General features: G+C 71.8%; 79 protein-coding genes and 1 other RNA gene. 33 read left to right on the forward strand and 47 right to left on the reverse strand.

Annotation, left to right across the window (positions count from 1 at the left end):
* Window positions 1-55: 55 nt before the first annotated feature.
* The 4 genes from BIU98_RS10800 to dut all read right to left on the reverse strand — a co-directional run bounded on the left by BIU98_RS10800 (window position 56) and on the right by dut (window position 5,139).
* Complete coding sequence (locus tag BIU98_RS10800) at window positions 56-2,893, reverse strand: aconitate hydratase (protein ID WP_071275745.1); 2,838 nt, start codon at window positions 2,891-2,893, stop codon at window positions 56-58.
* A gap of 120 nt (window positions 2,894-3,013) precedes the next feature.
* On the reverse strand, window positions 3,014-3,874 hold the full coding sequence (locus tag BIU98_RS10805) for a DUF3159 domain-containing protein (protein WP_254787856.1): 861 nt from the start codon (window positions 3,872-3,874) through the stop codon (window positions 3,014-3,016).
* Window positions 3,875-3,889: 15 nt separating this feature from the next.
* Complete coding sequence (locus BIU98_RS10810) at window positions 3,890-4,612, reverse strand: DUF3710 domain-containing protein (RefSeq protein WP_083393168.1); 723 nt, start codon at window positions 4,610-4,612, stop codon at window positions 3,890-3,892.
* The gene (gene dut / locus BIU98_RS10815; protein WP_083393169.1) at window positions 4,609-5,139 is read right to left on the reverse strand and encodes a dUTP diphosphatase; all 531 of its coding nucleotides are present in this window, start codon (window positions 5,137-5,139) and stop codon (window positions 4,609-4,611) included. The genes BIU98_RS10810 and dut overlap by 4 nt, the downstream gene beginning before the upstream one ends.
* A gap of 65 nt (window positions 5,140-5,204) precedes the next feature.
* On the opposite strand from dut, the gene BIU98_RS10820 reads away from it, so the two are divergent.
* Window positions 5,205-5,636 (forward strand): DUF3093 domain-containing protein, encoded by a 432-nt coding sequence (locus BIU98_RS10820; RefSeq protein ID WP_071275747.1) that lies wholly within the window; start codon window positions 5,205-5,207, stop codon window positions 5,634-5,636.
* A gap of 497 nt (window positions 5,637-6,133) precedes the next feature.
* Here the strand turns inward: BIU98_RS10820 and BIU98_RS10825 are convergent, their stop codons facing one another.
* Complete coding sequence (locus BIU98_RS10825; RefSeq protein ID WP_031263038.1) at window positions 6,134-6,433, reverse strand: DUF4193 domain-containing protein; 300 nt, start codon at window positions 6,431-6,433, stop codon at window positions 6,134-6,136.
* A gap of 326 nt (window positions 6,434-6,759) precedes the next feature.
* Here BIU98_RS10825 and sepH point away from each other — a divergent pair, with 326 nt between their 5' ends.
* A complete protein-coding gene (gene sepH, locus BIU98_RS10830) occupies window positions 6,760-7,773 on the forward strand; it encodes a septation protein SepH (protein WP_175481338.1) in 1,014 nt (337 codons plus the stop codon).
* A 96-nt stretch (window positions 7,774-7,869) separates the two neighbouring features.
* On the opposite strand, the gene BIU98_RS10835 is transcribed toward sepH, so the two are convergent.
* Window positions 7,870-9,021, reverse strand: coding sequence for an alkaline phosphatase family protein (locus tag BIU98_RS10835; RefSeq protein ID WP_071275751.1), 1,152 nt, complete (start codon window positions 9,019-9,021; stop codon window positions 7,870-7,872).
* A 25-nt stretch (window positions 9,022-9,046) separates the two neighbouring features.
* Between BIU98_RS10835 and BIU98_RS10840 the strand changes: the two genes are divergently transcribed.
* Window positions 9,047-11,533, forward strand: coding sequence for a DNA topoisomerase (ATP-hydrolyzing) subunit A (locus BIU98_RS10840; protein ID WP_071275753.1), 2,487 nt, complete (start codon window positions 9,047-9,049; stop codon window positions 11,531-11,533).
* Between the two features lie 639 nt (window positions 11,534-12,172).
* On the opposite strand, the gene BIU98_RS10845 is transcribed toward BIU98_RS10840, so the two are convergent.
* Window positions 12,173-14,299 (reverse strand): type IIA DNA topoisomerase subunit B, encoded by a 2,127-nt coding sequence (locus tag BIU98_RS10845; protein ID WP_071275755.1) that lies wholly within the window; start codon window positions 14,297-14,299, stop codon window positions 12,173-12,175.
* Window positions 14,300-14,466: 167 nt separating this feature from the next.
* Here BIU98_RS10845 and BIU98_RS10850 point away from each other — a divergent pair, with 167 nt between their 5' ends.
* The gene (locus BIU98_RS10850; protein WP_071275757.1) at window positions 14,467-14,691 is read left to right on the forward strand and encodes a hypothetical protein; all 225 of its coding nucleotides are present in this window, start codon (window positions 14,467-14,469) and stop codon (window positions 14,689-14,691) included.
* A 78-nt stretch (window positions 14,692-14,769) separates the two neighbouring features.
* Here BIU98_RS10850 and BIU98_RS10855 read toward each other — a convergent pair whose 3' ends face one another.
* The 6 genes from BIU98_RS10855 to BIU98_RS10880 all read right to left on the reverse strand — a co-directional run bounded on the left by BIU98_RS10855 (window position 14,770) and on the right by BIU98_RS10880 (window position 21,259).
* Window positions 14,770-15,225, reverse strand: a complete 456-nt coding sequence (locus BIU98_RS10855; RefSeq protein WP_071275759.1) for a peptidoglycan-binding protein — start codon at window positions 15,223-15,225, stop codon at window positions 14,770-14,772.
* Between the two features lie 124 nt (window positions 15,226-15,349).
* Window positions 15,350-16,123, reverse strand: a complete 774-nt coding sequence (locus tag BIU98_RS10860; RefSeq protein WP_071275762.1) for a type 1 glutamine amidotransferase — start codon at window positions 16,121-16,123, stop codon at window positions 15,350-15,352.
* A complete protein-coding gene (locus tag BIU98_RS10865; protein ID WP_071275763.1) occupies window positions 16,120-17,379 on the reverse strand; it encodes a MurT ligase domain-containing protein in 1,260 nt (419 codons plus the stop codon). Before BIU98_RS10865 ends, BIU98_RS10860 begins: the two co-directional genes overlap by 4 nt.
* A gap of 8 nt (window positions 17,380-17,387) precedes the next feature.
* Complete coding sequence (locus tag BIU98_RS10870; RefSeq protein WP_071275765.1) at window positions 17,388-18,671, reverse strand: RNA polymerase sigma factor; 1,284 nt, start codon at window positions 18,669-18,671, stop codon at window positions 17,388-17,390.
* 253 nt (window positions 18,672-18,924) lie between these two features.
* A complete protein-coding gene (locus BIU98_RS10875) occupies window positions 18,925-20,244 on the reverse strand; it encodes a nitrate/nitrite transporter (protein WP_071275767.1) in 1,320 nt (439 codons plus the stop codon).
* A gap of 91 nt (window positions 20,245-20,335) precedes the next feature.
* Window positions 20,336-21,259 carry a proteasome assembly chaperone family protein gene (locus BIU98_RS10880; RefSeq protein WP_083393216.1) on the reverse strand — a complete coding sequence of 308 codons (924 nt, stop codon included), beginning with the start codon at window positions 21,257-21,259 and terminating at the stop codon, window positions 20,336-20,338.
* Between the two features lie 75 nt (window positions 21,260-21,334).
* Here BIU98_RS10880 and BIU98_RS10885 point away from each other — a divergent pair, with 75 nt between their 5' ends.
* The 3 genes from BIU98_RS10885 (at window position 21,335) to sucB (ending at window position 25,917) form a co-directional block, all read left to right on the forward strand.
* On the forward strand, window positions 21,335-22,813 hold the full coding sequence (locus BIU98_RS10885) for a leucyl aminopeptidase (protein WP_071275771.1): 1,479 nt from the start codon (window positions 21,335-21,337) through the stop codon (window positions 22,811-22,813).
* Window positions 22,814-22,967: 154 nt separating this feature from the next.
* The gene (gene lpdA / locus BIU98_RS10890; protein WP_071275773.1) at window positions 22,968-24,341 is read left to right on the forward strand and encodes a dihydrolipoyl dehydrogenase; all 1,374 of its coding nucleotides are present in this window, start codon (window positions 22,968-22,970) and stop codon (window positions 24,339-24,341) included.
* A gap of 61 nt (window positions 24,342-24,402) precedes the next feature.
* Complete coding sequence (sucB, locus tag BIU98_RS10895; RefSeq protein ID WP_071275775.1) at window positions 24,403-25,917, forward strand: 2-oxoglutarate dehydrogenase, E2 component, dihydrolipoamide succinyltransferase; 1,515 nt, start codon at window positions 24,403-24,405, stop codon at window positions 25,915-25,917.
* A gap of 59 nt (window positions 25,918-25,976) precedes the next feature.
* On the opposite strand, the gene BIU98_RS10900 is transcribed toward sucB, so the two are convergent.
* Window positions 25,977-26,756: a hypothetical protein gene (locus BIU98_RS10900; RefSeq protein ID WP_071275778.1), complete on the reverse strand. Its 780-nt coding sequence runs from the start codon at window positions 26,754-26,756 to the stop codon at window positions 25,977-25,979.
* A gap of 126 nt (window positions 26,757-26,882) precedes the next feature.
* Between BIU98_RS10900 and BIU98_RS10905 the strand changes: the two genes are divergently transcribed.
* On the forward strand, window positions 26,883-27,602 hold the full coding sequence (locus tag BIU98_RS10905; RefSeq protein WP_071275780.1) for a DUF4191 family protein: 720 nt from the start codon (window positions 26,883-26,885) through the stop codon (window positions 27,600-27,602).
* Between the two features lie 221 nt (window positions 27,603-27,823).
* On the opposite strand, the gene BIU98_RS10910 is transcribed toward BIU98_RS10905, so the two are convergent.
* Complete coding sequence (locus BIU98_RS10910; RefSeq protein WP_071275782.1) at window positions 27,824-28,276, reverse strand: RDD family protein; 453 nt, start codon at window positions 28,274-28,276, stop codon at window positions 27,824-27,826.
* A gap of 142 nt (window positions 28,277-28,418) precedes the next feature.
* Here BIU98_RS10910 and glnA (BIU98_RS10915) point away from each other — a divergent pair, with 142 nt between their 5' ends.
* On the forward strand, window positions 28,419-29,843 hold the full coding sequence (gene glnA / locus BIU98_RS10915; protein ID WP_071275783.1) for a type I glutamate--ammonia ligase: 1,425 nt from the start codon (window positions 28,419-28,421) through the stop codon (window positions 29,841-29,843).
* Between the two features lie 426 nt (window positions 29,844-30,269).
* Here the strand turns inward: glnA (BIU98_RS10915) and BIU98_RS10920 are convergent, their stop codons facing one another.
* From BIU98_RS10920 to glnA (BIU98_RS10940), 5 genes are all read right to left on the reverse strand, one after another.
* Complete coding sequence (locus BIU98_RS10920) at window positions 30,270-31,691, reverse strand: UDP-glucose/GDP-mannose dehydrogenase family protein (RefSeq protein WP_071275785.1); 1,422 nt, start codon at window positions 31,689-31,691, stop codon at window positions 30,270-30,272.
* Window positions 31,688-33,313 (reverse strand): glycosyl hydrolase, encoded by a 1,626-nt coding sequence (locus BIU98_RS19435; protein WP_071275787.1) that lies wholly within the window; start codon window positions 33,311-33,313, stop codon window positions 31,688-31,690. The genes BIU98_RS10920 and BIU98_RS19435 overlap by 4 nt, the downstream gene beginning before the upstream one ends.
* Complete coding sequence (locus BIU98_RS10930; protein WP_071275789.1) at window positions 33,306-34,910, reverse strand: glycosyltransferase family 2 protein; 1,605 nt, start codon at window positions 34,908-34,910, stop codon at window positions 33,306-33,308. The genes BIU98_RS19435 and BIU98_RS10930 overlap by 8 nt, the downstream gene beginning before the upstream one ends.
* Before the next feature lie 501 nt (window positions 34,911-35,411).
* The gene (locus tag BIU98_RS10935) at window positions 35,412-38,381 is read right to left on the reverse strand and encodes a bifunctional [glutamine synthetase] adenylyltransferase/[glutamine synthetase]-adenylyl-L-tyrosine phosphorylase (RefSeq protein ID WP_071275791.1); all 2,970 of its coding nucleotides are present in this window, start codon (window positions 38,379-38,381) and stop codon (window positions 35,412-35,414) included.
* A gap of 11 nt (window positions 38,382-38,392) precedes the next feature.
* The gene (glnA, locus tag BIU98_RS10940; protein WP_071275793.1) at window positions 38,393-39,730 is read right to left on the reverse strand and encodes a type I glutamate--ammonia ligase; all 1,338 of its coding nucleotides are present in this window, start codon (window positions 39,728-39,730) and stop codon (window positions 38,393-38,395) included.
* Between the two features lie 58 nt (window positions 39,731-39,788).
* Here glnA (BIU98_RS10940) and BIU98_RS10945 point away from each other — a divergent pair, with 58 nt between their 5' ends.
* Window positions 39,789-41,549, forward strand: a complete 1,761-nt coding sequence (locus BIU98_RS10945; protein WP_071276473.1) for an NAD+ synthase — start codon at window positions 39,789-39,791, stop codon at window positions 41,547-41,549.
* Window positions 41,550-41,635: 86 nt separating this feature from the next.
* Here the strand turns inward: BIU98_RS10945 and BIU98_RS10950 are convergent, their stop codons facing one another.
* Entirely contained in the window at window positions 41,636-41,812 is a 177-nt protein-coding gene (locus BIU98_RS10950) for an SPOR domain-containing protein (RefSeq protein WP_139200668.1), read from the reverse strand.
* 64 nt (window positions 41,813-41,876) lie between these two features.
* Between BIU98_RS10950 and map the strand changes: the two genes are divergently transcribed.
* The 3 genes from map to rnpB all read left to right on the forward strand — a co-directional run bounded on the left by map (window position 41,877) and on the right by rnpB (window position 44,073).
* The gene (gene map / locus BIU98_RS10955; protein ID WP_071275797.1) at window positions 41,877-42,740 is read left to right on the forward strand and encodes a type I methionyl aminopeptidase; all 864 of its coding nucleotides are present in this window, start codon (window positions 41,877-41,879) and stop codon (window positions 42,738-42,740) included.
* Window positions 42,741-42,765: 25 nt separating this feature from the next.
* The gene (ppgK, locus tag BIU98_RS10960; RefSeq protein ID WP_071275799.1) at window positions 42,766-43,515 is read left to right on the forward strand and encodes a polyphosphate--glucose phosphotransferase; all 750 of its coding nucleotides are present in this window, start codon (window positions 42,766-42,768) and stop codon (window positions 43,513-43,515) included.
* Window positions 43,516-43,716: 201 nt separating this feature from the next.
* An RNA gene (rnpB, locus tag BIU98_RS10965) (RNase P RNA component class A) lies at window positions 43,717-44,073 on the forward strand.
* Between the two features lie 78 nt (window positions 44,074-44,151).
* Here the strand turns inward: rnpB and BIU98_RS10970 are convergent.
* The 10 genes from BIU98_RS10970 to BIU98_RS11015 form a co-directional block, all read right to left on the reverse strand.
* Entirely contained in the window at window positions 44,152-44,883 is a 732-nt protein-coding gene (locus BIU98_RS10970) for a zinc ribbon domain-containing protein (RefSeq protein WP_071275801.1), read from the reverse strand.
* Between the two features lie 2 nt (window positions 44,884-44,885).
* On the reverse strand, window positions 44,886-45,734 hold the full coding sequence (locus BIU98_RS10975) for a Nif3-like dinuclear metal center hexameric protein (protein WP_071275803.1): 849 nt from the start codon (window positions 45,732-45,734) through the stop codon (window positions 44,886-44,888).
* 65 nt (window positions 45,735-45,799) lie between these two features.
* Window positions 45,800-46,882 carry a hypothetical protein gene (locus BIU98_RS10980; protein ID WP_071275805.1) on the reverse strand — a complete coding sequence of 361 codons (1,083 nt, stop codon included), beginning with the start codon at window positions 46,880-46,882 and terminating at the stop codon, window positions 45,800-45,802.
* Between the two features lie 129 nt (window positions 46,883-47,011).
* Window positions 47,012-47,557 (reverse strand): alpha/beta hydrolase, encoded by a 546-nt coding sequence (locus tag BIU98_RS10985; protein ID WP_071275807.1) that lies wholly within the window; start codon window positions 47,555-47,557, stop codon window positions 47,012-47,014.
* Between the two features lie 34 nt (window positions 47,558-47,591).
* Window positions 47,592-48,551: an AraC family transcriptional regulator gene (locus tag BIU98_RS10990; protein ID WP_071275809.1), complete on the reverse strand. Its 960-nt coding sequence runs from the start codon at window positions 48,549-48,551 to the stop codon at window positions 47,592-47,594.
* A gap of 79 nt (window positions 48,552-48,630) precedes the next feature.
* Complete coding sequence (locus tag BIU98_RS10995; protein ID WP_254787858.1) at window positions 48,631-49,047, reverse strand: ATP-binding protein; 417 nt, start codon at window positions 49,045-49,047, stop codon at window positions 48,631-48,633.
* Window positions 49,044-49,382, reverse strand: coding sequence for an STAS domain-containing protein (locus BIU98_RS11000; protein WP_071275811.1), 339 nt, complete (start codon window positions 49,380-49,382; stop codon window positions 49,044-49,046). The genes BIU98_RS10995 and BIU98_RS11000 overlap by 4 nt, the downstream gene beginning before the upstream one ends.
* Window positions 49,383-49,447: 65 nt before the next feature.
* Window positions 49,448-50,650 (reverse strand): multidrug effflux MFS transporter, encoded by a 1,203-nt coding sequence (locus BIU98_RS11005; RefSeq protein WP_254787860.1) that lies wholly within the window; start codon window positions 50,648-50,650, stop codon window positions 49,448-49,450.
* A 1,111-nt stretch (window positions 50,651-51,761) separates the two neighbouring features.
* On the reverse strand, window positions 51,762-54,419 hold the full coding sequence (locus BIU98_RS11010) for a phosphoenolpyruvate carboxylase (protein ID WP_071275813.1): 2,658 nt from the start codon (window positions 54,417-54,419) through the stop codon (window positions 51,762-51,764).
* A 192-nt stretch (window positions 54,420-54,611) separates the two neighbouring features.
* Window positions 54,612-55,286 carry a heme oxygenase (biliverdin-producing) gene (locus BIU98_RS11015; RefSeq protein ID WP_071275815.1) on the reverse strand — a complete coding sequence of 225 codons (675 nt, stop codon included), beginning with the start codon at window positions 55,284-55,286 and terminating at the stop codon, window positions 54,612-54,614.
* Window positions 55,287-55,371: 85 nt separating this feature from the next.
* Here BIU98_RS11015 and BIU98_RS11020 point away from each other — a divergent pair, with 85 nt between their 5' ends.
* The 4 genes from BIU98_RS11020 to BIU98_RS11035 all read left to right on the forward strand — a co-directional run bounded on the left by BIU98_RS11020 (window position 55,372) and on the right by BIU98_RS11035 (window position 59,397).
* Entirely contained in the window at window positions 55,372-56,211 is an 840-nt protein-coding gene (locus tag BIU98_RS11020; protein WP_071275817.1) for a siderophore-interacting protein, read from the forward strand.
* Window positions 56,212-56,282: 71 nt separating this feature from the next.
* Window positions 56,283-56,843, forward strand: coding sequence for a GIY-YIG nuclease family protein (locus BIU98_RS11025; RefSeq protein WP_071275819.1), 561 nt, complete (start codon window positions 56,283-56,285; stop codon window positions 56,841-56,843).
* 32 nt (window positions 56,844-56,875) lie between these two features.
* Window positions 56,876-57,145, forward strand: coding sequence for a heavy-metal-associated domain-containing protein (locus tag BIU98_RS11030; RefSeq protein WP_254787863.1), 270 nt, complete (start codon window positions 56,876-56,878; stop codon window positions 57,143-57,145).
* Window positions 57,142-59,397, forward strand: coding sequence for a cation-translocating P-type ATPase (locus BIU98_RS11035; RefSeq protein ID WP_302847966.1), 2,256 nt, complete (start codon window positions 57,142-57,144; stop codon window positions 59,395-59,397). Before BIU98_RS11030 ends, BIU98_RS11035 begins: the two co-directional genes overlap by 4 nt.
* On the opposite strand, the gene BIU98_RS11040 is transcribed toward BIU98_RS11035, so the two are convergent.
* From BIU98_RS11040 to BIU98_RS19445, 3 genes are read right to left on the reverse strand one after another with little or no spacing between them, the layout of a single operon-like run.
* Entirely contained in the window at window positions 59,385-60,365 is a 981-nt protein-coding gene (locus BIU98_RS11040) for a hypothetical protein (RefSeq protein WP_071276481.1), read from the reverse strand. The two genes, BIU98_RS11035 and BIU98_RS11040, sit on opposite strands and share 13 nt — an antisense overlap.
* Before the next feature lie 54 nt (window positions 60,366-60,419).
* Complete coding sequence (locus BIU98_RS19440) at window positions 60,420-61,085, reverse strand: RES family NAD+ phosphorylase (protein WP_071275823.1); 666 nt, start codon at window positions 61,083-61,085, stop codon at window positions 60,420-60,422.
* Entirely contained in the window at window positions 61,082-61,615 is a 534-nt protein-coding gene (locus BIU98_RS19445; protein ID WP_071275825.1) for a hypothetical protein, read from the reverse strand. Before BIU98_RS19445 ends, BIU98_RS19440 begins: the two co-directional genes overlap by 4 nt.
* Window positions 61,616-61,728: 113 nt before the next feature.
* Between BIU98_RS19445 and BIU98_RS11055 the strand changes: the two genes are divergently transcribed.
* Window positions 61,729-62,019, forward strand: coding sequence for a metal-sensitive transcriptional regulator (locus tag BIU98_RS11055; protein WP_071275827.1), 291 nt, complete (start codon window positions 61,729-61,731; stop codon window positions 62,017-62,019).
* 26 nt (window positions 62,020-62,045) lie between these two features.
* On the opposite strand, the gene BIU98_RS11060 is transcribed toward BIU98_RS11055, so the two are convergent.
* Complete coding sequence (locus tag BIU98_RS11060; RefSeq protein ID WP_083393172.1) at window positions 62,046-63,539, reverse strand: reverse transcriptase family protein; 1,494 nt, start codon at window positions 63,537-63,539, stop codon at window positions 62,046-62,048.
* A 128-nt stretch (window positions 63,540-63,667) separates the two neighbouring features.
* On the opposite strand from BIU98_RS11060, the gene BIU98_RS11065 reads away from it, so the two are divergent.
* Window positions 63,668-64,171 carry a heme-degrading domain-containing protein gene (locus BIU98_RS11065; RefSeq protein ID WP_071275829.1) on the forward strand — a complete coding sequence of 168 codons (504 nt, stop codon included), beginning with the start codon at window positions 63,668-63,670 and terminating at the stop codon, window positions 64,169-64,171.
* A gap of 32 nt (window positions 64,172-64,203) precedes the next feature.
* The gene (locus BIU98_RS11070) at window positions 64,204-64,611 is read left to right on the forward strand and encodes a RidA family protein (RefSeq protein WP_071275831.1); all 408 of its coding nucleotides are present in this window, start codon (window positions 64,204-64,206) and stop codon (window positions 64,609-64,611) included.
* Between the two features lie 95 nt (window positions 64,612-64,706).
* On the opposite strand, the gene BIU98_RS11075 is transcribed toward BIU98_RS11070, so the two are convergent.
* Entirely contained in the window at window positions 64,707-65,666 is a 960-nt protein-coding gene (locus tag BIU98_RS11075; RefSeq protein WP_071275833.1) for an SDR family oxidoreductase, read from the reverse strand.
* Between the two features lie 59 nt (window positions 65,667-65,725).
* Between BIU98_RS11075 and BIU98_RS11080 the strand changes: the two genes are divergently transcribed.
* Window positions 65,726-66,013 (forward strand): hypothetical protein, encoded by a 288-nt coding sequence (locus BIU98_RS11080; protein WP_071275835.1) that lies wholly within the window; start codon window positions 65,726-65,728, stop codon window positions 66,011-66,013.
* Window positions 66,014-66,025: 12 nt separating this feature from the next.
* Here BIU98_RS11080 and BIU98_RS11085 read toward each other — a convergent pair whose 3' ends face one another.
* A complete protein-coding gene (locus BIU98_RS11085) occupies window positions 66,026-67,279 on the reverse strand; it encodes an ROK family transcriptional regulator (RefSeq protein ID WP_071275837.1) in 1,254 nt (417 codons plus the stop codon).
* A gap of 161 nt (window positions 67,280-67,440) precedes the next feature.
* On the opposite strand from BIU98_RS11085, the gene BIU98_RS11090 reads away from it, so the two are divergent.
* From BIU98_RS11090 to BIU98_RS11110, 5 genes are all read left to right on the forward strand, one after another.
* Complete coding sequence (locus BIU98_RS11090; protein WP_254787865.1) at window positions 67,441-68,427, forward strand: carbohydrate ABC transporter permease; 987 nt, start codon at window positions 67,441-67,443, stop codon at window positions 68,425-68,427.
* A gap of 1 nt (window position 68,428) precedes the next feature.
* Window positions 68,429-69,373, forward strand: coding sequence for a carbohydrate ABC transporter permease (locus tag BIU98_RS11095; protein WP_071275839.1), 945 nt, complete (start codon window positions 68,429-68,431; stop codon window positions 69,371-69,373).
* On the forward strand, window positions 69,370-70,761 hold the full coding sequence (locus tag BIU98_RS11100) for an ABC transporter substrate-binding protein (protein WP_071275841.1): 1,392 nt from the start codon (window positions 69,370-69,372) through the stop codon (window positions 70,759-70,761). Before BIU98_RS11095 ends, BIU98_RS11100 begins: the two co-directional genes overlap by 4 nt.
* 103 nt (window positions 70,762-70,864) lie before the next feature.
* Window positions 70,865-72,085, forward strand: coding sequence for a zinc-dependent alcohol dehydrogenase (locus tag BIU98_RS11105; protein WP_071275843.1), 1,221 nt, complete (start codon window positions 70,865-70,867; stop codon window positions 72,083-72,085).
* A 1-nt stretch (window position 72,086) separates the two neighbouring features.
* Window positions 72,087-72,986: an SDR family oxidoreductase gene (locus BIU98_RS11110; protein ID WP_071275845.1), complete on the forward strand. Its 900-nt coding sequence runs from the start codon at window positions 72,087-72,089 to the stop codon at window positions 72,984-72,986.
* A gap of 7 nt (window positions 72,987-72,993) precedes the next feature.
* Here BIU98_RS11110 and BIU98_RS11115 read toward each other — a convergent pair whose 3' ends face one another.
* Both BIU98_RS11115 and BIU98_RS11120 read right to left on the reverse strand, forming a co-directional pair.
* Window positions 72,994-73,218, reverse strand: a complete 225-nt coding sequence (locus BIU98_RS11115; RefSeq protein ID WP_139200669.1) for a hypothetical protein — start codon at window positions 73,216-73,218, stop codon at window positions 72,994-72,996.
* Window positions 73,219-73,220: 2 nt separating this feature from the next.
* Window positions 73,221-74,438, reverse strand: a complete 1,218-nt coding sequence (locus BIU98_RS11120; protein WP_071275849.1) for an MFS transporter — start codon at window positions 74,436-74,438, stop codon at window positions 73,221-73,223.
* 23 nt (window positions 74,439-74,461) lie between these two features.
* Here BIU98_RS11120 and BIU98_RS11125 point away from each other — a divergent pair, with 23 nt between their 5' ends.
* Complete coding sequence (locus tag BIU98_RS11125; protein WP_071275851.1) at window positions 74,462-75,028, forward strand: TetR/AcrR family transcriptional regulator; 567 nt, start codon at window positions 74,462-74,464, stop codon at window positions 75,026-75,028.
* A gap of 9 nt (window positions 75,029-75,037) precedes the next feature.
* Here BIU98_RS11125 and BIU98_RS11130 read toward each other — a convergent pair whose 3' ends face one another.
* Both BIU98_RS11130 and BIU98_RS11135 read right to left on the reverse strand, forming a co-directional pair.
* Window positions 75,038-75,898, reverse strand: a complete 861-nt coding sequence (locus BIU98_RS11130; RefSeq protein ID WP_071275853.1) for an NAD-dependent epimerase/dehydratase family protein — start codon at window positions 75,896-75,898, stop codon at window positions 75,038-75,040.
* Between the two features lie 37 nt (window positions 75,899-75,935).
* Window positions 75,936-76,742 (reverse strand): SGNH/GDSL hydrolase family protein, encoded by an 807-nt coding sequence (locus BIU98_RS11135; protein ID WP_175481339.1) that lies wholly within the window; start codon window positions 76,740-76,742, stop codon window positions 75,936-75,938.
* Window positions 76,743-76,896: 154 nt separating this feature from the next.
* Between BIU98_RS11135 and BIU98_RS11140 the strand changes: the two genes are divergently transcribed.
* Window positions 76,897-78,495, forward strand: a complete 1,599-nt coding sequence (locus tag BIU98_RS11140; protein ID WP_071275857.1) for a long-chain fatty acid--CoA ligase — start codon at window positions 76,897-76,899, stop codon at window positions 78,493-78,495.
* A 54-nt stretch (window positions 78,496-78,549) separates the two neighbouring features.
* On the opposite strand, the gene BIU98_RS18525 is transcribed toward BIU98_RS11140, so the two are convergent.
* Complete coding sequence (locus tag BIU98_RS18525) at window positions 78,550-78,819, reverse strand: hypothetical protein (protein ID WP_083393175.1); 270 nt, start codon at window positions 78,817-78,819, stop codon at window positions 78,550-78,552.
* A 122-nt stretch (window positions 78,820-78,941) separates the two neighbouring features.
* Here BIU98_RS18525 and BIU98_RS18950 point away from each other — a divergent pair, with 122 nt between their 5' ends.
* Window positions 78,942-79,151, forward strand: a complete 210-nt coding sequence (locus BIU98_RS18950) for a hypothetical protein (protein ID WP_139200671.1) — start codon at window positions 78,942-78,944, stop codon at window positions 79,149-79,151.
* A gap of 382 nt (window positions 79,152-79,533) precedes the next feature.
* Here the strand turns inward: BIU98_RS18950 and BIU98_RS11150 are convergent, their stop codons facing one another.
* The 3 genes from BIU98_RS11150 to BIU98_RS11160 all read right to left on the reverse strand — a co-directional run bounded on the left by BIU98_RS11150 (window position 79,534) and on the right by BIU98_RS11160 (window position 81,700).
* A complete protein-coding gene (locus BIU98_RS11150; RefSeq protein WP_071276487.1) occupies window positions 79,534-80,295 on the reverse strand; it encodes an SDR family NAD(P)-dependent oxidoreductase in 762 nt (253 codons plus the stop codon).
* Between the two features lie 122 nt (window positions 80,296-80,417).
* Window positions 80,418-80,804 (reverse strand): hypothetical protein, encoded by a 387-nt coding sequence (locus tag BIU98_RS11155; RefSeq protein WP_071276489.1) that lies wholly within the window; start codon window positions 80,802-80,804, stop codon window positions 80,418-80,420.
* A complete protein-coding gene (locus BIU98_RS11160; RefSeq protein WP_071275859.1) occupies window positions 80,804-81,700 on the reverse strand; it encodes an oxidoreductase in 897 nt (298 codons plus the stop codon). The genes BIU98_RS11155 and BIU98_RS11160 overlap by 1 nt, the downstream gene beginning before the upstream one ends.
* A gap of 61 nt (window positions 81,701-81,761) precedes the next feature.
* Between BIU98_RS11160 and BIU98_RS11165 the strand changes: the two genes are divergently transcribed.
* Entirely contained in the window at window positions 81,762-82,337 is a 576-nt protein-coding gene (locus BIU98_RS11165; protein WP_071275861.1) for a TetR/AcrR family transcriptional regulator, read from the forward strand.
* Between the two features lie 129 nt (window positions 82,338-82,466).
* On the opposite strand, the gene BIU98_RS11170 is transcribed toward BIU98_RS11165, so the two are convergent.
* Complete coding sequence (locus BIU98_RS11170; RefSeq protein WP_139200672.1) at window positions 82,467-82,715, reverse strand: hypothetical protein; 249 nt, start codon at window positions 82,713-82,715, stop codon at window positions 82,467-82,469.
* 99 nt (window positions 82,716-82,814) lie between these two features.
* Here BIU98_RS11170 and BIU98_RS11175 point away from each other — a divergent pair, with 99 nt between their 5' ends.
* Complete coding sequence (locus BIU98_RS11175) at window positions 82,815-83,522, forward strand: YafY family protein (RefSeq protein WP_071275865.1); 708 nt, start codon at window positions 82,815-82,817, stop codon at window positions 83,520-83,522.
* Window positions 83,523-83,616: 94 nt separating this feature from the next.
* Window positions 83,617-83,988, forward strand: a complete 372-nt coding sequence (locus BIU98_RS11180; RefSeq protein WP_071275867.1) for a VOC family protein — start codon at window positions 83,617-83,619, stop codon at window positions 83,986-83,988.
* A gap of 124 nt (window positions 83,989-84,112) precedes the next feature.
* Here BIU98_RS11180 and BIU98_RS11185 read toward each other — a convergent pair whose 3' ends face one another.
* On the reverse strand, window positions 84,113-84,439 hold the full coding sequence (locus BIU98_RS11185; protein ID WP_071275869.1) for a hypothetical protein: 327 nt from the start codon (window positions 84,437-84,439) through the stop codon (window positions 84,113-84,115).
* Window positions 84,440-84,668: 229 nt separating this feature from the next.
* Between BIU98_RS11185 and BIU98_RS11190 the strand changes: the two genes are divergently transcribed.
* Window positions 84,669-85,556, forward strand: coding sequence for an aldo/keto reductase (locus tag BIU98_RS11190; RefSeq protein WP_071275871.1), 888 nt, complete (start codon window positions 84,669-84,671; stop codon window positions 85,554-85,556).
* Window positions 85,557-85,585 lie beyond the last annotated feature (29 nt).

Raw genomic sequence — 85,585 nt, forward strand, 5'->3', positions numbered from 1 at the left:
GGCACCGCGCCTCCCGTCCGGTCCTGGTCGCGTCAGCGACCCGTGTGCGGCTCGCTCAGACGAGCGAGCGGAGCACGTACTGCAGGATCCCGCCGTTGCGGTAGTAGTCGGCCTCACCGGGGGTGTCGATGCGGACCACGGCGTCGAACTCGACGGTCTGCTTGCCCTCGGGCGAGTGCGCGCTCGGCTCGGCGGTGACGTGCACCGTCTTCGGCGTGCGGCCCTCGTTGAGCTCGGTGAGCCCGGAGATCGAGACGACCTCGGTGCCGTCGAGCCCGAGTGACTCGATCGTCTCGCCCGCCGGGAACTGCAGCGGGACGACGCCCATGCCGATGAGGTTCGAGCGGTGGATGCGCTCGAAGCTCTCGGTGATGACCGCCTTGACGCCCAGCAGGCTCGTGCCCTTGGCCGCCCAGTCGCGCGACGAGCCGGAGCCGTACTCCTTGCCGCCGAACACGACGAGCGGGGTGCCCTGCTCCTGGTAGTGCTGCGAGGCGTCGTAGATGAACGACTGCTCGCCGTCGGCGGTGGTGAAGTCGCGGGTGTAGCCGCCCTCCACGCCGTCGAGGAGCTGGTTGCGCAGGCGGATGTTCGCGAACGTGCCGCGGATCATCACCTCGTGGTTGCCACGACGCGAGCCGTAGGAGTTGAAGTCCTTGCGGTCGACCGCGTGCTCGGCGAGGTACTGGCCCGCCGGGCTGTCGGCCTTGATCGACCCGGCCGGCGAGATGTGGTCGGTCGTGACCGAGTCGCCGAGCTTCGCCAGCACGCGGGCGCCGGAGATGTCCGAGACCGCGTCCGGCGTCATGGTCATGCCGTCGAAGTACGGGGGCTTCCGCACGTAGGTCGACTCGGCGTCCCACTCGAAGGTGTCACCCGTCGGGGTCGGCAGGTTCTTCCAGCGGTCGTCGCCCTCGAACACGGAGCCGTACTCGTGGGTGAACATCGCGGTGTCGATCGACGTGTCGATGACCTGCTGGACCTCGGCTGCGTCGGGCCAGATGTCCGCCAGGTAGACGTCCTTGCCGTCCTGGTCCTGGCCGAGGGCGTCGGTGTCGAAGTCGAAGTGCATCGACCCGGCGAGGGCGTACGCGATCACCAGCGGCGGGCTCGCCAGGTAGTTCATCTTCACGTCGGGGTTGATGCGCCCCTCGAAGTTGCGGTTGCCCGAGAGCACCGCGGTGACGGCGAGGTCGTTGTCCTGGACGGCCTGCGAGATCTCCTCGGGCAGCGGGCCCGAGTTGCCGATGCAGGTGGTGCAGCCGTAGCCGACCGTGTAGAAGCCGAGCTGCTCGAGGTAGGTCGTGAGTCCGGCCTTCTCGTAGTAGTCCGTGACGACCTTGGAGCCGGGCGCCAGGGTGGTCTTCACCCACGGCTTGGCGGTGAGGCCCTTGATCGCGGCGTTCCGCGCGAGGATGCCGGCGGCCATCATGACCGACGGGTTCGACGTGTTCGTGCAGGACGTGATCGCGGCGATCGCGACGGCGCCGTGGTCGATCGTGAACGGGGTGCCGTCCGCGATGGCGACCGACGTCGGCTTCGACACCGTGCCGGGGGCGCTGGAGGCGTGCGCCGGGACCTCGGACGCCGGGGCGTCCTGCAGGTCGTCGACGGCGTGCTCGTCACCGGGGGCCGCGGCGACCGGGTCGGACGCCGGGAAGGTGTCCGCGACGGCCTTGTCCTCTTCGGTGTGGTCGATGCTCGCGTAGTTGGCGAGGTCGACCTCGAACTGGTCCTTCGCCTTGGACAGCTCGATGCGGTCCTGCGGGCGCTTCGGGCCGGAGATCGAGGGGACGACCGTGGAGAGGTCGAGCTCCATGTACTCCGAGTAGGCGGGCTCGACGGAGGCGTCGTGCCACAGGCCCTGCTCCTTGGAGTAGGCCTCGACGAGGGCGATCTGGGCCTCGTCGCGACCGGTCAGGCGGAGGTAGTCGAGCGTGACGTCGTCGACCGGGAAGATCGCGGCCGTCGAGCCGAACTCGGGGCTCATGTTGCCGATGGTGGCGCGGTTCGCGAGCGGCACGGCGCTGACGCCCTCGCCGTAGAACTCGACGAACTTGCCGACGACACCGTGCTTGCGGAGCTGCTGCGTGATCGTGAGCACGACGTCGGTCGCGGTCACGCCCGCCGGGATCTCCCCGGAGAGCTTGAAGCCGACGACCTTCGGGATGAGCATCGACACGGGCTGGCCGAGCATCGCGGCCTCGGCCTCGATGCCGCCGACGCCCCAGCCGAGCACGCCGAGGCCGTTGACCATCGTCGTGTGCGAGTCGGTGCCGACGAGGGTGTCCGGGTAGGCGTAGGTCTCGCCGTCGAAGTCACGCGTGTAGGTGACCTTCGCCAGGTACTCGATGTTGACCTGGTGGACGATGCCGGTCCCCGGGGGGACGACCTTGAAGTCCTCGAACGCGGTCTGGCCCCAGCGGAGGAACTGGTAGCGCTCACCGTTGCGCTCGTACTCGAGGTCGGTGTTGCGCTGCAGGGAGTCCGTGCTGCCGAACAGGTCGGCGATGACGGAGTGGTCGATGACCATCTCGGCCGGTGAGAGCGGGTTGATCTTGTTCGGGTCCCCGCCGATGTCGGCCATGGCCTCGCGCATGGTGGCGAGGTCGACGATGCACGGGACACCGGTGAAGTCCTGCATGACCACACGGGCCGGGGAGAACTGGATCTCGGTGTCCGGGTCTGCCTCGGGACGCCAGGAGCCGAGCGAGCGGATCTGGTCCGCCGTGACGTTCTTGCCGTCCTCGGTGCGGAGGAGGTTCTCGAGCAGCACCTTGAGGCTGTACGGGAGCTTCTCGTGTCCGGGGACGGAGTCGATCCGGTGGATCGCGTAGTCGACACCCCCAACCGAGAGCGTGTCCTTCGAGCCGAAGCTGTTGACTGCAGCCACTGTGCCGCCTCCTGAGTTGATCGATCGTGCCCTCGTCCTCGTGGGCCGTCCCACCAGCACGGTAGACCTCCGCCGCCGGGTGCGATGCCCCCGCGGAGATGTCTTGATGTCGAGAGAACTCTACACCGCAGCCTGGTCCGGCTCGCGTTTGAACACCGTGCGGGTGAGCAGCCACGTCACCCAGAGCATCGCCGCGTAGAGCGGGACGCCCGTGATGAGCTTGATGCCGGCGAGGAGTTCGACCTGCGCCGTCAGGTAGAGCGGGATCTCGATGACGAGCCGGAGCGCGAACAGCCCGACCCAGAGCCACGTCGCGACCGTCAGCACGCGGCGCTTGCCCGGGTCGGCACGCCAGTCGGTGCCCGTGCCGTCCTCGTCCTGTGGCAGGAGCAGGCCGACGATGAGCCCGATGAGCGGCCGGCGGATCACCAGCGTCACGAGGAGTCCGACGAGGCACACCAGGTTGATGACGATCCCCGGGATGAAGTTGCTCTCCGCCTTGCCGGTGATGAGCGCGAGGCCGGCCGAGATCGCCACGCCGAGGATGCCTGCGAACGACATCGCCAGGGACTGCCGCTGCACCAGCCGGAGCACGACGAAGACGAGTCCGACGAGCACGGGGATCACGACGCTCGGGACGAGTTCCTTCGTGATCGCGTAGACGATCAGGAACGCGAAGCCCGGCAGCACCGACTCCGCGAGGCCGCGCACGCCGCCCACCGCGGTCACGAGGGCGCGGCCGGAGGGCGCTTCTCCCGGTGCCACCTGCCCGATGCCCGCGTTCCGGACGGCGTCGCGGAGCTGGGCGTTCAGCGACAGCGGCTCGGCGCGCTCGTCCGCGAAGCGGTCGTCCTCGGCGCGGGCGTCCGTAGAGCGGGCGTCCGTGGAGCGGGCGTCCGTGGCCGGAGCATGCGCTGCCGGAGCGGGCGCATCGGTGGACGCGACCCCCTCGGGGTCAGCAGGGTCGAGACGGTCCGACACCGGGCCTCCTGGTCGTCAGATCGCCGACTGCGTCGACTTCGGCATGTGCAGCGGGATCAGGTCGCGCGGCGGCATCGGTGTGGTGCCGCGCACCACGACGACGCTGCGGAAGAGCTCTTCGATCTCCTCGGCGTCCTCGGGCGAGTCGGCGGCCTTGCCGGCGATCACGCCGCGGAGGAACCAGCGGGGTCCGTCGACGCCGATGAAGCGCGCAGGGCGGGCTCCGGCGACGCCGCCGTCCCCGTCCACGACGACCGGGACGCTGGCGCGGAGCTCGGGACCGAACGGGCCGTCGACCTCGGTCACGGTGCCGCCCTGGCGCTCGATCTGGTCGGCGATCTGCGCGCGGATCTCGTGCCAGAGGCCGGTGGAGCGCGGTGCGGCGAACGGCTGGACCTGGAGCGTGGAGTCGTCGTAGTCGAGCCCGACCGCGACGACGCGCTGGGAGCCCTCCTCGACCTCGAGCCGGAGGTGCAGGCCCTCTCGCGGCAGGATCTTCACGCCGCCCAGGTCGACGTAGGGCCGGACCGGGTTGGCCTCGGTCTCGTCGAGCGGGCCGGCGTCCTCGCGGTCTGCCGGCGCGGACTTGCCGGTCGGTGCGACGGCGTCGACCTCGTCGAGTCCGGCGTCGGCCTCCACCGCGATGTCGACCTCCGGGGAGGTCTCCGCGACCTCGGCGTCGTCGGCGACCGCAGCGGCCACCTCGACCTCGTCACGCTTGCGTCGGCCGATCCTCATCGCTGCGTTCCTTCCGTCTGGTTCGTGTGCGTCTGCGCGCCGTTGTCGGCGCTCGCGCTCGGGTCCGTCTGCGCGCCGCGGTCGGCGCTCGTGCCACCGTAGCCCGAGGAGCCGAAGCCGCCATGGCCACGGACACTGTCGGGGAGCTCGTCGACGCGCGTGAACACCACCGGGGGCACCGGCATGACGATCATCTGCGCGATGCGGTCGCCCACGTGGACCTCGTACGGCTCCGCCTGGTCGGTGTTGAGCAGCGCGACCTTGATCTCCCCGCGGTAGCCGGAGTCGACCGTGCCGGGCGAGTTCACGATGGTGATGCCGTGCTTGGCCGCGAGACCGCTGCGGGGCACCACGAACGCGGCGTGGCCGTCCGGCAGGGCGATCGAGACGCCCGTGCCGACCAGGCGGCGCTCACCCGGCGCGAGGACGAAGGCCTCGGTCGAGACGAGGTCGGCGCCGGCATCGCCGGGGTGGGCGTGGACGGGAGCGTTCTCCCCGGTCCAGAGCACGTCGACAGGTTCGGTCACGTGACGAGGGTAGTGCAGCCCGTGACCGTTCCGTGACCTCAGGTGAGTCGTGGTCGAATGGTCCCGTGACCCTGTACCGCGAACGTCTCTGGGCGCCGCCGAGCCTGTACCTGGCGACGGCGCTCGTCATCCCCGCGAGCCTGCTCGTGTTCCTGCCGATCAGCATCGTGACGGGGATCATCGTCGCCGCGGCGATGGAGGTCGGCGTGCTCGTGTTGCTCTGGGCCGTCGCACCCGTGATCGAGGTGACGGACACCGAGTTCCGCGCCGGACGGGCCCACCTGCCACGTGCGGTCGTCGGCGAGGTCGTGCCGTTCCACGGGGCCGAGGCCACGACGCAGCGCGGCACGAAGCTGGACGCCCGGGCGTGGACGCTCTTCCGCGGGTACGTCCGGCCCGTCGTGCGCGTCGAGGTCCGCGACGACGCCGACCCCACCCCGTACTGGCTCGTCAGCGTGCGGGACCCGGACAAGGTCGTCGACGCGCTGCGCTCCTGACCCCGGCCGCGGCCGCGAGGCGCCCCGTCTCGAGGCAGCCGCGCTCCCGAGACACCCCCGTCTCGCGTCGCCTGCGCTCCCGAGACACCCCTGTCTACGCCAGACACCCCCGTCTGACTCGTTCTGCGCGCCCGAGACGCCCCCGTCTCGCACCCTGCGCGTGCTGAGACACCGGCGTCTCGACGAAACGCCCCAGAACTCCCGAGACCCCGCCGAAACCCGCGGCGTCTCGCCCGGGCAGCGGCGTCTCACGCAGACACCCCCGTCTCGCACCCGGCGCGTGCCGAGACACCGGCGTCTCGACGAAACACTCCCGAACTCCCGACACACCGCCGAAAACTGCGGCGTCTCGTCCGGAGAAGGGCGTCTCACGCAGACACCCCCGTCTCGCGCCGGCACAGGCCCGCACGCCGTCCCCACCACCTGCCCCACGCCCCCAGACATGACGAACGGCCCACACCCCCGAGGGGATGCGGGCCGTCCGACGTTCGCGTGTCCTAGAGCGCAGCGCACTCCGCGCAGACCGGGCCGAGCTTCGACTCGTGGTCGAGCTGCGACCGGTGCTTCACGAGGAAGCACTCGACGCAGGTGAACTCGTCCACCTGCGGGGGCAGCACGACGACGTCGAGGTCGACGTCGCTGAGGTCCTGTCCGGCGAGTTCGAAGCTGCCGGGGTTGTCCGAGTCGTCATCGACGACCCCGGACATCTTGTCGGGCACGCGCTCCTTGAGGGCCTCGATCGACTCCGAATCGGAGTTGTCGTCGGTCTTCCGGGGGGCGTCGTAATCGGTGGCCATGCCCATCCATTTCTCGTATCGAGAGGTCGTCGCCGGAGATCGGCGGCGACAGTATCCAACACGTGCCGCCTCGATGCAAACTGAGCGGTCAGCGGCTCGTCTGGGCGTGCAACCCGGCGCGGCGTCCGACCATTCCCGAGGGCCAGAACCGATCCCGCCGAACACCGACACACGCGACCGCGCTGCACCGTGAACGGCAGGCCCGTCCGCCGCACCGGAAACGGCACGCCCGTGCGCCTCCCCGGAAACCGGCCGACACCGCTGCATACTTCCCGGGTACGACGCAGACCGTACGCAACTGCTCGGAAGGCGGAACCATGCAAGACGTGAGAGTCATCGGAGTGGAGTCCGGGGCACTCCTGCTCGCGACCGACGGCGGCAGCGAGTTCCGGTTGCCCGTCACCTCGGCGCTGCCGGGGCAGGTCCGACAGGCGAACCCCGACGGCATGCCGCAGAAGCGCGTGTCCCCGAAGGACGTCCAGGCCCGGATCCGCAGCGGTGCCGACGCAGCCGACGTCGCCTCGGCGCTCGACGTCGACGTCGAGTACGTCCGCCGCTTCGAGGGCCCCGTCCTCGCCGAGCGTGCCTTCATCCTCGACGCCGCCCGCCGCGTGCCGGTGACGCCGTCCGACGAGCCAGCACCCGACGTGTTCGGCGACGCCATCACGGCCCGCCTCGAGTCCGGTGAGGCCACCGGCGTCACCTGGTCGAGCTGGAAGCACGTGGAGAACGGCTGGCAGGTGCAGGTCCGCTACACCGCTGGCGAGGTCGAGCACGACGCCCAGTGGTCGTTCGACCCGAAGACCTCGACGCTGACGCCGGACACCAGCGACGCGCACCGGCTCTCGCACACCGAGGACGAGGGCCTCGCGCCCCGCCTCCGCGCCGTCGAGTACGAGCAGCAGGACACCGACGGCACCCGGTTCGACTCCGGCGCCTTCCGGGTCGACGAGCCCGACGAGGCCGTCACGAACCCCGAGGTCCCCGAGCGCGCCCCGCTCCGGGCGCCGCTCCCCCGCATCGGCACAGCGCAGATCGAGGAGCGTCCGCCGGGCAACGAGACCGCCGACCTGCTCGAGGCCCTCCGCCGCCGCCGCGGGGAGCGCGAGTCCGTCACGTTCGCCGATCAGCAGCAGGAGGAGCAGCGCGGATCGGTCAGCGTGGTCGACATCCCGCTGCACGGCTTCACCGACACGAACGACACGGCCCCGCAGCCGGACGGCCGTCCGTCCTCCGCCCCGGACTCCGAGGGTCGCCAGGACCGCAAGAAGCGCAGCCGCCGCTCGATGCCGAGCTGGGACGAGATCGTGTTCGGGACCCGTCCCGACGACGAGGTCTGACCCCTCCACCATCCCGGGAGGGCCGCAGCAGCCCGCCACGCACCTCGCGTGGCGGGCTGCTCCCGTCCAGGGCTCGGTGCGGGTCGTGCGCGCCGCTCAGCTCGCGAACGCCCCGGCCAGGCGGAGCGGCACGAGCAGCTCGTCGTCGGTCATCGCCCCGTGCTGGCCGATCATCCGCTTCGGCACCGCTCCGGGCTTCAGCGCCCGGTCGTCGTTGAACGCCCACGTGCTCCTGGCCACCACGACCACGTCGCCGATGCGCGGGAGCACGTCGTCGGACACGGCGCCGAACCAGCCAGCGGCGATCGCCTCGTCCCGGCTGGCGACGTAAGCCCGCTTGCCGTAGGTGCTGCGCCAGGCCTCGACCAGCGCGGGGACGTCGGTCCCGGGGGCCACGGTGAGCTGACGGCAGCGGGGGTCCCCCGCGACGCCGACGACGCCCTCGAGCAGGTCGGGGTCGATCGCGATGTTCGCCTCCTCGGGCACGTCGAGGATGCCGTGGTCGGCCGTGACGAGGACGCCGACGTCCCGGGCCACGCCGGCGGCCAGGCGGGCGAGCTCCCCGTCGAGCGACTCGAGCGCCGCGGTCCACCGGTCGGACTGCCACCCGTGCTTGTGCGCGATCGAGTCGAGCTCGGGCACGTAGAGGTACACGAGCGCCGTACCCGTGAGCGTGGCTGCGATCGCTGCGTCCACCCGCTGGGTCACGGTGTCGGCGGGGACGTACCGCGCGCCGCTGAGCACGTTCGCGGTCATGCCCGACGACTCGTACCGCGCCGGACCGACGACCACGGGGTCGACGCCGAGGGCCGGGGCCTCGGTGAACAGGGTGGGCGTGCGGAGCCACCCGGCGGGCACCTCGTCGTCCCACCCGCTGAGCAGGTTCACGACCTGGCCGGTGTCCGGGCTCCAGCCGCTGTAGCCGACCACGCCGTGGGTGCCGGGCGACCGACCGGTCGTCAGGGTCGAGAGCGCCGCGGCTGTCGTCGTCGGGAACCCGCTGCGCAGGCGCTTCCGGGAGCCCGTCAGGAACCGGGCGTGCCCGGCACGCGCGCCGAGCGCGTTCGCCCCGAGGCCGTCGACCAGGACGACGACCGCGGAACGGGCGGGGCGGAGCGGGATCCGAGCCTCCAGGCCGTGTGTCCGCAACCACGTGTCGTCCGCAGCGCCGAGGGCCACGAGGCAACTCGGCAGCACGTCGGCGAGGTTCGCGGTGGCGTCGGGGGCCGTCGGTAGGCTCTGTGTCACCCTCCGATCCTCCCAGAAAGGTCCCATGGCACGCACGGACACAGTCGGTCTCCCCGACGGTGAGCGCATCGAGGACGTCGACGTCTCCGAGGAGATGCAGGGCTCGTTCCTCGAGTACGCCTACTCGGTCATCTACTCGCGTGCCCTGCCCGACGCCCGCGACGGCCTCAAGCCCGTGCAGCGTCGCATCCTGTACCAGATGTCGGAGATGGGTCTGCGGCCGGACCGCGGCCACGTGAAGAGCGCCCGCGTCACCGGCGAGGTGATGGGCAAGCTGCACCCGCACGGCGACGGCGCCATCTACGACGCCCTGGTGCGCATGGCGCAGCCGTTCACGATGCGCGTGCCCCTGGTGGACGGCCACGGCAACTTCGGGTCGCTCGACGACGGCCCCGCCGCTGCCCGGTACACCGAGGCCCGGCTCGCCGAACCGTCGATGGCCATGACGGAGAACCTCGGCGAGGACGTCGTCGACTTCGTCCCGAACTACGACAACCAGATCATGCAGCCCGGCGTGCTGCCGGCCGCGTTCCCGAACCTGCTGGTCAACGGAGCCTCCGGCATCGCCGTCGGCATGGCGACGAACATGGCGCCGCACAACCTCGGCGAGGTGGTCGAGGCCGCCAAGCACCTGCTCCTGCACCCGAAGGCCTCGCTCGAGGAACTCATGGAGTACGTGCCGGGGCCCGACCTGCCCTCCGGCGGCACGATCGTCGGCCTGTCCGGCGTGCGCGACGCCTACGCCACGGGCCGCGGCACCTTCCGCACCCGGTCCAAGGTCAGCGTCGAGACCCTGTCGCCGCGCAAGACCGGCCTCGTCGTGACCGAGCTGCCCTACCTCGTCGGCCCCGAGCGCGTCATCGAGAAGATCAAGGACGGCGTCCAGGCCAAGAAGCTCGTCGGCATCTCCGACGTCAACGACCTGACCGACCGCAACCACGGGCTGCGGCTCGTCATCGGCATCAAGTCCGGGTTCAACCCCGCCGCCGTGCTCGAGCAGCTGTACAAGCACACGCCGCTCGAAGAGGGCTTCGGCATCAACAACGTCGCCCTGGTCAACGGGTCCCCGCGCACGCTCGGACTGCGGGAGCTCCTCGACGTCTACGTGCAGCACCGGATCGCCGTCGTCACCCGGCGGTCCGAGTACCGGCTGGCGCGCCGACGCGAACGCCTGCACCTGGTCGAGGGCCTGCTCGTCGCGATCCTCGACATCGACGAGGTCATCCAGGTCATCCGCACGTCGGACGACTCCGAGGCCGCACGCAGCCGTCTCCGCGACGTGTTCGACCTGTCCGAGGTGCAGGCCGAGTACATCCTCGAACTGCGGCTCCGGCGGCTCACGAAGTTCTCCCGCATGGAGCTCGAGGGCGAGCGGGACCAGCTCCTCGCCGACATCGCCGCGATCGAGGAACTGCTCGCCTCCGACGACCGCCTCCGGGCCCAGGTCGCGCTGGAGCTCACCGAGGTGTCCGACAAGTTCGCCACGCCTCGCCGCACGCTCCTGACCGAGGCCGACGCCCCCGTCCGCGGCGGCAAGAAGGCCGTGGTCGACCCCGAGGACCTCCAGGTCGCCGACGCCCCGTGCCGTGTCCTGCTGTCGACCACCGGCCGGCTCGTCCGGGTCGACGTCCCGACCGCCGAACTCGGGGTCGTGCGGGTGCCGAAGCGCTCCAAGCACGACGCCGTCCTGTCGAGCGTGCTCAGCACCGTCCGCGGGCAGGTCGGCGCGCTGACCTCGACCGGCCGCATCGTGCGGTTCTCCCCCGTCGACGTGCCGTCCGTCCCGCCCGCTGCCGTCCGGCTCGACGCCGGCGTGCGGGTGCACGAGTACCTCGGCATCCCCCGCGGCGAGTCCGTCGTCGCCGTGGTCGACCTCAGCGCGGCGTCCGAGCACTCGCTCGCGATCGGCACTGCGCAGGGCGTCGTGAAGCGCGTCGTCCCCGGAGCCTGGCCGGACAAGCCCGACTTCGTGGCGATCGGGTTGAAGCCCGGCGACCAGGTCGTCGGCGCCACCCAGTCGGCCGAGTCGGACGACCTCGTGTTCATCACCTCGAACGCGCAGCTGCTCCGGTTCGGGGCGGCCGCCGTCCGTGCGCAGGGTCTGCCCGCCGGTGGGGTCGCTGGCGTGGCGCTGTCCTCCGGGGCCTCGGTGATCTGGTTCGGGGCCGTCGCTCCGTCCGAGGACGCCGTGGTCGCCACCGTCTCCACGTCCTCGTCCGCCCTGCCCGGTACGGACACCGGGCGCGCCAAGGTCTCGTCGCTGTCGGAGTTCCCCGCGAAGGGCCGTGCGACGCAGGGTGTGCGGGCGCACGCGTTCCTCAAGGGCGAGGACGGTCTGACCGTCGCGTGGGCCGGCATCGCGCCGCCGCACGCGGTCGGTACGGACGGCGCTGCCCGGACGCTGCCGGACTGGCTGTCGAAGCGCGACGGGTCGGGCAGCGCGCTCGACGACGTCGTCGGGTCGATCGGCGGCAGCGCGGCGACGCTCGACGGCACGCGCGGCGAGGCGTAGGGCGGTACGGGCACGCTCCCGCCTGTCCGCCCGCCTGCCCGCCTGCCCGATGTGACACGCCCCCGTCTCACATCGAGACACCCCTGTCATCCCGAGACGCCCTCGAACCGTCGAGACGCCGCCGGAAGTGGCAGCGTCTCGACGTCCAAGCGGCGTCTCGCGCAGACAGGGGTGTTTCGCACGACCACGCCGGGCGGCCTGACTCCACACACCGGCGTCTCACGCAAACGGGGGTGTCCCGCACGACCACGCCGGGTGGCCTGACTCCACACACCGGCGTCTCACGCAGACAGGGGTGTCTCGCACGACCACGCCGGGCGGCCTGACTCCACACACCGGCGTCTCACGCAAACGGGGGTGTCCCGCACGACCACGCCGGGTGGCCTGACTCCACACACCGGCGTCTCACGCAGACAGGGGCGTCTCGCACGCACGCCGCCAACCGCAGCCTCCACCGGTCAGGACACCCCGCTCGTGTTCGTCGACGGGTCACGAAGCGTCGGTGTGAGCGCCTCGTGACGACGATCTCCGAGCACTCGGCGACCGACACACGGGGTGTTCTGACCACTCGGCGCCTCGACTGGACGACACACGACCGCCGATCACTCGGCTACGCGACTCCGCTTGCCGACGACCCCGCTACACGTCGATGCGGTCGCGGTCCAGGCCCTCGCCGGCCAGGATGAACTCCTTGCGCGGCGCGACGTCGTTCCCCATGAGCAGCTCGAAGACCTTCGCAGCGGACTCGGCGTGGGGCACCTGGACGCGGCGCAGGGTGCGGTGCGCACGGTCCATGGTCGTCTCCGCGAGCTGGTCAGCGTCCATCTCGCCGAGCCCCTTGTAGCGCTGGATCGGCTCCTGGTACTTCTTCCCGGACTTCGCCAGCTTCTTCAGCACGGCCTGGAGCTCCTGCTCGGAGTACGTGTACAGCGTGTCGTTCGGCTTGCCGCGGTTGATGACGACGACCCGGTGCAGCGGCGGCACCGCGGCGAACACCCGGCCCTGCTCGATCATCGGCCGCATGTAGCGGAAGAACAGCGTCAGGAGCAGCGTGCGGATGTGGGCGCCGTCGACGTCGGCGTCCGACATGATGATGACCTTCCCGTAGCGGGCCTGGTCGAGCTCGAACGTCCGCCCGGAGCCGGCGCCGATGACCTGGATGATCGAGGCGCACTCGGCGTTCGAGAGCATGTCCGCGACGGATGCCTTCTGCACGTTGAGGATCTTGCCGCGGATGGGCAGGAGCGCCTGGTACTCGCTGTTGCGCGCGAGCTTGGCGGTGCCGAGCGCGGAGTCGCCCTCGACGATGAAGAGCTCAGTGCCCTCGACGTCGTTCGACCGGCAGTCCGCGAGCTTCGTCGGCAGGGACGAGTTCTCGAGGGCGTTCTTCCGGCGCTGGGTCTCCTTGTGCGCTCGGGCCGAGATGCGGGTCTTCATCTCCGCGACGACCTTCTCGAGCAGTCCGGCCGCCTGGGCCTTCTCGGTGCGCTGCGTCGACGTCAGGATCTCGGTCATCCGCTTCGACACGACCGAGTCGACGACACGACGGACGGCCGGCGTCCCGAGGATCTCCTTCGTCTGGCCCTCGAACTGCGGCTCCGGCAGCCGGACGGTCAGCACGGCGGTGAGTCCCGCGAGCACGTCGTCCTTCTCGAGCTTGTCCTGCCCGAGCTTGAGCTTGCGGGCGTTGGCCTCGACCTGGGTGCGCACGGCCTTGACCAGCCCGGCCTCGAAGCCCGCCTGGTGCGTGCCGCCCTTCGGCGTGGCGATGATGTTCACGAAGCTGCGGAACACCGTCTCGTAGCCGTCACCCCAGCGCAGGGCGATGTCGACCTCGCAGGTGCGCTCGACCTCGGTCGAGACCATGTGGCCCTTGTCGTCGAGCATCGGCACCGTCTCCTTGAAGGTGCCGGAGCCCTGGATGCGCCAGACGTCGGTCTTCGCACCGTCCACGGCGAGGTGCTCGACGAACTCGCCGATGCCGCCCTCGTACCGGAAGCGCTCGACGACCGGCCCCTCGGCGACCTCGACCCCCGTCGCGGCGGCGCGCTCGGCGGCGGCGGCGATGGCGGTCGGGCGTTCGTCGGTGATCGTGAGGCCGAGCCCGGGCACGAGGAAGGCCGTCTGGCGCGCACGGTTCACCAGGTCCGCCATGCTGAAGGCGGCGTCCCTCGTGAAGATCTGCCGGTCGGCCCAGTAGCGGACCCGCGAGCCGGTGACGCCCTTCTTGACCTTGCCGACGACGCGCAACTCACTGCCGGAGGTGAAGGGGCTGAACGGTGCGTCCGGGCCGATGCCGTCCGAGTCGTCGAACAGCCCGGGTTCCCCGCGACGGAACGACATGGCGTAGGTCTTGCCCCCGCGGTCGACCTCGACGTCGAGGCGCTCCGACAGCGCGTTCACGACCGAGGCGCCGACACCGTGGAGCCCGCCGGATGCCGCGTACGACCCCGACCCGAACTTGCCGCCGGCATGCAGCTTCGTGAAGACGACCTCGACCCCGGTCAGGCCGGTCTTCGGCTCCACGTCGACGGGGATGCCGCGCGCGGTGTCGGTGACCTGGACGGAGCCGTCCGGGAACAGCCGCACGCCGATCTCGTCGCCGTGTCCGCCGAGGGCTTCGTCCACCGAGTTGTCGATGATCTCCCACAGGCAGTGCATGAGGCCACGCGAGTCCGTCGACCCGATGTACATGCCGGGACGCTTCCGGACTGCCTCGAGTCCTTCGAGGACGGAGAGATGCCGTGCGGAGTAGTCGGAGCTCACCTCCCGAGCCTACCCAGCACGACCGACACCACCCGCCTGACACTCGCACTGGGGACGATCGGTCCGCGGTGAGCGAAATGAGGCCACACAATGCCGGACATCCAGGCAGCACGTGTTGAAATGGTGCAACCAGGAAGCACCACCTGCAATCCGTGAGGAGCACAGCAATGACCCAGACCGTGCAGGACCTCTCCATCGACGACGTCAGCAACCACCAGCTCACCGCTGCCGACCGGTGTGACAGCTGCGGAGCGCAGGCCTACATCCGAGCCACCATGGCCAGCGGCGAACTGTTCTTCTGCGCCCACCACGGCGCGGAGTTCAAGGACAAGCTCGCAGCCACCGCGATCGAGTGGCACGACGAGAGCAGCCGACTCCGCGAGTCGAAGTAGCGCGCCGAGGCGCGAGTAGAGCAAGACGGGAGGCCCGGTGCCAGTTGGCACCGGGCCTCCCGTCTGTCTCTGGTTCCGTCAGAACGCGCGGTTCAGCATCCAGGCGACGCCGCGGTAGCTGTTCGGCCCCCAAATCCCGTCGATCGGGCCGTCGTAACGGCCGTGAGCGGCCGCCCAGTGCTGGAGCGCTGCTACCGTGTCCGGGCTCTCCCAGTTCGGGATGCTGTTCCCGTAGAAGTGGCCGCGCACGATGAGCTGGATCGCCACACTCTGCCACGAGTTCGGCCCCATCACGCCGTCGATCGGCCCCGTGTACCCGGACCCGGGCATGCTGCCGAAACACTGGAGGCGTTTGTAGAAGACCGGACCGGGGATCCCGTCGTACTCGGTCGTGGTCGTCGGGACCGAGCTGCAGGCCGAACTGATGCGCGTCGTTGCAGCCTCAGCAGGAGCTGTCTGGACGATGGCACCCGTCGTGGTCAGTGTCACGACGAGTGCGCCGACCAGCGCGAGGACGGATTTGGTGTGGTGCATGAGGCCTCCTTTGTCGGCCTCCAACATTTCACATCCCGTAGCCGATGTGTCGGCTCTGGCAACTGTTGCAACGATCGCGGGGACGACGAAGGCCGGGCCCGTGCGGGCCCGGCCTTCGTGAGCGTCAGGCGATGCGCTTGAACGCCTTGTCGACGAAGCGGTCGACCGTCGCCCGCGCTTCGCGCGCGTACCGGTCGATGGTCGCCGTCTGCTCCGGGTCCGGCGCGTACTCGCGGCCCAGCCGTGCCGTGGCCGCAGCGAGGACACCGTCGGTCAGCTGCGGGTTCAGCGGCAGGAGCGGACCCTGCGCGTGCGTGCCGAAGGACGTGCCGCGAATGGCGCCCTCGACGGGCGAACCGGCCTGGTTCCCGCCGCCGGAGACCACGTCGGCGAACGGGGTGACCCCGGCGCCGAGCTCGATGCGCGTGGCGTGGTCCTCGAACGCGGCGAGGCGCTTCGACGCACCGTCGAGCAGCGGGTACCGCGTCTCGAGCACGAAGTAGTTGACGCGACGCTCGGCACCGCGCACGGCTCGGGCGTCGAACACGCCGAAGCCCTGCAACGGTGCACCGTCAGCCGGGACGACCTCGTTCGTTGCCAGGTCGAACCCACCACCGACTGCGACCACGGGCACACCCGCGGCGGCGAGGTCACGGAGCGGCGCAGCGATCCGGCCGATGTCGGCAGCGAGGGACCGCATCGCACTGAGCGGGCCGTTCCCGATGACGACGACGTCTGCCTCGGAGGGCAGCTCGTCGCCCGGGGCGTACTCGACGACCTCCGTCGGGACGTCGGCGGCGGCGGCCCGGCGGGTCAGGGCGACCACGTTGCCGCGGTCCCCCGACACCCCCATCTGCCGCGGGTAGACGTGCAGGATGGTCAGGCGATCGGCCGTCATGCGGTCTTCTCCAGGTCCGGGTGGCCGAGGGCCTTCCGGGCGATCATCATGATCTCGTAGTTGACGATGAAGTTCTTCGTGCCGGTGCTCGTCGTGCCGAGGCCCTGCATGTGCTTGATGGCGGTCTCGACGTCGGGTTCGACCCGGCCGATGCGGACGCCCGCGTGCTCGAGCGCGATCGCGATCTGCCAGGCCTTGTCACCGGAGACGACATCGACGTGGTCGAGCTTGGAGAAGTCGATGTCGTAGATCCAGGAGATGTCCGGGGTGCCCTCGTCGATCGCCATGAGGACCTGCTCGGGGTGGTCCGGCAACGCGTCGAGGTTCAGCTGCAGGCTCGCGGCGTTCTTGAACATCGTGAACTCGGCGGATTCGCCGGCGATGGGCAGGCGCTCACCGCGGCCGTACGCCGGCTTCATCGTCGAGAAGGCCCGCGTGACGGCGTCCGTCCGGAACTGCGTGCCGAGGGCCGCACTGGCCGTGGCCGTCGCCGCAGCGGCGTCGACCGCGTAGTGCAGGCCACGAGCGGGCAGGCGCACGGCGATGTCCGATCCCCCGAAGGCGATCGTGGCGGCGTCACCGGTGTGTTCGGTGACCTCGGCGTCGATGACCGACTGCTCGGCGTCGGCGCGGTCGAAGTCGTCCGCGTTCTGCAGGCCGTTCGGGCTGGCGGCGACGATGGCGGCGCTCGCACCGAAGCGGAGCACGCGCTGCCCGTCGACAGCGCTGTAGGCGTCGAGGAACTGGTCGTCGTGGTTCGTGATGACGTTCGCTGACGACAGGGCCGCCGTGTCGAGCATCATCGTCGCCACGCGCTCGGTCTCGAAGAACCGGTAGAGCTGGTCGACCTGCACGTTGAGCATCGTCACGGTGGAGGGCGACAGGATGCCGGCGAGCTCGACGGCGAAGGCCTCGTCGACCTCGAGGATGCCGATGTCCGCCTTGAGCCGACCGGTCAGCGAGACCTCGGACAGCAGCGCCGACGCGATGCCCTGCGGCAGGTTCGCCCCTGACGGGTTCGTGAAGACCCGGAGTCCGTGCGCCCGGACGATGTCCGAGATCATGTGCGTCGTCGTGGACTTGCCGTTCGACCCCAGCACGAAGACCACCCCGTTGGGGAACTGCTTCGTGACGTGCTGCAGGAAGTCGGGCACGAGCTTCAGGACGATGAAGCCCGGGTAGGCGGACCCCCCGCCCCGCGCACGGGCGAGGGCGCGGAGGATCCGCCCGATGAGGATCGGGATGAAGAAACGCACCGCTCGGCCTACTCGAGGTAGTCGCGCAGCGACTGCGACCGCGACGGGTGGCGGAGCTTCGCCATCGTCTTGGACTCGATCTGGCGGATGCGCTCGCGCGTCACGCCGAACGTGTCACCGATCTGGTCGAGCGTCTTCGGCTGACCGTCGCCCAGGCCGAAGCGCATCCGGATGACACCGGCCTCGCGCTCGGACAGGGAGTCGAGCAGGCTCTCGAGCTGCTTCTGCAGCATCGTGAAGCCCACCGCGTCGGCCGGCACGACCGCCTCGGTGTCCTCGATGAGGTCACCGAACTCGGAGTCGCCGTCTTCACCCAGCGGGGTGTGGAGCGAAATCGGCTCGCGGCCGTACTTCTGGACCTCGACGACCTTCTCCGGGGTCATGTCGAGCTCGCGGGCGAGCTCTTCCGGGGTGGGCTCGCGGCCCAGGTCCTGCAGCATCTGCCGCTGGACGCGGGCGAGCTTGTTGATGACCTCGACCATGTGCACCGGGATGCGGATGGTGCGGGCCTGGTCGGCCATGGCGCGGGTGATGGCCTGACGGATCCACCACGTGGCGTAGGTCGAGAACTTGAAGCCCTTGGTGTAGTCGAACTTCTCGACGGCACGGATGAGGCCCAGGTTGCCCTCCTGGATGAGGTCCAGGAACTGCATGCCGCGGCCGGTGTAGCGCTTGGCGAGCGACACGACGAGGCGGAGGTTCGCGCCGAGCAGGTGCGACTTCGCGCGCTGGCCGTCCCGAGCGACCCAGCGGAGCTCGCGCTCCTCGGGCTTGGACAGGCCGGTGGTGTGCTGGAGCTTGTCCTCGGCGAACAGGCCGGCCTCGATGCGCATCGCGAGTTCGACCTCCTGCTCGGCGTTCAGCAGGGCGACCTTGCCGATCTGCTTGAGGTAGTCCTTGACGGGGTCGGCGGTCGCGCCGGTGATCGTCGTCGAGTAGACCGGCGCCTCGTCGTCGTCGGACTGCGAGATGACGAGTGCGCCCGCGGCGACGGCGTTGGCGGCCTCCACAGCGGCCGTGCGCGGCTTGTCCTCGGTGTCGTCGTCGGTGTCGTCCGTCGTGTCGACGGCCTCCGCCGGCTCGACGGTCTCTTCCTCGTCCTCGTCGGACGCGGCCTTCTTCGCTGCGGGCTTCTTGACCGCGGCCTTCTTCGGGGCGGCCGCCTTCTTGGCGGGGGCCTTCGTCGCGCGCTTCTTCGGCGCAGCGGTGCCGTCGGTCTCGGGGCCCTCGGCCTCGGTCACCGTGTCGGCGTTGTCCTTCGTGGGATCGATCGTCGTGCTCCGGGCAGCCATGCGATCACCTCTCTCGTCGTGCCACGTTCATGGGGTCGTGGCCTTCCCTGCACCCAGGACCCGCGCCGCAGTTCCCCCGCGTCACTGGCCCGTCGTTCCTGGCGGTGCTGCACGTCCTCGGCAGCGACACCACCCGTCAGGGCAGCGGCACCTGCCGATCAGGGCAGCACTAGGACCCATGTCAAGTCCCCCGACAAAACGTGCGCTCCGGAGGAGCACCAGTACACGGGAGACCCGAACGGGTCCGGGTTCATTATTGCACGGTCCGCTTCCGCAGGCGTGCAACGAGTGCAACCCAGAGCGGGGCCACCCGTATTCCGTCCTGCTCGTGCATCTGGGCACGGGTGCGACGACGGGCGTGGAGCAGCATCCCGACGCCGAACCCGACCACGACGTACTGCACGGTGAGCGCGACCCGGAAGTTCGACCAGGCGAAGACGGTCTGCCCCGTGGCGCGGGCGACCGCGTCGAGGAGGAGCCCGATGAGGAACATCATCACGAAGGCCGCGAGGAAGCCCCCGACGTTGACGACCCCGTTCGCTGACCCCAGGGAGCCCATCGGGTTGAAGGAGCGCGCGAAGTCGAACCCGATGAGCGACCCGGGACCGCCGATGCCCATCGCCACGACGAGCAGCACCAGGAGCCAGGTCGGCGGGTGCCCGGGCCAGATGAGCACGAACGTCCAGACGACCCCGAGCAGCACGACCACGCCGAGCACCAGGTTCGACCGGCGGAGCGGGTACCGGGCGCAGAGCACCCCGAGGAGCGGCCCGGCGACGAACCCGACGGCGACGATCACGGTGAGGAAGCCGGCGGCCTCGGTCGAGGAGTACCCGAGCCCGCGGAGCATCGGCACGCCCCAGAGCAGGCTGAACACCGTGCCGGAGGACTGGGTGACGTAGTGCGACCAGAACCCGAGCTGCGTGCCGGGACGACGGAGCGCGTGCCCGAAGGTGTGGAACGCCGCCGACCACGTGTGCGGCAGCGGGATCGTGTCGGTGCGCACCGGGACGGGACCGTTCCGCACGAAGACGAACGCCAGCACGAGCCCGACGGCACTGGCCGCTGCAGCCACCCCGAACGCCACGGTCCACCCGGCGCTGTGCAGGAGCAGCGCGAAGGGGAACGCCGAGGCGATCTGGCCGAACTGCCCGAGGTTGCCCGTCCACTGGGAGATCTGCGGCAGGATCCGGCCGCTGAACCACATCGGCAGCAGGCGGATCACCGAGATGAAGGTCATGGCGTCCCCGGCACCGACCAGGACCCGCCCGACCACCGCCGGGCCGATCGTGGGCGACACCGCGACGACGGCCTGCCCGAGCACCAGCAGCAGGGCGCCGAGCAGCACCAGGCGCCTCGGGCCGATCCGGTCGAGGGCGATCCCGACGGGGATCTGCAGCCCCGCGTAGACGGCGATCTGCACGACCGCGAGGGTGGACAGGACGGCGGCGGAGACCGCGAAGCGGTCCTGCGCGTCCACGCCGGACACACCGAGCGAGGACCGCTGCACGACCGCCAGGACGTACGCGAGCACCGCGACGCCCCACACGACGAAGGCACGGCGGGAGTTCACCCGACAAGGCTAGCGGCGCGGCTCCGCTGCCAGGACGGGCTGTGGAGGACGCGAGGTGCGCGACCGACTGTGGTGGGGCCTCCTGACCGGGTCAGTCGTCGGAGGCGTCCCGACGGTCCGCCAGGAAGCGCTCCAGCTCGGCCGCGATCGCGTCGGCCGTAGGGACCTCGCCGTCGACGCCCGTCAGGGGCGAGCCGACGGGGTTGCCCTCCATGTAGGTGTCGTGGCGTTCCTCGAGCGCCGCGACGAGCCGCTGCAGCTCGCCGTTGCCGGCGACCTGCTCGTCGACGCGGAGCGCGAACTCGCGGCCCTCTTCGCGCAGGGCGTCGGTCGGGAAGATCAGGCCGGTGGCAGCGGCGATGCCGGACAGGGCGGCCACCGCGGCGTCGGGGTACTCGGTGTCGGAGAGGTAGTGCGGCACGAGGAGCACCAGGCCGGTGACCTGGCGCTCGAGCTCGGTGAGCCGGTGCTCGACGAGGTGCAGGATGTTCGCCGGTGCCTGGGTCTCCGGCTTCCAGACGCTCATCGACTCGATGAGGTCAGCCCGCGTGCCCGAGACCGTGAGGCTGACGGGGCGGGTGTGCGGCACGGGCATCGGGATCGACTGGACCCACGTCGTGTCCACGACCTGGAGCTCGGCGGCGAGGTCGGTCACCGCGCGGACGAACCGGTTCCACTGGAAGTCGGGCTCGTACCCGGAGAGGAAGAGGAAGGGCTGCCCGATCTCGTCGCGCACCAGGTGCAGCGCGAGCCGCGGCGGCTCGATGTCGGTGATGTGGTCGTGCTCGAACGTGATGACCGGGCGACGGGCACGCCAGTCGAGCAACGCGTCCGGGTCGAACTCGGCGACGAGCCGGGTGTCCAGCCGCTCGAGGATCGAGGTGGTCACCTGGGCGACCGCCGAGCCGGCGTCCGCGAACCCCGTGAGCCCGGCGACCAGGTGCAGGCCGGTCGGGACCGTCGGGGCGGACTCGTCGAACGTGTAGAGGTCCTCTGGGCGGTTCACCGTCCCAATGCTAGGCGGGGGCCCCGACAGCACCGGCCACGGCACCCACGCCGACAGCGAACAGTGCCTGGATAGGGTTGGAGCATGGTCCGACCGACGCTCTCCACTGACGCTGCCTCCCCCTCCTCGATCGACGCCGACGTCCTCGTCGTCGGCGTCCGCCCCGGCTCCGACGGCGCTCCGGCGACGATCGTCTCCCCCGCGACGGGGCCCTTCTCCGTGCTCGATGACCTCGACCTCGCGGCGATCGGCGTGACGGGGACGAAGGACCAGCTCGTGCGCCTGCCCGGGACCGGTGTCAGCGCCGGCAGCATCGCGCTCATCGGGCTCGGCTCCGGCACCGACGCCGCAGCCGTCCGCTCGGCCGCCGGCAGTGCTGTCCGCCAGCTCCCCCTCGCGTCCTCGATCGCGCTCGCGCTGCCGACCGACTCCGACGAGCTCGTCGACGCCGCCCTCGAGGGCGCTGCGCTCGGCGCCTACGCGTTCACCCGGCACAAGGGCACCGGCAGCACCGGACCGGTGCGCGGCGACCAGCGCGTCGTCGTGCTCGCACCGTCCGCCGTGGCCGACGCCACCGTCCGCCCGGCGATCGTCGCGGACGCCGCCGCCCTGGTGCGCGACCTCGTCAACACCGCCGCGCTCGACCTCGGGCCGTCCGACGTCGCGGACGTGGCCACCGGGCTCGCCGGCGACCTGCCGCTGACCGTCGAGGTCCTCGACGAGACCGCGCTGGAGGAACAGGGCTTCGGGGGCATCCTCGGCGTCGGCGCCGGGTCCGTCCGCCCGCCGCGTCTGGTCGTCGTCCGGTACTCGCCGGAGTCCGCGACGAAGCACCTCGCCCTCGTCGGCAAGGGCATCACGTTCGACTCGGGCGGGCTCTCGCTCAAGCCGGCCGGCTCGATGCTCGGCATGAAGACCGACATGACCGGCGCCGCGACCGTGCTCGCCGCCACCGTCGCGGCCGCCCGGCTCGGCCTCGACGTCAAGGTCACCGCGTGGCTCTGCCTGGCCGAGAACATGCCGTCCGGGTCGGCCATCCGGCCGGGTGACGTCCTGACGCTGAAGAACGGCAAGACCGTCGAGGTCACGAACACCGACGCCGAGGGCCGTCTCGTCCTCGGTGACGGCCTCGTCGCCGCCTCGCTCGAGCAGCCCGACGCGGTCGTCGACGTCGCCACGCTCACCGGCGCCCAGGTCGTCGCGCTCGGCGACCGCACCACCGGGCTGATGGGGACGGACGACCTCGTGGCCCGCGTCCGCGCCCTCGCCGAGGCCGTCGCCGAACCGATCTGGCCGATGCCCCTCCCCGAGGAGCTCGACGGCCGGCTCGCCAGCGACGTCGCCGACATGGTGAACGCCACCGTGGGCAACCCGGCGGGTGGCATGCTGCTCGCCGGCAAGTTCCTGGAGCGCTTCGTGGGCGAGGGTGTCCCCTGGGCGCACCTCGACATCGCGGGTCCCTCGGAGAACAAGGGCGGCGGCTACGGGTGGCTGGGCAAGGGGCCGACCGGTGCGATGGTCCGCACCCTCATCTCGCTCGCAGAAGACCTCCAGTCCAAGTAGTAGGTTTGGTTCCGGTGGGGCGTGCGTCCAGACGCCACCCACCGGAACGGACGGGACGGGACCGGAACCATGCGGTCCGACCGTCGGACGCCGCCGCGGTGGTGTCCATGTGCGGGCCCGACCGGCCCCGACATGCACGAGGGAGTTGCACCAGGTGACGGAACAGACTTACGACGTCGTGGTCCTCGGTGGCGGGAGCGGCGGGTACGCCGCAGCGCTCCGGGCAGCCGAGCTCGGGATGAGCGTCGCGCTCATCGAGGGCGACAAGCTCGGAGGGACCTGCCTGCACCGCGGATGCATCCCGACGAAGGCGCTGCTGCACTCCGCCGAGATCGCCGACGGCGCTCGTGACGCCGAGAAGTACGGCGTCCTGGCCGAGTTCGCCGGTGTCGACGTGCCCAAGGTCATCGAGTACCAGCAGGGCGTCATCAACTCCAAGTACAAGGGCCTGCAGGGCCTCATCAAGGCCCGTGGCATCACCGTCGTCGAGGGCTGGGGTCGTCTGACCTCGCAGAACACCGTGCAGGTCGGCGACCAGACCGTCACCGGCAAGAACGTCGTGCTCGCGACCGGCTCCTACTCGAAGTCCCTGCCCGGGCTCGAGATCGGCGGCCGGGTCATCACCTCCGAGACCGCCCTCCGCATGGACTACGTCCCGAACAAGGTCGTCATCCTGGGCGGCGGCGTGATCGGTGTCGAGTTCGCCAGCGTCTGGAAGTCCTTCGGCGCCGAGGTCACCATCGTCGAGGGCCTCCCCCACCTGGTCCCCGCCGAGGACGAGTCCATGTCGAAGCAGCTCGAGCGTGCCTTCCGCAAACGCGGCATCGAGTTCTCGCTCGGCACCCGGTTCCAGGGCGTCGAGCAGCACGAGAACGGAGTCGTCGTCACGCTCGAGGACGGCAGGACCTTCGACGGTGACGTCCTGCTGGTCGCCGTCGGCCGTGGCCCCGTCACGCAGAACGTCGGCTACGACGAGGTCGGCATCACGATGGACCGCGGCTTCGTGATCACGAACGAGCGCCTCGCGACGAACGTCCCGAACGTCTACGCCGTCGGCGACATCGTCCCCGGCCTGCAGCTCGCGCACCGCGGCTTCCAGCAGGGCATCTTCGTCGCCGAGGAGATCGCCGGTCTCAACCCGGTGGTCATCGAGGACAAGAACATCCCCAAGGTCACCTACTCCGACCCCGAGGTCGCCTCCGTCGGCCTCTCGCAGTCGAAGGCCGAGGAGGAGTACGGCGCCGACAAGGTCGACGCGTACGAGTACAACCTCGCCGGCAACGGCAAGAGCCACATCATCGGCACCTCCGGTGCGGTCAAGGTCGTGCGCGTCGTCGACGGCCCCGTCGTCGGGATCAGCATGATCGGCGCCCGCGTCGGCGAGCTCATCGCCGAGGCCCAGCTCGCCGTGAACTGGGAAGCCCACCCCGAGGACGTCGCGCCGCTCATCCACGCGCACCCGACCCAGAGCGAAGCCCTGGGCGAAGCGCTGATGCACCTCGCGGGCAAGCCGCTCCACGCCCTGTGAGCCAGCGCCCGATGACACAGACAACAACCACGAACCACCCCTGCGAAGAGGAGTCCACCCGATGAGCGAATCCGTCAACCTCCCGGCGCTCGGCGAGAGCGTCACCGAGGGCACGGTGACCCGATGGCTGAAGAACGTCGGTGACCGGGTCGAGGTCGACGAGCCGCTGCTCGAGGTCTCGACCGACAAGGTCGACACCGAGATCCCGTCGCCGATCGCCGGTGTCGTCGAGGAGATCCTCGTCCAGGAGGACGAGACCGTCGAGGTCGGCACCCCGCTGGTGAAGATCGGCGACGGCGCCGGGTCCTCCGACGGCGACTCCGGTTCGTCGGACTCCTCGGCATCGGACTCGTCCGAGTCGAACGAGGCCGCTGCTGAGGAGGCAGCGCCCGAGGCCGAGCCGAGCACCGAGCAGGACACCGAGGCGAAGGCCCCGGAGCCGACCGAGCCCGAGCCGGCCCCCGCCGGACAGACCCAGCCCGCAGCACCGGCTGCTCCGTCGGCGCCGCCCGCCGCCGCACCCGTGCCGCAGGCCGCCCCGGTCCCGCCGCCCGCCGCCGCGCCGGCTCCCCCGGCCCCCGCTGCCGTCCCGGCACCGCCCGCCGCGGTGTCGAGCGCCCCGACGGCCTCGGCCGAGGTCCCGAACCCGTCGCAGACCGGCGCCGCGTCCGGCTACGTCACGCCGCTGGTGCGCAAGCTCGCCAACGAGCAGGGCGTCGACCTGTCGACCGTCACCGGCACCGGTGTCGGTGGGCGCATCCGCAAGGAGGACGTGCTCGCCGCCGTCAAGCCCGCTGCGGCTCCTGACGCTTCCACTGCCCCCGCAGCCGCGTCCGGACCGTTCGTCGCCGAGGTCTCCCCGCTCCGTGGCACCCGCGAGAAGATGACCCGCCTGCGCAAGGTCGTCGCCGAGCGTGCCGTGCAGTCGATGACCTCGACCGCCCAGCTGACGAGCGTCGTCGAGGTGGACGTCACGAAGGTGGCGCAGTTCCGCGACGCCCACAAGGCCGAGTTCCTCGAGAAGACCGGCGCGAAGCTCTCCTTCATGCCGTTCTTCGCCCTGGCGGCCTCGGAAGCGCTCAAGGCCCACCCGAAGATCAACTCGACCGTCGACGGCGAGGAGATCGTGTACCCGGAGACGGAGAACGTCTCGATCGCGGTCGACACCGAGCGTGGCCTGCTCACGCCGGTGATCAAGGACGCGGCGTCGCTCGACCTCGCCCAGTTCTCGAAGGCGATCGCCGACCTCGCCGAGCGCACCCGCAACAACCAGCTGAAGCCCGACGAGCTCGCCGGGGGCACCTTCACGCTGACCAACACGGGTTCGCGCGGTGCGCTGTTCGACACCCCGGTCGTGTTCCTGCCGCAGTCGGCCATCCTCGGGACGGGCATCGTGACGAAGCGTCCGGCCGTCGTGAAGGTGGACGGACAGGAAGCCATCGCGATCCGCTCGTTCGTGTACCTGGCGCTGTCGTACGACCACCGGATCATCGACGGTGCGGACGCCTCGCGCTACCTCGTCGCCGTGAAGAACCGCCTCGAAGCGGGCAACTTCGCGCCGAACCTGGGGTACTGACCCCGCACGTGCTGGCCTGATGACGGCCCTGGTTCCCCTCGTGGGAGCCGGGGCCGTCGTCATGCCCCCTGCAGGCCGAGCACCCCGGCTGCGACGAGTCCGGCAGCGACCACGACACCGACGAGCACCATCCGCGGCGACACCCGGACACCGCCGACGCCGAGCCGGACACCACGCTCGAGGGCGTCCCGCACCAGGGCGAGGTGTCCCGTCGGCACCGGCGCTGGCGGGGCCACGACGGTGTACACGTCTGCCGGGGGCTCCCAGCGCACGGGCCGCGGCGGGCTGGTCGCCTGCACGACGGCGACGAGACGGCGGACGTCCTCCACCGCACCGCCGAGCGCCCCGGTGACGGCGTCGTCCACCGCAGCGCGGCACGGTTCACGGGGGTCGACCCGCTCCCACACGAGGCGGACGGCGTGGAGCAGGGCGACGGCGCCCGGCGACTCCGAGGTGCGGGCCGGAGCAGAGCCGGGGTCGGCGTCGGGCGGGTGGTCGACGAGGACCGGTGCGCCGGCGTCGTCGACGAGGACGTCATCGGCACGGGCGTCCCCGAGCAGCAGGGCCCCGGCTCCGGCGTCGACGGCCAGCTCGAGGAGCGGGAGCGTCAGGGTGACGGCGACGCCGACGGTCGGGACGCCGATGCGGTCGAGGGCGTCGGGGAGCGGCGTTCCGGCGAGCTGCTCGGTCTGCACCACGAGGCGCCCGGCAGCACTGCGGCCGACGGCGGTGACGCGCACGCAGTGCTGGGGTTCGGCCGCGCAGCGGTCGGCCACCCAAGCGGCGTAGGGGCCGGTCCCCGGACCGGACCAGCGGTGTTCGACGGTGGTCGTTGGCATGGTGACCAGCGTGGCGGAGGCGGGACGAGCCTCCCGGCCGGTGGCGACACCTGTGGAGAACCCCGTTCGCCCACAGCCAGTTCACCCACGGTCCACACGACGGCCGTCAGGCCGTATCCTGGGGGCATGGCACGAAGCAGCTCGACCGACACGAAGGCGAAGGCGAAGGAGCCGGGACGTCTGAAGCAGATGTTCCAGGTCTTCCAGATGACCCGTCGGGCTGACCCGACGTCGATCTGGTGGTTCGCTGCCGCGTTCCTGGTCCCCGTCATCCTCGGGGTGCTCCTGGCGCTCCTGCTGCCGGGGCAGAACTGGCTCGCGATCGTCCTGTGGATCCTCGCCGGCGTGCTGCTCGGCGTGCTGCTGTTCCTCATCGTGCTCGGTCGTCTGGCCGAGCGGGCTGCGTACTCGCAGATCGAGGGCCAGCCCGGGGCCGTCGGTGCGGTGCTGTCGAACTCGCTCCGTCGCCAGTGGCGCTCCAGCGAGATGCCCGTCGCGGTGCACGGTCGTTCGCAGTCTGCGGTCTACCGCGCGGTGGGCACGCCCGGCGTCGTCCTCATCACCGAAGGCCAGGTCGGCAACATCTCCCGCCAGGTGGACGAGGAGCGTCGCAAGGTCCAGCGCATCGTCCCGAACGTCCCCGTGCACGTGGTGAACGTCGGTGACGGATCGGACCAGGTCACGCTGCACAAGCTCCCCCGCGCGATGAACAAGTACAAGAAGTCGCTCAACCGCAACGAGGTCCTCGCGGTGGCGAACCGTCTCGACTCCCTCACGCAGAGCCCCGCGTCCGCGATCCCCAAGGGCATCGACCCGACCCGCGTCCGCGCCGGTCGTCCGCGCTGATCTCGGCCTGACGTCGCTGGACGCCCCCGACCGCTGCGGTCGGGGGCGTTCTGCGTGTGGGCGGCCGGGCGGGCGGGGCGGTCGTGTGTGCGCCCGTACGCATCGAGGGAGCAGAAGACGTCGAGTGGAGCCCGCAAACCCGACGTTTTCTGCTCCCTCGATGCCGTCCGGCGCGCACCCCGCGCCGCGCCCGGCCGCGACCGCGCGCCCGCCCCGCACCCTCAGCGCCGGACGAGCACCGTCCCGGCCGCCGCGTCGTGCAGCGGGCGGCCGTCCTTGGCGTGGATGAGCACCGGCACCACGAGGCAGAGCAGCACGGTGCGGACGACCGGCCGCCACACTCCGATGTAGCCGCCACGGACCGGCACCACGCGGAGCCCGAGGCAGATCTGCCCGAACGACCCGGACAGCAGCGGGATGAACACGACCTGCAGCGCGGCGAAGATGCCGAGCGTGACGAAGTTGCCCGCGTCGCCGTAGGTCCCGAGGCCGAGCGACACGAGGGACGCCAACGCCCAGTCGATCACGAGCGCCACGAACCGCCGCCCGAAGCTGCTCATCGACCGGGGCCCGGACTGCGGCAGGCCGAGGAGCTTGCCAGGCCACTCCCCCGCACCGGGACCACCCGCACCGGCACCAGCAGCGGAGGAGGACGACGAGGTGGGGCGGGCCATGTCTCCAGGGTAGGCGACACCGGGTGCGTAACACGCCGGAAACAACGCAGTCACGTCCGGGAAACCCCGGGTCAATAGCCTCGTCGGAGGGTGCCTCTCGGTCCCCTCGAACCACCACCCAACCAGTAGGAGAACGACTCACATGTTCAGTGATTCCTCCGAGGTGCTCGCCTTCATCAAGGACACGGACGTCAAGTTCCTCGACATCCGTTTCACGGACCTCCCCGGGGTCCAGCAGCACTTCAACATCCCCGCGTCCACGGTCGACGAGGACTTCTTCTCGGTCGGGCAGCTCTTCGACGGCTCGTCGATCCGCGGTTTCGCGTCGATCCACGAGTCCGACATGCAGCTCATCCCGGACGTGACGACCGCGTACGTCGACCCGTTCCGCGCGGAGCGCACGCTGATCATGGTGTTCGACATCTACAACCCGCGCAACGGCGAGATCTACAGCCGTGACCCGCGCCAGGTCGCCAAGAAGGCCGAGAAGTACCTCGCCTCGACCGGCATCGCCGACACCGCGTTCTTCGCCCCCGAGGCCGAGTTCTACATCTTCGACGACGTCCGCTACTCGGTCACGCAGAACGAGTCGTTCTACGCGGTCGACTCCGAGGAGGGCGCCTGGAACACGGGTCGCACCGAAGAGGGCGGCAACCTCGCCAACAAGACCCCGTACAAGGGCGGCTACTTCCCCGTGTCGCCGGTCGACAAGACCGCCGACCTGCGCGACGACATCTCGCTCAAGCTGATCGACTCGGGCCTCGAGCTCGAGCGCGCGCACCACGAGGTGGGCACCGGCGGCCAGCAGGAGATCAACTACAAGTTCGACACGATGGTCCACGCCGCGGACGACATCCTGAAGTTCAAGTACATCGTCAAGAACACGGCCGAGCAGTGGGGCAAGGTCGCGACCTTCATGCCGAAGCCGATCTTCGGTGACAACGGCTCGGGCATGCACACGCACCAGTCGCTCTGGTCCGACGGCACCCCGCTCTTCTACGACGAGAACGGCTACGGCGGCCTCTCCGACCTCGCGCGCTGGTACATCGGTGGCCTGCTCAAGCACGCCCCCGCCGTCCTGGCGTTCACGAACCCGACGATCAACTCGTACCACCGGCTGATCCCGGGCTTCGAGGCCCCCGTCAACCTCGTCTACTCGGCGGGCAACCGCTCGGCCTCGATCCGGATCCCGATCACGGGCACCAACCCGAAGGCCAAGCGCATCGAGTTCCGCGCGCCCGACGCCTCTGGCAACCCGTACCTGGCGTTCGCCGTGCAGCTGATGGCGGGCCTCGACGGCATCCAGAACCGCATCGAGCCGCACGAGCCCGTCGACAAGGACCTCTACGAGCTCCCCCCGGAAGAGGCGAAGAACATCCCCCAGGTGCCGGCTTCGCTCGACGCCGCACTCGCAGCACTCGAGGCCGACCACGAGTTCCTGCTCAAGGGGAACGTCTTCACCGAGGACCTCATCCAGACGTGGATCGACTACAAGCGCGAGAACGAGATCCTGCCGATGGCGCAGCGTCCGCACCCGTTCGAGTACGAGCTCTACTTCGGCGTCTGAGTCCCGCTCGACCCGTACACGAAGGGCCCCGCACCGATGGTGCGGGGCCCTTCCGCGTTGCTGCGCGGGCCGAGACTCGCCGAGGCGGACAGGACTCGCCCGCCGGACGGCGCAGGGTGTCCGCCGGGCCGAGACTCGGCGCGCGGGCTGCGGCCGGTGCCGAGCGGGACCGTCTGGAGGCCCGGTGGCGGTCCGGCGGTCCGGCACCGGGCCTCCAGGCTGGTGCGTTCGCACCCATCACCGGCGCGATGGAAAGCGGGATCGCGCGTTGCGGGTCGGAAGGAACGACCAGCTACGCGTGAAACGACCTGCTGCGCGCGGAACGACCTGCCACGCGCGGAGCGACCTGCTCCGCGCGGGACCGCCCCCGGGCGCGCGAAACGGGGCCCGCACCGCCCCGGCACGGACCCCGTCTGCTGCGGGCGACTAGCGGCTGGTGGCCAGCACGTCGTTGGACCCTGCAGCAACGCTCACGGGTGCACCCGCGACCGGCGTGGGACGTCCCAGGGAACGGACGGACCACCCCGCCTTGACCCAGTCGGTGACCGGGAGGCAGTTGCGCGCGTCGATGACGACGCGGCGTCCGACGAGGTCCCCGAGGGCGACCGGGTCGGCACTGATGATTTCGTCCCACTCGGTGAGGACGAGGACGATGTCGGCACCCTCGAGCGCCTCGGTCATCGACGCGGTGTAGCTCAGCGTCGGGAACGAGCGCTTGGCCGTCTCCATCGCCTCCGGGTCCCAGAGCGTGACCTGGGCGCCGCGGAGGTGCAGCGCCGCGGCGACGTTGAGCGCCGGCGAGTCGCGGACGTCGTCGGTGAGCGGCTTGAAGGCCGCGCCGATCACGGCCACGCGGCGGTTCAGGACCGATCCCCCGGCGGCGTCGATCGCCATGTCGATGACCCGCTGGCGCTGGCCCATGTTGATCTCGTCGACCTGCTGCATGAGGCCGACGACCTGCCCGGCGCCGATCTCGTTGGCGCGGTACATGAGGGCGCGGATGTCCTTCGGCAGGCAGCCGCCGCCGAAGCCGAGGCCAGCGTTGAGGAACTTCCGGCCGATGCGGGCGTCGTGGCCGAGGGCGTCGGCGAGCGTCGTCACGTCCGCACCGGTGATCGCGCACATCTCGGAGATCGCGTTGATGAACGAGATCTTCGTCGCGAGGAAGGCGTTCGCGCTGACCTTCACGAGCTCGGCGGTGGCGAGGTCCGTCGTGATGACCGGGGTGCCCTCGCTGATCGGTGCGGCGTAGACCTCGCGGATCACGGCGTCGGCAGCCTCGGACGCGCCGCCCCAGACCAGCCGGTCCGGGTGGAGGGTGTCCTCGACGGCCTTGCCCTCGCGGAGGAACTCCGGGTTCCAGATGAGCTCGGCGGTGATGCCGCTCGGGGTGAACTCGCGGACGATGCCGCGGAGTCGTGCCGCCGTGCCGACCGGGACCGTCGACTTGCCGACGATGAGCCCGGGGTGGGTCAGGTTCTCGGCGACGCCGCGAGTGGCGCTCTCGACGTAGGCGAGGTTCGCGGCGTGCGAGCCGGCCTTCTGCGGGGTGCCGACACAGACGAAGTGGACGTCAGCGGCCGCCACGGCCGACGCGATGTCCGAGGTGAAGCGGAGCTTGCCGCTGGCGACGTGCTTCGTGATGAGCTCGGGTAGGCCGGGCTCGAAGAACGGGACCTGACCGGCGGAGAGTGCGGCGAGCTTCGCCGGGTCGACGTCCACGCCGATGGTCTCGAAGCCCATCTCGGCCATGGCGGCCGCGTGGGTGGCACCGAGGTAGCCGGTGCCGATGACGCTGATGACGGGCGCGGGACGGCCGTCCTTCTCGGAGTGCTTCTGAGCGGTCATTGCTTGACCTCCTGCAGGTCGTAGTCGATGTCGGTGCGCGAGATGCCGTCCACGAACGCCTGGAGGCTGTCCGCTCGGGAGTTGAGGCGCCAGTCGTTGGTGACGCGGGCACCGTTCTTCACGGTGGTGACCACCTGGTTGAAGTAGGCGAAGCCGATGACGTCGTCGTTCTCCGGGTCGGCGAGGCCGTCGAAGAGGGACGTCATCCACGTGGCCTTCTGGCCGTCGCCGCCGGACTCGGTGGCGCCGATCTCGGCGAGGAGGATCTTCTTGCCCGGCGCCACCTGGCGGATCTGCGCGAGGGTGGCGTCGAAGGTGCCGGAGAACGACGGGGTGAGCGCGGAGTTGCGGTAGTAGCCGCTCATGCCGGTCCAGTCGACGTAGTCGGCGCCCGGGTAGTAGCTCGCCATGTGCTCGACGGTGTTGCCGGACCCGAGGTTGTCGATCCGGGTCGGAGCCCAGAGCCAGATGACGTCGTCGTTCGCGCCCTCGGCCTGGAAGACGTCGTGCACGTGCTGCCACATCGCCTTGTACGAGCCGACGGCGTTCTGCTGCTTGTCGCCGTCGGACCAGTTGTACCAGTCACCGTTCATCTCATGGTCGAGCCGGATGACCATCGGCATCCCGTTCGCCTTGATGGCGGAGGCGGTGCGCTTCAGGTAGTCGTCGAACTTGCCCTGGATGATGTCCTGGTTCGTGTACCCGGGGACGTAGGAGACGTCGTTGCCGGTGCCGGCGGGCAGCGTCTCCCAGGTCATGACCGGAAGACGACCGGCTGCCCAGGACCGCTGGACTGCGTTGGCGTTGAACTCCTGGTCGAAGCCCTGGAAGTAGCCGGCCATGTTCGTGCCCTTGCCGACCTTGCGGGACACGTCGTCGTACTCGGCCCAGTTGAACGGGGACTGCGTCGTGTACAGGCCGTACCAGCGCGACGTCTGTGCGAGGACCTCGGCCTTGGTGGGCGTCGAGATCGGCGTCACCGGGGTGGGGTCCTTCGTGGGTGCCGGGGTCGGCTGCGTGGACGGGCCACCGGGGCCGCCGCCATCCGAGCCGGAGCCGGAGCCGGAACCGGTGCCGTTGGTGCCGGACCCGTTCGAGCCGACCGCCGTCGCCTCGTGACCCGAGCCGTTCCCGCCGGACCCCGAGCCCGAGCCCGAGCCCGAACCGTTGCCGGAGCCGGAGCCGGAGCCGTTGCCGTTCGACCCGGAGCCGGACCCGCCCTTCGCACCGGCCGCGGACTTCGCGCCGGCGGCCGAGGCCTTCGCCGACCCGAGCTGCGACTGGAGCGACGCGATCTGCGCCTTGAGCTGGGAGACCTGGTCGCCACGCGAGCCGGACTGGGCGTTCGTGGACTTGAGCTGTCCCTCGAGCTTCCAGATCTGCTGCTGCGCGGCGTCGAGCCGGACCTGGAGGGCCTTGGCGTCGACGGTCTTCTCCTGCGCGGTCTTCACGCCGAGCGCGTGGTGGACCGCGGTGGAGACGGGGCTGGACGGCGAGATCCAGACGTTCCAGGTGATGAGGGCCAGTGCGAGCACGATCGCGGTGGTGCCCACGGCCGTGCGCTTGGCGTGCTTGGAGGAGGGTGCCCACCAGGCGCTGGTGGAGCGGAAGAGGTCAGACAATGAGGAACGCCTCCAGGGCGAAGATCGCGAACCCGATGAAGTACGGGATCGACGCGTACGGGTTGTACCGACGACGCGCCTTCACCGGAGCGGTGCGCGCAGCGGCCGTGTGGGCAGCGGGTGCCGCGGCCGCCGCCGCCGCCTCCCGCCGCGTGGCCAGGACGGTCGTCGTGGAGTTGGTGGTGACGTCGAGCTCTCCGGCTCGGCCGTCCGGTGCCGTGAACAGCTCGTCGAACGCGCGGTCCACTGCGGCCTGGTCCGTGGAGTACCCGGCGGGGACCCGGTCGACCGGGCTGACGGGCGTCTGCGTCGCGACGGCCTGGGGCTGCACGGGCTCCTCCTCCATCGGCCCACCGGCGTAGGCACCCGCACGGGTGCCCCAGCCGCTGGCGTGGCCGAGTCGGAAGAACCCGATGAGCCGGATCGGCATGAGGAAGAACGTCGACACGATGATGAACATCGGCAGGCGGAAGAAGTCGCTCGGCTTCTCGGCGAGGTGCCGCATCTGCCGGATCGCCATGCTGAGCACGCTCGAGATGACCATGAGCGCGGCGACGTAGACGAAGCCGGTCGAGAACCCGTACTGGTGCAGGATCCCCTGGTAGAGGTTCTCGCCCTGCCCGGTGAACGCGCGGTAGACCCACCCGGCGATCACGCCGAAGAGCATGAACGGCAGGATGATGTCGGTGATGAAGAACAGCGCCAGCACCGGGGCGTGGCCGAGCATCCAGGGCATCATCCGCAGCGTGTTGTACTGCGAACCGCGGGCCCAGCGGAGCTGCTGCTTGAACAGCTTCTTCACCTGCAGCGGAGCGTCCGTGTAGACCAGCGACGTGTACTGGTAGACGGTCCGGTAGCCCTCCTTGAGCGTCAGGTTCGTCAGCGTGCGGTCGTCGGAGACCTCGAGGAAGACGCCCATGAACTTCTCGTGCATGAAGCGGTCCATGACGCGCATGAGGATGTTCCGGCGGAACGCGATCGTGCGCCCGGGCAGGCAGCCGATCTGTCCGAGGACGCTCTGCGCGGGCATCGAGTACAGCGCGCGGGAGTTCTCCAGCCAGTCCGCCCAGCGGGTGATCCAGGAGCGCTCGGGCTCGAGGATGCGCTGCCGGGTGGTGACGCCGCCGACGGACTCGTCGGCGAACGGCCGGAGCAGTTCCTCGAGCGCGCCGGGCGTCCAGACGGTGTCGGAGTCGACGAGCACCGTGATGTCGCCGTTCGACATCTCGGTGCCGACCTTGACGGCGTTGCGCTTGCCGGGGATCGGGGTGTGGGTCCAGCGGACGAGTGGGGCGAACTCGTCGCAGACCTCCTCGAGGGCCTCGTTGCGGGCGCCGTTGATGACGACGATGATCTCGCCGGGGCGCTGCTCGACCATGCGGCCGATGACGTCCCGGAAGAGGTCGAGTGGCTCGTCCACCACGGGGACGACGACACTCGTCGTCCCGGTGTACGTGCCGGTGAAGGGGCGGTAGCGGGCGGACAGGACGACCTTGAGCAACCAGAGGAGCCAGATCACCGCGGAGTACACGGCGAACAGGTAGAACTCTGGGTGCCCGTCGACCATCTGCCTGATCTGCAGAATGAAGGTGAACATCGATCCCTGCTGCAACGTTCGAGGGGGAGATTCCGCGCCATCGGAGAATCGGGGTCGGTTCGGGTGTCTCCATTGACGCATCCCGGAGTGGACCGCTGCAACGCGTCCCCCGACCGAGGGTGTTTCCGTTCCGTGACGGGGTACGTCGGAGTCCCCCTCGCACTCACCGCAGTGGTCCCCTCCGTTGCTGACAGCACATCGGCGGACCACGTCGACCGCTCGCCTCGCGGCGCACCGCCGGGTCGCCAGCCTGGAGGCTCGGTGTGCGTCCCTGGGAAAGCCCTGGTCACGACTCGGTCACCGGGCGCGTCGTCGGTCCCGCCCACACAGCGGCATCAGGCGGTGCGATGTCAGTCCGACTCGTCGCCGCCGACAGCGTCGCGGTACCCAGCGGGGTACAGATCGGCCCGCTCCGGGGGACGGATCACGACACGAGGAATTAACGTGCGCGGAGCCGACCGCTCGACCCGGAACATGGAGTCCCGGGCGTGTCGCGAGGCGTCAGACGCCGTAGAACTCGCGCTCGAAGACCTGCCGAGCGCGCCGGGTGACGCCGAGGTAGTCCTCCTCGAGCTCGGACGCCGAGCCCGGCGGGTACTCCATCAGCCGCGCGATGCCCTCGAGCTGGATGCGGTCGACGGGCAGCACGTCGGTCGTCTTCCCCGACCAGAGCACGAGGGCACTGCGGGTCCGGGACGCGAACCGCCACGCGGCCGCCAGACGCTCGCCGTCCTCGGGCGCGACGAGGCCCTCGGCGACGGCGCCGTCGAGGGCGTCGAGCGTCGAGGTCGTGCGGAGCGCGGGGACGTGCAGCGCGTGCTGGAGCTGGAGCAGCTGGACGAACCACTCGACGTCGCTGAGGGACCCGCGGCCGAGCTTGAGGTGCCGTGCGGGGTCGGCGCCGCGTGGGAGCCGCTCGGACTCGACCCTGGCCTTGATGCGCCGGACCTCGCGGACCTCGCGCTCGGCGATGGACGCCGGGTAGCGGGTGCGGTCGGCCAGGTGCTCGAAGTCCCGGAGCAGGGCGTCGTCCCCGACGGCACCCCGGGCACGCAGCAACGCCTGGGCCTCCCACGTCAGGGACCAGCGGGCGTAGTAGGCGCCGTACGAGTCGAGCGTGCGGGTGACGGGACCGTTCTTGCCCTCCGGGCGCAGGTCGATGTCGAGGTCGAACGGGTAGAGCGCGTCCTCGGTCAGGCGGTTCAGCTCGCGGACGATCGTCTGCGCCGCTCGCGAGGCGGTCTCCGGCGGCAGGTCGGTGCCGCGGTGGACGTAGAGCACGTCGGCGTCCGAACCGAACCCGAGCTCACGACCGCCGTAGCGCCCCATCGCGATGACGCCGAACTCCAGGCCGGCGGGGGCGTCCCGCCGTGCGAGCTCGAGCGCGCCGGTCAGCGTCGCCTCGGTGATGTCGCTGAGGGCGGGACCGAGCCGGTCGACGTCGATCCGGCCGAGCGTCGCCGCCATGCCGAGCCGCAGGGTCTCGCGGCGTCGCACGGAGCGGATCAACGAGGCCGCCGCGTCGACGTCGTCCCCGTGGCGCGCGGTCGTCGCCCGGACCTCGGAGAGCAGGGCCGCCACGGGTCGGGCCTGCAGCAGCGTCTCGGGTTCGTCGAGCCAGGCCACGGCCTCGGGGAACCGTTCGAGGAGCCCGGACAGGAACGCCGACTCGGACAGCACGGTCGTCAGGCTGTGCGCGGCGCCCGCGGAGTCCCGGAGCATGCGGAGGAACCAGCTCGACTCCCCCAGGCGGTCGCTGAGCCGGCGGAAGGCCAGCAGGGCGCGGTCGGGAGCCGGTCCCTCCGCCATCCACCGGAGCAGGACGGGCAGCAGGTTCCGCTGGATCGCGGCACGACGGCTCGTGCCCTGCGTCAGCGCCCGGATGTGCCCGAGCGCACCGTCCGGGTCGACGAAGCCGATCGCGCCGAGGCGGTCGCTCGCCTGGTCGCTCGTCAGCACGATCTCGCCGTCGGACGCCGCGACCGCCGACAGCAGCGGGCGGTAGAACAGCCGCTCGTGCAGGCCTCGGACCTCGAGCTTCACCGAGCGCCACCGGGTCTCGAGCGCCGCGGCGGACGTCGCCAGGCCGCTCGACCGCGCGAGGACGCGGAGCTCGTCCTGGTCCGACGGCATCAGGTGGGTGCGCTGGAGGTACCGGAGCTGGATGCGGTGCTCGAGCACGCGGAGCAGCGCGTAGTCCGGGCCGAAGCGGGCCGCCTCTGGACGGCCGACGTACCCGGCGGCCGCGAGGGCGTCCATCGCGTCGAGGGTCGAGCGGGCACGGACGCCCTCGTCGTCACGCCCGTGGACGAGCTGCAGCAGCTGCACGGTGAACTCGACGTCGCGCAGGCCGCCGGGGCCGAGCTTGAGCTGGCGGTCGACCTCGGCGTCCGGGATGTTGTCCGTGACCCGCTCGCGCATCCGCTGCACGGACTCCACGAAGCCCGGTCGGCCCGAGGAGTTCCACACGAACGGGGCGACGGCAGCGGCGTAGCGCTCCCCCAGGTCGATCGACCCGGCGATCGGTCGCGCCTTGAGCAGCGCCTGGAACTCCCACCCCTTCGCCCAGCGCTCGTAGTACGCGACGTGCGAGTCGAGCGTCCGGACGAGGGCACCGTCCTTGCCCTCGGGTCGGAGGGCGGCGTCCACCTCCCAGAGCCCGGGTTCGGCGGCGAGGTCCGTGATGACGTGCGTCGCCGCGATCGCGATGCGGGTGGCGATGAGCACCGCGCGGTCCGTGCCGACGCCGGTGCCCGTCTCCGGGTCGAGCGTCGGTTCGGTCACGAAGATGACGTCGACGTCGCTGACGTAGTTGAGCTCGCGTGCGCCCGCCTTGCCCATCGCGATGACGGCGAGCGGGGTGGCGTCGACGTCGGCACGGGGGAAGGGGACCTCGCGCCGGGCGACGTCCACGGCGACGTCGAGCGCGGCACCGGCGAGGTCGGCCAGGCCAGCGGCGACCGCGGGGAAGGCATCGGTCGGCGACGGGTTCAGGACGTCGAACAGCGCGATCTGCGCGAGGTGGCGGCGGTAGCGCACGCGGAGGCGCATGCGCGCGTCCTCGTCCACCGCGCTGTCGACGGCCTGGGTCAGCGACTCCGTGTACGCCTGCTGGGACCACGGTGCCGTGACCGGGTCGAGCAGCAGCGCGAGCTCTGCGGGGCGTCGCTGCAGGAACTCACCGAGCCCGACGGAAGCGCCGAGCAGCCGGACGAGCCGTTCGGTCGCGGCGTCGTCCTCGAGCACCGCGCGGAGTTGGTCCGGGTGGCGCTCCATGAGCCGCTCGAGCCGGCGGAGGGCCCCGTCCGGGTCAGCGGTGACGCCCCAGAGCCCGGGCACGTCGGTCACCGAGACACGCATGGCCGCGCCGAAGCGCTCCTGCAGGTCGGCGAGCCGGTCGAGGCTCTCCGAGAGCTCCGCGAAGCCCACGCGGGCCAGCTCGGAGCGCGACGTCTTCGTCCTGCCGGTCACGGTGCTGCGGGCTAGAGCATGCCGAGGTTGGTGTCCAGCTCGAACGGCGTGACCTGGTCGCGGTAGCGCTTCCACTCCTGCCGCTTGTTCAGCAGCACGAAGTTGAAGACCTGCTCGCCGAGGGTCTCCGCCACGAGCTCGGAGTCCTCCATCAGGGACAGCGCGTGGTCGAGGCTGGCGGGCAGCTGCGCGTAGCCGAGGGCCTTGCGCTCCGAGTCCGTCAGGCTCCAGACGTTGTCCTCGGCCTCGGCGGGGAGCTCGTAGCCCTCCTCGATGCCCTTGAGACCGGCGGCGAGGATGAGCGAGTACGCCAGGTACGGGTTGGCCGCCGAGTCGATGCCGCGGTACTCGATGCGCGAGGACTGGCCCTTGTTCGGCTTGTAGAGCGGCACGCGCACCAGGGCGGAGCGGTTGTTGTGGCCCCACGTGACGAACGAGGGGGCCTCGTCGCCGCCCCAGAGCCGCTTGTACGAGTTCACGAACTGGTTCGTGACCGCCGTGATCTCGGGGGCGTGCCGGAGCAGGCCCGCGATGAAGTGCTTGGCCGTCGGGGAGAGCTGGTACTCGCCGCCGGGCTCGAAGAACGCGTTCTGGTCACCCTCGAACAGCGACACGTGCGTGTGCATGCCCGAGCCGGGCTGCCCGGAGATCGGCTTCGGCATGAACGTCGCGTAGACGCCCTGCTCGATGGCGACCTCCTTCACCACGGTGCGGAAGGTCATGATGTTGTCGGCCATGGTCAGCGCGTCGGCGTACCGCAGGTCGATCTCGTTCTGCCCGGGGCCGGCCTCGTGGTGGCTGAACTCCACCGAGATGCCGAGGTCCTCGAGCATCCGGACGGCACGGCGACGGAAGTCGTGCGCGCTGCCGCCGGGGACGTTGTCGAAGTAGCCGGCCTGGTCGACGGGCTTCGGGCCGCCGTCCTTCCAGTCGCGGTCCTTGAGCAGGTAGAACTCGATCTCAGGGTGCGTGTAGAACGTGAACCCGTGGTCGCTCGCCCGCGCCAGGGTGCGCTTGAGGACGTTGCGCGGGTCGGCGACGGCGGGCTGGCCGTCCGGCGTCGCGATGTCGCAGAACATCCGCGCGGTGGGGTCGATTTCCCCGCGCCACGGCAGGATCTGGAACGTCGAGGGGTCCGGGTGCGCCAGGACGTCGGCCTCGTACGAGCGGCTGAGGCCCTCGATCGCGGAGCCGTCGAACCCGATGCCCTCGGCGAACGCGCCCTCGACCTCGGCCGGGGCGATCGCGACCGACTTCAGCGTGCCGATGACGTCCGTGAACCAGAGTCGGATGAACTTGATGCCCCGCTCCTCGATGGTGCGGAGCACGAAGTCCGTCTGCTTGTCCATGCACGCCCTTTCCGCGTTCCACGGCCGCGCGGCGACCGTGGTCAATAGGCTAGTGCTCATGCCCCGTCTCCGCTTGGCACTCGCCCAGACCAACCCGGTCGTGGGCGACTTCGCCCGGAACGCCGCCGGCGTCGTCGACGCCGTTCGCACCGCACGAGCACGGGGCGCCGACCTGGTGGCCACCGGGGAGATGGCGATCTCCGGCTACCCGATCGAGGACCTCGCCTCGCGCCCGTCGTTCCTGCGCACCGCGCGTGCCGCCGTCGAGCAGCTCGCGCGCACCCTCGACGAGGAGGGCCTCGGGGACGTCGCGGTCGTCGTCGGCCACCCGGACGGTCCGTTCACCCCGCGGCCCGTCGACGTCAGCACGGCCCCGACCGCGATCGCGAAGAACTGTGCGAGCGTCCTGCAGCACGGGCGCGTCGTCGCCACGACCGCCAAGTACCACCTGCCGAACTACTCCGTGTTCGACGAGTACCGGGTGTTCATCCCCGGCGACGAGCTGCTCGTGGCCAGGATCGCCGACGTCGACGTGGCGATCGTCATCTGCGAGGACCTCTGGCGCGACGGCGGCCCCGTCGCCCGGGTGCTCGACGCCGACGCCGGCCTGCTGCTCGTCGTCAACGCCTCGCCGTGGGTGGCCGACAAGGACGAGGTCCGGTTGCCCCTCGTCACCCGACGCGCGACCGAGTCGGACACGGTCGTCGCGTACGTCAACATCGTCGGCGGACAGGACGACCTGGTCTTCGACGGCGACTCCGTCGTGGTCGACGAGACCGGCACGGTGATCGCCAGAGCGCCGCAGTTCCGCGAGCACCTGCTGCTCGTGGACGTCGACCCCGCGGCGGCCACCGAACCGGTCGTCACCGAGCACGTGCAGCGGGTGTCGCTCGACACCCCGAACACGACGCCGGGCGAGCTCGCGGGCCGCCCGCCGCTCCCCCGTGACGTCGCCGAGCTGCCCGACGACCGACAGGCCGTGTGGGACGCCCTCGTCCTCGGCACGCGCGACTACGTCCGGAAGAACGGGTTCCGCTCGGTCGTGCTCGGCCTGTCCGGCGGCATCGACTCCGCCGTGTGCGCCGCGATCGCGGTCGACGCCATCGGCGCCGAGCACGTGTTCGGCGTCTCGATGCCGTCGCGGTGGTCCTCGACGCACTCCCGCTCGGACGCCGACGACGTGGCCGCGCGGCTCGGGCTGCAGTACCGGACGGAGCCGATCGCCGACCTCGTCGCCCCGTTCGACGCGCAGCTCGGCCTGACCGGGCTCGCCGCCGAGAACATCCAGGCGCGGGTGCGGGCACTGATCCTGATGGGCCTGTCGAACCTGGACGGCCACCTCGTCCTGACGACGGGCAACAAGACCGAGCTCGCGGTCGGGTACTCCACGATCTACGGCGACTCGGTGGGCGGCTTCGCCCCGATCAAGGACGTCCCGAAGACGACCGTTTGGGCGCTGGCCCGCTGGCGGAACGCGGTCGCGGCGTCCCGCGGCGAGACCGAGCCGATCCCGGAGAACTCGATCAGCAAGCCGCCGTCCGCCGAGCTCCGCGAGGGGCAGGAGGACCAGGACAGCCTGCCTCCGTACGAGGTCCTCGACGCGATCCTGGAGCAGTACGTCACGCGGGCCCAGGGCGCCGCGGACATCGTCGCGATGGGCTTCGACGCCGCCACCGTCGCCGAGGTCACCCGCCTGGTCGACCGCTCCGAGTGGAAGCGCCGTCAGGGCGCGATCGGTCCGAAGACCTCCGGCATGGCCTTCGGCCGGGACCGCCGGCTCCCGATCACGTACCGTCCGTCGCCGGCGATCGACGGCTGACGCCACCCCGAGACGGACGGGAGGCCCGGTGCCAGCTGGCACCGGGCCTCCAGTCAGTCACCGGGCCGCGTCGGGAACGCGAGCCGTCAGGACTCCTCGTCCCACTTGTCGTTGTTGGCCTGGATCCGCTCGAGGGCGTGCTCCGCTTCCTCGCGCGTCTCGAAGGGCCCGATGCGGTCGCGCTGCGGGGACTGCGGGCCCTGCTCGACCGTGCGGGTCTTGTCGTTGAACCACCACTGGGACTCGATGCGTTCGTCGCTCATGCCGCCACCGTACCCGCGCGGCACCGGCCACGACCCGCGTCGGTGCGCCACTAGAGTGGTGCGCATGCCCCGGGACGAACACGGACACCTGACCGCCGGCCGCATCTCCCCGCAGCGGGCCGTCCCGAAGGACATCGAGCGGCCGGAGTACGTCGGTCGGGTCGAGCCCCACGAACACGGTCTCGGCGACACGTACACCCCGGACGAGGTCGAGCTGATCCGCACGGCGGGGCGCATCGCCTCGCAGGCCATCGACGCCGTCGGTGCAGCGATCCGTCCCGGTGTCACGACCGACGAGCTGGACCGCATCGGGCACGAGTACGTCGTGTCGCACGATGCGTACCCCTCGACGCTCGGCTACCGGGGCTACCCGAAGTCGCTGTGCTCGTCGCTCAACGAGGTGATCTGCCACGGCATCCCCGACGACACCGTGCTGCAGGACGGCGACATCGTGAACATCGACATCACCGCGTACAAGGACGGCATGCACGGCGACACGAACCGCACGTTCGTCGTCGGCACCGCGGCGCCCGAGGTCCAGGACCTCGTCACGCGGACCGAGGAAGCGCTGCGTCGCGGGATCAAGGCCGTCGCGCCGGGTCGTCAGGTGAACGTGATCGGGCGGGCCATCGAGGCCTACGCCAAGCGGTTCGGCTACGGCGTCGTCCGCGACTACACCGGGCACGGGGTCGGTCGGGCCTTCCACTCCGGGCTGATCATCCCCCACCACGACGCCGCCCACTACGACACCGTCATCGAGCCCGGCATGGTGTTCACCATCGAGCCGATGCTCACGCTCGGCGGCATCGAGGCCGACATCTGGGCCGACGACTGGACCGTCAGCACCCGCGACAAGTCCTGGACCGCGCAGTTCGAGCACACGCTCGTCGTCACCGAGCGCGGTGCCGAACTCCTCACCGTCTCCTGACACCCTCCCTACCGAAAGGCTCCACATGACCTCCCTCGCAGTCGGCGTCGACATCGGCGGTACGGGCATCAAGGGCGCGATCGTCGACACGGCGACCGGCGAACTCACCACGGACCGGATCAAGAAGGCCACGCCAGAGGGGGGCAAGCCGCACGACATCGTGGAGGTCGCGAAGTCGATCCTCGACGAGCTCTCCCCCGCGTCGGACGTCCCCGTCGGGGTCTGCTTCCCCGCGATCGTCCGCGACGGCAAGACCATGTCCGCGGCCAACGTGTCGAAGAAGTGGATCGGCTTCGAGGCCGAGGCCCTGTTCGAGAAGGAGCTCGGCCGCTCCATCCACTTCGTCAACGACGCCGACGCCGCCGGGTTCGCCGAGCAGCAGTTCGGCGCCGCGAAGGGTCGCGAGGGCCTGGTCATCGTGACGACGCTCGGCACGGGCATCGGCACGGCGCTCATCAACGACGGCGTGCTCATCGTCAACGCGGAGCTCGGCCACCTGGAGATCGAGGGCGTCGACTACGAGACGAAGGCGTCCTTCGCGGCGAAGGAGCGGGACGAACTCTCCTGGAAGCACTGGGCGAAGCGCCTGCAGAAGTACTACTCGCGGCTCGAGGCCCTGCTCTCCCCGGAGCTCTTCGTCGTCGGCGGCGGGGTGTCGAAGCAGTACGAGGAGTTCCTGCCGCTGCTCGACCTGCAGGCGGACATCATCCCCGCGACGCTCCGCAACAACGCGGGCATCATCGGTGCGGCGACCCTGGCGGCCGCGTCGAAGTAGTCGTGCCACCTGAGCGGTCACGACACCCCGCTGGTCTACCGCCGAGCGGTCACGAATCGTCGTCAGGCGGTCGTTACTCCGACGGTCCGTGGCCACTCGCCGATGTGAGCGCAGTACGGTCGCGTCCCGGTACACCCCCGGCCAACGGGTCGCCGGTGTGAGCGCAGTACGGTCGCGTCCCGCTACAGTTGGGGGTGCGAACGGGTCGGTGAGACGGTCGCGTCACTCCCCCGGGAGTGCCGAGGAACGTCCGGGCTCCACAGAGCAGGGCGGTGGGTAACACCCACCCGGGGCAACCCGCGAGACAGTGCCACAGAGAACAGACCGCCGGTGGCGACACCGGTAAGGGTGAAACGGTGGTGTAAGAGACCACCAGGGGTCCGGGTGACCGGATCCGCTCGGTAAACCTCGCCCGGAGCAAGGTCAGACAGAGGACGCTGAGGCTGCTCGCCGAGTCCTCGGGTAGACCGCTGGAGGCCGACGGCAACGTCGGTCCGAGAGAGATGGCCGTCACCGCTGCAAGGCGGGACAGAACCCGGCGTACGGCCGGCCCGTTCGCGCAGGCCACGTCAGACCAGACAGACGGGAGGCCCGGTGCCAGCTGGCACCGGGCCTCCCGTCTGTCTGTGGTCCGGTCTACAGGCCGGACTCCTTCGTGCGGACCAGGACCGCCTCGCTGTCGGGGCAGAGCACGACGTCGTCCGGAGCGGCACGGCGCACGGCCTGCAGGTCCGCGCCGGTGAGCGTCACGCCCGAAGCCGTCGACACGCCACCCTGCAGCAGCGACGCCCCGAAGCCGTAGCGTGCGCGCTGACGTTCGTACAGCGCGAGCAGGTCCTCGGGGACCTTCGCGGCGATGTCCGCGCGGCTCTGGGTGGCGGCGGCGCGGTCGTTCTCGAGCCGCTGGATCTCGGTGTCCCGCTCGGCGACGAGTCCGGCGCGGGCGGCCTCGACGTCAGCCAGGCGGGCCTCGACGTCACCGACGCGGGCGCGGTACACGTCGAGGCGCTCCATGACCTCCAACTCGGAGGTCTCGAGGTCGCCGATGCGACGCTGCAGCGACTCGAGCTCGTTCTGCAGGCCCGCGGAGTCCTTCGCGTTGGCGTGCTGGAGCATCGTGGTGTCGCGCTCGACCCGGGCCTGCGCGGTCGCGGTGTCGGACTCGAGCCGCGCGAGGTCGCGCTCGGAGTCCTCGACGTCGCCGGTGGCCGCGGCGAGCTCACTGCGCAGCGACGAGGCCGTCTTGCCGAGTTCGGTCAGCCGGTCGCCCTTCTGCAGGGAGCTGATGCGGTGCGCGATCCGGGTGATGTCGTTGTCGAGTCGTTGGACGTCGAGGAGGATGACCTGGTCCTCGGGTGCTGCCTTCATGGTCAGGCTCCTTCGTTGTGGTGCTCGGTGGTGGGGGCTGACGGCAGGACCGCGAAGTCCCACGGGTCGGTGCGCAGGTCGCTCACGGTGACGCGGACGCCGGCGGCCTGGCGGAGCTGTTCGGCGGCGACGTCGAGCCAGAGCCACTCGGTGGCCCAGTGCGAGGTGTCGATGAGGGCCGGGCCGTCGACGAGCATCGCCTGCTCGCGGAACTCGGACGCCGGGTGGTGGCGCAGGTCGCTCGTGACGTACACGTCGGCGTCGAGGACGGCGGCGTTGCCGAGCAGGGAGTCCCCGGCGCCGGCGCAGAGCGCGACCGTGCGGACGGGCTGGTCGTAGGCGCCGGACACCCGGACGCCGGAGGCCGTGGCGGGGAGGACGTCGACGATGCGACGGGCGAGAACGCCGAGCGACACGGGCTCGGCGAGCACCCCGACGCGACCGATCCCGGTGCCGTCGGCGTCGCCCGGCTCGAGCGGACGCAGGTCGGTGAGCCCGAGCCGCTCCGCCAGGACCGCCGAAGTGCCGGTCGTCACGACGTCGGCGTTCGTGTGGGCGGCGACGAGCGCGCATCCACCGCGGATCAGCGTGGCGAGGACGGAGCCCTTGTAGGTGGACTCGGCGACCGTCGTCACGCCGCGCAGCAGCAGCGGGTGGTGCGTCAGGAGCAGGTCGGCACCGAGATCGACGGCCTCCCGCGCGGTGTCCGGGACGGCGTCCACGGCGAGGTGCACGTGCTCGACCACCGCGTCCGGGTCACCGGACACGAGCCCGACGGAATCCCACGACTCGGTGCCGGAAGCGGGCCACAGGGTCTCGATCACGGCCTGGAGATCGCGGAGCGTCGGCATCCCGTCAGTCTACCGAGCGGACCGGAGCGACCGGGCCTCGAGCGTCGACGAGGTCGGTCACGCGGTCAGCGACGGCCGACGGCGCGGAGGACCGCAGCGACGACGCGTGCCCACCAGCCGGGTCGGGCCGGCGCATCGGTCGCGGTGTCGGCAGCGGTCGGCGCCGAGTCCAGGGCCGCCGCGTGCTCCTCGGGGAAGACGACGGGCGTGTTGGCCGTGTCCGCAGTGGCGTCCGACTCCGCGCGGTGCGCCCGCAGGACCGCCGCGAAGGCGTCGCGGTCGATGACGGTCGGCCCGGTGGCGGGCGAGACGAGCGGGGTGGGTCGCGTGTTCGCGGACACCGGGGTGACGGCCAGGAGGCTCGGCACGAGTCGCGCGGGCTCGTCGCGGTCGGCGTCGGCGTCGTCCAGGGCCGCGGTGCCGGTCGCAGCGACCGGTGCGGCCACGGGCAGCACGAGTGCCGGTGCGGAGCGGGGCACGGGGGTGGGTGCGGGAGCGACGACGGTCACGGCGCCGGTGGTGGCGGCACGCCGGGCTGCGGCGCGGTCACGGCGGTCGGCCTCGTCGGCGGCGTCGGCGAGGAGGTCCTCGAACACGGACCGGGCGTAGGCGCGGGCGGCGTCGACCTCGGGGTCGGTCAGGTCGGCGACGGCGGCTTCCCACGCGTGCAGGCGGGCGAGGTCCTCGTCGCGGCGACGGACCTCGTCCTCGAGGACGACGATGCGCTCGAGCGTTGCTCGGCCGCTCTGCGCGGAGACCTCGACGGCGAGCTCCTCGAGGCGGAGGGCCAGGCGCTCGGGCGGCTCGGGGAACGACGGGGCGCACAGCGAGCGGTGGCGGCCGTGGTCGCGGGGGCGTCGGAACGCCGCGTCGTCAGCAGGAGCGGACGCATCGTCAGCAGGAGCGGACGCGTCGTCAGCAGGAGCGGACGCGGGTGCCTCGTCCGGCGCGGCGGTCGCGGTGGTCTCGGGAGCGACGGCCGGCGCGTCGACCAGGAGGTCCGGACGCTGCACGGGACCGGTCACGGGCGGGACCACCAGGTCGGCCAGGTACGGGGTGCGGGTGGCCGGGGCGTCCCTGAGCCACTCCTCGACCTCGCGACCGAAGGGGTCCACGAGCGGGGTGCGTGTCCCGGACTGCGTCTCCATGGAGGAAGTATGAAACATCGTGAGCGTCACTCCGCGGCACATCGGCGGTGTGTCGCGGGATCGGCTGGCATGTCAGGCCCGAGGAGGACCGGGCGCGGGAGCCGGAGCGGCCTCGCGGCTCCCGAGGCGTCAGAGACGGTCGGCGAAGGCCCCGAGGAGCGCGCGACCGGCCTGCCAGTCCCCCACCCCGCTGGCGATGTTCACGTGCCCGTGCGCGCCGATGCGTTCGACGTCCGACCCGAGGACGGCGGCCATGCCCTCGGCCCGTTCGCGGGTGCAGTAGGGGTCGTCGTCGCTCACGACGAGCAGCGTCGGGGTCGCCACCGCTCGCGTCGGGAACGCGAAGCCCCTGGCCGCGTGCGGGAAGCCCGGCGCGTCGGGGTCGGGCGGCGCGACGAGGAACGCGCCGGCGATCCGGCCGTCGTCGTGGTCGGCGAGCCACTCGGCCACGGCGAGGACTCCGAGGCTGTGGGCGACGAGGACCGGCGGCCCGTCGACGGCTGCGACCGCGGCGTCGAGCGCGGCGGACCAGTCGCCCGGGTCGGGCTCCGACCACGACGTGGGGGCGATGCGCACGGCGTCCTCGCGCCGGTCGGCCTGCCAGACGGACTGCCAGTGCTCGGCGTCGGAGTTCCAGATCCCGGGCACGATCACCCACGGTCGCGGTCTGCTCACGCCACGAGCGTAGGGGACGCCGTGGCCGCGGTGGTCAGGCCTGCAGCGTGTCCCGCGGGTACTCACCGAAGCGGGTGGCGTACGCGGCGGAGAAGCGGCCGAGGTGGGCGAACCCCCAGCGCACGGCGACCGCGGCGACGGTCAGCTCGCCGGGCGCACCACGACGGAGCTCCTCGCGGATGCGGTCCAGGCGGATCCCGCGCAGCATCGAGTTCGGCGCGGTCCCGACCTGGCGCTGGAAGGCCTGCTGCAGCCCGCGGACACTGAGCCCGACGTGGTCCGCCACGTCGGTCGTGGAGATCGGGGTGTGGGCGAACGCGTGCATGTACTCGACGGCCTCGCGGACACGGCCGGTGGCCCCCTGCGGCAGCGGGACCTGGGGCGCGAGCAACCGGTGCGGGAAGGTCTTCAGCAGCGCGAGCGCCGTGGCCCGGGCGATCTCGGCGAGCCCGATGACGGAGACCGGTGGGGAACCCAGCACGACGCCGGCTGCCCGCTGCACCTGCTGGTTCCAGACGCGCAGGTCCTCCGGTCGCGGTGCCGCCGTGTGGTCGAACACGAGCGGCCCGGGCTGGACGCCGTGGAGCTCGGCGGCCATCTCCTCGAGGTGCGTCCGCTCGAACTGCACCAGGCTCTGCCGGACGTCGGCGAGCTCGAAGACGAAGGGACGACCGGTCGGGAACATCATCGGCGACCCGGGCCGGAGCTGGGCCTCGTCGCGACCGATGTCGATGCGTCCACCGCCGTCGGCCGTCCACATGACCGCGTACTCGTCCTGCAGCTCGACCTCACCACGGACGCGCGCGTCGAAGCGGGTCGAGCGGAACGAGATCTGGTCGTTGCCGACACCGCGGAACCGGTAGGCGAAGGGACGATCGGTGCGTGCGGCCGCGAAGCCGGCACCCTCGTAGGCGTCCTCGTACATCCGCAGGGCGTCCTCGAGGACGGTCCCCGAGGTCTCGAAGCTGCTCCTGGGATCAGACTGGTCGTTCATCGCGGTGATCGTGACACGGCGGATGCCAGGTGTCTCAATCGTTCACACGAGTTTGCGGGTTCCGGCCGACCCGATGCGCTTACCGGATCAGGCGACGGACCGTCCAGGTGTTCGTCTCGCCCTCACGCGCGTAGCGCAGCTCGTCGACGACCATGCCGACCAGGGCGAGACCGCGACCGCTCTCGGCGGACGCATCTGGGAGCTCGGCAACCGAGGGGTCGACGGAGGCAGGCAGACCGTCATCGGTGAGCCGAGCCTCCAGGCCGCCGTCGCGGACCGCGAGGGCGAGGGAGCAGGCGACGCGCGCGTCGGCGCCGGCGTGTTCGACGACGTTGGAGGCGAGTTCGACGAGGGCGAGCTCGAAGGCCATGCGGTCCTCGGGCCCGACGGAGGGCTCGGTGCCCCAGACTCGGGCGAGGAACTCGTGGACGGCGGTGACGTCGTCCGGCGGCGACGCGAAGTCGAGGCGGTGCTCGGCCACGGCGGTCCCGCTCACGCCCAGTTGGCGACCGCGGCGTCCCCGTCGGGGTACGTCCGCAGGATCTTGTCGATGTTCGACAGCGTGAGGACCATCGTCACCTGTTCGGACGGGGCCGCGATGCGCAGGTCCCCGCCGGCCTGCCGCGCGGTCTTCAGGCAGCCCACCAGCGCGCCCAGTCCGGAGGAGTCCATGAACTCCACCCCGGACAGCTCGACGACCACCCGGTGGTGTCCGCCGTCGACGACCGTGGCGACGGTCTCGCGGAACGCCGGTGCCGACACCATGTTGAGTCGGCCCGTGCACTCCAGGACGGCGGTGTCCGTGCCTGTCTCGTGTACGACGATGTCCATGCGGATGCCCCCTCTGATCGGAACGTCTTGCTCCGCGACCCTACCGGTTCTGCGCTGCGCTGCCGTCAGTCGGCGCGTCGTGCGGCCACGACCTGCACGACGACGGCCGCGCCCATGAGCACCACCATGACCGATCCCATCGCGATCGCGGTGCCGCCGAGCAGCCCGGCCAGGGGTGTTCCGAGCCCGCCGAGCCCGAACGACAGGCCGCCCTGCAGCGCTGCGGCGGTCCCCGGATGGGCTGCACCGATGTGCTGCGTCCTGGTCATGGCGGCCGGCAGGACGAAGCCCCACGCGGCGGTGACGACGGCGAGGCAGCACCAGACGGCGACCGGACCGAGGCCGATGACCGCCGAGCCGAACACCCCGGCGGCGCCGATCGTCCCGACGAGCAGGCCGGTGGTGAGCAGCGCGTCCTCGGAGAACCGCCCGACGACCCGCCGGAACACGAGCGTCGTGACGATCATCATCGTGGCGTTCGTGGCGAAGACGATCGTGTAGAGCTGCTCGGAGAAGCCGAACTGCGTCTGGAACACGAACGAGCTCGTCGCGATGTACGCGAAGAAGCCGATCGTCGAGAGCACGCTCGTGAGCAGGTACGCCCGGAAGCGCGGGATCGCCACGAGCTGCCGGATGCGCTGCCAGTTCGCACCGAGTCCGATCCCGCCGCGGGCAGCCGGACGCAGGGTCTCGTGGAAGAACGGCACGACGAGGGCGAAGAACACCGCGCCGAGGACCGCGAGTACGACGAACATGACCCGCCACGTGCCGACGAGCAGCACCGCTCCCCCGGCCAACGGCGCCACGACCGGGCCGATGGCGTTGATCGCGGCGAGGGTGCCGAAGACCTTCGCCATCCGCGGCCCCTCGGTGACGTCCGACACCATCGCCCTGCCCGCGACGGCGGCGGCGGCCCCGGCCAGGCCCTGCACGACCCGCGCGGCGACGAGCGTGCCGACGTCGGGCGCCAGGGCGCAGCCGAGCGAGGCGAGCGCGAACAGCGCCGTCCCGCCGAGCATCAGCGGCCGCCGACCGATGCCGTCGCTGACCGGCCCGGCGAGGAGCTGCCCGACCGCGAACGCCACGAGGAACGCGGTGAGCGAGAGCTGCACGGCGCTCGGGGTGCTGCCGAGGTCGCGGGCGATCGCAGGCAGCGCCGGGATGTACATGTCCGTCGCGAAGGGCGAGACCCCGACGATGAGCGCCAGCGGCACGATCGGGGGCAGGGTCATGCGGATGGGTCGGTTGCGGGTGCGCGCCGTCGTCACGGCGGCAAGGCTACGCGCTGCCGAATCGATTCGACGGGGGTGGGGTCAGTCGCGGTGGCGGTGGCGGGGTGGCGGTGGCGGTGGCGGGGGCGGGGTGGGCGCGGGGGCGCGCACCGTGCGCGGTCGCCCGGCCGGTGCGAGGTTGCGCACTCCGTGCGCCGCGACGGCCCTGCACGACGTGCGCAACCTCGCACCACACGGCGGGGCGGGCGGCGGGGCCGGACGGCGGGGCCGGACGGCGGGGCCGGGCGGCGGCGGGGCCGGGCGGGGGTGCGAGCGGTCACGACACCCCGCTCGCGTCCGCCGGGTGGTCGGGAACCGTCGTCCCGGCGACGTCGGAGCGACGATCCGTGGCCGGTCGGCGTCGCGCCGACGGGGCGTCGCGACCACTCGACGAGGGTGACCGGCCGGCGGCAGGCGCACCACACGACGGACGCACACCGTGCGCGGTCGCCCGGCCGGTGCGGGGTTGCGCACTCCGTGCGCCGCGACGGCCTCGCACGACGTGCGCAAGCTCGCATCAGGCGGGGATGCCGGCGGCGGCGGGTGCGGGCGGGGGTGCGAGCGGTCACGACACCCCGCTCACGTCCGCCGGGTGGTCGGGAACCGTCGTCCCGGCGGCGCCGGATCGACGAACCGTGGCCGGTCGGCGTCGCGCCGACGGGGCGTCGCGACCACTCGAGGAGGGTGACCGGCCGGCGGCAGGCGCACCACACGACGGACGGGAGGCTCGGTGCCGGCTGGCACCGAGCCTCCCGTCCGGGGGCGCGCACCGTGCGCGGTCGCCCAGCCGGTGCGAGGTTGCGCACTCCGTGCGCCGCGACGACCCCGCACCAGGTGCACAACCTCGCACCACGGTGCGGGGCCGCGAGCGGTCGGGAACCGTCGGACCGGCGGCGCCGGAGCGACGAACTGTGGCCGGTCGGCGTCGCGACCACTCGACGAGGGTGATCCGGCGGCGCGGCGCACCACGCGACGGACGGGAGGCTCGGTGCCAGCTGGCACCGAGCCTCCCGTCCGGTGGCGCGCACCGTGCGCCGCGACGGCCCCGCACCACGTGCGCAACCTCGCACCAGGCCGCGGGACCTGGCGAGACCCGGGGCCGCGCGGGTCAGCCCGTGTTCTGGAGGCCGGCGGCGATGCCGTTCACCGTCAGCAGGAGCAGCCGGTGGTCGGCGTCCGTCGGGTCGGTGCTCCCCGTCGTGCGGATCGCGCGGAGCGCCCGGAGCTGCAGGTGCGACAGGGCGTCGACGTAGGGGCTGCGGAGTCGCACGGCGCGGGCGAGCACCGGGCGGTCCTGCAGGACGTCGGAGCCGCCGGAGACCCGGAGGACCCAGTCGCGGGTGCGGATCATCTCGTCGAGGACGGCGCTCGCCAGGTCGTCGCGGTCGGCGAGGTCGAGGTAGCGACGGGCGATCTGCTCGTCCGTCTTCGCGAGGGACATCTCGACGTTCTTGATCATCGCGCCGAACAGCGGCCACTCCCGGAAGGCGGTGCGGAGGAGGTCGAGGTCGCCGACGGCCTCGAGCGCGGAGCCGAGGCCGTACCAGCCGGCGAGGTTGATGCGGGCCTGGGTCCAGGAGAACACCCACGGGATGGCGCGGAGGTCCTCGAGCGACTCCACCGACAGGCCACGGCGGGCGGGACGGGAGCCGAGCGGCAGCAGCCCGATCTCCTCCATCGGGGTGACCCGGGCGAACCAGGGCGCGAAGCCCTCGGCCTTGACGAGGGCGTGGAAGGCCTCGCGGGAGACGTCGTCGAGGCGCTGTGCGAGGTCGCGGAAGCGGTCGGCGGCGGCCTCGGTGCGGGCCTCGTTCGAGGGCGAGGACGCGAAGAGCGTCGCCGCGGCCATCTGCTCGAGGTGTCGGGCGGCGATGTCCTGGTCGCCGTACTGGGCGAAGATGACCTCGCCCTGCTCGGTGATCTTCAGGCGGCCGTCGATCGACCCGGGCGGCTGCGCGAGGACGGCCTCGTTCGCGGGTCCGCCACCACGGCCGAGCGAGCCGCCGCGGCCGTGGAACAGGGTGAGCTCGACGTCGTTGTCCCTGGCCCAGCGGGCGATGCGGGCCTGGGCGTCGTACAGCGCCAGGTTCGCCGAGACGGGGCCGACGTCCTTCGAGGAGTCGGAGTAGCCGAGCATCACCTCGAGCTTCCGACCGGTCACGGCGAGGCGCCGCTGGAAGGCCTCGGTGCGGACGGCCTCGTCGAGGATCTCGACGCTGGCGTGCAGGTCGGCGAAGGTCTCGAACAGCGGTATGACGTCGAGGACCGGCGCGGCCTCGACGGACCCGAGGGCGGCGGCGGCCAGCTCGTGCACGTTCGCGAGGTCGGCGGCGGACTGCGTGAAGGAGACGATGTAGCGGTTCGAGGCCCGGACCCCGTAGCGGCGCTGCAGGTCGGCGATGGTCCGGAAGACCGCGAGGACCTCTTCCGTGGTCTCGCTCAGCTCGCCGCCGGCGCGGATATCGGCCAGGGCGGTCCGGTGCACCTGCGAGTGCTGGCGGATCTCGAGCTCGGCGAGGTGGAACCCGAACGTCTGGACCTGCCAGATGAGGTTCTGCAGCTCGCCGTACGCGGGTCGAGCGGCACCGCCGACGACCAGGGAGGCCTGGATGACGCGGAGGTCGGCGAGGAAGGCCTCGGGGCCGTCGTACGCCAGGCCCGGCTCGCCACGGCGGGTGGCGTCGAGGCGTGCCGCGGTGAACAGCAGCGCCCGGCGGTGGGTCTCGTTCGGCGCGCGGATGCCGATGCGCTCGGCGATCTCGGCGTCGAGGGCCTCCTGGGCGAACACGAGCGCCGTGAGGCCGGGGTCGGCCGGGGTCTCGTCGTGATCGAGTGTCAGCGTGCTGCCGATGCGGGTGGCGGCGCGGGCGAGGCCGAGCAGGATGTGCTCGGCGGCGATCTCCGCGGCCTGTCGGGTGACGGCGGCGGTGACGTGCGGGTTGCCGTCGCGGTCACCGCCGATCCACGTGCCGAAGCGGACGAAGGCCGGAGCCTGGACCGGGGCGCTGCCGGCGGCGTCGCCGAGGAGCCGGTCGTCGAGCAGGCGGTAGACCTGCGGGACGATCTCGAACAGCGTCTGGTCGAACACGCTCATCGCCGTGCGGACCTCGTCGAGCGGGGTCGGCCGGGTGGTGCGGAGCGGGGACGTGCGGAGGAGGGTCGTGATCTCCTCGAGGAGCCGGCGCTCGTTCTCCGCGCGGGCCATGGCGTTCTTGGCGGAGTCCCGCTCGTCGATGAGGTCCGTGATGCGTCGGACGGCCGTGGTGACCGCGCGGCGTCGGGCCTCGGTCGGGTGGGCGGTCAGGACGGGGTGGAACCGGAGGCCGTCGAGGCGCGCGGCGGCCTCGTCGGGGCCGAGCTCGTCGACGAGGCGCGCGTACGTCGCCGGGAAGGAGTCCCCCGCGACGCCGCCGTCGTCCCCGCGGAGCCGGAGCACGCGCACGCGGTGGTGCTCCTCGGCCAGGTTCGTCAGGTGGAAGTAGGTGGTGAATGCCCGAGCGACCTCTTCGGCACGCTCGGCCGACATCCCGGCCACGACGGCCTCGGCCCGTGCGGCCCCCTCGGCGTCGGAGCCCTCGTACGCCGTGATGACCGCTGCGCGCAGGGACTCGACGTCGCGCAGGAGCTCGTCGCCGCCGCTCTCCCGCAGCACGCGGCCGAGGAGTTCGCCGAGGTAGCGGACGTCAGCGCGGAGGTCGCTGTCGACCGCACCGCTGACATCGTCGCGGGCACTGCCGAAGCGTGTCGAACCGTCGATCGCCGTCATGGGGTCCTTTCGGGTCAGGCTCGCCCGGGGTACCGGTCCGGGACCCCAGCAGCGTATCGGGAGCCGGCCGCGCGTGACGACGACCGTCCAGACGGCCTGGCACGGTGCGCGACGCGCGGTGCACGGCGCTCGGCGCTCGGCGCTCGGCGCCACCGTGCACGACGTGCGGTGACTGCGAGGCGCAGTCAGCGGTCAGGCGGTGGCGGACGCCGGCGGCGCCAGCGGCCCGCGCTGGGCGTCCAGTCCCGCGAGCAGCCCCGTGTTCAGCGCGTACGCGAGCTCCACCTCGGCGATGACCCGCTCGCGCTCGACGTCGTCCCAGGGCGCGGCGTCGAGCTGCGCGCGGTACGTGTCACCGAACGCGGTCGGGTCGGCGACCTGGTCGAAGATGTAGAAGAGGACGCCGTTCGTGTCGAACCCGAACTGTTCCGCGACCAGCGAGCCGAGCAGGTGGCCGCCGGACAGGTCACCGAGGTAGCGCGTGTAGTGGTGTGCGACGAAGCCGCCCGGCCACGTGGCGGCGACCTCGTTGAGCCGGCGGACGTAGGCCGTGGTGGCGGGGAGCGGGCACACGAGCTCGGCCCAGTCCGGCCCGACCAGGTACTCCAGGTCCGCGCGGATCGCCGGCATCCGGGTGAGCTGCGGCGTGACGAAGGGCGCGGCGACCGGGTGCTCCGCCATCCGCTCGGCAGCCCGTTCGAGGGCGTCGTAGACGAAGGCGTACTGCCCGAGCAGGGCGGCGTAGTCGGCCACGTCGCACTGGCCGTCGACCAGGTCGTGCATGAACCCGTTGCCCGCGCTCGTCCCGTGCGAGCGCTGCGTGCGTCGGCGCAACAGCTCGGAGAACGGGGTGACCGTGGTGTCCATGGAGGTAAGGCTAGCCTTACCCTTGGCGACGTCAAGGGGCTTCTCCCAGGAACCCGGCCGCCATCCGAGAGGACACTCCCCCACGATGAGCTCGAAGAACCGCCCTCAGTCCGTCTTCGTCGTCGAGCGCACGGAGCGCCTCTCGCCGCACATGGTCCGCGTGCACCTCGGCGGCCCCGCGTTCGACGACTTCGTCGCCGGCGCCGACCCGGCGAGCCTCGCCGCGACGGACACGTACGTGAAGCTCCTGCTCGCGAAGCCGGGGCTCGGGCTGGAACCGCCGTACGACCTCGAGGCCCTCCGCGAGACGCTCCCGAAGCAGGACCGCCCGGCCCGCCGCACGTACACCGTCCGCGCCGTCGACCATGTCGCCCGCACCATCGCGATCGACTTCGTGGTGCACGGCGACGACGGGCTCGCGGGACCGTGGGCGGCAGCAGCGCAGCCCGGTGACCGGCTCGCCCTGTCCGGTCCCGGCGGCGGCTACGCCCCGAGCGACGACCCCGACGTCACGCACGTGCTGCTCGGCGACGACAGCGCACTCCCCGCCATCGGCGCCGCCCTGGAGGCCATGCACGCCTCCGCCACGGGCGTCGCCCTGGTCGAGGTGGCCGGTCCCGGCGACGAGCAGGACCTCCGGCGCCCGGCCGGGGTCGACCTGCGGTGGCTGCACCGGGACGCCACCGGCGCCGAGCCGGGCACGCTCCTGCTCGCAGCGGCGCAGGCGCTGCCCCGTGCCTCCAGTCCGGTGCAGGTGTTCGCGCACGGCGAGCGGGCCGCGATGAAGGCGATCCGTCGGCTGCTGCAGGACGAGTGGCAGCTGGAGAAGCGCGACCTGTCGCTCTCCGCGTACTGGGCGCTCGGCCGCGCCGAGGACCGGTTCCAGGAGGAGAAGCGCGAGCCGATCGGCGTCATCTTCGCCTGAGCGTCGGCCGGCGGTCCGGTGCCGGCCTGGAGGCTCGGGTGGCGTCGGACGTGCCGGGTAGCGTGCCGCGCATGGTCCCGTCCTGCTGCGTCCCCGGCTGCGCGAGCCCGCTCGCGCCCGGCGCGCCGGTGCCCCTGTGCGCGCTGCACGTCGCCGTCGTCGCGGACCACGCCGCTGAACTCGTCGGCGTCGAGGACCTGCTCCCCGGCCCGTGTCCCGTCTGCGGGTCACGGGTGGGCGTGCGGTTCGCCGCGGGCTCGGTGTGTGCGGTGTGCGAGTGGCGGTGGGGCGAGGTGCCCGACGGCGACCTCGCTCCCCCGCGGGTCGACGTCGTCTACTACCTGCGGCAGCGCGACCACGTCGGCGACCGCGTGAAGATCGGCACGACGGCGAACCCCCGGCAGCGGCTCGCCAGGATCAGCCACCAGGACCTGTTGGCGTTCGAGCGCGGGGACCGCCGGCTGGAGCGCCGGCGCCACGAGCAGTTCGCCGCGACCCGGTACCCCGGCACGGAGTGGTTCCGCGTGACGCCCGAGCTGCTCGCACACGTCGACGTCGTCGCCGCGGGCGTGTCCGACCCGTGGGACGCTCACGCGCGGTGGACCAGCGAGGCGCTCGCGCTGCGCGGCTGACGCCGCTTCGTACCCCTGGCGAGGTACCCCCCATGGGTATACGGTGGGGGTACGACGACGAAGGGACGACCGCGATGAGCGAGCAGCTGACGAGCACCTACGGGATCACCGGCATGACGTGTGGCCACTGTGTGACCAGCGTCGACGAGGAGCTCAGCGCGCTGCCCGGGGTCACCGACGTCGCGGTGGAGCTCACCGTCGGCGGCGTCTCGACCGCCCGCGTGACGAGCAGCCAGCCGCTGTCGGCAGACGACGTCGCCGCCGCCGTCGAGGAAGCGGGCTACACGCTGGTCGCCTCGTGACGGCCACGGACACCCCTGTCGAGCTGTCGATCGAGGGCATGACCTGCGCGTCCTGCGCGAACCGCATCGAGCGGAAGCTCAACAAGCTCCCCGGCGTCTCGGCCAGCGTGAACTACGCGACCGAGCGCGCCACGGTCACCCTGCCGGCCGAGCTCGCGGTCGACGACGCCATCCGCACGGTCGAGGCCGCCGGCTACGGGGCCCACCTGCCCGAGCCGACCCCGGACGACACGGACACGACCGCACCGCTGCGTCGGCGACTGGTCCTCTCGACGGCTCTGGCGGTCCCCGTGGTCGCCCTGTCGATGGTCCCGGCGCTGCAGTTCCCGGGGTGGCAGTGGGTCGCGCTCGTCCTGGCCCTCCCCGTCGCGGTGTGGGGCGCGTGGCCGTTCCACCGCGCCGCCGCCGTGAACGCCCGCCACGGTGCTGCGTCGATGGACACCCTCGTCAGCGTCGGTGTCGCCGCCGCGACGCTGTGGTCCGTGTGGGCGCTCGTGTTCGGCGGTGCCGGCGCGATCGGGATGCGGATGGCCTTCACCTGGCTGCCGCACCCCGGTGCAGCGCCGGAGCCCTACTTCGAGGTCGCCGCCGCGGTGACGGTGTTCCTGCTCGCCGGCCGGTGGTTCGAGGCCCGGGCGAAGGACCGCTCCGGCGCGGCGCTGCAGGCACTCCTGGCCCTCGGCGCCCCGACCGCCCGGGTGCTCCGCGACGGCGTCGAGACCGACGTGCCGACCGCCGCCCTCCGGGTGGGTGACCGCTTCGTGGTCCGTCCGGGTGACCGCATCCCCACCGACGGCGTCGTGGTCGAGGGCAGCAGCGCCGTCGACACCAGCGTGATGACGGGCGAGGCCGTCCCGGTCGAGGTCGGTCCCGGCGATGCCGTCGTCGGCGCGACCGTCAACGCGGGCGGCCGGCTGACGATCGAGGCCACCCGCGTCGGCCAGGACACCGAGCTCGCGCGCATCGGTCGACTCGTGGTGTCCGCACAGACGGGGAAGGCCGACGTGCAGCGCCTGGCCGACCGCGTGTCCGCCGTCTTCGTGCCGATCGTGCTGGGCCTGGCCGTGCTGGCCCTCGTCGGCTGGCTCCTGCTCACCGGGGACGTGCAGGCCGCGTTCACCGCCGCCGTCGCGACCCTCGTCATCGCCTGCCCCTGCGCGCTGGGCCTCGCGACGCCGACCGCACTGCTCGTGGGCACCGGGCGTGGCTCCCAGCTCGGCATCCTGATCCGCGGCCCCCAGGTGCTCGAGGCCACCAGGCGCGTCGACACCGTCGTGCTCGACAAGACCGGCACCGTCACCACGGGTCGGATGACCGTGAGCGGGGTGACCGCCGTCGCGGGCACCACCGAGGCGTCTGTCCTCGCCCGGGCGTCCGCCGCCGAGGCCGGGTCCGAGCACCCCGTCGCGCGGGCGATCGTGGCCGCGCACCCAGACCACCCGGTCGCCGAGTCCTTCCGGTCCAGCGCCGGGCTCGGCGTGCAGGCCGTCGTCGACGGTTCCCTCGTCCTGGTCGGGCGACCGGCATGGCTCGCCGACCAGTGGGCTGTCGCGGTCCCCGACGAGGTCACCACGGCCGTCCGGACGGCCGAGCACGCCGGGGCGACGGCCGTCGTCGTGGCGTGGGACGGCGTCGCGCGGGGTGTCGTGCGCGTCGCCGACACCGTCGCACCGACCAGCCGCGACGCGGTCCGGCGGATGCACGCGATGGGGCTGCACACCGTCATGCTCACGGGTGACGCCGAGGCCGTCGCACGCACCGTCGCGGCCGAGGTCGGCATCGAGGACGTCATCGCCGAGGTCCGGCCGGAGGACAAGTACGACACCGTCGTCCGCCTGCAGCACCAGGGCCGCTCCGTGGCGATGATCGGCGACGGTGTCAACGACGCCGCAGCACTCGCGGCCGCCGACCTCGGCATCGCGATGGGCAGCGGGACCGACGCCGCGATGGAGGCCGCGGACATCACCCTGGTGCGTGCCGACCTCGGAGCGGCGGCCGACGCGATCGCCCTCGCGCGTCGCACCCTCGGCACGATCAAGGCCAACCTGTTCTGGGCCTTCGCCTACAACGTGGCCGCGGTCCCGCTCGCGATGGCCGGCCTGCTGAACCCGATGATCGCCGGTGCCGCGATGGCGCTGTCGTCCGTCTTCGTCGTCAGCAACAGCCTGCGCCTGCGGTCGTTCCGCAGCGGGGCTGACCACGCCACGGGCACGGCGCCGGCGGCGCGGACGGCGCGCGCTCAGCGGGCGTAGGCGTCGACGAACAGCGCCCCGCGCAGGTCACGGAGCGTGTCGACGAGCCGGTCGACCGTGCGGCCGGAGATGCCCGACACCTGCAGGTCGTACGGGCCGAGCGCCGGGAGCCGACCCGTGCGGATGCGGACGACCTCCCACCCGACGCTCCGCAAGGCGCGGTCCTTCCGCCGGTCGGAGTCCTCGCGGGATCCGACGTGCTCCAGGCCGTGCCGTCCGGTCGAGTCGTACTCGATCGCCACGCGGAGCTCCGGCAGGATGATGTCCGGCCAGGCCTCGACGTGGTCGTGGAACGGGCGGTCGAGGCGGATCGCGTTCTGGTCGAAGGTGAAGTCGAAGCGCGACGACAGTGCGGCACGGAGCTCGGCCTCCACCGCGGACGCCGTTGCGGGGGCGCAGACGCTGACGAACGGCTCGCCGGAGGGCAGCCTGGGCGTCTTCGGGCAGATCGTCCGCGGCATCGTGGCCCGGGAGCCCGACGTCCGTCCGACCCCGCGCCCGCGCCCGGCTCGTGTCGAGGCGACCGCACTGACCGGCATGTTCCCACCACCACCACGGCGAGCGGGCGCTGCGGGCAGGGTCTGTCGGCCCGTCGCCCGGACAGCGCGCTGCGGAGCGGGGACGGCGGCGGGCCAGTCCTCAGGGAGCGTGGGCCAGCGCTGGGGCTTCGCCATCAGGGAGCACTCCGGGCACCAGACGGACCGTCGGCGTTCGCGCCCCGGTCGACCGCGCTGCTCGGCCGGGGTCGCGACGAACACGTGGCCGACGTCGCACTCCCACGTCAGCAGGACCTCGGCTGCCGGCGGGATCTGCGTCAGGACGACGCCGGCGTTCCAGTCGGGGTGGTACTGCCGGATGAGCACGGGGTAGGACGCCCAGGCCTCGCGGAACTCCCCCACGGCGTACGGCATCGGCACACCGCGCGACCACTGTCGGCGGCGCCACCACGCGTCGACGGGTTCCACCACGGCCGTCACGGTAGAGCGGACCACCGACAGAACTGCTCGGACTGGTTCGTGCCGTCAGCGCGGCGGCGGGACGATGGTGAAGCGCTCGGGTCCGGCGGCCGACCCGTCCTCGAGCACCCGGATGCCGGACTCCACGCATGCCGAGACCCCGTCGCGGTGCACGCGCTCCGGGCGCGGTCGCCGTGGGATGCCGGCGTCCCCGAACACCGCCCACGCGTTCGGTGCAGCGGCGCTCGTGAAGCGCGTACTGTACCGGACCCCGGCGAACCCGGCGGCGTCGAACGCCCGCGCCCACGCCTGTGGCACGCGGTAGTCGACCATCGTCTGGAGCTCCGCCCCGACCCCGTGCCGGACGGCGTCGGGCGCGGTGACGTCGGCGAAGCGACGACCGCGGGACGCCCGAGCCGCGACGACGACCATCTCGCGAGCACGACCGACGAACACGGTGTTCGTGTGCAGCGTGTGGTGGGCCAGGCGCTCGCGCACGGCGACCTCGACCGAGTCGGCCCAGTAGCAGGTGCCGCGCGGATCGGCGAGGTCGAACCGACCGCCGTCGACACCGTCCGCGTCGGCCGGGGTGCTCGCGAACCACCAGGCGCCGCGGTCGTGACGCTTCGCCCGGTAGAACGTCGTGCCGCGCGACTCGACGCTCGGGAAGTCGGCGAGGTCGGCGTCCTCGGTCGGTGCGAGCTGTGCGACCTCGGTCCGGCGTTCCGTCACGCGTCGGCCAGCCAGGCGCGCTCGGCACGGCGGGCAGCACGCAGCACGGGGTCGTACCGGCCGTCGCGCAGCGCCTGGGCAGCGGTCGTGCCGCCGAACTCGTCCGCGACGGTGTTCAGCCAGAGCGCGCTGCCCCACGGGTCGATGCGGTCCGGGTCGAGCAGCGCCAGGACCTCGCGCAGGTGCGGCAGGGGTGCTCCTGACGGTCCGAACTGGAACGAGGGGAAGATCCGGCTGCCGTCGCCGATCTTCAGGCCGAGCAGGTCGCCCTTCGCGCTGGCCTTGCTGATGGCCTGCCGCGTGACACCGCGCCACGCTGCGAGCGAGGACGCGTCGTAGAAGGGGCCGATCAGCTCGTCGGCCTCGTGCTTGACCGACGGCAGCGCGGCGACCATCCGGTCGGCGAGTGCCCCGACGTCGGGCACCGCGGCGAGGGCCTCGTCGTAGCGGCCCCCGCGGAGTCGGTCGCGGATCGCCGACAGCAGCGCCGCCTCCGTCGTGCTGGTCCCTGCGTGCTGTGTCGTCGGCATCGTGCCCGCCCTCCTGCAACCGTGTCAACCGATCCTACGACCACCGTGTCAACCACGTCAACCGAATCAGGCCGATGCCATACCCTGGAGGGGTACCGACTCCAGGAGGCGTCATGACCGACCACACGCACGGCTACATCTCGTCGAAGGACGCCTACCTGAAGCGCCTCAAGCGGATCGAGGGCCAGGCGCGGGGGTTGCAGCGCATGGTCGAGGACGAGCAGTACTGCATCGACATCCTCACGCAGGTCTCCGCCATGACGAAGGCCCTGCAGTCGGTCGCCCTCGGCCTGGTCGAGGACCACCTGACCCACTGTGTGGCCGATGCGGTGGCCGACGGCGGCGACCCGAGCGCCAAGGTCAAGGAAGCGTCCGAGGCGATCGCCCGACTCGTCCGCTCCTGACCCGCGCGGCGCCGAACGCAGCCCGGTCAGACCCCGGCCCAGTCGATGCGGTCGAACAGCGCACGCAGCTTCTCGGCGCGTCCGGGGTGCACCTGACCCACCCAGCCGATCCGCCCGAGCAGGTGCGCGCGGAAGTCGTGGTGCGCGCCACGGTCCTGGGACACGGGGCCGTGCACCACGCAGTTGTGCAGCACCGCGTGCAGCCGGTCGACCTCCCGGCGCCCGGGCGACGTCCGCTCGTTCACCACGACCCCGGTCACGGACTGGCGCACCCCGGCACGTCGCACGTGGGTCTTCCGGGCGTTCAGCACGTGCCCCTGGTCGCGCACGATCCGCTCGACCCCGCGGAGGAACGCGTCCGTCCGGGCAGCGAGCCGGTCACCGCCGCTGAAGGTCAGGTCGTCGGCGTACCGGGTGTAGACCGCGTCCACCGACGCCGCCCACCCCGCGAGCCGGGCGTCGAGGTGCCGCAGGGCGAGGTTCGCGAGCGCCGGTGATGTCGGGGCACCCTGCGGGAGGTGCGCCGTCGTGAGCGCCCGGCGGAGCGCGGCTCGTTCGTCCGGGTCGCCCCCCGGCGGCATCGCGGTGAGCACGTGCGGTGGCACCCGGTGCGTGCAGATCCCGGTCAGCACGTGCGCGAGGGGCTCCGCGAACCCGGCGGCCCGGAAGACGCCGTAGACCGTCGGCGCCTGCACCGACGCGAAGAACGACGTCAGGTCCACGGAGACGACGACCTGCTGGCCGACGTGCGCAGCGGCTCCGGTGACGACGCTGCGCCCCGGCACGAACCCGTGTGCGGCGTCGTGCACCGGCAGTGCCGTGAGCAGGTCGTCGAGGATCGTCCGCTGGGTCCGGCGCAGCATGTCGAGGGGCTTCTCGAGCAGCCGCGGGGTCCGGCCGTTCCGGCGCACCCACTCGTGCCGGTGGTGGTGCAGCGGGCTCGACGGACCCGGGCGCCGGTTCCACCCCTGCGTGTCGGCCAGCCAGAGCAACCGCCCCACCTTGAGGTCGAGTGCACGGGCGAGCTCCGGCAGCGTGTCGACGAGCAGCCGGCTGTCGGTCTCCGGGCGGGAGCGCACCGCCGTCGCCCGACGCAGGAGCACCCGCACCGGGCGTCGGTCCTCTCGGGAGCGGTGCAGCGTCGACAGCCTCGGGTCGCTCGCGAGGACGGCGGCGAACTGCCGCGGGGCGTCGACGGGCGGGCGCGGGAACGCCCGGAGCGCCGCGGCGACGGCCAGCCCGACGTAGGCACGTTCGGTACCGACGACGTCGTACCCGGCGGCGGTCAGGTCGTCGTGCTCCCAGGACTCCGCCGCGAGGAAGGCGTCGGCGAGTGCCCGTGCGACGACGTCGAGCGGCGTGGGGTTCCCGGGGGACCTGTCGGTGCCTCCGTGAGGGAGCGCGCGCGGAGCGCGCCGAGCCTCTCGGGGCGTGTCGTCCTGCTGGTACTGCGTGCCCCGGGGTGACCCCGGAGAGGTCGGCGCGTCGCGCGCGCCGTCCGCCTCCCCCGGGAACTCCACGACGACACCCTACGGCGACCAGGTGGATGCCGGGAGGCTCGTGGCGGCGCCGCCACGAGCCTCCAGTGGGTGGGGGCTAGCGTCACCAGCGGGGCGCACGCCCCGCGACCGACTCGATGAGGAGCCCCATGAGCGACACCGACGGAGCGCCGTACCGCGCGCTCGAGCCCGACGAGAAGCTGCGCGTCCTGCTCGCCGAGGAGCGCGAGCTGGACCACGACGCGTTCGACCTGGACGACGCGTGGGCGGTCGGGTCGTGGTTGCGGGCGACCGCGCTCGAACGCGGGCTCGGCATCGGCATCGCGGTGTCGTTCGGCGAGCAGCGGGTGTTCCACGCCGCGACGCCGGGCTCTGGTGCCGTGAACGACGCCTGGCTGGAGCGGAAGTTCCGCGTGGTCCGGCACTTCGCGCACTCGACCCTGGCGGTGCGGACGCAGTACGAGGTCGGCGGGAGCACCTTCGACGAGGCCGCCGCGCTCGACCCCCGGCAGTACCAGGCCGCGGGCGGCGGGTTCCCGGTGCTCGTGCGTGGGATGCTCCTCGGCGCGGTCGGGGTGAGCGGGCTCGAGATGCACGACGACCACGCGCTCGTCGTCGAGGCCCTCCGCGCACACCGCGCCGGCAAGGACTGATGAGCCGGAGCCGGATGGGTCAGGATGGACGGATGGTCAGAGCCGTCCGCCTCATCCGCTCCCCCACCCTCAGCTCGGTCGCCGAGTACGCCTACGCCGCGACGGCCCCCGCCGAGGCCCGGCTGGTGTTCCTCGCCGGCTCCTGCCCGCTCGACGCCGACGGCCGCACGGTCGCCGTGGGCGATCCCGCCGGGCAGGCGGCGGCGTGCGTGGCGAACCTCCGGCAGGCCCTCGCCGACGCCGGCGCCGGGCTCACGGACGTGGTGTCGACGCGGGTGCTCGTGGCGTCCGCGCGGCAGGCCGACCTGGTCGCGGCATGGGAGGTCGTCCGGGATGCCTTCGGCGAGCACGACGTCCCGAGCACGCTCCTCGGCGTGACCGTCCTCGGCTACGACGACCAGCTCGTGGAGATCGAGGCGGTCGCCGCCGTCGTCGACTGAGACGCGCCGGACACCGGACATCGAGGGAGCAGGAAACGTCGGGTGCGCGGAGGCGACCCGACATCGTCTGCTCCCTCGATGCGGTCGGCAGACCGTCAGCGGCGGCGGCCGGCCAGCAGGGCCGTGACCGCGGCAGCGGCGCCGAGCCAGACGAGCGGGCGCGTGACGCGTCGGCGCTTCGCGACCCATCCACCATTCGTCGCGTTGCCCGCGTCGGCGGGCTGGTACAGGTTGCCGTCGGTGGGCGCCTGCGTGCCGCGGAGCGCGAAGATCTCGACCATCGGCTTCGTGATCTTGTGGAACAGCCCGGGGAACACGTACTGCAGCGGCACGAGCGACGCCTGGATGCGGCCGACGAAGCGGTAGCGCTTCGGGTGGACAGCGGCCTGCACGACCGCCTTGCCCGCCCGCTCGACAGAGACCGTCGGCGGCAGCGGGTGCGAGTTCTTCCCGGTGTAGTTGGCGCCGTTCTGGTAGATCGGGGTGTCGATCGTCGAGGGCATCAACGTGGTGAACTCGATGCCGGTGCCGGCGAACTCGTCCCCGAGCACGTCGACCAGGCCGAGCGCGGCGTGCTTGCTCGTGACGTACGCCGACTGGTACGGCGCCGAGAGCAGGGACTGGATGCTGCCGACGAGCACGTAGGTGCCCCGGCCGCGCTGCTTCCAGTGCGGGAGCAGGTACTTGACGGCGTTGAGGTGGCCGTAGAGGTTCGTGTCGACGACGCGCTTGAAGGCCTCGGTCGGGGTCTGCTCGAACAGGCCGTAGACGAAGAGCGCCGCGTTGCCGACGAAGACGTCGATCTTGCCGTACCGGCTGGTGACGGTGCCGATGAGGTCCTTCACCTGGCGCTCGTCGGCGACGTCGGTCGGGATCGCGATCGCCTCGGCACCGAGCTTCCGGCACTCGGCGGCGGCGGCCTCGAGGCTGTCGTGACTGCGTGCGGCGAGCACGAGCGTCGCACCGCGCCGGGCGAACTCGTGCGCTGCGGCACGACCGATCCCGCTCGATGCTCCGGTGATGACGACGACCTGTCCGCGGAACCGTTTTCCCATGCCTCCTCGATACGCGCATCCGGCTGACCGTCCTCCCGAGGTCGTGGGACGATGGCGCCATGGCAGGTCGGAACGGCACCAGCGACGGGCTCTCCCTCGAGGAGGCGACCGCGATCGCGGAGCATGCCCGCGAGGGACGCCTCGACCTCGACGACCCGGAGATCCGACACCTGGTCGGTGAGGCGAACCGGTTGCTCGTCCGCACGCAGATGTGGGGCGAGACACCACCGACGCCGCGACGACGGTGGAAGCGCCGAGGACTCGCGATCGGCGCCGCGGCCATCGTCGCGATCTGGGTCGTCGGGCTGCTCGGCCCGCTCCTGCTGCACGTCGCCGCCGGGGACTGAGGACCCGACCCGCTACCAGGGGTGGGCGATGTCGCGGCGGCGGGACGAGCCTCCTGACCGTGTGGACGGGACCCTGTCGGCGAGCCGGACCGGCGGTACGGGGGCGGCCGACGCCGCTGTTGTTGCCAGCACCGCGCAGGCGGCGCCGCGGGCGACGACGTCCTCGCCGAGCGTCGTGAAGGCGACCGCCGGGACTGCCAGGGGCAGCCGCTCGGCGAGCCGGGCGCGCACGGCGTCGAGGAAGGTCGCTCCGCCGGCCAGTGCGGCGCTCCCGCCGACGACGACGCGGGGCAGGTCGAGGAGCTCCACGACGTGGGCCAGCGCGGAGCCGAGCGCCGTGCCGGCCTGGGCGACGAGGTCGTGTGCGGCGGGGCCGGCGCAGAGGCGCTCGAAGGCGGCGCGGACAGCCGCGGGGTCCTCCGGGTCGGGGCTGGGGACGCCGGGGAGCAGTCCCGCGGCGATGCCCCGTCGGACCTGCTGGAAGGGCTGGCAGGCCTGCCAGAGCGCGGTCCAGCCGCCGTGGGCGTGGACGGGCATGCCGCCGAACTCCCCCGCGTTGCCGGTGCCGCCGCGGACGACCCGGCCGTCGACGACGATGCCGGCGCTGACGCCGTGGCCGAGGTAGACGGCGACGAGGTCCTCGGTACTGGTGGCGGTCCACCACTCGGCGAGCGCGTCGGCGACGGCGTCCTTCTCGACGTGGACGGGCAGGCCGGTGCGGGTGGCGAGTGCGACGGCGATGGGGGTGCCGGCCCACCCGGTGAGCTGTGCGGGGGTGCCGAGGACGGTGGCGGCTGGCGGCTCGGCGTCGAGGGGTCCGGGTGTGGCGACGCCGATGCCGCTCACCCGGCGGCGGTCGACGCCGCTGGTGGTGAGGACGTCCTCGACGGCGTCGGCGATCCGGTCGAGCGTGGCGGCGGGGTCGAGCGGGTCGGCGGCTCCGAGGTGGCGGGCGGTGACCAGGCCGCCGGCGAGGTCGAGGAGGACGACGGTGACCTGGGCGGGGTCGATGTGGACGCCGACGGCGGAGCGTCCGTCGGGGGCGAGGGTGAGTGCTCGCGGGGTGCGGGTGCCGGGTGTCGCCGGGGCCTCGCGGACCAGGCCGTCGGCGAGCAGTCGGGCGGTGATGTTCGAGACGGTCTGCGGGGTCAGGCCGGTGGCGGTGCGGACGGCCGCCCGGGTCAGGGGGCCGTTGCGACGGACCAGATCGAGGACGAGTCGGCGGTTGTGGGACCCGAGTCGGGCGTCGTCCTGCCCGGCGGCCACCTCAGCGCCTCGGTCCTTGACGGTGTCCGACCATGGTCCCTAGCATCACTCACCAAGCGGATTTGTCAATCAATTGGATTGATCAGTCCCGCCAGCAGCCACATCGACGTGGCGGCGCCCGCGGTCCCTCCGAGGTGGCCGGGGAACCCGAAGGGACGCCCGTGACGACGACCACTCGCCCGGCCACCGCAACGCGACCCACGGACCCGCCCGGCACCACCGGGCGCCGCGGCAGGAAGGTCCCGTGGACCGCCGCCGAGAAGCGTCGGGTCCGGATCGGCATCGCGTTCATCTCCCCCTGGATCGTCGGGGTGCTCGTGTTCGTCGCGTACCCGTTGATCTACTCGTTCGTGATCAGCCTGACGCGGTACTCCGGCATGAACGGGGCGACGTTCGTCGGGTTCGGCAACTACGTCGCCGCGGTGATCGACCCGCTCGTGCACACGGCGGTGGGGAACACGCTGTTCTACGCGGCGATCGCGGTGCCGGTCGGGATCGTCGTCGCGATCGTGATCGCCCTGGCGATGAACCAGGACGTGAAGGAGATCAGCTGGTACCGGACGGCGCTGTACATCCCGTCGCTCATCCCGACCTTCGCGCTGGCGTTCATCTTCGTGGTGCTGGTGAACCCGCAGACGGGCATCGTGAACCAGGCACTGAAGCTTTTCGGGGTGCCGGCGACGAACCTGCTGGGTGACCCGACGACGGCGAAGCTCGTCATCGTGGCGCTGGCGCAGATGGGTGCCGGCAACGCGGCGCTGGTGTTCCTGGCCGGCATGCGGGGCATCCCGAAGACCTTGTACGAGGCTGCCCGGGTGGACGGGGCCGGTCCGGTGCGGCAGTTCTTCGCGCTGACGCTGCCGCTCATCTCCCCCGCGATCCTGTTCAACCTCATCACGGGGATCAGCAACGGCCTGCAGGTGTTCACCGAGGCGTACGTCATCTCCTCGGGGACGGGTGGGCTCGGGTCGCCGGACAACGGGACGTTGTTCTACATGCTCTACCTCTACAAGAACGCGTTCAGCTACGCGCAGCTCGGGTTCGCGAGTGCGATGGCGGTGCTGCTGTTCCTGGCGGGGATGGTCCTGTCCGGGCTCGTGTACTGGCTGTCCAGGCGGTTCGTGAACTACGACGTGAGCGGGGAGTGACATGACCATGCAGAAGGACTCCCCCCACGTGGGCACCGAGACGTCGTCCATCGAGGACGTGCGGCCGAGGGACCGTCGGAACGCCCGGGCCGACCGGTCGCGGAACGCGGACGGCTCCGTCCGGTCCGTGTGGTCGTCGATCGGGGCCCGAGCGGTGCTCATCGCGATGAGCCTGCTGTTCCTGGTCCCGATCTACTGGATGGTGATCTCCGCGCTGAAGGGCAACAGCGAGCTCGGTGCGTTCCCACCGACGTGGTTCCCGCAGTGGCTGGACTGGTCGAACTTCGGCGACGCCGTGAACGCGATGCCGTTCTTCACCTTCTTCCGGAACACGCTCATCATCACCGTGCTGGTGACGGTGTTCTCGATGGCGTCGAACCTCGTCATCGCGTACGGGTTCTCCTGCATCCAGTGGCGTGGTCGTGACCGCATGTTCTACGTGGTGCTGGCGACGCTGTTCATCCCGTTCCCGGTGACCCTCATCCCGATGTTCGACCTGTACGCCCGGCTCGGCTGGATCAACACGTTCCTGCCGCTCGTCGTCCCGAGCCTGTTCGGGTCCGCGTTCTACGTGTTCCTGCTCCGGCAGTTCCTGCTGCAGATCCCGAAGGACCTGCTCGACGCCGCCCGCATGGACGGTGCGTCGGAGTGGCGGATCCTGTGGCGGATCGTGTTCCCGCAGGCGCAGGCGGCCCTCGTCACGGTCGGGATCTTCGCCGCGGTCGGGGCGTGGAACGACTTCCTCGGTCCCCTGATCTACCTGCAGGACCAGGACGTGCAGACCCTGTCGATCGGCCTGCAGGTGTTCCGCCTCAACAACAGCGCGGACTTCCAGTTCAACCAGCTGATGGCGGCGTCGATCCTGATCATCCTGCCGCTCGTCGTCCTGTTCTTCTTCTTCCAGCGGACGTTCCTCAAGGGCATCCAGATCGGGAGCTTCAAGTGAGCACCGCATTCGACCGCCGTACCTTCCTCCGCACGGCCGCCGCGACGGGCGGGGCCGGGGCGCTCGCCCTGCTCGCCGCGTCCTGCGCGAGCGGGTCGGGCACCCGGAGCGACCCGGACACCGTCTCGCTCTGGGGCGTCACGGGGACGTTCGTGCCGTTCCAGACGAAGGTCATCGAGCAGTTCAAGCGGCTGCACCCGGAGATCCGTGTGAACGTGAACCAGGTGCCGTCGCAGGGCACCGGCGACGCCACCAGCGTGATCACCGCCGTCCGCGGTGGGACGGCTCCCGACCTGTGGCTGCTCGACCGGTTCAGTGCCGCGCAGTACGCCGCGATCGGGCTCATCGAACCGATCGACGACCTCATCGCGGAGTTCGAGGACCAGCCCAAGGACGCGTTCCTGGCCGACTGGCTCGGGTTCACCGTCGGCGAGCTCACCTACCAGGGGAAGACCTACGGGCTGCCACACGACACCGACGCCCGCGGCATGTTCGTCAACCGCACGATGCTCTCCGACGCGGGGATCGACCTCGACGAGTTCGACTGGGAGCAGAACGGCCCCGTCACGATGGCCCGGATGGCCGAGGTGAGCGAGCGGCTCACGAAGAAGTCCGGCGGGGACTACACGCACATGGGGCTGCTCCCCTGGTACGGCGAGGGATGGCCGTTCACCTGGGGGCTCGGTCTCGGGGCGTCGTACTTCGACCAGGCCGACTCCCGCATGACGATGGACTCGGACGGCGTCCGGAGCGTCTACGAGTTCTACGAGGAGTGGGCGAAGCGGTACGGGTACCGAGCAGCCGACACGTTCATCGCCACCTACGAGCCGACCGGGCACCCGCCGGGCCAGACGGCGTTCCTGGCGAACCGGATGGCCTTCATGGTGAGCGTGCCGTCCACCATCCAGACGTTCGACAACTACGGGCCGAAGGACCTCGACTGGAGCGTCGCGTACCTGCCCACACAGCAGGCCGACGACCCGAAGTACACCTGGTCCGGCGGCTTCGCGCTGTGCCTGCCGAAGGGGTCGAAGAAGACGAAGGCGGTGTGGGAGCTGATGAAGTACTTCACCGGCAAGCGCGGCCAGGAGACCTACATGGTCCCCGCCACCAGCGTGCCGTCGAACATCGCGGCGCTGGAGGACCCGAAGGGGTCGGCGAAGTCGATCCGGTTCTTCACCGAGTCGATGCCCGACTCCACCTGCCGCCCGCCCCTGCCCGTCGGCGGCGTGTGGTGGGACTCCCTCGCCGACGCCCGCTCCAGCGTGCTGCTCGGCACCGCGACCCCGCAGGAAGCCGTCGAGCGGGCGCAGGCCCGCGTCGACCCGATGATGCAGACGTACTCGCCCTTCCGGCTGCCGAAGGACTACGACGAGGTCAGCGTGTAGCAGCGCCCTCGGAGTCCGGTTCGCGCACGGTCCCGAGCCGACGCCAAGCTCGACGCGCGTTGGCTGGTCCGCGAACGACGGTCGACGACAGAAGGAAGAGCACATGCGCGCAGTGGTGTGGCACGGCATCGGGGACATCCGGTTGGACGAGGTGCCAGAGCCGACGATCCAGGACCCGCACGACGCGATCGTGCGGGTGACGAAGAGCGCGATCTGCGGCACCGACCTGCACTTCGTCCGCGGCACGATGGCGCCGATGCAGGAGGGCACGATCCTCGGACACGAGGCCGTCGGTGTCGTGACCGAGGTCGGCGACGCCGTGCGCGGCTTCAGCCCCGGTGACCGGGTCGTCATCAACTCGACGATCTCCTGCGGCGCATGTCGGTACTGCCGCATGGGCCAGACGGCGCAGTGTGACGTCGCGAACCCGAACGGCCCCCAGGCGGGCACGAGCTTCTTCGGCGGCCCCGAGTCCACCGGTCCGGTGAACGGCCTGCAGGCGGAGGTCGTGCGCGTGCCGTGGGCGCAGAACACCATGCACCCGCTGCCCGAGAACGTCAGCGACGAGCAGGCCATCCTGCTCTCCGACATCTTCCCCACCGGCTGGTTCGGTGCCGAGCTCGCCGGAGTGACCCGCGGCGACGTCGTCGTGGTCTTCGGTGCCGGCATCGTCGGCCAGTTCGCCGCCGCGTCCGCCTTCAAGCAGGGCGCCGGCCGCGTGATCGTCGTCGACGGGGAGGAGACCCGCCTCGCCGCGGCCCTCGCCCAGCACTGCGAGGTCGTCGACTACAACCGCGAGGACCCGGTGCAGGCGGTCATGGACCTGACGAACGGCGTCGGTGCCGACGCCGTGATCGACGCCGTCGGGGTCGACGCCGAACGGCCGAAGCGCGGCCCGGCAGCCGTGTCCGACGAGCAGGCCGCCGCGTTCGACGCCGAGGTCCGCCAGGTCGCCCCGGACGCCCAGCCCGACGGCTTCGGCGAGGCCCAGCAGTGGAAGCCCGGCGACGGTCCGTCGCAGGTCGCCCAGTGGGCCGTCGAGGTCGTCGCCAAGTACGGCCGCATCGGCATCATCGGCGTGTACGGCCCCACCGCCGAGCGGTACCCGATCGGGCAGGCCATGAACAAGAACCTCACCATCCGGATGGGCAACTGCGACCATCACTCGGTCACGCCACCGCTCATCGACATGGTCGCCGCCGGACAGTTCGACCCGACGGCCCTCATCACCGAGCACGAGTCCTTCGGCTCGGCCATCGACGCGTACGCGGCCTTCGACCGGCGCGAGCCCGGCTGGATCAAGGTCGAACTGGAGGCCAACTGACATGCCCACCGACCAGTACGAGTTCGGCGACCCCCGCTCCCGCTACCCGGACGTCTCCCCGGAGCCGCAGACCCAGCCCGAGCCGGGCCTCCAGTCCCGGATGACGCCCGTGCCGGACCTCGGCGAGGACAGCTACCGCGGCACCGGCCGCCTCGCCGGCCGCAAGGCACTCATCACCGGCGCCGACTCCGGCATCGGCGCAGCCGTCGCGATCGCCTACGCCCGCGAGGGCGCCGACGTCGCCCTCGCGTACCTGCCCGACGAGCAGGAGGACGCCGACCACGTCATCGAGCAGATCCGGGCCGCGGGCCGCACCGCCGTCGCGATCCCCGGCGACCTGCGCGACCGTTCCTACGCCGGCCGACTCGTCGAGGAGGCCGTGGCCGGCCTCGGCGGGCTCGACGCCCTGGTCAGCGTCGCCGGCAAGCAGCGCTGGCAGCCGGACCTGCTCGACATCACCGACGAGCAGTTCGAGGAGACCTTCGACGTCAACGTCTTCGCGCTGTTCCGGCTCGTGAAGGCCGCGCTGCCGCACCTGCAGCCCGGGTCGACGATCATCACGACCGCGTCGATGGAGGCCTACCAGCCCGCCCCCGACCGGCTCGACTACGCGGCGACGAAGGGCGCGATCAACAACTTCTCGAAGGGGCTGTCGCAGCTGCTCGTCGAGCGCGGGATCCGCGTGAACATCGTGGCGCCCGGCCCGACCTGGTCGGTGCTCCAGGTCACCGGCGGCGTCGACCCCGAGTCGCTGCCCGAGTTCGGCAGCAGCGAGTCGCCGATGGGCCGCGCCGGCCAGCCGGCCGAGCTCGCCCCGGCATACGTGTTCCTGGCGTCGCAGGAGTCGAGCTTCGTCGCCGGCGAGACGCTCAACGTCAACGGGGGCATGGTCACCCCCTGACCTGACGTCAGCGGCGGTCGCGCTGCTCGAGCCGCGCCGTGTACACGAGGAACGTCGTGTGCCCGAGCAGTGCGATCCCGAAGAACACGAGGGCGACCGCGTAGACGCGGTCCAGGGTGCCGTCACCGGTCACCAACAGGACGATGAGGGTGACGACGGCGGCCGACAGCACGCCGACCTGGACCATCGACCACGTCTTCCGCCACCGGGGCTGCTGCTCCTGAGGGTTCACGGTCACCATCCTGCCCCATGGCGGACGGGAGGCTCGGTGCGGGCCGGCACCGGGCCTCCCGTCCGGCGGGTGGTCGCGACCAGGGCGAGCGCGGTCACCACCGCGGCACCCACCAGGGTCGCGCCGTAGCCGACCGCGTCGACAGCGGCGCCCGCCACCGCCGCGCCGACCGCCTGACCGAGCACGAGGACGACGAAGAGCATCGACGCGCCCGCGGGGGCACGCTCGGGGTCGATCGCGGCGGTCCAGGTGAGGAGCGCGCCCGTCGCGGCCGTGTAGCCCCAGCCGAAGACCACGCAGGCGAGGAGCGCGACCACGACCTGCCCGGCGGCGAGACCGAGGGCGAGCGTCCCGAGGGCCACGGCCGTCACCGTGACCACCCACGTCCACCGGAGCCCCAGGTCGTCCAGCCGTCTCGCGGTCAGCACGACGGCTGCTCCCCCGACGCCGATCGCGATCCAGGCCACGATCGAGGTCGTCCGGTCGGCGCCCGCGGCGACGAGGGCCGCGCGGCCGGTGTTCCAGACGGCAGCCGAGCCGGCACCGAGCAGCCCTGCGGCGACGAGCGGGGTGGTGTGGCGGCGGAACCAGGACCGGGTCGGGCGGTGGAGTGCGGCGGTGCCGTCGGTGCCGGTGTCGTGCGGGTCGCGGGTGCCCGCGGCGTCGAGCAGCAGGACGGCTGCACCGGCGAGGACCGCGGCGCCCGCCGCGACGAGCCACGCCGTGCGCCAGTCCGGCAGCACCACGAAGGCGACGAGCCCGGCGGCCACCAGCCCGGGTCCCGTGCCCGAGTTCACGACCGTCTGCGCGCGGGAGACACCCGTCGGCGCGACGTTCCGCGTCACCACCTGGACGAGCGCCGGCGAGGCGAGCCCGGCACCCGCGCTGCCGAGCACCGCGGCGGCGCCGAACACCGCCGTGCCCGGAGCCAGCGCCATCCCCACGGAGCCGACGGCCGCGGTGAGCGCGGCGGCGACGACGAGGGCGCGCGGCTGTCGTGCCGCCTGGACGAAGCCGACGACCGCACCGACGCAGTACAGCAGCGAGGCCCCGGACGCGATGCCACCGGCGGCGCTGGCGCTCAGCCCGAGGTCCGCCTGCACGTCGGGCAGCACCAGGCCGTACGCCAGGCGGACGAGCCCGTACGTCACGGCGATCAGCGCGGTCCCGGCGATGACGAGCGCGGTCGGGTGCGGCCTATTCGAAAACGATCGTTTCACTTTTGGGAGTCTAGGGTGCTGGCATGGCGATGCGTGCAGGAACCGAGCGGAAGCTGCTCGACGCCGCCGAGGAGCTCTTCTTCGCGCGCGGCATCGCGGCGACCTCGGTGGACGCCGTCCTCGAGCGCGCCGGGGTCTCGTCGGCGACGCTCTACCGTGGGTGGCCGAGCAAGGAGGCCCTGGTCGCTGCGACGCTCACCCGTCGGCAGCAGGACTGGGAGGACACCTGGACCCGCGCGGTCGAGGCCGCGACGACGCCGCGCGGCCGGGTCCTCGCCGTGTTCGACGCGCTGGACGCCTTCCGGACGCGCTCGGACGCCTCCCGCTGGTGCGCGTTCCTCGGGACGGCGTCGGAGTACGCGGACGCGCCCGCCGAGATCCGGGCCGTGCTCGACGTCGAGTCGGACGTACTGCGGTCACGGCTGACGGCGCTGGCCGAGGAAGTCGTCGGTCACACTGCGCCGACGGTCGGCGAACAGCTGACACTCGTGGTGTCCGGCTCGCTCGCGATGCGGCTGCGCGACCCCGGGTACGACACGACCGTGGCGCGCGCGGTGGCCGGCACGCTGCTCGACGCTGCGGACCGCTGAGCAGTTCGGTCAGGGGTGGCGCGTGCCCTCGCCCGCCAGGACAGCGCGGTACCCCTCGCGGTACGTCGGGTACGCGAAGGTGAACCCGGTCGAGCGGAGCAGCGCGTTCGACAGCCGCTTCTCGCCGCCACCCGCACGTCGGTCGGCGTCGCCCTCGGTCCGGACCGGGGGCTCCGGCAGCCCGAGCTCCGTCGCGAGGAACCGCAGCACCGCGTCCAGGCGGACGGGTTCGTCGTCGGTGCCGAGCACCACGGGCGGCACGGTGTCGAGCGCGGCGAGGTGCACGATCGCGGCGGCGGCGTCGTCCCGGTGGACGCGGTTCGTCAGCATCGAGCCGTCGGGCGTCGGCGCGAGACGAGCTGCCCCGCTCCGGACCTGGTCGACCAGCCGCTCACGACCGGGTCCGTAGATCCCGGAGAGCCGCACGAGGACGGCCTCGGGTGCCCGCTCGCGGAGCAGCGCCTCGGCCTCGAGCAGCACGTCCGCCGTCGGCGTGCCGCCGCGGGCCGGGGTGTCCTCGGTCACCGTCGCGCCGTCCTCGACGTCGTACACGGCCGTCGACGAGACCACCAGGAGCCGCGGCGCGACGTGGGCGGCGGCGATGCCGTCCAGGACGTTCCGCAGCCCGTCGACGTAGGTCGCGCGGTACTCCTCGACCTGCCGGCTGCCGGCAGCGAGCGCCACGACGACGACCTCGGCGTCCTGGTCGATCGCCGGCACCTCGTGCCGCAGGTCGACGGACCGCCCCTCGATTGGGTCGGGGACCAGCTCGGCGCGGCGCCGGAGTCCGACGACGCGGTGGCCGGCCGCTGCGAACCGGAGTCCTGCCTCGATGCCGAGGTCGCCGCACCCGGCGATGATCACACTCACCCGGACGACACTACGGGCCGGGCGCCCGGACGTCCCGCTACGGCTTCGCGCCGGCCACGGCCTGGGTGATCGCGACCGTCATGCGCGGCCCGAGGAAGGTCTTCGCCGTCGCGACGGCGGGGTGCACGCCGTCCTTGAACGACGCACCGGGCGTCCACGTGCCGTCGACGCGGCGCACCGAGGAGAACGGGTCGACCCAGCCCCACCCGCGGGAGGAGGCGTACTCCTGCAGCGACCGGTTCAGGGCGTACCCCGCGGTGGCGCGGTCGACGTGGTCGGGGCCGTAGTCGGTCAGGTTGCACGGCGGGATCGCGGCGATCACGACGTGCCGGGCGTGGACCTTCCCCACGATGGTGCTGACGTTCCGTCGGACCGTGGTCGGGGAGATGCCGAACCGGACGTCGTCGACGCCGATCATGACGACGAGCACGTCGGCGTCCCGCCGGGTGGCCGACGCGGCGATCGTGGCCGACGTGGCCCCGGCGCTGGCGACCCCGCCGACCGAGGTCGCACGGGTGGCTCGGACGTACTTCGTCCAGGACCAGGTGTTGTTCGCCTGGGTGACGCTGTCGCCGGCGAACGTGTAGGTGACCTTCGCCGAGGTGGCTGACGTGGCCGCGGTCCCCTCCGTCGCCGCGGGCGTGGCCGCCGGTGTGGCCGCGGTCGCTCCCGGTGCCGCGGGCGTGGCCGCGGACGTCGGCGGTGCCGCGGCGGACGAGGCCGGTGTGGACGCGGGGGCCGGTGCCGTCGGGGCGAGCACCCAGGTGGCGACGGCAGCGCCCACGACGACGGTGGTCACGGCGCCGAGGAGCGCGGACATGCGGAGCACGGACTTGGAGGCCACGGACACCGAACCTAGCGCGTGGACCCGCCGGACGGGAGGCCCGGTGCCAGGCCGCCACGAGCCTCCCGGCCCGCGCAGCGTGCGTTCCGGGCCGAGGTCGGGCGCCCGCCGTATGATCCTGAGGAACCCCTCGTCAACGGAGACGGAGCCCGGCATGCCCGAGACCACCACCACCAGCAGGACCCGTGCCACGGCGTCCGTCGCCGCGATCCTGGCCGAGTCGGCGGCGCGCTACCCGGACGACGTCGCCGTCGTGGTCGGCGACCAGCGGACCACCTACGCCGAGCTCTGGTCCGAGACGCTGGCCTACGCCGGTGCGCTCCGTGCCCGTGGCGTCACCGAGGGAGCCCGCGTCGCGATGCTGGTGCCGAACGTGGCCGACTTCCCGCGCGTCTACTACGCCACGCTCGCGCTCGGGGCGGTCGCGGTCCCCGTCCACGCGCTCCTGAAGCGCCGCGAGATCGAGTACGTGCTCCGCGACAGCGCTGCGAGCCTCCTCGTGTGCGCCGCCCCGCTGCTCGGCGAGGGCGCCGCCGGAGCCGCACTGGCCGGGGTCGACGTCCTCACGGTGCTCGCGCCGGCCGCGTCGGCCGACGGTGACGACGCACCCGACCGCCTGGAGGCCCTGGCCGGGTCGAGCGAGCCCCTCACCACGTACGTGCCCCGCGACCCGTTCGACACCGCGACCATCCTCTACACGAGCGGGACGACCGGCCAGCCGAAGGGTGCCGAGGGGTCGCACTTCGCCCTGCTCGAGCAGGTGAACACGAACCTGCTCACCACGTTCGACATGCGCCACGGCGACGTGCTCCTCGGGGCGCTGCCGCTGTTCCACACGTTCGGGCAGACCTGCACGATGAACACCGGGTTCCGCGCCGGCGCGACGATCGTGATGCTGCCGAAGTTCGACGGCGACTCGGCCCTCGCCGCGATGGTCGATCACGGCTGCGAGATCTTCATGGGCGTGCCGACGATGTACATGGCGCTGCTCGACGCGGCGACCCGGAGCGAGGACCGCCCGTCGCTCCGCTACGCGATCTCCGGTGGGGCGTCGCTGCCGCTCGCCGTGCTCGAGCGCTTCCAGCAGGTCTACGGCGCCCCCGTGCACGAGGGCTACGGGCTGACCGAGACCTCCCCCGTCGCGACGTTCAACCACGTCGGCACCCCGCCGCACCCCGGGACCATCGGTACCCCGGTGTGGGGCGTCGACGTCGAGATCGCGGACCCGGCGACGGCCGAGCACATCGTGCTCCTGCCGCGCGGCGAGGTCGGCGAACTCGTGATCCGCGGCCACAACCTCATGAACGGGTACCTCGACCGGCCGGAGGACACCGCGGCGGCGATCGTCGACGGCTGGTTCCGCACGGGCGACCTCGGCACGAAGGACGACGACGGCTACCTGACGATCGTCGACCGGACGAAGGACATGATCATCCGGAACGGCTACAACGTGTACCCGCGGCAGGTGGAGGAGGTCCTCGCGACCCACCCCGACGTCACCATGGCCGCCGTGTTCGGCGTTCCGCACGAGCTGCACGGACAGGAGATCGAGGCGGCCGTGGTCCTGCGCGCCGACGCCACCGTGACCCCGGAGGAGCTGGTCACCTTCGTGTCGACGGAGATCGCGGCGTACAAGTTCCCGCGCGTCGTGCACGTCGTGGACGCGCTCCCGCTCGGGCCGAGCGGGAAGGTCCTGAAACGCACCCTCGTGGAGCAGTTCAGCGGACAGGCGGAGCCGGCCACGGCCTCCTGACCGGGTGGTTCCCCGGGTCGAGCCGCCGAGCGGTCGAGCCGTCGGGCCGTCGCGTCAGAGCCGTTCCGCGAGGAACGCCAGCTGCTCCGGCGCGACCCGGCGCCAGTAGTCCCAGTCGTGCGCGCCGAGCGTGAAGGCCGACGCCGGTCGCGGTGTGACGGCGGCCACGAGTTGCTCGTTGCCGGGGCAGAAGGCGTCGCCCGTGCCGCACACGATCCGGACCGGCAGGGCGCCGATCGCGGACGTCCGCCTGGTGAGGTCGTTCCGCGCGAAGTCCGCGGCACCGTCGAACGCGCCGGACGCCGCTCGCGCCGGTGTCGGCACAGCGCGACCGACATCGCGGCGACCGCGCGGACCCGGCGTGGCCCGAGGGCGCTGCCGACCAACAGGGCGCCGTACGCCCCCATCGACCACCCGAGCAGGCCGAGCCGTCGGATGTCGAGCCCGTGCCCGGCCAGGAGCGGCAGGAACTCCTCGACGAGCATGCGCTGCGGGTCGCGACCGTCCGCGCGGGCGTGCCAGTAGTCGTCCCCGCCGTCGGCGGAGGCGATCGCCACGGCCGGTCCCCCGTCCCGGCGGGCACGGGCCTGGAACCGGTCGAGGTGCAGCCCGCGGCCGAAGCTGCTCCGGTGGTCGCCGCCGTGCCCGTGGAGTGACACCACGACGGGCAGGGCGTCACCCGGGCCGGACCCGGGCGGCCAGCTGATCGTCCAGCCGGTCCGGGCTCCCGCACGTGCTGCGGACGTGAAGTGTCCGCTGAGCGACGGCCCGGTCCGGGTGTCGGGCACCGTCCCCGCTGCGCCGGTCAGGCCGAGCACCCGTTCGACGCGGGCCCGTCCTGGCAGGACGCCGTTCTCGACGAGGAGGCCGGCCGCGGCGGCAGCGGCCACCGTCGATCCGGCTCCCAGCAGGAGTGTCCGTCGGGTCACGTGCGGCATCGGGCCTCCTCCGGTGCGGTCTCGACGACCGTCCCAGCATCCCCTGCAGAGGAGCACCAGTGCTGCTGCGGGACCGCACAGGTCCCCGACCGTGCCCGGGTCAGCGTGCCGTCCAGCCGCCGTCGATCGGCAGGGCCGTCCCGGTGATCAGCGAGGCACCCTCGCCGGCCAGGAAGGTGACCGCCGCCGCGACCTCTCGGGGCTGGCCGATGCGGTGCAGGGCGGCGATGCGCTCGACGGTGTCGGCGCGGAACGCCTCGTCGGAGAGGGCGGGCGCGGTCCCCTCGGTCTCCACGAACGTCGGGGCGACGGCGTTCACCCGGATGCCGTACTGCCCCCACTCGACGGCGAGGCACTTGGTCATGTGGATCACGGCCGCCTTGCTCAGGCAGTAGGACGACTCCCCTGGCAGCGCGACGAGACCGGCCTGGGACGCGATGTTCACGATCGAGCCGCCGCCGGCCGTCCGCATGTGCTTCGCGACGTGCTGCGAGACGAAGAACGTCGACTTGGTGTTCAGTTCCCACACCGTGTCGAAGTGCTCCTCGGTGACGTCGAGGGCGTCCTCCACGATCCCGCCGCCGGCGTTGTTCACGAGCACGTCGATCGTCCCGAGCTCCGCGACCACGTCGTCGACCGCCGATCGACACGCGGCGAGGTCCGTGACGTCCATCCGGACCACGGCCACGCGGCGGCCCATGCCCCGGATCGTGTCGGCCAGCTCGGCTGCGGCGTCGGGGTCCCGGACGCCGAGGGCGACGTCGGCGCCGTGCTCGGCGAGGTCGAGCGCGATCGCGCGGCCGATCCCGCGGGAGGCGGCGGTGACGAGGGCGACGGAGCCGTCGAGGGTCAGGGGCTGCATGGGGTGTCCTTCGGGGTCGGAGACGCTCAGTCTGCACCGCTGCGTCGCGGTGGGGCCCCTCGGTGCGACCGTGTGTCCACGCGGCGTCGAGCCGGTCGTCCACGCGGCGTCGAGCCGGTCGTTCACGCGGCGTCGAGCCGGTCGTCCGCTCCTCGCCACGTCGGGGGCAGGTCGGACCCGAGGGTGACCCAGTCCACGAACCGGCTGGCCTGCATCAGCGGACGTGTGTCCGTGGCGAGCGATGCGTGCAGCGGGCCGCGCACGAACGCGTCGAGCGATGGCCGGTCCCGCCAGGCAGTGAGGGTGGAGAGCGTCCCCCGCACCGGTGCGACGGCGAACTGGTGACCGGCGAGTCCGGCCGTCGTCGGGAGGGACTGCCAGAGCTGCTGCGTCGAAGCCATGATGCCGAGCAGCCGACGCCGGGACTGGACAGTGAAGCGGGTCGCCATCACGACGTACTCGTGTCCGGGGTCGAGCTCGAGCACGCTGGTCCAGGGCGAGCCGGGCATCAGTCCGCCCTGCGTGCGGTGCCGGTGCCGGTGGTGCTGGTCATGGCCTCGGACGCCGCCCACAGGTCGGCCTGGAGGGTCGCGTCCTTCGCCCGGGCGGAGGCGGAGATCACCTGGGCCCCACCGCGCATGTGGAACAGGTGCTCCGGACCGGTGAACGAGCCTCCTGGCAGGTCGGCGGTGATCGCGAGCAGCACGGGGAGGGCTCCCTGGTCCGGGCCCTGGCCGATGACCGGGAGCAGGAGGTCCCACAGGCCGGGCTTCGTGGCGGCAGCACGGTCGTAGATCGGCGTCACGACGATGCCGGGGTGCGCGGCGAGGGCCCGCACGGGCGAGCCGGCCTGGCGGAGGCGACGGTCGAGCTCGAGGGTGAACGCGAGGTTGGCCAGCTTCGAGTCGGCGTAGGCGCGACCGCCGGCGTACGGGCGGGTTCGCCAGTCGAGGTCCGCCAGGTCGAGCCGGCCCATCCGCTCCGCCTGGGAGGACACGGTCACGACGCGCGAGGTGATGCGGGGCAGGAGCAGGGTCGTCAGCAGGAAGTGCCCGAGGTGGTTCGTGCCGAACTGCATCTCGAACCCGTCGTGCGTGCGGCCGAGCGTCGACGCGGACACCCCCGCGTTGTTCACCAGCACGTCGATCTGCTCGGTCGTCTCGTCAGCGAAGCGGCGCACGGACGCGAGGTCCGCCAGGTCGAGTGCCCGCACGACGTGGGGGTCGGCCGCCGCGGGGAGCTCGGCCGCGACGCGCCGGCCCTTGTCGGTGTCGCGGACGGCGAGGACCACCCGGGCACCCCTGGCGGCGACGGCAGCCGCGGTGGACCGGCCGATGCCGCTGGTGGCGCCGGTGATGAGGATGGTGCGCCCGGCCAGGTCGGCGGTGGGAGTGGAGTTCGTCATGTCGCAAATGTAGACGGCGCACACATTGTTGTCAACGTCCACATTGCGGTACGATCGGACCATGTCCACTCCGTACCACCATGGTTCGCTGCGAGAGGTCCTCGTCGCCGAGGGCCGCCAGCTGCTCATGGAGGAGGGAGCCCAGGCCGTCACGATCCGCGGGCTCGCCAAGCGCGCCGGGGTCAGCCACAGCGCGCCCCTGCGCCACTTCCCGGACCGCGACGCACTCCTGGACGCCATCGCCGCCGAGGGCTTCGACGAGCTCACGGCCGCCCTCGGCACAGCCGACCGGCACGAGGACCTGCACGCCCGCCTCAGTGACTACGCCCACGCCCACGTCCGCTTCGCCTTCGAGAACGGGCGGCTCATGGAGCTGATGTTCGCAGGTGGTCCGCGCGATGCCAGTTCGCCGGCGAGCCAGGCGGCGACCCGGTTCTTCGCCCAGGGCGCCGCGATGCTCGGCGAGGACGGCCGCGGTCGTCCGGGTCCGCTGCCGTTCCTGGTGGCCGGCATGCTGGAGGGCATCAGCTCCCTGGCCAGCACCGGCCGCCTCGCGCCCGACCAGGTCGACGAGGTCACCGATGCCGCCGTGGCCCTGCTGCTCCCCGCCGTCGCGGGTCAGCTGGACCAGCGCTGAGCCCACGGCCGCCGGCACGCGCTTGCGCGGCGACCACCTGCCGGACTGGAGGCTCGGTGCGAGCGGGTGCCGAGCCTCCCGTCCGCCTCCTGGCCGGTTCCCGTCGTCGGAACGCGACCAGGTGGGGCGTCAGCCCTGGGTCTGTCCCTCGGACCGCCGAGTCCGGACGACCTGCCAGATGCAGCACGCGACCACACCTGCGCCGACGAGGCCGGCGATCCACGAGCCGGCGACTCCGAGCATCGGCGTCGTCGTGCAGGAGCTCGTCCCTCCGCCGGGGGCGGCATCGGCACAGCTGGTCATCTGGACCAGGGTCACCATCAGCACCGTCACGGTCGTGACGACCGCCAGGGTGATCCAGCCGATCACTCGGTCCACGATGCGCTCCGTCCGTCCCACGACCAGGTGCTGCCCACGATCGCACATGCCGCTCCTGGGCGCGAGGCCCAGGAGCACGCGGTGGCGGATGATTGCTCCGTGAACCGCACCGATCGTCTCTACGGCCTCGTCGAGGAGCTCCGAGCGACCTCGCCGCGTCCGCGGAGCGCTCGTCGTCTCGCGGAACGGTTCGAGGTGTCCGTGCGGACCATCGAGCGGGACCTCGCGGCGCTGCAGGCGTCGGGTCTGCCGATCTGGGCGGAACCCGGGCGGACCGGTGGATACGTCATCGATGCGGCTGCGACGCTCGGCCCGGCGGGCTTCACCCTCGACGAGGCCCTGGCGGTGCTCATCGGGCTCGGTGGGCTGCGGCACAGTCCCTTCCGGCACGCGGCCCACACCGCCGCCAGGAAGACGCTCGCGGTGATGCCGGACGGGGACGCCGCTCGAGCGAGCGCGCTCGCCTCCCGCGTGCACTTCCTGGAGCGCGACGACGAGGACGAGGACGAGACGGAGGTGCCGGCTGCGTTCACCGCGGCGCTCCGGTCGAACCGCGTGGTTCGGCTCCGCTACCAGGACGGCACCGGCGCGGAGTCCGTCCGCGACGTCGAACCGCTGGGGCTGATCAGCAAGGAGGGGCAGTGGTACCTCATCGCCTGGTGCCGACTGCGTGACGGCGTGCGGGCGTTCCGCGCGGACCGGATGCGCTCGCTCGAGGTCACCGACGAACGGCCCGCGCAACGCACCGTCAGGCCCGACGAGCTCGCGATCCAGTACGGACGGTTGCGCCCCGTCGTCGAGGACTGACCCGGCGAGGACCGATTCCGGGAACACCGACACAACGGTGTCGCGACGACCGGCGAAGGTGGTGCTCCACGTCACCGAGCGCCGAAGGAACCCCATGTCGTTCACATCCATCCGCATCGTCACCGACGACCTCGACGGCCTCGTCGCCTTCTACGAGCAGGTCACCGGGCAGCGGGCCGAGCGCCCGGCGCCGGTCTTCGCGCAGTTCTCCGGACCGGGCGGAACCCTCGCCATCGCCAGCACCGCCACCGTCGGGATGCTCGGCGGCGCGCTCACACCCGCGACCAACCGCTCGGTGGTCGTCGAGTTCGAAGTGGCCGACGTCGACGGCGACTTCGCCCGGCTCCAGCCCGCGCCGGAGGACGTCGTCCTCGAACCGACCACGATGCCGTGGGGCAACCGCTCGGCACTCGTCCGGGACCCGGACGGCAACGTCGTGAACCTGTTCAGCCCGCCCGCGACCTGATCGATCCGGCTCGCAGACCCCGAGTCTCGCGAACCGGATCCGTCACGGCCAGATCGGGACGCGGTGTCTGCCGCGGACTGGGCGACCGGACGTCATCGCAGTCATCGCCTCGACGCCATCGGCCTCACTCGTACGCGGCCGCCAGCATCGCCGAGGCCTGGATGATCATGATCGCCCCCGGGAGGATCACGCAGAGGGCGACCCCGGACGTGAACGCACCGAGCAGCAGCGCAGCACTGCCCGGGAGCTGCCGGGTGCGCCGGATGTCCACGATCCCCCAGACGAGCGCCCACAAGGGCACGCCGAGACCGATCACGAGCGCGGCGACGCCGTACCCCGCGAAGCCCCCGGGATCGCTGCCCGGAGTGCCGTAGTGGGCGAGGAGGCCGCCGATGGCGTACGGCACCAAGGCCACCAGCAACGCCACGGGGGCGAGGACTGCCAGCGTCACCGATGTCGCCCGTGACCGGGGTACCGCTGCCACGCCTTGTGGTGTCTCACGCATGCCGCTCCCCCGATGCCGCTCGCCACTCCGACGCCCACGCTACCGTCGCGAGGCACGCTGGTCGCGCCGGGCTCGGCGTTGCCCGTCACGGTGGAACAGCCGACAGCCGACAGCGGCCGAGGGAGGTACTGGCAGCCCCCGCCACCCTGGCCTCGATCGACCTATCGTCGGCCCCATGGACAACATCACGCTCAACAACGGCGTCCAGCTCCCCCCGATCGGCTTCGGCGTCTTCCAGAGCTCCCCCGAGGACACCGTCGACGCGGTCCGCACGGCACTCGACGTCGGCTACCGCCACATCGACACCGCCGCCGCCTACGGCAACGAACGCCAGGTCGGCGAGGCGATCCGCGCCTCCGACGTCGACCGCGACGACATCGTCGTGGAGACGAAGGTCTTCCCCACCGACTACGGCCACGACGAGACCCTGCACGCGTTCGAGAAGGCCTCCGGCAAGCTCGGCATCGACACCATCGACGTGCTGATCCTGCACCAGCCCGCCCCCGACCGGTTCGAGAAGACCGTGCAGGCGTACAAGGCCCTCGAGACGCTGTACGCCGACGGGAAGGTCCGCGCGATCGGCGTCAGCAACTTCATGCCGCACCACCTCCGCTCCCTGCTCGAGCAGACCGACATCATCCCGGCGCTCAACCAGATCGAGCTGCACCCCTACTTCACGCAGCCCGACGTGCAGCGGGCCGACGCCGAGCACGGCATCCTCGACCAGGCCTGGTCGCCGATCGGCGGCATCACGTTCTACCCCGGCTGGGGCAGCGACGAGCGGGTCAGCGTGATGGACGACCCGACGATCCGCGCGATCGCCGAGGTGCATGGCAAGACGCCGGCGCAGGTGATGCTCCGATGGCACGTCCAGCAGGGCCGGAACGCGATCCCGAAGTCGACCAACCCAGGACGGATCGCCGAGAACTTCGCCGTCTTCGACTTCGCGCTGTCCGACGACGAGCTCGGCCGTCTCGACCGCCTCGACACCGGCCGCCGCAGCGGCCCGGACCCGGACGGCGACTCCTCGCGCTTCGACGCGCGGACGATCCCGGAGGCGTGAGACGCAACCCCGTGACGGACGGGAGGCTC

The organism is Curtobacterium sp. MMLR14_010 (genome assembly GCF_001865015.1).
GTDB lineage: Bacteria > Actinomycetota > Actinomycetes > Actinomycetales > Microbacteriaceae > Curtobacterium.

Coding starts and splice junctions, on each gene's coding strand:
- BIU98_RS11155 (WP_071276489.1), bottom strand. CDS start 80,804: ATGCCCGGCTCGCCCTGGACCAGCGTGCTCGAGCTCGACCCCGGACAC.
- BIU98_RS11070 (WP_071275831.1), top strand. CDS start 64,204: ATGGTCAGAGCCGTCCGCCTCATCCGCTCCCCCACCCTCAGCTCGGTC.
- BIU98_RS10975 (WP_071275803.1), bottom strand. CDS start 45,734: ATGCCGACGCTCCGCGATCTCCAGGCCGTGATCGAGACCCTGTGGCCC.
- BIU98_RS11095 (WP_071275839.1), top strand. CDS start 68,429: ATGACCATGCAGAAGGACTCCCCCCACGTGGGCACCGAGACGTCGTCC.
- sucB (WP_071275775.1), top strand. CDS start 24,403: ATGAGCGAATCCGTCAACCTCCCGGCGCTCGGCGAGAGCGTCACCGAG.
- BIU98_RS11080 (WP_071275835.1), top strand. CDS start 65,726: ATGGCAGGTCGGAACGGCACCAGCGACGGGCTCTCCCTCGAGGAGGCG.
- BIU98_RS10920 (WP_071275785.1), bottom strand. CDS start 31,691: ATGACCGCTCAGAAGCACTCCGAGAAGGACGGCCGTCCCGCGCCCGTC.
- BIU98_RS11150 (WP_071276487.1), bottom strand. CDS start 80,295: ATGCAGCCCCTGACCCTCGACGGCTCCGTCGCCCTCGTCACCGCCGCC.
- BIU98_RS11000 (WP_071275811.1), bottom strand. CDS start 49,382: ATGGACATCGTCGTACACGAGACAGGCACGGACACCGCCGTCCTGGAG.
- map (WP_071275797.1), top strand. CDS start 41,877: ATGCCCCGGGACGAACACGGACACCTGACCGCCGGCCGCATCTCCCCG.
- BIU98_RS11020 (WP_071275817.1), top strand. CDS start 55,372: ATGAGCTCGAAGAACCGCCCTCAGTCCGTCTTCGTCGTCGAGCGCACG.
- BIU98_RS11125 (WP_071275851.1), top strand. CDS start 74,462: ATGGCGATGCGTGCAGGAACCGAGCGGAAGCTGCTCGACGCCGCCGAG.
- BIU98_RS10930 (WP_071275789.1), bottom strand. CDS start 34,910: ATGTTCACCTTCATTCTGCAGATCAGGCAGATGGTCGACGGGCACCCA.
- ppgK (WP_071275799.1), top strand. CDS start 42,766: ATGACCTCCCTCGCAGTCGGCGTCGACATCGGCGGTACGGGCATCAAG.
- BIU98_RS10850 (WP_071275757.1), top strand. CDS start 14,467: ATGACCCAGACCGTGCAGGACCTCTCCATCGACGACGTCAGCAACCAC.
- BIU98_RS10945 (WP_071276473.1), top strand. CDS start 39,789: ATGCCCCGTCTCCGCTTGGCACTCGCCCAGACCAACCCGGTCGTGGGC.
- BIU98_RS11015 (WP_071275815.1), bottom strand. CDS start 55,286: ATGGACACCACGGTCACCCCGTTCTCCGAGCTGTTGCGCCGACGCACG.
- BIU98_RS10840 (WP_071275753.1), top strand. CDS start 9,047: ATGGCACGCACGGACACAGTCGGTCTCCCCGACGGTGAGCGCATCGAG.
- BIU98_RS11180 (WP_071275867.1), top strand. CDS start 83,617: ATGTCGTTCACATCCATCCGCATCGTCACCGACGACCTCGACGGCCTC.
- BIU98_RS10885 (WP_071275771.1), top strand. CDS start 21,335: ATGGTCCGACCGACGCTCTCCACTGACGCTGCCTCCCCCTCCTCGATC.
- BIU98_RS10970 (WP_071275801.1), bottom strand. CDS start 44,883: ATGAAGGCAGCACCCGAGGACCAGGTCATCCTCCTCGACGTCCAACGA.
- glnA (WP_071275793.1), bottom strand. CDS start 39,730: ATGGACAAGCAGACGGACTTCGTGCTCCGCACCATCGAGGAGCGGGGC.
- glnA (WP_071275783.1), top strand. CDS start 28,419: ATGTTCAGTGATTCCTCCGAGGTGCTCGCCTTCATCAAGGACACGGAC.
- BIU98_RS11030 (WP_254787863.1), top strand. CDS start 56,876: ATGGGTATACGGTGGGGGTACGACGACGAAGGGACGACCGCGATGAGC.
- BIU98_RS11065 (WP_071275829.1), top strand. CDS start 63,668: ATGAGCGACACCGACGGAGCGCCGTACCGCGCGCTCGAGCCCGACGAG.
- BIU98_RS19445 (WP_071275825.1), bottom strand. CDS start 61,615: ATGCCGACGACACAGCACGCAGGGACCAGCACGACGGAGGCGGCGCTG.
- BIU98_RS11075 (WP_071275833.1), bottom strand. CDS start 65,666: ATGGGAAAACGGTTCCGCGGACAGGTCGTCGTCATCACCGGAGCATCG.
- BIU98_RS10860 (WP_071275762.1), bottom strand. CDS start 16,123: ATGACGGCCGATCGCCTGACCATCCTGCACGTCTACCCGCGGCAGATG.
- BIU98_RS10950 (WP_139200668.1), bottom strand. CDS start 41,812: ATGAGCGACGAACGCATCGAGTCCCAGTGGTGGTTCAACGACAAGACC.
- BIU98_RS10870 (WP_071275765.1), bottom strand. CDS start 18,671: ATGGCTGCCCGGAGCACGACGATCGATCCCACGAAGGACAACGCCGAC.
- BIU98_RS11165 (WP_071275861.1), top strand. CDS start 81,762: ATGTCCACTCCGTACCACCATGGTTCGCTGCGAGAGGTCCTCGTCGCC.
- BIU98_RS11190 (WP_071275871.1), top strand. CDS start 84,669: ATGGACAACATCACGCTCAACAACGGCGTCCAGCTCCCCCCGATCGGC.
- BIU98_RS11055 (WP_071275827.1), top strand. CDS start 61,729: ATGACCGACCACACGCACGGCTACATCTCGTCGAAGGACGCCTACCTG.
- BIU98_RS11010 (WP_071275813.1), bottom strand. CDS start 54,419: ATGACGGCGATCGACGGTTCGACACGCTTCGGCAGTGCCCGCGACGAT.
- BIU98_RS10825 (WP_031263038.1), bottom strand. CDS start 6,433: ATGGCCACCGATTACGACGCCCCCCGGAAGACCGACGACAACTCCGAT.
- BIU98_RS11025 (WP_071275819.1), top strand. CDS start 56,283: ATGGTCCCGTCCTGCTGCGTCCCCGGCTGCGCGAGCCCGCTCGCGCCC.
- BIU98_RS11160 (WP_071275859.1), bottom strand. CDS start 81,700: ATGACGAACTCCACTCCCACCGCCGACCTGGCCGGGCGCACCATCCTC.
- BIU98_RS10905 (WP_071275780.1), top strand. CDS start 26,883: ATGGCACGAAGCAGCTCGACCGACACGAAGGCGAAGGCGAAGGAGCCG.
- BIU98_RS10910 (WP_071275782.1), bottom strand. CDS start 28,276: ATGGCCCGCCCCACCTCGTCGTCCTCCTCCGCTGCTGGTGCCGGTGCG.
- BIU98_RS11110 (WP_071275845.1), top strand. CDS start 72,087: ATGCCCACCGACCAGTACGAGTTCGGCGACCCCCGCTCCCGCTACCCG.
- BIU98_RS10810 (WP_083393168.1), bottom strand. CDS start 4,612: ATGAGGATCGGCCGACGCAAGCGTGACGAGGTCGAGGTGGCCGCTGCG.
- BIU98_RS10990 (WP_071275809.1), bottom strand. CDS start 48,551: ATGAACGACCAGTCTGATCCCAGGAGCAGCTTCGAGACCTCGGGGACC.
- BIU98_RS10980 (WP_071275805.1), bottom strand. CDS start 46,882: ATGGAGACGCAGTCCGGGACACGCACCCCGCTCGTGGACCCCTTCGGT.
- BIU98_RS11140 (WP_071275857.1), top strand. CDS start 76,897: ATGCCCGAGACCACCACCACCAGCAGGACCCGTGCCACGGCGTCCGTC.
- BIU98_RS10900 (WP_071275778.1), bottom strand. CDS start 26,756: ATGCCAACGACCACCGTCGAACACCGCTGGTCCGGTCCGGGGACCGGC.
- BIU98_RS10855 (WP_071275759.1), bottom strand. CDS start 15,225: ATGCACCACACCAAATCCGTCCTCGCGCTGGTCGGCGCACTCGTCGTG.
- BIU98_RS11105 (WP_071275843.1), top strand. CDS start 70,865: ATGCGCGCAGTGGTGTGGCACGGCATCGGGGACATCCGGTTGGACGAG.